The sequence below is a fragment of the Marinovum sp. J2-8 genome (assembly GCF_055808435.1).
Map to the genome: position 1 here is coordinate 1 of NZ_JBVVRZ010000011.1, position 106,394 is coordinate 106,394.

At 60.4% G+C, this 106,394-nt stretch carries 95 protein-coding genes and 5 pseudogenes; 45 read left to right on the forward strand and 55 right to left on the reverse strand.

From position 1 onward, the window contains the following. The 11 genes and pseudogenes from AC0L4F_RS21325 to AC0L4F_RS21375 form a co-directional block, all read right to left on the reverse strand. On the reverse strand, window positions 1-792 hold a 792-nt coding region (locus AC0L4F_RS21325; protein ID WP_244691385.1), incomplete at its 3' end, for a sulfatase-like hydrolase/transferase. Window positions 793-801: 9 nt separating this feature from the next. Continuing rightward, window positions 802-1,749 (reverse strand): formylglycine-generating enzyme family protein, encoded by a 948-nt coding sequence (locus AC0L4F_RS21330; RefSeq protein WP_244691386.1) that lies wholly within the window; start codon window positions 1,747-1,749, stop codon window positions 802-804. Next, the gene (locus tag AC0L4F_RS21335) at window positions 1,742-2,200 is read right to left on the reverse strand and encodes an alpha-hydroxy acid oxidase (protein WP_348524143.1); all 459 of its coding nucleotides are present in this window, start codon (window positions 2,198-2,200) and stop codon (window positions 1,742-1,744) included. Before AC0L4F_RS21335 ends, AC0L4F_RS21330 begins: the two co-directional genes overlap by 8 nt. Beyond that, window positions 2,094-2,879, reverse strand: coding sequence for an alpha-hydroxy acid oxidase (locus AC0L4F_RS21340; RefSeq protein ID WP_348524144.1), 786 nt, complete (start codon window positions 2,877-2,879; stop codon window positions 2,094-2,096). Before AC0L4F_RS21340 ends, AC0L4F_RS21335 begins: the two co-directional genes overlap by 107 nt. Beyond that, window positions 2,880-4,307, reverse strand: a complete 1,428-nt coding sequence (locus AC0L4F_RS21345; protein WP_244691387.1) for an FAD-binding oxidoreductase — start codon at window positions 4,305-4,307, stop codon at window positions 2,880-2,882. Next, the gene (locus AC0L4F_RS21350) at window positions 4,304-5,830 is read right to left on the reverse strand and encodes a sulfatase-like hydrolase/transferase (RefSeq protein WP_244691388.1); all 1,527 of its coding nucleotides are present in this window, start codon (window positions 5,828-5,830) and stop codon (window positions 4,304-4,306) included. The genes AC0L4F_RS21345 and AC0L4F_RS21350 overlap by 4 nt, the downstream gene beginning before the upstream one ends. Before the next feature lie 13 nt (window positions 5,831-5,843). Continuing rightward, entirely contained in the window at window positions 5,844-6,668 is an 825-nt protein-coding gene (locus AC0L4F_RS21355; protein ID WP_244691389.1) for a universal stress protein, read from the reverse strand. Beyond that, entirely contained in the window at window positions 6,668-8,272 is a 1,605-nt protein-coding gene (locus tag AC0L4F_RS21360) for a tripartite tricarboxylate transporter permease (RefSeq protein WP_244691390.1), read from the reverse strand. The genes AC0L4F_RS21355 and AC0L4F_RS21360 overlap by 1 nt, the downstream gene beginning before the upstream one ends. Continuing rightward, window positions 8,272-8,847: a hypothetical protein gene (locus AC0L4F_RS21365; protein ID WP_244691391.1), complete on the reverse strand. Its 576-nt coding sequence runs from the start codon at window positions 8,845-8,847 to the stop codon at window positions 8,272-8,274. The genes AC0L4F_RS21360 and AC0L4F_RS21365 overlap by 1 nt, the downstream gene beginning before the upstream one ends. 63 nt (window positions 8,848-8,910) lie before the next feature. Continuing rightward, the gene (locus AC0L4F_RS21370; protein ID WP_244691392.1) at window positions 8,911-9,867 is read right to left on the reverse strand and encodes a tripartite tricarboxylate transporter substrate-binding protein; all 957 of its coding nucleotides are present in this window, start codon (window positions 9,865-9,867) and stop codon (window positions 8,911-8,913) included. A gap of 33 nt (window positions 9,868-9,900) precedes the next feature. Beyond that, window positions 9,901-11,303 (reverse strand): annotated as a pseudogene (locus AC0L4F_RS21375) (sulfatase family protein). Window positions 11,304-11,442: 139 nt separating this feature from the next. On the opposite strand from AC0L4F_RS21375, the gene AC0L4F_RS21380 reads away from it, so the two are divergent. Continuing rightward, a complete protein-coding gene (locus AC0L4F_RS21380) occupies window positions 11,443-11,910 on the forward strand; it encodes a MarR family winged helix-turn-helix transcriptional regulator (protein ID WP_244691395.1) in 468 nt (155 codons plus the stop codon). A 26-nt stretch (window positions 11,911-11,936) separates the two neighbouring features. Here the strand turns inward: AC0L4F_RS21380 and AC0L4F_RS21385 are convergent, their stop codons facing one another. Genes AC0L4F_RS21385 through hppD form a run of 13 tightly spaced genes read right to left on the reverse strand, consistent with a single transcriptional unit; the run spans window position 11,937 to window position 23,609 of the window. Then, the gene (locus tag AC0L4F_RS21385) at window positions 11,937-12,785 is read right to left on the reverse strand and encodes an MBL fold metallo-hydrolase (protein WP_244691396.1); all 849 of its coding nucleotides are present in this window, start codon (window positions 12,783-12,785) and stop codon (window positions 11,937-11,939) included. A 9-nt stretch (window positions 12,786-12,794) separates the two neighbouring features. Beyond that, a complete protein-coding gene (locus tag AC0L4F_RS21390; RefSeq protein WP_244691397.1) occupies window positions 12,795-14,720 on the reverse strand; it encodes an acyl CoA:acetate/3-ketoacid CoA transferase in 1,926 nt (641 codons plus the stop codon). Between the two features lie 6 nt (window positions 14,721-14,726). Beyond that, complete coding sequence (maiA, locus tag AC0L4F_RS21395; RefSeq protein WP_348524145.1) at window positions 14,727-15,380, reverse strand: maleylacetoacetate isomerase; 654 nt, start codon at window positions 15,378-15,380, stop codon at window positions 14,727-14,729. Next, entirely contained in the window at window positions 15,377-15,862 is a 486-nt protein-coding gene (bfr, locus tag AC0L4F_RS21400) for a bacterioferritin (RefSeq protein WP_244691398.1), read from the reverse strand. Before bfr ends, maiA (AC0L4F_RS21395) begins: the two co-directional genes overlap by 4 nt. Continuing rightward, complete coding sequence (locus AC0L4F_RS21405) at window positions 15,859-16,062, reverse strand: hypothetical protein (RefSeq protein ID WP_244691399.1); 204 nt, start codon at window positions 16,060-16,062, stop codon at window positions 15,859-15,861. The genes bfr and AC0L4F_RS21405 overlap by 4 nt, the downstream gene beginning before the upstream one ends. 35 nt (window positions 16,063-16,097) lie before the next feature. After that, window positions 16,098-16,886, reverse strand: a complete 789-nt coding sequence (locus AC0L4F_RS21410) for a 3-hydroxybutyrate dehydrogenase (protein ID WP_244691400.1) — start codon at window positions 16,884-16,886, stop codon at window positions 16,098-16,100. A 1-nt stretch (window position 16,887) separates the two neighbouring features. After that, the gene (maiA, locus tag AC0L4F_RS21415; RefSeq protein WP_244691401.1) at window positions 16,888-17,541 is read right to left on the reverse strand and encodes a maleylacetoacetate isomerase; all 654 of its coding nucleotides are present in this window, start codon (window positions 17,539-17,541) and stop codon (window positions 16,888-16,890) included. Window positions 17,542-17,546: 5 nt separating this feature from the next. Next, the gene (locus AC0L4F_RS21420; RefSeq protein WP_244691402.1) at window positions 17,547-18,404 is read right to left on the reverse strand and encodes an alpha/beta fold hydrolase; all 858 of its coding nucleotides are present in this window, start codon (window positions 18,402-18,404) and stop codon (window positions 17,547-17,549) included. Next, window positions 18,382-18,753, reverse strand: a complete 372-nt coding sequence (locus AC0L4F_RS21425) for a Rieske (2Fe-2S) protein (RefSeq protein WP_244691403.1) — start codon at window positions 18,751-18,753, stop codon at window positions 18,382-18,384. The genes AC0L4F_RS21420 and AC0L4F_RS21425 overlap by 23 nt, the downstream gene beginning before the upstream one ends. Further along, window positions 18,753-20,024: a fumarylacetoacetase gene (gene fahA, locus AC0L4F_RS21430; protein ID WP_244691404.1), complete on the reverse strand. Its 1,272-nt coding sequence runs from the start codon at window positions 20,022-20,024 to the stop codon at window positions 18,753-18,755. Before fahA ends, AC0L4F_RS21425 begins: the two co-directional genes overlap by 1 nt. 34 nt (window positions 20,025-20,058) lie before the next feature. Further along, on the reverse strand, window positions 20,059-21,111 hold the full coding sequence (locus AC0L4F_RS21435; RefSeq protein ID WP_244691405.1) for a serine hydrolase domain-containing protein: 1,053 nt from the start codon (window positions 21,109-21,111) through the stop codon (window positions 20,059-20,061). Window positions 21,112-21,128: 17 nt separating this feature from the next. Continuing rightward, window positions 21,129-22,499 (reverse strand): homogentisate 1,2-dioxygenase, encoded by a 1,371-nt coding sequence (hmgA, locus tag AC0L4F_RS21440; protein WP_244691406.1) that lies wholly within the window; start codon window positions 22,497-22,499, stop codon window positions 21,129-21,131. A 3-nt stretch (window positions 22,500-22,502) separates the two neighbouring features. Beyond that, window positions 22,503-23,609, reverse strand: a complete 1,107-nt coding sequence (gene hppD, locus AC0L4F_RS21445) for a 4-hydroxyphenylpyruvate dioxygenase (RefSeq protein WP_244691407.1) — start codon at window positions 23,607-23,609, stop codon at window positions 22,503-22,505. A 200-nt stretch (window positions 23,610-23,809) separates the two neighbouring features. Between hppD and AC0L4F_RS21450 the strand changes: the two genes are divergently transcribed. Together AC0L4F_RS21450 and AC0L4F_RS21455 are read left to right on the forward strand one after the other, a co-directional pair. Continuing rightward, entirely contained in the window at window positions 23,810-24,328 is a 519-nt protein-coding gene (locus AC0L4F_RS21450) for a SulP family inorganic anion transporter (protein WP_280520718.1), read from the forward strand. Continuing rightward, window positions 24,234-25,580 (forward strand): SulP family inorganic anion transporter, encoded by a 1,347-nt coding sequence (locus AC0L4F_RS21455; RefSeq protein WP_348524146.1) that lies wholly within the window; start codon window positions 24,234-24,236, stop codon window positions 25,578-25,580. Before AC0L4F_RS21450 ends, AC0L4F_RS21455 begins: the two co-directional genes overlap by 95 nt. Window positions 25,581-26,389: 809 nt before the next feature. On the opposite strand, the gene AC0L4F_RS21460 is transcribed toward AC0L4F_RS21455, so the two are convergent. Beyond that, a complete protein-coding gene (locus AC0L4F_RS21460) occupies window positions 26,390-27,466 on the reverse strand; it encodes a hypothetical protein (RefSeq protein ID WP_244691408.1) in 1,077 nt (358 codons plus the stop codon). A gap of 226 nt (window positions 27,467-27,692) precedes the next feature. Between AC0L4F_RS21460 and AC0L4F_RS21465 the strand changes: the two genes are divergently transcribed. The 8 genes from AC0L4F_RS21465 (at window position 27,693) to AC0L4F_RS21500 (ending at window position 37,345) form a co-directional block, all read left to right on the forward strand. After that, entirely contained in the window at window positions 27,693-28,577 is an 885-nt protein-coding gene (locus AC0L4F_RS21465) for a recombinase family protein (protein WP_244691409.1), read from the forward strand. A 294-nt stretch (window positions 28,578-28,871) separates the two neighbouring features. Next, complete coding sequence (gene repA / locus AC0L4F_RS21470; protein ID WP_244691410.1) at window positions 28,872-30,017, forward strand: plasmid partitioning protein RepA; 1,146 nt, start codon at window positions 28,872-28,874, stop codon at window positions 30,015-30,017. After that, window positions 30,007-30,936 (forward strand): ParB/RepB/Spo0J family partition protein, encoded by a 930-nt coding sequence (locus AC0L4F_RS21475; protein ID WP_244691411.1) that lies wholly within the window; start codon window positions 30,007-30,009, stop codon window positions 30,934-30,936. Before repA ends, AC0L4F_RS21475 begins: the two co-directional genes overlap by 11 nt. 203 nt (window positions 30,937-31,139) lie before the next feature. After that, entirely contained in the window at window positions 31,140-32,264 is a 1,125-nt protein-coding gene (locus AC0L4F_RS21480) for a helix-turn-helix domain-containing protein (protein ID WP_244691412.1), read from the forward strand. 113 nt (window positions 32,265-32,377) lie between these two features. After that, window positions 32,378-34,549 carry a ParB/RepB/Spo0J family partition protein gene (locus AC0L4F_RS21485; RefSeq protein ID WP_244691413.1) on the forward strand — a complete coding sequence of 724 codons (2,172 nt, stop codon included), beginning with the start codon at window positions 32,378-32,380 and terminating at the stop codon, window positions 34,547-34,549. A gap of 99 nt (window positions 34,550-34,648) precedes the next feature. Then, window positions 34,649-35,122, forward strand: a complete 474-nt coding sequence (locus tag AC0L4F_RS21490; RefSeq protein ID WP_244691414.1) for a hypothetical protein — start codon at window positions 34,649-34,651, stop codon at window positions 35,120-35,122. Window positions 35,123-35,506: 384 nt separating this feature from the next. After that, window positions 35,507-35,671 carry a hypothetical protein gene (locus AC0L4F_RS21495; RefSeq protein WP_007803240.1) on the forward strand — a complete coding sequence of 55 codons (165 nt, stop codon included), beginning with the start codon at window positions 35,507-35,509 and terminating at the stop codon, window positions 35,669-35,671. Window positions 35,672-35,887: 216 nt separating this feature from the next. Beyond that, window positions 35,888-37,345, forward strand: coding sequence for a hypothetical protein (locus AC0L4F_RS21500; RefSeq protein ID WP_244691415.1), 1,458 nt, complete (start codon window positions 35,888-35,890; stop codon window positions 37,343-37,345). On the opposite strand, the gene AC0L4F_RS21505 is transcribed toward AC0L4F_RS21500, so the two are convergent. Next, window positions 37,295-38,424 (reverse strand): IS3 family transposase gene (locus AC0L4F_RS21505; protein WP_244691416.1). Its coding sequence is split into 2 segments (ribosomal slippage): window positions 37,295-38,178 and window positions 38,178-38,424, totalling 1,131 coding nucleotides; the frame shifts between segments, so codons are not numbered across the junction. The genes AC0L4F_RS21500 and AC0L4F_RS21505 overlap by 51 nt on opposite strands. Here AC0L4F_RS21505 and AC0L4F_RS21510 point away from each other — a divergent pair. Further along, the gene (locus AC0L4F_RS21510; RefSeq protein WP_244691417.1) at window positions 38,418-38,948 is read left to right on the forward strand and encodes a hypothetical protein; all 531 of its coding nucleotides are present in this window, start codon (window positions 38,418-38,420) and stop codon (window positions 38,946-38,948) included. The genes AC0L4F_RS21505 and AC0L4F_RS21510 overlap by 7 nt on opposite strands. A gap of 143 nt (window positions 38,949-39,091) precedes the next feature. Here AC0L4F_RS21510 and AC0L4F_RS21515 read toward each other — a convergent pair whose 3' ends face one another. Then, window positions 39,092-39,412 (reverse strand): H-NS histone family protein, encoded by a 321-nt coding sequence (locus AC0L4F_RS21515; protein WP_244691418.1) that lies wholly within the window; start codon window positions 39,410-39,412, stop codon window positions 39,092-39,094. 426 nt (window positions 39,413-39,838) lie between these two features. Between AC0L4F_RS21515 and AC0L4F_RS21520 the strand changes: the two genes are divergently transcribed. From AC0L4F_RS21520 to AC0L4F_RS21530, 3 genes and pseudogenes are all read left to right on the forward strand, one after another. Beyond that, window positions 39,839-40,243, forward strand: coding sequence for a single-stranded DNA-binding protein (locus AC0L4F_RS21520; RefSeq protein WP_009827211.1), 405 nt, complete (start codon window positions 39,839-39,841; stop codon window positions 40,241-40,243). Window positions 40,244-40,430: 187 nt separating this feature from the next. Continuing rightward, window positions 40,431-41,339: a hypothetical protein gene (locus tag AC0L4F_RS21525; protein ID WP_244691419.1), complete on the forward strand. Its 909-nt coding sequence runs from the start codon at window positions 40,431-40,433 to the stop codon at window positions 41,337-41,339. 204 nt (window positions 41,340-41,543) lie between these two features. Then, window positions 41,544-42,744: pseudogene (locus AC0L4F_RS21530) on the forward strand (DUF932 domain-containing protein). 94 nt (window positions 42,745-42,838) lie between these two features. Here AC0L4F_RS21530 and AC0L4F_RS21535 read toward each other — a convergent pair. Next, window positions 42,839-43,174 (reverse strand): DnaJ family domain-containing protein, encoded by a 336-nt coding sequence (locus tag AC0L4F_RS21535; RefSeq protein WP_244691420.1) that lies wholly within the window; start codon window positions 43,172-43,174, stop codon window positions 42,839-42,841. A 211-nt stretch (window positions 43,175-43,385) separates the two neighbouring features. On the opposite strand from AC0L4F_RS21535, the gene AC0L4F_RS21540 reads away from it, so the two are divergent. The 5 genes from AC0L4F_RS21540 to AC0L4F_RS21560 all read left to right on the forward strand — a co-directional run bounded on the left by AC0L4F_RS21540 (window position 43,386) and on the right by AC0L4F_RS21560 (window position 45,845). Continuing rightward, window positions 43,386-43,904, forward strand: a complete 519-nt coding sequence (locus tag AC0L4F_RS21540) for a DNA repair protein RadC (RefSeq protein WP_244691421.1) — start codon at window positions 43,386-43,388, stop codon at window positions 43,902-43,904. A 101-nt stretch (window positions 43,905-44,005) separates the two neighbouring features. Then, window positions 44,006-44,515: a DUF6878 family protein gene (locus AC0L4F_RS21545; protein ID WP_244691422.1), complete on the forward strand. Its 510-nt coding sequence runs from the start codon at window positions 44,006-44,008 to the stop codon at window positions 44,513-44,515. 1 nt (window position 44,516) lies between these two features. Next, window positions 44,517-44,714, forward strand: a complete 198-nt coding sequence (locus AC0L4F_RS21550; protein WP_244691423.1) for a hypothetical protein — start codon at window positions 44,517-44,519, stop codon at window positions 44,712-44,714. Window positions 44,715-44,788: 74 nt separating this feature from the next. Next, window positions 44,789-45,208: a hypothetical protein gene (locus AC0L4F_RS21555; RefSeq protein ID WP_244691424.1), complete on the forward strand. Its 420-nt coding sequence runs from the start codon at window positions 44,789-44,791 to the stop codon at window positions 45,206-45,208. Then, window positions 45,201-45,845: an antitoxin of toxin-antitoxin stability system gene (locus AC0L4F_RS21560; protein ID WP_244691425.1), complete on the forward strand. Its 645-nt coding sequence runs from the start codon at window positions 45,201-45,203 to the stop codon at window positions 45,843-45,845. The genes AC0L4F_RS21555 and AC0L4F_RS21560 overlap by 8 nt, the downstream gene beginning before the upstream one ends. 3 nt (window positions 45,846-45,848) lie before the next feature. Here AC0L4F_RS21560 and AC0L4F_RS21565 read toward each other — a convergent pair whose 3' ends face one another. After that, complete coding sequence (locus AC0L4F_RS21565) at window positions 45,849-46,454, reverse strand: mobile mystery protein B (protein WP_244691426.1); 606 nt, start codon at window positions 46,452-46,454, stop codon at window positions 45,849-45,851. Then, on the reverse strand, window positions 46,451-46,912 hold the full coding sequence (locus AC0L4F_RS21570; RefSeq protein ID WP_164687376.1) for a helix-turn-helix domain-containing protein: 462 nt from the start codon (window positions 46,910-46,912) through the stop codon (window positions 46,451-46,453). The genes AC0L4F_RS21565 and AC0L4F_RS21570 overlap by 4 nt, the downstream gene beginning before the upstream one ends. 332 nt (window positions 46,913-47,244) lie before the next feature. On the opposite strand from AC0L4F_RS21570, the gene AC0L4F_RS21575 reads away from it, so the two are divergent. Continuing rightward, window positions 47,245-48,597 (forward strand): hypothetical protein, encoded by a 1,353-nt coding sequence (locus AC0L4F_RS21575; protein WP_244691427.1) that lies wholly within the window; start codon window positions 47,245-47,247, stop codon window positions 48,595-48,597. A gap of 27 nt (window positions 48,598-48,624) precedes the next feature. Here AC0L4F_RS21575 and AC0L4F_RS21580 read toward each other — a convergent pair whose 3' ends face one another. Further along, window positions 48,625-48,918, reverse strand: coding sequence for a hypothetical protein (locus tag AC0L4F_RS21580; RefSeq protein ID WP_244691428.1), 294 nt, complete (start codon window positions 48,916-48,918; stop codon window positions 48,625-48,627). 176 nt (window positions 48,919-49,094) lie between these two features. On the opposite strand from AC0L4F_RS21580, the pseudogene AC0L4F_RS21585 reads away from it, so the two are divergent. The 13 genes and pseudogenes from AC0L4F_RS21585 (at window position 49,095) to AC0L4F_RS21645 (ending at window position 69,761) form a co-directional block, all read left to right on the forward strand. After that, a pseudogene (locus tag AC0L4F_RS21585) lies at window positions 49,095-53,473 on the forward strand (strawberry notch-like NTP hydrolase domain-containing protein). Window positions 53,474-53,476: 3 nt separating this feature from the next. Next, window positions 53,477-54,502 (forward strand): DUF7146 domain-containing protein, encoded by a 1,026-nt coding sequence (locus tag AC0L4F_RS21590; RefSeq protein ID WP_244691429.1) that lies wholly within the window; start codon window positions 53,477-53,479, stop codon window positions 54,500-54,502. A 372-nt stretch (window positions 54,503-54,874) separates the two neighbouring features. Then, a complete protein-coding gene (locus AC0L4F_RS21595; protein ID WP_244691430.1) occupies window positions 54,875-55,807 on the forward strand; it encodes a DUF2493 domain-containing protein in 933 nt (310 codons plus the stop codon). 84 nt (window positions 55,808-55,891) lie between these two features. Further along, complete coding sequence (locus AC0L4F_RS21600) at window positions 55,892-56,158, forward strand: WGR domain-containing protein (protein WP_244691431.1); 267 nt, start codon at window positions 55,892-55,894, stop codon at window positions 56,156-56,158. A 183-nt stretch (window positions 56,159-56,341) separates the two neighbouring features. Beyond that, a complete protein-coding gene (locus tag AC0L4F_RS21605; protein WP_244691432.1) occupies window positions 56,342-57,238 on the forward strand; it encodes a WYL domain-containing protein in 897 nt (298 codons plus the stop codon). Further along, window positions 57,235-57,693: a BREX-3 system P-loop-containing protein BrxF gene (gene brxF / locus AC0L4F_RS21610; RefSeq protein WP_244691433.1), complete on the forward strand. Its 459-nt coding sequence runs from the start codon at window positions 57,235-57,237 to the stop codon at window positions 57,691-57,693. Before AC0L4F_RS21605 ends, brxF begins: the two co-directional genes overlap by 4 nt. Window positions 57,694-57,707: 14 nt before the next feature. After that, window positions 57,708-61,439, forward strand: coding sequence for a DUF6079 family protein (locus AC0L4F_RS21615; protein ID WP_244691434.1), 3,732 nt, complete (start codon window positions 57,708-57,710; stop codon window positions 61,437-61,439). A gap of 35 nt (window positions 61,440-61,474) precedes the next feature. Next, window positions 61,475-64,246: a DNA methyltransferase gene (locus tag AC0L4F_RS21620; protein ID WP_244691435.1), complete on the forward strand. Its 2,772-nt coding sequence runs from the start codon at window positions 61,475-61,477 to the stop codon at window positions 64,244-64,246. Next, window positions 64,243-65,235, forward strand: a complete 993-nt coding sequence (locus tag AC0L4F_RS21625) for a DEAD/DEAH box helicase (protein ID WP_244691436.1) — start codon at window positions 64,243-64,245, stop codon at window positions 65,233-65,235. Before AC0L4F_RS21620 ends, AC0L4F_RS21625 begins: the two co-directional genes overlap by 4 nt. Continuing rightward, entirely contained in the window at window positions 65,232-67,055 is a 1,824-nt protein-coding gene (locus AC0L4F_RS21630; RefSeq protein ID WP_244691437.1) for a helicase-related protein, read from the forward strand. Before AC0L4F_RS21625 ends, AC0L4F_RS21630 begins: the two co-directional genes overlap by 4 nt. Further along, complete coding sequence (locus tag AC0L4F_RS21635) at window positions 67,052-67,636, forward strand: hypothetical protein (protein WP_244691438.1); 585 nt, start codon at window positions 67,052-67,054, stop codon at window positions 67,634-67,636. Before AC0L4F_RS21630 ends, AC0L4F_RS21635 begins: the two co-directional genes overlap by 4 nt. A gap of 18 nt (window positions 67,637-67,654) precedes the next feature. After that, window positions 67,655-69,076, forward strand: coding sequence for a BREX-3 system phosphatase PglZ (gene pglZ, locus AC0L4F_RS21640; RefSeq protein WP_348524147.1), 1,422 nt, complete (start codon window positions 67,655-67,657; stop codon window positions 69,074-69,076). Then, window positions 69,045-69,761 (forward strand): hypothetical protein, encoded by a 717-nt coding sequence (locus AC0L4F_RS21645; RefSeq protein ID WP_244691440.1) that lies wholly within the window; start codon window positions 69,045-69,047, stop codon window positions 69,759-69,761. The genes pglZ and AC0L4F_RS21645 overlap by 32 nt, the downstream gene beginning before the upstream one ends. 35 nt (window positions 69,762-69,796) lie before the next feature. Here AC0L4F_RS21645 and AC0L4F_RS21650 read toward each other — a convergent pair. The 4 genes and pseudogenes from AC0L4F_RS21650 to AC0L4F_RS21665 all read right to left on the reverse strand — a co-directional run bounded on the left by AC0L4F_RS21650 (window position 69,797) and on the right by AC0L4F_RS21665 (window position 72,805). Beyond that, window positions 69,797-70,923, reverse strand: a pseudogene (locus tag AC0L4F_RS21650) (DUF4172 domain-containing protein). 140 nt (window positions 70,924-71,063) lie between these two features. Further along, window positions 71,064-71,282, reverse strand: coding sequence for a hypothetical protein (locus AC0L4F_RS21655; RefSeq protein WP_244691441.1), 219 nt, complete (start codon window positions 71,280-71,282; stop codon window positions 71,064-71,066). Window positions 71,283-71,442: 160 nt separating this feature from the next. Further along, the gene (locus tag AC0L4F_RS21660; protein WP_244691442.1) at window positions 71,443-72,075 is read right to left on the reverse strand and encodes a hypothetical protein; all 633 of its coding nucleotides are present in this window, start codon (window positions 72,073-72,075) and stop codon (window positions 71,443-71,445) included. Between the two features lie 10 nt (window positions 72,076-72,085). Further along, the gene (locus tag AC0L4F_RS21665; RefSeq protein WP_244691443.1) at window positions 72,086-72,805 is read right to left on the reverse strand and encodes a nucleotide-binding protein; all 720 of its coding nucleotides are present in this window, start codon (window positions 72,803-72,805) and stop codon (window positions 72,086-72,088) included. 552 nt (window positions 72,806-73,357) lie between these two features. On the opposite strand from AC0L4F_RS21665, the gene mobC reads away from it, so the two are divergent. From mobC to AC0L4F_RS21695, 6 genes are all read left to right on the forward strand, one after another. Continuing rightward, on the forward strand, window positions 73,358-73,945 hold the full coding sequence (gene mobC, locus AC0L4F_RS21670) for a plasmid mobilization relaxosome protein MobC (RefSeq protein WP_058249092.1): 588 nt from the start codon (window positions 73,358-73,360) through the stop codon (window positions 73,943-73,945). Next, window positions 73,932-76,280 (forward strand): relaxase/mobilization nuclease domain-containing protein, encoded by a 2,349-nt coding sequence (locus AC0L4F_RS21675; protein WP_244691444.1) that lies wholly within the window; start codon window positions 73,932-73,934, stop codon window positions 76,278-76,280. Before mobC ends, AC0L4F_RS21675 begins: the two co-directional genes overlap by 14 nt. Then, complete coding sequence (locus tag AC0L4F_RS21680) at window positions 76,273-77,976, forward strand: type IV secretory system conjugative DNA transfer family protein (protein WP_244691445.1); 1,704 nt, start codon at window positions 76,273-76,275, stop codon at window positions 77,974-77,976. Before AC0L4F_RS21675 ends, AC0L4F_RS21680 begins: the two co-directional genes overlap by 8 nt. A 419-nt stretch (window positions 77,977-78,395) precedes the next feature. Then, complete coding sequence (locus AC0L4F_RS21685) at window positions 78,396-78,911, forward strand: DUF6932 family protein (RefSeq protein WP_206894505.1); 516 nt, start codon at window positions 78,396-78,398, stop codon at window positions 78,909-78,911. Then, on the forward strand, window positions 78,908-80,185 hold the full coding sequence (locus AC0L4F_RS21690) for an XRE family transcriptional regulator (protein ID WP_206894502.1): 1,278 nt from the start codon (window positions 78,908-78,910) through the stop codon (window positions 80,183-80,185). The genes AC0L4F_RS21685 and AC0L4F_RS21690 overlap by 4 nt, the downstream gene beginning before the upstream one ends. Then, entirely contained in the window at window positions 80,172-81,257 is a 1,086-nt protein-coding gene (locus tag AC0L4F_RS21695) for a beta family protein (protein ID WP_206894501.1), read from the forward strand. Before AC0L4F_RS21690 ends, AC0L4F_RS21695 begins: the two co-directional genes overlap by 14 nt. Here AC0L4F_RS21695 and AC0L4F_RS21700 read toward each other — a convergent pair. From AC0L4F_RS21700 to AC0L4F_RS21770, 15 genes and pseudogenes are all read right to left on the reverse strand, one after another. Continuing rightward, window positions 81,211-81,807: a sce7726 family protein gene (locus AC0L4F_RS21700; RefSeq protein ID WP_244691446.1), complete on the reverse strand. Its 597-nt coding sequence runs from the start codon at window positions 81,805-81,807 to the stop codon at window positions 81,211-81,213. The genes AC0L4F_RS21695 and AC0L4F_RS21700 overlap by 47 nt on opposite strands. Before the next feature lie 292 nt (window positions 81,808-82,099). Further along, window positions 82,100-83,113 carry a TrbL/VirB6 family protein gene (locus AC0L4F_RS21705; protein ID WP_206894499.1) on the reverse strand — a complete coding sequence of 338 codons (1,014 nt, stop codon included), beginning with the start codon at window positions 83,111-83,113 and terminating at the stop codon, window positions 82,100-82,102. Next, window positions 83,113-83,532: a hypothetical protein gene (locus tag AC0L4F_RS21710; RefSeq protein WP_206894497.1), complete on the reverse strand. Its 420-nt coding sequence runs from the start codon at window positions 83,530-83,532 to the stop codon at window positions 83,113-83,115. The genes AC0L4F_RS21705 and AC0L4F_RS21710 overlap by 1 nt, the downstream gene beginning before the upstream one ends. A 15-nt stretch (window positions 83,533-83,547) precedes the next feature. Next, window positions 83,548-84,582 (reverse strand): ATPase, T2SS/T4P/T4SS family, encoded by a 1,035-nt coding sequence (locus tag AC0L4F_RS21715; protein WP_206894495.1) that lies wholly within the window; start codon window positions 84,580-84,582, stop codon window positions 83,548-83,550. Between the two features lies 1 nt (window position 84,583). Then, a complete protein-coding gene (locus AC0L4F_RS21720) occupies window positions 84,584-85,909 on the reverse strand; it encodes a TraB/TrbI/VirB10 family type IV secretion system protein (RefSeq protein WP_244691447.1) in 1,326 nt (441 codons plus the stop codon). After that, a complete protein-coding gene (locus AC0L4F_RS21725; protein WP_244691448.1) occupies window positions 85,906-86,607 on the reverse strand; it encodes a TrbG/VirB9 family P-type conjugative transfer protein in 702 nt (233 codons plus the stop codon). Before AC0L4F_RS21725 ends, AC0L4F_RS21720 begins: the two co-directional genes overlap by 4 nt. Beyond that, complete coding sequence (locus tag AC0L4F_RS21730; protein WP_043872331.1) at window positions 86,604-87,251, reverse strand: VirB8 family type IV secretion system protein; 648 nt, start codon at window positions 87,249-87,251, stop codon at window positions 86,604-86,606. The genes AC0L4F_RS21725 and AC0L4F_RS21730 overlap by 4 nt, the downstream gene beginning before the upstream one ends. A 14-nt stretch (window positions 87,252-87,265) precedes the next feature. Continuing rightward, window positions 87,266-88,063, reverse strand: coding sequence for a type IV secretion system protein (locus AC0L4F_RS21735; protein WP_028095516.1), 798 nt, complete (start codon window positions 88,061-88,063; stop codon window positions 87,266-87,268). After that, window positions 88,060-89,226 carry a lytic transglycosylase domain-containing protein gene (locus tag AC0L4F_RS21740; protein WP_038073935.1) on the reverse strand — a complete coding sequence of 389 codons (1,167 nt, stop codon included), beginning with the start codon at window positions 89,224-89,226 and terminating at the stop codon, window positions 88,060-88,062. Before AC0L4F_RS21740 ends, AC0L4F_RS21735 begins: the two co-directional genes overlap by 4 nt. Window positions 89,227-89,230: 4 nt before the next feature. Then, a complete protein-coding gene (locus AC0L4F_RS21745; RefSeq protein WP_206894482.1) occupies window positions 89,231-89,446 on the reverse strand; it encodes a hypothetical protein in 216 nt (71 codons plus the stop codon). Continuing rightward, window positions 89,443-91,827: a VirB4 family type IV secretion/conjugal transfer ATPase gene (locus AC0L4F_RS21750; RefSeq protein WP_244691449.1), complete on the reverse strand. Its 2,385-nt coding sequence runs from the start codon at window positions 91,825-91,827 to the stop codon at window positions 89,443-89,445. The genes AC0L4F_RS21745 and AC0L4F_RS21750 overlap by 4 nt, the downstream gene beginning before the upstream one ends. Then, a pseudogene (locus AC0L4F_RS21755) lies at window positions 91,817-92,094 on the reverse strand (VirB3 family type IV secretion system protein). The gene AC0L4F_RS21750 and the pseudogene AC0L4F_RS21755 overlap by 11 nt, the downstream one beginning before the upstream one ends. 9 nt (window positions 92,095-92,103) lie before the next feature. After that, window positions 92,104-92,394, reverse strand: coding sequence for a TrbC/VirB2 family protein (locus AC0L4F_RS21760; protein WP_054540759.1), 291 nt, complete (start codon window positions 92,392-92,394; stop codon window positions 92,104-92,106). Next, window positions 92,391-93,074: a lytic transglycosylase domain-containing protein gene (locus AC0L4F_RS21765; protein WP_244691463.1), complete on the reverse strand. Its 684-nt coding sequence runs from the start codon at window positions 93,072-93,074 to the stop codon at window positions 92,391-92,393. Before AC0L4F_RS21765 ends, AC0L4F_RS21760 begins: the two co-directional genes overlap by 4 nt. Further along, a complete protein-coding gene (locus tag AC0L4F_RS21770; RefSeq protein WP_244691451.1) occupies window positions 93,031-93,357 on the reverse strand; it encodes a hypothetical protein in 327 nt (108 codons plus the stop codon). The genes AC0L4F_RS21765 and AC0L4F_RS21770 overlap by 44 nt, the downstream gene beginning before the upstream one ends. A 194-nt stretch (window positions 93,358-93,551) precedes the next feature. Between AC0L4F_RS21770 and AC0L4F_RS21775 the strand changes: the two genes are divergently transcribed. Then, entirely contained in the window at window positions 93,552-93,830 is a 279-nt protein-coding gene (locus AC0L4F_RS21775; RefSeq protein ID WP_425427248.1) for a hypothetical protein, read from the forward strand. Between the two features lie 37 nt (window positions 93,831-93,867). Here AC0L4F_RS21775 and AC0L4F_RS21780 read toward each other — a convergent pair whose 3' ends face one another. The 4 genes from AC0L4F_RS21780 to AC0L4F_RS21795 all read right to left on the reverse strand — a co-directional run bounded on the left by AC0L4F_RS21780 (window position 93,868) and on the right by AC0L4F_RS21795 (window position 101,444). Next, window positions 93,868-95,175 carry an McrC family protein gene (locus AC0L4F_RS21780; RefSeq protein WP_244691452.1) on the reverse strand — a complete coding sequence of 436 codons (1,308 nt, stop codon included), beginning with the start codon at window positions 95,173-95,175 and terminating at the stop codon, window positions 93,868-93,870. Then, complete coding sequence (locus AC0L4F_RS21785) at window positions 95,175-97,733, reverse strand: AAA family ATPase (protein ID WP_244691453.1); 2,559 nt, start codon at window positions 97,731-97,733, stop codon at window positions 95,175-95,177. The genes AC0L4F_RS21780 and AC0L4F_RS21785 overlap by 1 nt, the downstream gene beginning before the upstream one ends. A gap of 3 nt (window positions 97,734-97,736) precedes the next feature. Next, on the reverse strand, window positions 97,737-101,009 hold the full coding sequence (locus AC0L4F_RS21790; protein ID WP_244691454.1) for a TM0106 family RecB-like putative nuclease: 3,273 nt from the start codon (window positions 101,007-101,009) through the stop codon (window positions 97,737-97,739). A 156-nt stretch (window positions 101,010-101,165) separates the two neighbouring features. Further along, window positions 101,166-101,444: a hypothetical protein gene (locus tag AC0L4F_RS21795; protein ID WP_244691455.1), complete on the reverse strand. Its 279-nt coding sequence runs from the start codon at window positions 101,442-101,444 to the stop codon at window positions 101,166-101,168. A gap of 297 nt (window positions 101,445-101,741) precedes the next feature. Between AC0L4F_RS21795 and AC0L4F_RS21800 the strand changes: the two genes are divergently transcribed. The 4 genes from AC0L4F_RS21800 to AC0L4F_RS21815 all read left to right on the forward strand — a co-directional run bounded on the left by AC0L4F_RS21800 (window position 101,742) and on the right by AC0L4F_RS21815 (window position 105,152). Continuing rightward, window positions 101,742-102,563: a helix-turn-helix transcriptional regulator gene (locus AC0L4F_RS21800; RefSeq protein ID WP_244691456.1), complete on the forward strand. Its 822-nt coding sequence runs from the start codon at window positions 101,742-101,744 to the stop codon at window positions 102,561-102,563. Window positions 102,564-102,587: 24 nt separating this feature from the next. Continuing rightward, entirely contained in the window at window positions 102,588-103,253 is a 666-nt protein-coding gene (locus tag AC0L4F_RS21805) for a HEPN domain-containing protein (RefSeq protein ID WP_244691457.1), read from the forward strand. A gap of 225 nt (window positions 103,254-103,478) precedes the next feature. Next, the gene (locus tag AC0L4F_RS21810) at window positions 103,479-104,075 is read left to right on the forward strand and encodes a hypothetical protein (protein WP_420604784.1); all 597 of its coding nucleotides are present in this window, start codon (window positions 103,479-103,481) and stop codon (window positions 104,073-104,075) included. A gap of 237 nt (window positions 104,076-104,312) precedes the next feature. Beyond that, window positions 104,313-105,152 (forward strand): hypothetical protein, encoded by an 840-nt coding sequence (locus AC0L4F_RS21815; RefSeq protein ID WP_244691459.1) that lies wholly within the window; start codon window positions 104,313-104,315, stop codon window positions 105,150-105,152. Between the two features lie 423 nt (window positions 105,153-105,575). Here AC0L4F_RS21815 and AC0L4F_RS21820 read toward each other — a convergent pair. Continuing rightward, on the reverse strand, window positions 105,576-106,394 hold an 819-nt coding region (locus AC0L4F_RS21820; protein WP_244691460.1), incomplete at its 5' end, for a sulfatase-like hydrolase/transferase.

Here is a 106,394-nt window from a genome sequence, read left to right on the forward strand (position 1 = left end):
CAGGACCGGGTGTGCATCCTCCCGTTCCGCTTCGGAACGGACTGCGGGAAGGACGTGTTCGGGCCCGTACATGTCGTGATACGGCGCGGGCACGATATAGGGCCAGTGCGGCTTGATATAACTCAGATGCAGACACCAGGGCTGATCGCCCGCGTCCTCGATAAATTGCATTGCCCGCGTAGTGGAATAGGGCGTTTCCGAATGCTCCTCGGCCACGCGCGCGGGTTTGTCGGCATTTTCGTAAAGCCAGCCGGACAGGATATTGCCCTCTGCGTCCTCGGCAGAGTTGGCCGCATCCTCCCACGGGTTTTCCACGTTATACCCCTTGGCGCGGAGGTAGTCGTTGTAATGGCTCGGGACCTTACCACCTGTCGGGTGCAGACCGTCCAGCCGGTCCCAGACTTCGAAGCCGCATTCGGCGATGCGGCGGCCCTTTTCCGATTTCGGGTCGATCCCAAGGCGCTTCATGCCGTCTATGTCGGCTGTCATGTGGGTCTTGCCGCAGAGCGCCGTACGCACACCAAGTGGTTCGAGGTGATCACCCAGCGTCATCTCCCCAACCCGCAGGGGAAAATTGTTCCAGGTCGCACCGTGTGAGCGGACATAGCGCCCGGTGTAGGTCGACATGCGTGATGGGCCGCAGATCGGCGACTGGACATAGGCCTTGTCGAACCGGACCCCGCGCGCGGCAAGCGCGTCGATATTGGGTGTTTTCAGGAACGGGTGACCGGCGCAGCCGAGATAGTCGAAGCGCAACTGGTCGCACATGATGAAAAGGACGTTCTTGGCCATGTTGGTTCCTCACCTGTCCCAGACGACACGAAAGCCGTGGTGGGTCGTTGCGCTGTCCGGCGAGGTGCCGGAACGAGCAGCGATGCGGTAGCGATAGCAATAACTGCGATGGCACAAGAACGAGCCGCCCTTGGACAGCTTGTAGCCTTTCATTTCGCTCAGGCGCTTCTTGACAGTCTTCTTCAGCGACCTGATACGATAGCTATTCGAAGTCCACTCCCAGACATTTCCGACCATATTGTAGAGACCGTAGCCGTTCGGCTGGAAGGACTGCGCAGGCGCCGTCGTTACGTAACCATCACGCGCTGTATTCAACTCGGGAAATCGTCCCTGCCAGATATTGCAGGGCATGAAGTCGTGGTCGTTTGGCGCGGCGTCTCCCCAAGGGAAGGGCACGTCACCCAGCCCACCGCGTGCGGCATGCTCCCATTCCGCCTCGGTTGGCAGCCGGCCGCCGACCCAGTTGCAATAGGCCCGGGCATCGTTCCACGAAACATGTACGACAGGATGGTCGGGGTGGCAGACGTCTTCGGTGCCGGGGCCGTTCGGCGCGGACCAGATTGCCCCCTCGACGCGCCGCCACCATTCGACCGCGACCACACCTTCAGTGGGGCCATAGCTCTCGGGCACCTGCGCCCAGAACACGAAGGACCAGCCGAACCTTTCGGCCTCGGTGACATATCCGGTCGCCGCGACGAAATCGGCGAATTCGGCATTGGTGACGGCCGTCGCCCCCATCGCGAAGTCTTGCACCCGGACCCGACGCAGGGGGCTTTCGCCGTCACCCGGGATCTGCGGTGCACTGGTGCCGACAAGCGCCGTGCCGCCCGGAATAGCCACGGCATGGTCGGCCAGCCGTCTTTCGGCGGCGCGGCCCGCCGACCGCGCGGCGGGAGGTGCAGACGTTTCGCGCGATGGACCACAGCAGCCCTTGCCGGTCGTCAGGCTGTCACTCATCTCTCTTCACGTCCCGGAGCGTCCTGGCGCCCATCTGTATCATGTTGTTTTCAAGGTCCTGCTTCAGGACAGAATAGGCATGGTTGCCGCCCTTGTCGCCAAGCGCTGCGACTGCATAGAGGAAGCCCCGGCCTAGCAGGCAGAAATCCGCCCCGCGCGAAAGCGCCCGCAGTATGTCCAGCCCCCAAAGAACGCCGCTGTCAAACAGAACAGGCGCCCGCCCGGCCACTTTCTCTGCCACCACCGGCAGCGCGTCGATCGCGGCTTGCGCGGCGTCGAACTGCCGACCTCCGTGGTTGGAAACGACCACGCCATCCGCACCACAATCAATGGCCTTTTCGGCTTCATCCGGCCTCAGTAGCCCTTTGACCACCAGGTTGCCTTGCCATTGCTGCCGCAGCCGGGAAACGGTGTTCCAGTCGGGCCGCCCATCGACGATCGTGCCCACCATCTTGGCGCTGTCGGCCATGGCGGAAGCGGGGAAATATTCTTCCAGCGTCCGGAACCTTGGTTGACCATGCCGCAGAGTTCTTCAGGGCCCAGACGGGCCGCTGCGCGACCCGCCACAAGGTCAGCGGCGTGACTTTCGGAGGCACTGTCAGGCCCGCCGCCAGCTGGCGTTCGCGGCGGCTTCCGACCGGGACGTCCAGCGTGACCACCAGGGTCCGGATACCGGCAGAGGCGGCACGGGCCAGAAGATCGTCCTCGATCTCGGGCTCTTTCAAGGGATAGAGTTGGAACCACGCATTCTCGCCACCGGCCTCCGCCACCGCTTCGGGCGTCTCGTTGGCAACCATGCTGAGCGTATAGGGAAAGCCGTTCTCCCGCGCCGCGCGGGCCAGGATGAGTTCGGCGCCCGGCCAGATGAGGCCCGACATCCCAACCGGGGCGGCGCCGAACGGAACGCTGTAGTGCTTGCCGAAAAGGCTGGTGCTGGTGTCGGGCTGATAGCGGCCTTGCGCCACTTTGGGCGGCAGCAGGACCCGGTCCAGCGCTGCGCGGTTCTCGCCGACCAGCCGTTCCGCGCCGGTGCCGCTGGCAAGGTATTCCCATGCAAAGAACGGCACCCGCCGCCGCGCGCGCGGAATCAGGTAGCCTAGGGCGGGGTATTTTGCCTCGGACGTTGGCATTTAGCCTGCCTCCAGCATCACACCGGGGTTAAGCAAGCCGAGTGGATCAAAGACCTGTCTGATGCCGTGCATGAGGCCGAGTTGGGCGGAGTCTTTCCGCGCTGCCAGCGTTGCGACTTTGGTTCGCCCGATCCCGTGTTCCGCGCTGAAAGAGCCGCCCATCTCGGCCAGAATGTCGCCTACCCGCATCCCGAACCCCTTGCTGTCCAGCGCGTCCCAGTCGCACCCCTGGGCGGCGACCACCGCGTAGTGGACGTTACCGTCTCCGAGATGCGCGACCAGAAGCGGACGCAGATTGGCCGTATCGGCCAGCGGAGCAACGCGGTCGATGAACTCGGCAACCCGCGCCAGCGGCAGTGAAGCATCGAGCGACAGGAAGGGTCCCTCGGCCTGAATGGTTTCCAGCACCGCCTCGCGAAGCGACCACAGGTCGATACGCTGTTGTTCGGAGGTAGCAAAGAACCCGTCAGTCACAAGTTCATCCTCCATCAGCCCTTCCACTGTCTCCAGCATCAGCGCGTCCAGCCTGACGGTGCCGGTATCGTCGGCCCCGGCGTCCGAGCGCCGCGTCGAGGCCAGTTCGACCAGGACCCCATGTTCGGGCAGAACGTCAAGCGGCGCGCGCAGGGCGCTGTTGTGGCGCAGGATGGTGCGTATTGTTTCAGCCGGGAGCCATTCGAAGGCCTCCACCAGCCCGCCCGACGCATCCTGTAGCGCGTTGAGAACATCCAGCGCCGCCTTCAGGTCGGGCACCGCCAGAAAGGCAGTGGAGCGCACCTTGGGTGTCGGCACCAGTTTCAGTACGGCTGCGGTGATGATACCAAGGGTGCCTTCCGAACCGATCAGCAGGTTCTTCAGGTCATAGCCGGTATTGTCCTTGCGCAGCCCGGTCAGGCCATGAACGACCTCGCCGTTGGGCAGCACCGCCTCAACCCCGAGACAGAGATCCCTAGCGTTTCCATAGCGAAGAACGTTGGAGCCGCCCGCATTGGTGGCCAATGCGCCGCCGACGGTGGCCGACCCGCGAGCGCCGAACATCAGCGGATAGTCGAGCCCCTCGGGCGCCACCGCGTCCTGCACGCTTTGAATGATGGCACCGGCATCGACGGTCACGGTGCGGGCCCGCGCGTCGATTGACCGGACCCGGTTCATCCGGGCTAGCGAGAGCAGCAGACCGCCTTCCTCCTGTCCCGGCACGCTGCCGCCCGCGACCGAGGTGTTGCCACCCTGCACGGTCACCGGCACACCTTGCGCGCCCGCCAGATTGACTACGGCCGCCACCTCTGCGGTGCTGCCTGGTCTGACCACCGCACGCGCCGCGCCGGTCCATTGCCCTGTCCAGTCGGTCAGGTATCCTGCCGCGTCTGATCCGGTCAGCACATGTGCCGCGCCGACGATGTCGGAAAGCTGCTTTGTCAGGTCTGTCATCCTGGCCCCACTGGCGTTCTGTTGGGTCCGATATCGTTTGGACGTGATTGCAGATATGCCGTCAATGCAGCCTGCATGTCCGCGTGATCGGGATCGTCGAACAGGTTCGACATTTCGTCGGGGTCGGTGGCCAGGTCGTACATCTCGCCCGCGCCGGACCGCAGGTCCATCGTCAGCTTGGCGTCACGTGTGCGAACCGTGCGCAGCGACAGAGCAACTCCGACGCGGTTGGGCAATAGTTCCCATTCCATCATCGCGAAGTCGCGTGCCGCATCGCCCTCAAATTGCGGGCGCAGGGACTGGCCGTGCTGTTCAAGCCCGGGCGCGACACCGGAATAGTCATAGAGCGTGGCGGCGATGTCGAGCGTCGAGACCGGTTCGGCCACTACCGCCCCGGCCCGAACACCAGGGCCCTTGGCCAGCAATGGCACGCGCAACAGCCCCTCGTAGGGCATCGGTCCTTTCAGAATATGCCCGTGGTCGCCCAGCCAGTCACCGTGATCCGAGGTGTAGATGACGATGGTGTTTTCGGCCAGACCGGTCTCTTCCAGCAGGGTCAGGATGCGGCCCACCTGTTCGTCGATAAATGCGATCTGGCCATAGGTATTGGCGATGATCTCGCGCAGCTGATCGTCGGTCTGCGGTTCGATCCGGGAATAGTTCGAGCGCACGGCAACCTCGGCAGCATCGCCCTTCGGCGTGTTCTCGACAGCGGCGCGGTGCCACCACGGACGTTTGTCGAGGTCGCGCGTCCGATGTTCCGGCAGGTCAACCTCGGCCGGGTCGTGCAGGCGTGACCAGGGTTCGGGGCAGTCGAAGGGATGATGCGGATCGACAAAACTGACCCAGGCACAGAATGGTTTGTCAGCGTCACGCCCATGCCGCAGCCATTCCATCGCGCGGTCCGCCGTCCAGGGCGTGTAATGCCAGTTTGTCGGCAATTGCGAATGCCAGGTCTGGGCAGCACCCTTGGTATCGCCACGGCCCTCGTGATAAAGCTGCGCTTTCTCGGGCCCATGGCCGTCGGCATGGAAGAAATGCTCGTAGTGGAGCCCCCGAGGCGGTGCCAGCGGCGGATGGTTCGACGGGCCCGAGAGCATGAGCTCCACATGCCCGAATCCCATGTAGGGGCCGAACCAGTCCGGCCCGAAATCGGCCGAAGACAGGATCGCTTCGGGCCGCCCGGTGGGTTCGCGCGCGTCGTAGCTCGAAAAGTGCGCCTTGCCGAAATAACCTGTGTCGTATCCCGCGCGGGCCAGGGTTCCGGCAAAGCCTTTTTCGCCCGTCTCCTCGTCAAGGTCGATGCCATTATCATGCACGCCATGCGTCCGGCACAGCTGGCCCGTCAGGATCGAGGCGCGCGCCGGCTGGCAGACAGGAGCGGGGCAGATTGCAGCGGTAAAGCGAGTGCCGTCCCGCGCCATGCGGTCCAGGTTGGGCGTGCGGACCTTGCGGCCTTCGATGCCAAGACAATCGCCGCGATGCTGGTCGGCACTGATGATCAGGAAATTGGGCCGGGTCACGGGACGCGCCTCCTCAGTATGAAATCATGACGGGAATTCTGGCATTCGCGAGCACGTGGCGGGTGGCGCCGCCCAAAAGCTCTTCGCGAAAGATGCCCTGCTCATAGACGCCCATGAACAGCACGCCGGCATCGACCTTGTCGCAATAGGCCAGAAGCTCTTCGCCGAAATGACGGCTGCCGCCGGGCAGGCGGATCCTGTCCGCCTTGACGCCGTGACGCGCCAGCAGATCGGTCGCGCCGATGCTGTTGGCAGGCTTGTACATCTTCTCGCCGGAACTGACGATGTCCACCTGGGACTTGGTTTCGAGATAGAGCATGGCGTCGTGGATCACCCGCGAGGCTGCCTTGCGCCCGTCGAAGGCGACGACCGCGCGCTTGTCCAAGCTGGCCGGGTCAAAAGGCGAGGGCACCACGAGGATCGGACGGCCGCTTTTCAGCGCCACCCGTTCTGGGTGCAAATCGATTGCAGGATCCGACTTGCGGGCGTTCGGGCCCATGATCCCCACGTCGTACATCACCACATACTTGGCGAGCGTATCGTCCGGCTCACCGCTCAGCGCCAACCAGTGCAGCTTGTCAGCCGGCACCCGGCCCTCGACGGAGGCACGGAAGCCCTGTTCCACCACCGCTTCCTTCTGGCGAATGCCATCGTCCATGATCGTGCGCACATTGTCCGGCACCCAGTTCTCAGCCGCGAACCGGTCTCGGTGGCCATAGTGCACCAGCATGCCGGTCAAATGCGCGTCGTATTTCGCCTGCATCAGCAGCGCCGCTTCGACAGCGCTCTTGGACCCGGTACTTTCGTTGACGGCAACGAGGATGTTCTTGACAGCCATCAGGCATCCCTTTCTGCTTCGACGGCTTTGTTGGCCGCGGGTTTCTTGGGGCGGGAGAAGAAGATGACAACGGCAACGGAGAGCGCGAGGAAGAACAGCGACATCGGGCTCTTGAACAGAAACCATGGATCGCCCCCGGAGACAGCGAAAGCCTGCCGAAACGCATGTTCGAGGTTGCCCGCCAGGATGAAGGCAATCACGAAGGGAAGCGTCGGAATCCTCAGCTTCCGCAAGAGGTACCCGAGGACGGCGAAGGCCAAGGCGAAATAGATGGCGACGAAACTGGTTTCCTGGGCGTAGATCGCCGTCAGGGTCAGCAGCAGCACCATCGGCAGCAGCACCTGGTTAGGGATCTTCGACATGATGCCACAGGCTGCCATGATCCGCCCGCCGATCACCCAGTTGAAGATGTTGGCAAGCATCATCGCGGTGAACAGACCGAAGGCGATCACCAGTTCCGGGTTCACCTCTGACGTTGTGAACCGAAAGACAGTCGGCCCGGGATTGAAACCGCCGATCGATTCAGCGGCAAGGATGATGAAGACCGCGCCGACATTGCCGGGGATGCCGAGTGAGAGAACCGGGATCAGGTTGGAGCCGGAGACCGCGCTATTGGCCGCCTCAGTCGAGGCGATGCCTTCGGGCGTGCCTTGGCCGAATTTTACCGGACCCTTGTGCATCTTTTCGCCGGTGGCATAGCCGAGCGTCGCCGCCAGAGTCGAACCGATACCCGGCAGGGCGCCGATGATCGTGCCGACGAGAGCCGAGATGCCGATGAAGGGCATCAATGCCTTGCGCTCTTTCCAGCTCAGGTGGTTGTCACCGGACTGGGCCACCTCCTTGATCTGTGATTGCGAGCGCCGCTCGCGCCACATGTTTTCAAAAGCGACCAGCACTTCGCCGAGGATCAGCACGCCCATGACGGCGGCGATCAGCGGCACGCCGGATGCCAAGACCTCGGTGCCCAGTGACAGGCGGGAATAGAAATCCTCGCCGGTGCCGATTGAGGCGACCAGCAGCCCCAGAAAGGCGGCGATCATTCCTTTCATCGGCGACACGCCGACCACGGCCGCAATGAAGGCCATGGAGAGAATTATGAGCGCCGCTTTTTCCCCGAAGCCCAGGTAGGCTTCGACGATGATCGCAAGGAAGGGAGCGCAGGTGAAGAGCACGAGATCAGAAAAAGTATCTCCGGAGACCGAGGCGAAATGCGCGGTCCTGAGGGCCTTGCCGGCCTGGCCCTTCTGCGCCATCGGATAGCCGTCGAGCGTGGTCATCATCGCATCCGGCGTGCCGGGCGTGTTGAACAGGATCGCGGGCACCGAACCGCCGACCGTCGCGCCTTTCATCACGCCGACGAGAAACCCAAGAACCGGCAGCAGCGCATCCGGCGTGAAGCCAAAGATCGACAGCAGGATCGGCAGCGACACCGCCATCAGGAAGGGACCAGCTAGGCCGGGCGTGGCCCCGCCCACGACCCCCAAAAGGAACCCGCCGAACACCATCAGCAGGGTGATCGGAATGCCGACGCCGAAAATCTCGAACGCGGCGGGTCCGGCAATGACAGCCATCACTCCGGCCCAGACATATTCAAGCGGGGACATCAGAAATCTCCATTCGGCGGCAAGAGGATCGTGTCAAAGGGCACGTCAAAGATGAGGATGAGCCCTAGCACGGCGAGGATCGAACTGATGACACGCACCCATCTGATCCGGCCTTCGATCAGCGAGGTCAGCCCGAAGACCAGGGTGAACCCGCCCAGCACGAAACCGATGTATTTCCAGGGGAAGGTCGACCGCATCTGGCGGTAGGTCACAGAGTCGTCGCCCGATGGTCCAAAAAGCGCCAGCGCCAGCGGACCTGCCCAGAACATCACGATCAGCGATAGCGCCAGCAAACCGCCGAAAGACGCGTAGAAAAACAGGGTCAGACGGTCGAACGGCGGATCGACGTCCTCATCCTGCAGGCGGCGCAACTGGAGCATCAGGTGAACAACCGAGAACAGCAAGATGCCGCTACCTGCCACCATCGGCAACATCGCGTCACCGATGTTTACCTGACGGCGGAATTCATAGATCGCGGCGGTTTCACTGTCGAGCGGTGCCCAGACAAAGGCGGTCAGCGCGGCAAAGACAGCAAAGAATATGGCAAGCCAGATTTCGACCCTGCGAGAATGCATGGCGGATACTCCCGGTGGTTGGGGATGGGCCGACCCGCTGCAGACCGGCCCATAGGGGCAGGATCACTCGGCGGATGCGTCGAGCAGCCCGGTGGCGGCGTCGTAGCTTTCCTGCATGAGCGCCTCCAACTCGGCGCCCTGCACCACGACCGGTCCGGCGAAGGCCCTGTTGGTGAATTGCGCCAGCTTGCTCTCCGGGTCGTTCAGGATTTCCGCAATGTGGTGCTGCCAAGTTTCACGCGCCTCTTCCGGGATGCCCGCGGGCGCAACGACGATGAATTTCACACCGAAATCGTAGGGCAGGTTGAAGTCCTGCACCTGCGGCGCGTCGGGCTGCATCAGAAGCGGCTCGACCTCGGCGCTGGCGAGGTTGGTGATCTCGCCCGCCTTGACCGCCGCGGTCTGGGCACCGGCCGACCAGGCTATATCGACGTCATCGGCCACCACTGCGTTCAGGCTGGCCTTGCCACCGCCGGTCATGACCGTAGTGAATTCGACCCCGTTGTTCTTGCCCAGAACATAGGTGGCGTCGGCCAGCCGCTGGCTCATCGCTCCAACGGTGATCTGCTCGCCAGCCTTGGCCGCCTCGATCACGTCCGCCAGCGTTTCCCAGCCGCGCGACGGCTTGGCGATTATGCCCATCTGTGTTCCCGCCAGGGTCGAGAGATAGGTGAAATCGTCCAGCTGGTAGGGCGGGTTCGGCATTGTTTGAATGGCGTAGGTCGTGGCCTCCGACACGGTCACGCCAATCGAGTGGCCGTCGGCCGGTTCGCCTTTCAGCGCCACCGCCATGGTCAGACCGCCCTTGCCTGCGGCGTTTTCCGGAATGATTTCCCAGCCGTAGCGTGTGCCGATCTCTTCCGCCAGCAGGCGGCCGAGTGTGTCGGCGCCACCGCCGGCGGCAAAAGCGATCATCATCTTGACCGGGCCTTGTGGTTCCCAATTCTGCGCCTGGGCACCGGTTGCTGCGGTCATCATGGTGAGCGCGGCAGCCGCACTTTTGAACGTTGCGAATTTCATGGTTTCCTCCTCCTTGTTCGCGTTCGATCTTTTTCAGGTTCCGGGGACAGGCGTGGCACCCGACGGCCCGGTGTGGAAAGCTTTCTCCGGCCCGCCGAAGCGTGCGACGAGCTTGTCCTGATCGGCCTTGGCCCGGGCATCGACACTTTCGGGATCGCAGATATCGTGAAGGGCGCTGCGCATGCGGTACTCCTGCTCCGCATAGGCGGGATCTCCGGCCAGATTGCGCCGCTCAAGCGGATCGCTCTCCAGGTCGAAAAGCTCGGGCGCGAAGCCGACGTATTCGTGGTATTTCCAGCGCGCATCCGCGACCATGAAGCCGCCGCTCGGCGAATTGGCCGCGTGGTACTCGGAAAAGACCAAGCGCCGGGGATCTTCGGGCGCGCTGGCAATGTCCGTCAGCGAGCGTCCCGACCAAGCCGGATCCGCCGGCAGGCCAAAGGCTTGGCTGATGGTCGGCGGGATATCCATTAAGGACACCGGCGTGTGAACCTGTCCGCCCGCGACGACGCCCGGCCCGGCCAGGATCATCGGGACCTGCGTCGATTCACGATAGAGCAGGGACTTCCCCCACCGCCCGCGCATGCCGAGGTTTTCGCCATGATCCGAGGTGTAGATGATCAGGGTGTCGTCGGCCTGCCCCGAGGCGTCGAGCGCTTTGAGAACCTTGCCGATTTGGTCGTCGACAAAGGTGCAGAGGGCATAATAGGCCGCGATCGCTTCGCGGCGCCGCTGGTCGCTTCCCAGCTCGGTATCGCTGTCCTCGATATCGCCCATCCGCGCCGCCCAGGGGTGCGCTTCATAGCCATCGACGCCGGGCCGCACCGGGGGCAGCGGCATGTCGTCGGCCGGATACAAGTCCAGGTATTTCTGCGGTACCGTCAGCGGGAAATGCGGTGCCACAAAACTGACAAATGCGGCCCAGGGGAATTGGCGCGGGCAGGCTGTTGCAGCCATTTCGCCGCCGCATCGGCAACATCCATGTCATACTGGTTGTACTTCGACAATCCGGCCCCGATTTGGCCTAGCATGCCGCCGCCCTTGTTCTGCTTGGGAAGCGGATTGCGCACCGACCCCCAGACCTGACCGATGCCGTTCAGGATATGAATGGGCAGGATCTGGCGATCGAACCCGGTGCTGTCCTCGGCGTTACGGTAGTGCAGCTTGCCAATGCTGGTGACGGATACGCCACCGGCCTGAAGAACGTGACCCCAGCTGGGGATGGCTCCGTCATAGGCCAAGGCGTTGTCCCAATAGCCGCTTTGATGCGGGTAGCGTCCGGTCGCCAACGCGGCGCGCGCCGGCACGCAGATCGGACTGGGGGTGTAGGCATTTCGGAAAACCGAGCCTCGCGCCGCGAGTTGATCAAGGTTCGGCGTTTTGACGTGGCTGTGACCCAGGATCGACAACGTGCCGGCCTGATGCTCGTCGGCCATGATAAACAAGACGTTTTTCGGCGAAGTCGTCACTTTTCCACAAGTCCCGATATTGATGCTTTTTCTTCAACTGCCAGAGTGATAGCATATTCAAACAAATATCGCAACGTTAATGTTGCATACTCAACAAGGATGAACGATGCATCTTTCTGCCAAGACACTCGAAGAACAGCTGGAGCGCGTTCGAACCCTTGAATCCAGATTGACCTTTCGGCTCTCTGTGCTCAGCAAACTGCTGGATCAACAGGCGCAAGCAATGCTGGACGGAACAGGGATCAACTTGACAGGCTACCGGATCCTCAATGTCATCAACACGCTCGGCAGCACGTCGATCTCTGATATCAGCCGTTTTTGCGGCATCGATCGCGCGCAGGTCAGCCGTAGCGCGACCGAGCTTGAAAAGCAGGGGCTTGTGCAGTTCGAGGACGATGCTGTCAGCAAGCGCAAGAAGCTGGTTGCGATTTCGCCCGACGGTCGCGCGCTCCTCGAGGCAGTCAAACCCGCGTTCGTCGAGAGGAACGAGAAACTGGACGAACTTCTCGGACCCGAGAGAAAGGCCGCGGTCACCGAAGCCATCAACCTGATGACCGAGCATGTTCTTCCCTGATCGGAAACAGGTCCAGGCTGCGCGCATCATAACTCCAGCACCATCAGGTCTTCGCCAATCACGATGTCTCCCGGAAAGACCTCTGCCATTTCGCTGACAATTCTCTGGTGGACGCCCGGTGCATCCATGTGCGGTCTCAGGTGGGTCAGCACGACACGCCTAATGCCTGCGTCCCTTGCGGTCCGCGCGATTTCCAGATGCCCCGAGCTGCCGGCGACCCACTCCGGTCCGCGCGCCTCCTGACTCAGATTGAAGCACATGTGAACGAGGACATCCGCGCCTTCGGCCAGTGTCGTCAGCGCATCGCAGGGTCCACTGTCCCCTGAATAGACAAAGGACGCGTACGGCGTATCCACCCGGAAGCCCATACAGGTCAGAAAGGGCTGCGCATGGGGCACCTCGACCGAACGCAGGTGCCAGCCGTCGCCCGGCATCTCGAAGCCCGGTGCGATCTCGGTGATATCCGGCGCGGGCCATGCTCTTGGAAGCGTGCCGCCACGTTCGACCCAGATTTCCTTGCTGGGCGCGTGTTCCGTCCGCGCGGTCAAGTCCGCAAACAGCGCACCCTCGGAGCCGAACAACCGGTCTGACACGGTTCTGATTGGCGCAGGTCCGAAAACCGGGAGATCGACACCGCCCTTATCCCAGATCGCGTGCACCAACCGGGCGTAATCCAGCATGTGATCGGAATGCAGGTGGCTGAGGAACAGCCGGTCCAGATCGGTCGGGCGCCGCCCGGCTTCGAGAAGGCGACCGAAACTGCCGCCGCCGCAATCGAATTGCAGCGTCTCGTCGCCGATGTCGAGCAGGTAACCGGAAGACGCGCGCCGCGCGTAGGGTTCCGGGGTGCCTGTGCCCAGCAAGGTGACTTTCATCCCGGCCCCCTATGCCTGGTCAAGAAAACGGCGCGCATCCTCGGCCGATTCGAAGATATGCGCATTCTTCGAACGCCCGAACGACTTGCCCAGTTTCATGCGCAAGAAGGCCGATCCGGAATACCGCGTGGTCGAGCGATAGAACGTGTCCTCAAGCCGCTGCACTGCGGACACGTAGTCCTCTTCGATCTCGGGATAGATCGTGGTGCCGTCGTAGTTCACGATGGCATCCACCTTGTGATCCAGCGGTCCGCAGATCGCCTCGACGCGCGCGATGATGCGCGCCACGTCGGCCGCGTTGCGGATGCGCAGCTTTTCGAGGTTGATGAACAGTTGTTGCCGGTCCGCGGCGAGGGCAATCCGCGCATCGAGATCGAGCGCCAGCAGGTCCACGTCGAGCGCCATCGGCTCGTCGCGAAATATCCGCCCGTCCATTTCGATCACGTTCTCAAGCCCGGGCACGAACTCCATGTGCCCGAGGATATCGCGCTCCAGATCGACGCCGGGGGCGACCTCGATCAGGTCCAGTCCGCTTTCGCCCAGTCGAAAGACCGCCCGTTCCGTCACGAACAGGACCGGCTGGCCGAGACGGGCGGACCGGGGCCCGCTGAAGGTCTCGTGCTGGATCTGCTCGACGAATTTGCCGACCTTGCCTTCCGACCGGATCGACAGCGCGCCATTTTCGACACTCAGATCAAGCGCGACGGAGGTGAAGGAGCCGGTAAACACCACCTTGCGCGCGTTCTGGCTGATATTGATGAAACCGCCCGCGCCGGCCAGCCGCGGCCCGAATTTGGACACGTTGACGGAGCCGCGCGCATCGACCTCTGCCATGCCCAGTATTGCGATGTCGAGGCCACCGCCATCGTAGAAATCGAACTGCTGGTTCTGGGCGATTACCGCATCGGTATTGACCGCGGCACCGAAATCCAGTCCCGAGGCGGGCTGGCCGCCGATCACGCCCGGCTCGGCGGTCAGCGTCAGGTGCTCAAGCAGGCGTTCTTCGGCCGCGACGGCGGCCACGCCCTCGGGCATTCCGATCCCCAGATTGACGATCCCGTTCACCGGCAACTCAAAGGCGGCGCGGCGGGCGATCACCTTGCGAACATCCAGCGGCATCGCCTCTGCCGCTTCGGCCGGCATACGGTAACGACCTGTGAAGGCGGGAGAGAATGGCGTCCGGAAGGTCTGCATGTGATCGCCGGGCTCGGCCAGCACCACGGCATCGACCAGCGCGCCGGGGATTTCCACGTCGCGCGGGTTGAGCGCGCCGCGGGCGACGACCTGCTCGACCTGCACGATCACCATGCCGCCCGAGTTCTTGGCCGCCATCGCCTGGGCGAGGTTGTCGATGGTCAGCGCCTCGTTTTCCATCGTGACGTTGCCCGCCGTATCCGCCGTCGTGCCCCGCAGGAGCGCCACGTCGATCGGGATCGCGGGATAGAAGAGGCACTCCTCCCCGTCGATCTCCATCAGCCGGACGACATCCCCGATCGTGATATCGTTCAGTTTGCCGCCGCCCTTGCGCGGGTCGACGAATGTTTCCAGCCCGACCCTCGACAGCGTGCCGGGCTTGCCCGCCGCAATGTCGCGGAACATCTGGCTGATGACTCCTTGCGGAAGGTTATAGGCTTCGATCCGGCCTTCGGCCGCGAGCTTTCCGACCTTGGGGATCAACCCCCAGTGCCCGCCGATCACGCGGCTCAGCAGACCGTCTGCCGAAAGGTGATTGAGTTCCCTGTCCCTGCCGTCGCCCTGCCCCGCGGAAAAAAACAGGGTCAGGTGGCGCGGGGAATTCGTACTCTCGAACCGCCGCGCGACCGCCTTGAGCAAGGTCTCGGGCACGCCGATTCCGACGAAGCCCGATGTGGTGACGGTATATCCGTCCTCGATAAGGGCTGCGGCGGCATCGGCGGAAACGATTTTGTTCGGCATGGCTCCCTACTCCCTGGGGGGTCCGACACGGTCGGGGTGGGCCGCGATGAATGCAGGCAAGGCGCGTGCGGACTCGGCGGCCCGGCTCAGACGCGGATGCCCGGAATAATCCACGCCCCAGCGGTCGGCATTGTAGAGCTGCGGGACAAGGCAACAGTCGGCCATCGTCGGCGCATCGCCGACACAGAAACTGCCGGTCTCGCCCTGCGTCAGAAGCGCCTCGAAATCCGCCAGTCCCTTGGCAATGAAATGCTGCATCCAGGCTGTCTTGCCCGCGTCGCCGCTCCCGGTCAGCGTGGTGACATGCGCGGCAACGCCAAGATTGCAGATCGGGTGGATTTCCATCGCGATGGCATAGGACAGCTGGCGCACGCGATGCTGCCCGACCGGATCGACGGGCAACAGAGGCGATCCTTCGGTCGTTGTGTGCAGGTACTCGATGATCGCAAGCGACTGGGTCAGTGTCCGCCCGTCGATCACCAGCGCGGGCAGGATGCCCTGCGGATTGATCGCGCGATACTTGGGCGCCCGATGCGCGCCGGTCAGCAGGTTCACCTGCCGGGCCTCGTAGTCCCGGCCCAGCAGGTTGAGCGCGATCCGCACGCGGTAGCTTGCCGAGGACCGCCAGTAATCGAACAGGACCGAAAGGCCCGACATCATTCGAGCTCGTCGGTCGGTTTGGCGTTGAGCGCGCCGTAGTTCTGCGCACCGATCTGGTCGTAGAGGTCCATCTGCGTCTCGATAAAGTCGATATGCCCTTCTTCATCGCTCATCAGCCGTTCGAAGAGCCGCATCGACACGTAGTCCCCCGACTCGTCACAGGCTTCGCGGGCTTCCTTGTAGAGCGCACGGGCCTCGTATTCGATCTTGAGGTCGGCCTCGAAGACCTCGCTGACATTTTCGCCGATGCGCAGCGGGTTCATGTGTTGCAGGTTGGGGTGGCCCTCAAGAAAGATTATGCGTTCAATGAGATGATCGGCATGCACCATTTCTTCGATGGATTCCTTGCGCCATGTCGCGCCCAATTTCTGATAGCCCCAGTCGTCCAGCAACCGGTAATGCAGCCAGAACTGGTTGACCGCCGTCAGCTCGTGCTTGAGCGCGCTGTTGAGATATTCGATGACTTTTTCGTTGCCCTTCATTTCTTCAATCTCCTTGGAATTTCGCCGCCGCGCAGCATTCCGCTCAGAGTGACTTCACTGGAAATGCGCGTGATCTTGTGGTTCGGAAGCGGCGCGCAATCGGTGCAATCTGGCCTGACGCCCAATTCCTTGAACAACCGGTTCTGGGTCACCTGAGCTTTCGGTTTTTTTTCCAGAAGCGCCCGGATGGCTTTTTCCAAATCGCTTTCTCGGATGACGGCGCATTGGCAAATGATCATTGCGCCGTCCACCCGCCGTCGATGGGCAGTGCCGCGCCGGAGATTGACGCTGCGTTGTCCGACGCGAGGAAGACCGCCAAGGCGCCGAGTTCCTGCAGCCCGACGAATTTCTTGGTGGGCTGCCCGGCCAGCATGACGTCGCGGACAACTTCTTCCTCCGAAATACCGCGCGCCTTTGCCGTGTCCGGGATCTGGGCTTCGACCAGCGGCGTACGCACATAGCCGGGACAGATCGCATTGGCGGTGATACCCGCCTGGGCAACCTCCAGCGCCACGGTCTTGGTCATACCGACCACCCCATGTTTCGCCGTGACATAGGCCGATTTGAACGGCGACGCGATAAGGCCATGGGCCGAGGCAACGTTGATGATCCGGCCCCATCCGCGCGATTTCATACCCGGTAGTGCGGCGCGGGTGGTATGAAAGGCCGAGGACATGTTGATTGCGATGATCGCGTCCCACTTGTCCAGCGGAAATTCATCGATCGGCGCGACATGCTGTATGCCCGCATTGTTGACGACGATGTCGACCGCGCCATGCCGCGTTTCCGTCTCGGCCACCATGTCGGCGATCTCCTGCGCTTTGGTCATGTCGGCGTCGTTGTAAGAGGCAGAGATACCGTGATTGGCTTCAAGCCCGGCGCGTGTCTTTTCGATCTGGTCCGGATCTCCGAAGCCGTTCAGCACCACGTCCGCCCCGGCACGGGCAAAGGCTTCGGCAATGGCAAGCCCGATCCCGCTGGTCGAACCGGTCACGAGCGCTGTTTTGCCCTTCAGTTGAGCCATGTCAGTTTCCTTTCGAGGTTTCGGCCGGAGCCACACGATCTGGGTGGGTTTCGGAAAAGCCGGGATGGGTGAGGCAGCGCTCCTGGATCGCGGCGATCCGTGGCCATTCCGCCAGTTCGATCCCGGCCCTCACGGCGTTGCAGGCCTGGGGCACTAGGCAGCAATCGGCCATGCCCGGCGTATCTCCGTGGCAGAAGTCACCCGTGTCGGGATGATCAATTTGCGCCTCGAAGGCGTCCAGCCCGCGCCGGAGATAGCGATGCACCCACTCGCTCACCTCGCCGCCACCAGACGCATCGCGCGCGACGTCCATATTGGTCACCACATGGGTTTCCATCGCGATAATAAACGACAACATCCGGACCCGCGCCCGGGTCGCGGCATCCTTCGGCAAGAGGCGCGGCCCGTCCCTTGTCTCCTCGATGTATTCTAGGATCGCCAGCGACTGCGGGATGACCAGACCGTCGATTTCCAACACTGGCACCGTGCCCTGCGGGTTCAGCGCCATGAAGGCCGGCGTGCGATGCGGCTTGCCGATGATCTCATGCATCCGCGTGGCGTGGTCGATGCCTTTGAGCCGAAGCCCCGCCCTCACCCGCCACGCAGCCGAAGATTGCCAGCTGTCATGGAAGATAGGTGTCGACGCTGAACACATAGGCCTTACCCCGCCACCGCGACGAGGGTGTCTGCGGTCAGCTGGCCATCGATCGCCATCACATCGTGGTGCCCGTCGATGTCCACCACCGTGAAATCGTCTCTCGCCTCGATATCCGCGCGGATCTTCTTGAAAAGCGGGTTCGGGTTCTGCGCCGCCTTGACGAAGGTTCGCGGCATGGCCCGGGCAAAAGGATCGCCAGTGACCGTGTCGAGGAAGGTGCGCGGCGGATGTGGCACAAGCCGGGGTTTGGCGAAGTCGGCCAGATCTCCGGACAGCCCCCACATATCCTCCCACGCTTCCTTGGGACGAACCGGCAGCAACTTGCCGGCCTCCGCTGCCGCCTGCATCCCTGCGCGAACTTCATCGGGAACAAAGCTGGAAAGGCCTTGGCCATCGCCGGGAACGAGAGCATCGAAATAGATCGCATGTGCAATGCGATCCTCACCCTGCCCCAGAAGATCGGACAGGACGCAACCGGCATAGGAATGCGCCACAAGGACGACATTCTTGAGATCGTGCATGAACAGGTGGTCCCTGATCGCCGTGGTGTGGTCCGCCAAGCCGATGTCGGCACTTGCCTCGGCGCGTCTGTCACCCATTCCGGGAAGATCCGGAGCTGTCACCTTGTGTCCCATGGTCCGCAGGGCGGTGACAGTTGGTCCCCAGGCCCAGCCGCCATGCCATGCCCCATGGACAAGGCAGAACGTATTGGGGTTTTTTGCCTGGGCCTTGATCTGGCGGGGTGCGGCAAGTGCAGCCCCGCCGATCACGGCGGCCGAAAGGGCCGCGCGACGAGTGAGTTTCATTTTCTTCCTCCCTGTTGATGGATGGCGGTGTTCAGACTGCACCTGAATCGCCAACCAGAATCGATTGGCCTTCGTAGGCGACCGGGATCCGGTCCAGGCATTCTCCGATACCCAACCCTTCGACCCCTTCGCCGGTCGTGGCGGAAAACCCCGCTGCATGGTTTGTACATCGCAAGATCGTCTTGTCGGCCGAGATCAACTTGTCGCCCTTGTGGTCGAGCGGCAGGTATTGGTGTGGGCAGGCGTTGACATAGGCACGCACATCATCGCCAAGCCGAACGAGCAGAATTGGAAAGCCATCGAGGTCGAGGCAAAGGGTGTTTTCGTTCGGAATGTCGGACAGAGCACAAATCCGTGTTCCTGCTTGCGGAGCGCCCCGATATCTCTTCCACGCCTCCGCCATCACGAAATCCCGAAATCGACGGCGGGCAGGATCGTTCCGTCGCAATTGCCGAAGCCGATGCGGTATGCGCCCTCGCACCAGCCGGTGATCGCCACGGTGTCGCCGTCCTCGAGGAAGGTGCGAGTGCCGCCATCGACCTCAACCGGATCGCGGCCGTTCCAGGTCAGTTCCAGCATCGACCCGAAGCTGTCCGGCGTCGGGCCCGAGATGGTGCCGGACCCCAGAAGGTCGCCGGTCTCCATCGCGCAGCCGGACGAGGCATGATGCACCAGCTGCAGCGCAGACGAATAGTACATGTACTTGTAGTTGGTGCGGCTGATCACCGTCGCGTCCTGCCCCTTCGGAGCTAACGCCACTTCCATCCGGATGTCGAAGTTGTTCGGCGTCTCCTCGTGCAGATAGGGCAACAGCGGCTGGACCCGTTCGGGCGCAGGCGCACGGAACGGCTCCAGCGCCTCGCGGGTCACGATCCAGGGGCTGATCGTGGTGCCGAAGGCCTTGGACTGGAACGGCCCCAGCGGCTGGTATTCCCAGACCTGGATGTCGCGCGCCGACCAGTCGTTGATCAGCACGTAGCCGAAGATGTTGTCATAGGCCTCGGCCGCGCCGACCGGTTGACCCATGGGGTTGGGCGTGCCGACCAACGCGCCCAGTTCCAGTTCGATGTCCAGCTTCTGGCAGGCCCCAAACCGCGGTGCGTCGTCCTGCGGCCCCTTCAACTGGCCGTTCGGGCGGTGCACCGGCGTGCCCGAGACCACCACGGTCGAGGCCCGCCCGTTATAACCGATCGGAATGTGCAGCCAGTTGGGCATCAGCGCGTTGTCCGGATCGCGGAACATGCAGCCGACATTGGTGGCGTGTTCTTTCGAGGCATAGAAATCGGTGTAAGAGCGGACAAAGACCGGCAGATGCAGCTGGGCCGCAGACCGGGCGACCAGCGGGAGGGAAGGGTCGCCGCCCTCGGCGTCGAGCAGATCAGCGATCTTCGCCCGCGTCTGAGACCAGACAGTCTGCGCCAGCCCCATGAAAGGGTTCAGCACGCCCTGGTCAAAGACCTTTGTGTCACCGCCAGGGGTCAGCTTTCCACCTACCTCCAACGCCGTCAGGTCGAGAATCATATCTCCAATGGCCACACCGACACGGCGCGGGCCCTCGCCTTCCGAGAACACGCCAAAGGGCAGGTTCTGGATCGGGAAATCCGTGTCTGTGGAGTTGGCGGTATCGACCCAGCTCTTGCGCTTCGGATCATGTGTCGGATTCAAGCCGGTCATCGGATCATCCCTCGCTTGGTTTTTCAGTGTTTGTTCAATTCGCCGACAAAAGGGCATGCCAAAATGCCTTGTCGTCAAAGGCACTCGGCGGTGGTGGCGGAGTTGCTTCCATGCGAACCAGCACGAAATCCCAGTCGGGCACGACATAAATCCTGGTGTTGTTGCCTCCGAGGGCGACGTAGAACTCATCGGGGATGTCGTCGCGCGCCGCCATCACAGGCAGGAAATCGCCGGTAAACGCGGCAAATTCCGCCCCTGCATCAATCGGTTCATCACTTAGCAGCCACCAGCCCAGACCATATGCCGGGTTCGCGGAAACTGGTGTGAAGACCGCCGCAAAGGCATCTGGGTCGACCAGTTGTTTCCCGTCAACAGCTCCGCCGGTGAGCACGAATTCTCCCCATGTGGCTAGCTCGGTCGCTGTCAGGAACGCGCTTGATGGCATGCGCGGAAAGCCGTCTGTTTCGGTCGGCCAGCGTTCTGGTTCGATGTCCAGAGGATCAAAGAGCCTGTCCTGAAGATAAGAGACCGCATGGGGATGATCGGGGTCCAGCTTCCGCCGCGCCCATTCCCCGAATACCTGAAAAGACGATGGCCGATAGTGAAAGCGTTCCCCTGGGGCCGCCAGCGACGGAGCCGCCAGCGATTCCGCGTAGGTTTCCACCGGTCCTGGCCCGAGTGGCACACCATCCAGTCCTGCGGTCAACGACAAAAGTTGATCGACAGTGATCTGTGACTTGAGCGGATCATCCGCCCATTCGTGAATGGTCAAAGCCACAGGCTCGTTTAGCTCGGCAAGACCGTCCTGTACCATGGCCGCCAGCACAAGGCCCCAGAAGCTCTTGTTGACCGACGCCACGAGCGCCGCAGTTTCGGACGTGGCGCCGTTTCCATAGACCTCAAAGACGGTCTGGCCTCCAACCCGAGCAAGAAGTGCAGACCCTTTCTCGCTTTTGCTGTAGGAGGCCGCCGCTTCGAAATTCAGCACTGGCATCTCGGCGATGGCGGCACCGCCGCGCCGATGAACAGCGCCCCAAGACAAGACAGGAATGTCTAATTCATTGAATTCTCCGGATTCTAGAGGCAAAAAATTGCTTTCGTTTCCTATTCGCCGTTCCAGACCGGCCGCTTCGGATCGAAATGGTTGCGCAGCGGCTTCCAGACCTCGGGATACTTGACCTGAAGCGTATCGAGCCCCGCCGCATACTTGGTCAGTTGCTGCGGAAAGCGGGTCTCGAACATGAAGGCGATGGTGTTGTCGAGCTTCTCGGGTTCGAGATCCTTCAGCGAGGCCGCATAAAAGGCATCCGCATCCGGCCCGTGCGGCAGCATCATGTTGTGGCACGACATGCCGCCGGGCACGAAGCCCTCGGGCTTGGCGTCGTAGACCCCCTCGATCAGCCCCATGAACTCGGACATGATGTTCATGTGGTACCAGGGCGGACGGAACGAATTCTCGGCCACCAACCAGCGCGGCGGGAAGATCACGAAGTCAATGTTCGCCGTTCCGGGTTCGCCGCTCGGTGCCGTGAGCACCGTGAAGATCGACGGATCAGCATGATCATTGCGGATCGGGCCGACCGGCGAATAGTGCCGCAGGTTGTACTTGTAAGGTGCATAGTTGCCGTGCCAGGCCACCACGTCGAGCGGGCTGTGGTCGATCTCGCAGGCGTGGAACTGGCCGCACCACTTGGTCACAACGCGGTGGGTCACGCCGTCCTTCTGTTCGTAGGCCGCCACGGGGCTGAGGAAATCGCGCGGGTTGGCCATGCAGTTGGCGCCGATGGGCCCACGCTCGGGCACCGTGAAGACGGCGCCGTAGTTCTCGCAGATGTAGCCGCGCGCTTTGTCGTTGCCGTTCAGCAGCACCTTATACTTTACGCCGCGCGGGATGCAGACGATCTCGCCGGGGGCGACGTCGATGATCCCGAACTCGGTGAAGAAGCGCAGCGCGCCGACCTCCGGCACGATCAGCATTTCACCGTCGGCGTTATAGAAGACCTCGGCCTCCATGCTTTCGGTGACGGCATAGGTGTGGATCGCGTAGCCCACCTGGGTCAGCACGTCACCGCCGGTGAAGATCGTGCGCATCCCATCCAGCCAGGTCCCGGCATCGTCGGGGATCGGCGCCGGATCCCAGCGCATGGGCGCCAGCGGCAGCCCGCTCTCGTCCACGGTGGGCGCCGAGCGGAAATGCGGCAGCTCGAAGCGTACCATGTCCGAGATGTGCTGCACCGTCGGGCGCATCCGATAGAGCCATGAGCGTTCGTTCGAGATCCGCGGGGCGGTAAAGGGCGAGCCGGAGAGCTGTTCGGCATAGAGGCCGTAGGGGCAACGCTGCGGGCTGTTTTGCCCGATCGGCAGCGCACCTTCGACGGCTTCGGTCTCGAAGTCGTTGCCGAAGCCGGGCATGTAGCCCGAGTTGTACTGAGCGCGGCTCTTTGCGATCACGAAATCGGTCTGTGGCTTGTTCATCTCTTAGCCCTCCGCCTTCAGGACGCCGCGCTGGATCTGGTCTTCCTCGATGGACTCGAAGAGCGCCTTGAAGTTGCCCTCGCCGAAACCGTCGTCGCCCTTGCGCTGGATGAACTCGAAGAAGATCGGCCCGATCACCGTCTTGGAGAAGATCTGCAGCAGGATGCGGGTCATGCCGCCCTTCACCACGCCTTCGCCGTCGATCAGGATGCCGTGTTTCTTCATGCGGTCGAGCGGCTCCTCGTGGCCCTGAACGCGGTCGTAGCTCTTGTCGTAGTAGATCTCGGGCGGCGGCGGCATGAACTCGATACCGTTCGCACCGATCTGGTCGGTCGAGGCGTAGATGTCCTCAGACGCGACGGCGATGTGCTGGATGCCCTCGCCCTTGTATTCCTTGAGGTATTCCTCGATCTGGCTCTGGTCATCAGAGCTTTCGTTGATCGGGATGCGGATCTTGCCGCAAGGCGAGGTCAGCGCGCGGCTGGTCAGCCCGGTGATCTTGCCCTTGATGTCGAAGAACTTGATCTCGCGGAAATTGAATGCCGTGGCATAGAATCTGTACCACGTATCCATGTTGCCCTGCATCACGTTGTGGGTCAGGTGGTCGATGTAGTAAAAGCCGGCGCCCTCGGGTTTCGGGTCGCGCTCGCCGATCCATTCGTAGTCGGCGTCATATGGGTTCTTGCCGTTATCGTAATCCTCGATGAAGTAGAGCAGCGAGCCGCCGATGCCGACAACCGCGGGCACGTCGATGGATTTGCCGTCGCCGGTGTATTCCTCGGCGCCATAGTCGAGTGCGCATTTCAGGGCGTGCTGCGCATCGACAACGCGCCAGGCCATTGCGGGCGCGCAGGGGCCGTGATCCTTCACGAATTGCGCCGCGTGGCCGTCGGGGTCTCGGTTGACAATGTAATTCACGTTGTCCTGGCGGTAGACCGAGATGTCCTTGGTCTTGTGACGGGCAACCTCGACATAGCCCATCTTGGTGAACAGGTCTTCCAGAACGCCCGGCTCGGGGTGCGCGAACTCGACGAATTCGAACCCGTCGGTGCCGGCAATATTCAACTCGTCGATCTTGGCTTTCGGTGCTTCGTGCGGAAACGGTCCCATAAGACTCTCCTGCTGTCTGCTGCGTGGATTCCGTGCCCCCCACGCGTTTCAAGCATTCCCCGGCCCGCGGGGTGCCGGGCTCATCGATTCCCCAGCGCAATACTTTTATGATCATTTATTGATGCATGATCAACATTATTATTGACTACGACCACTTCGTCTGAAAAAAACCCGGTCCTGTCGAACCCGGAGGATGCGCGATGACGCCACTGCTTCAGAGAACACTACGCCGCCTGTCGCCCGTCCGCCCGTGGTTCGAGGACGTCTCGCGTGACAGCCTTCGTGACGATGCGCTTGCAGGCCTCACCAACGCCGCGATCGTCCTGCCTCAAGGCGTTGCCTTTGCAATCATCGCCGGGCTGCCGCCGGAATACGGGTTGTTCACCGCCATCGTTGTCTGTGCCGTCGCGGCACTGTGGGGGGCGTCCATGGTCATGGTGTCCGGCCCCACCACGGCGATCTCGGCCGTCGTGTTTGCAACCCTGTCGCAATTCGCCCTGGCCGGCACGGAACAGTTCGTGGCGCTGGCGCTCGTCATGACGCTGATGGTCGGGTTTCTGCAACTGATGGCCAGGCCTGGCCGGTCTCGGAGGGCTGATCGCCTTCGTATCGCACTCGGTCATCATCGGATTTACCGCGGCGGCGGCATTGCTCATCGCAACCTCACAATTGCCCGGCGCGCTCGGGATCGTCACCGAAGGCGGCGGGGGCGCGTTTGAAAGGCTGGAACGGGTTGTCGCTCAGATCGGCGCGGCAAACAGCGCCGCGTTTCTGGTGTCGCTCGTCACGCTGGCAACGATACTTGCGGTGGTACGGATCGATAAACGCATTCCGGCTTATATCTTCGCGCTGGCGACTGGAAGCGTCACGGCCTGGATGTTGGGCGGCGAGGCCGCGGGGCTGCACTTGTTCGAACCTCTCGCCAGCGTCGTTCCGGCGGTCACCGTGCCCGACCTGTCGCCATCGGTCATGGGGCAATTGTTTCCCGGCGCGGTCGCTGTGGCCTTTGTCGGCCTTCTCGAAGCCATTTCGATCGGCAAGTCCTTCGCCCTGCGCCGGGGCGAACGCTACGATTCCAACCAGGAGATCATCGGGCAAGGGCTTTCCAACATGGCGGGGTCCTTTCTGCAATCCTATGCCGGCTCGGGGTCCTTCACCCGGTCCGGACTGAACGCCGAAAGCGGCGCACGGACACCGATGGCCGCCCTTTTCGCCGCGGGAATCCTGTTGGCGGGGCTGTTTCTGGTGGCACCGCTGGTGCGATTTGTGCCGGTGCCCGCCATGGCGACCATCATCCTTTATGTGGCCTGGAAACTGGTGAACATCGCTGAAATCCGCCACATCGTGACCTCCAGCCGAAGCGAGACGCTGATCCTGCTGGCAACATTTCTGACCGGCGTCCTGTCAGAGCTGGACTTCGCCATCCTCGTCGGCGTGCTCGCCTCGCTGGCGGTCTTCATCAACAAGAGCGCCCACCCGTCGATCGGTGTCGGGGCGCCCATGGAAAAGGACGGTCGCAGGGTGTTCCGGAACGCCTATGCCAACGATCTGAAGGAGTGCCCCCAGATCGCCAATCTCAGGATCGAGGGGCCCCTGTTTTTTGGCTCGGTCGAGCATGTCGACGAAAAGTTTCGCGAAATCGAAGATCATTTCGGCCGGAAACGCGGCACTGTCCTGAACCTCAAGGGCGTGGGCAAGATCGACCTGACCGGAGCGGATTTTATCGTCAACGAATGCCGCGCTGCCCGCAAACGCGGGCAAGATTATCACCTCATCGCATCGCACAAATCCTCCCGCGATGCCCTGCGCCGGTTGCACGTCATCGACGTCGTCGGCGAAGACCACGTGCATTTCACCAAGTCCGATGCGATCCGGTATGCGGTCGACAAGGCCGATGACGACATCTGCCGCACCTGCGCGGCGCGCATCTTCCACGAATGCTCCGGAAAGCCGGGACCGGACATTGCTTGAACCGAAAACCAAATTCGGTGATCGCCAGCGTGGCGGCTCACCGTGGGCATGTCGCGGGATCGTGCCGCCCGAGGTTCCGAATTGCGCCGCCTTAGCCTCGCAGTCCAAGGGGCTTTTCCAGCAAGGGACCGAGTGCCGTCGGCGCGGATTTTTTAACGACAATCGCGAAGACTGACCGTACGGGTTGTCCGTAAGATGCGGAACGCGTCTATCGATGTGATCCCTGGTTCGGAAGGCGTGTCAGAATCGGGCAGACTGTAGCGCGATTGAATTCTGATGACTGGAACACGCGGCACAGCCACTGTGCTTTTGTCCGTCCTCCCCCCGCCATCGGCGCTATGGTACTTCTGAACTGGAAACAGGTCGCGGCCCGCATGGGTGCCCTGGAGCTTTATTATTGTTGATGTGATCGACGTTCTGATGCTCGGGTTGGCGTTCCTGTTTTGGCACGAATTACAGAGCGTGTTCGCAACTGCCGCTCCATGTGCCTCAAATCTTTTGGAACGGGGCACGGCACGGTCTGATTTCCAATGCCCTCTTACCTGTCCGCCGCATGGTAAAGAATTCCAAAACCCGCCTGATTTTAAGCCCATCTCAGATCCATTCGGAACGACAACTGATATTGAATGTCAGTTTTCGGACAAAGTGCGAGCGACCAGAGCGCCCGCAGCGAACTTCCGCTTTCCCGAAGGATTGACCAAAGCTTCGCAATTGCAGCACGCGTCGGGTCTGGCTTGAATCGAATGGCAGAAAACCTGTGTTGCCTTCGACGGTCTTGCGGCGAATCCAGAAGGCCTGATGGCGGTGGATCAAAGCGTCTCGACCGCGATGCGCCACATTCTGTAGCGGCCCTGCCGTGTCACCTCGCGGGTCAGGCCCTGCTCTTCCATCCAGGTCAGGTTCCGTTGAACGGCCGCGCGACTTGCGCCAGCCAGGACCTCCGCCATCGGGGCTGACACCAAAGGCCATTCCGTCAATACCGAGCGGAGAGCGGCAGGCGTGCGGCCGGAGAGCCGGACCATCGCGTCTTCTGCCCGAGTTCCCCATGCTTCGATGTCGTTGAGATGGCGCATCGCCGTCAGAACGGCGCTGTTCATCCCGTCCAGCCAGCCGACAAGACGGTCAGTTGGCAAGCCGGTGGCGCGCAGCCCCCCTGCCCCACCCATGGCCAACGGTGCGAAGACCGCACCACTTCCCTCGCTGGCCGCGATCCTTGCTGCGGTGACGGCGGCTTCCATCTGGTCGCCGTGCTGTCCGAGGCCGGCCAGGCTCCAGAGATGAAAGCCCATGCAAGCCCGCGTGATTGGGTGGAGCTCGGCTGCTGCGGCCATTACGTCCAGCCATCCGCTCGCGCGATCTTCGAAACGCTCAGCGCTGCCTTCAATGATCTCGGGATCGCGGCGATCCAGGAAGGCGGCCAAGTCAGCCTTCGGTCCGGGACCGCCTGTCAGACGCCGAACAGCCCATCCAACTCTTGCCAGGGCATTTGGGTCATCCTGTGCACCTGACAGCCGCATCGATACCCAAAGGGCCAGACGATCAGCACTGACCCGATCCCCTGCGAACCAGCTGAGGTCTGCCGCCTCGATCAGTGCGAGGCGGTGCCGCCAGCCTTCAGGACCGCGCAGCAGGCGGTCATCCAGAGCACCCAGGCGTCCAGCCACTCTTGCCAGTCGCGCAGCGTGAACGCCTTCTGCCTTTGCCCAGTCTTCGATGACGGCAGTGTCCGGCGGTTCTGCCCGTGGCCCGGGAGGCAAATCATCTGGTTCTTCTTCGAGTGGTCCCGGCAGAAACCAGAGATCCTCTTCGTGAGCCTCTTCATCCTCCTCGATGTTGATGAGGGGGTCATTGAAATCATCATTTAAAGCGGATGCTTGGGCCTTCATATGTGCAAAATACTATTCTTTTGCACATTACCCAAGTGATTTTGTGGCGGTTGCTTTTGCTCTTTATATAGTATGCGCGCACGACTGCTGGTGGAACCTCTCAGATCGCGCTCAGCGCAAGGAAACCAAGGGTTTTCGGGCGAGCACGACGAGAAAGCACTTACTTGCATTCGTTTACAAACGGTCGTTTATTGACGATAGATAGAACTGCAAACGGCCTGTTTTGATGCCTTTGATCGGCTACGCGCGCGTCTCGACCGAAGATCAGACCCCCCTGCCTCAGTCGCAGGCCCTGAAATCTGCGGGCTGCGTCGAGATCCATGAGGAGCAGGCCTCGGGCGGCAACCGCGCGCGACCCGTGCTGGCCCGCGTACTCGAGCGGATTAGCAAGGGCGACACGCTGGTTGTGGTGCGTATCGACCGCTTGGCGCGGTCGCTCTCGCATCTTCTTGAGGTGATCGAGCGGCTGGAGGCCAAGGGCGCCTTCTTCCGCTCGCTGACTGATCCAATCGACACGTCCTCCCCGCAGGGCAAGTTCACCCTCCAGGTCCTCGGCGCCGCGGCCGAGTTCGAGCGGGCCCTGATACGCGAACGCACCAAGGCCGGCCTGGCCAGCGCAAAAACCAAAGGCCGGGTTGGCGGCAATCCTGGCCTGCGCGCCCGGGATCCGGCGGCGCTGCGCAAGGTGCGGCTGGCCCGGCAGGACGGCTATATGGAACGCCTAAACGAGACGGCGCAGGACTGGGTGCCCCATGTCCGCCGCCTGCGGCCCGACTTAGCCTGGGAAGATGTGGTGCGCATCGTCAACGGCCCCCTGCCCCACGAACGTCAATGGACGCAAAGCCGGCTTTTGCGCGCGGTCAACGCCTATGTCCGGGACGGCTTCCTGCCGCCCACGGTACTGGACCGCGCCGGGCGCCGCGAAACCGACGACCGCCTGCCCGCGATCGTTGCGGCCATCAAGGGCGCGGATCCCGACATCACGCTTCAGGCGATCTGCACCCGACTGGAAGCGATGCGCGAACGCACGCCCCGCGGGCGGACAAGCTGGCAGCCGTCTTCGGTAAGAATGCTGCTGGAGCGGGCCGAAAGGCTGGGCTTGCTCGACTGAGATCCCCAAAGAATCGCTCATCCGATTCTGCCGACTGATTTCTCTACGCACTCACAATACATCTTGTGGTCACTGCGTAGCTGGCAACGAGGTGTTGAAGTAGAGTGAGAGCGCAGTCGCCCAAGACGCTGATTTTTAACAGTTTACCGTCGACAGAAATCGGTGCCTTCAACGCGCCCAGGCCGCTCAACGGTTTGGTCTGGATTTATCCACAATATCTGTTAAGCTTTGCAAAACAATAAAGACTTGAGGGCAGTGATGAACGGGATACGGGCCTCCCAGAGATTTGAAGTCATGTCCAAGCGGCTTGGTAGTCGGTTGCGTGAACATGCGCAGGAAACCTTCCCACCGGACGCTCAGAAGGGCCTCCGCCGCTTCGCCATGAGGGAAGCGGCTGAACTGCTTCGCATTAATCAGAATACCTTTCGCCATCATGTGTCAAACCTCGAAGGCTTTCCCGAAGGTGTCCTGGAGGGCGGCAACCGCCGTAGCTTCTCTGCAGAAGAGATGGTCGAGGCACAGCGCGTACTTCTCGAGACTGGAAGGATCAAGCCCGAAGAACACCCGCACAGAAGACCGGGGGAGGCTTGTCAGGTCTTGACGATCTTCAACCTGAAGGGTGGTTCGGCCAAGACGTCATCTGTTGCCCATGTAGGGCAACTAATGGGTCTGCGCGGCTACCGGGTGTTACTGATCGACCTCGACAGCCAGGCAAGTCTGACAAACCTGTTCGGGGTTACTCCCGAGCTGGATCCGGATATGCCGACCTCATACGATCTTATCCGATCCGACGATCCACTGCCCGCAGCAGAGATCATTCGCAAAACGAACTTCCCGACCGTGGATCTGATCCCGGCGTCCATGGACATCATGGAGTACGAGTTCGAGGTCGCCCTGAGCTTCAGACACGGCGCCACCACGTTCCATAGCCGCATCCGAGAAGCGCTTGAGCCAGTCCTAAACCGATATGATGTGGTGATATTCGACACCCCACCGCAGCTGAACTTCTCGGTGATCTCTGCCCTCTTTGCTTCCACTGGGGTCCTGATCCCGCTCAACGCGTCCATGCTCGATGTCATGTCTCTGTCGAGCTTCCTGGGCATGGCGAGCAACCTGATGGGCGTCGTCGAAGCGCATGCACCTGAACACGGCCTGAACTTCGTGCGGGTGCTGATCACCCGCTACGAGAACACCGACGGTCCACAGGTCCAGATATCATCTCTGCTTCGGACTGTCCTTGGCGATGCGGTCCTGCCGGCCGAGTTCTTGAAGTCGACAGCGGTAGGTGATGCCGCCAACACGCAGCAGAGCATTTTTGAGGTCGAACCTCGCGACGTGAACCGTAGAACCTACGAGCGTGCGATCGAGTCCGTTTCACGCGTTACCGACGAAGTCGAGCGCGAAATCCTCAAGGCATGGGGGCGTAGCCATGGCGCGTAAGGTCTTCGGAGATTCTCTCAAGAACGCGATGGGCAATGCTGCAACGCCGGACGAAGATGCGGATCTCGATCTGAAGCGCACAAGCCCAACTGTCGCTCGAGCGCAAGCATCCGTGCTGGAAGAAGACAAACACGCCACGCGCCTGATCGACCCGAGCACCGTGCGGATGTCCGCGGTCATGGATCGTATCGATCCGAGCGATGGCCTCGAGGAACTTGTCTCCTCGATCCGGGAACATGGGCAAAAGGTTCCCATTCTCGTCCGCCGAACCCAAGATGGCGCACTTGAGATCGTCTATGGGCGCCGTCGTCTTCTCGCCTGTCGTGAGCTTGGTCAGAAGGTGCGTGCGACGGTCATGGAGATGACCGAAGAGGAAGCTCTGATCGCACAAGGCGTGGAGAACAATGCCCGCCAAGACCCCTCGTTTATCGAAAGGGCCTTGTTCGTCGCCGGGATCATTCGAGAACTTGGGAAAACCGACGAGACGCGCAAGAACGCTCAAACGATCGCGTATCGGGCACTTCAGATCGATAAATCGCTCGTCTCGCGAATGAACCGTATTGCGACCGGCATCCCGATGGAACTGATCCAGGCTATCGGACCCGCACACGGCGTGGGTCGACGGGTTTGGGAAAAGCTCTTCAGGCTGTGCGAGAAGGACGTTGCGAGAGCCAAAGAAGCTGCCCACGAAATCCCCCACACCTTGCCAGGCCCAGACCGACTTGACGCAGCAATTACGCTGCTCACGTCCACCAAGGCACCTACACCCAAGGTTGAGCAAGGTGAGCGCGTGAAGATCGGCCGCAAAGGCAACCGCATCACTATCGATGTGGACGCTGATCTTGCCCCGCGCGTTGAGGAAGCCGTCCGAAAGCTGATCAGCGAGCTTCTTGACCGCGGTCAAGACGGCCCAGAGTGACGACCCCGTGTCTTGACCGCGGTCAAGACATCAAGAGCAACGAGCAGAAAACGAAAGGAGGACCGGCTAGAAAAAGAAAGACCCCCCGAAAGCGGTGCTTCCGAAGGGCCTCAATCAGTCTCGACACCTGATTGATACCCCCAAAACGAATTCATTTCAACACCGCTCGCGGTGAACGGTGAAGCTTTTTCTTCCGAAACACCATGAGACATGCACCTGAAACAACAACCGCCCTGGCGGAACGAACATCTTTGCCCTGCCCTAATCCCTATCAGTTTCTGGGTCCGGTTCGCATTCTGAGGAGGGAGCTAGGTCTCACAACCAATGACCTCGCCGTTCTGACCGCGCTCATTAGCTTCCTGCCCCGCAAAGAACGTGAGATTCAGGACAGCCAGCGACTTACGCTCACTGTCGTGTTCCCATCGAACGCTTCTCTATCAGAGCGCGCCAATGGACTCGATGAGAGAACACTTCGACGCAGCTTGGGACGCCTCTCAGCTGCGGGACTGATCGAACGCAAGAACTCAGCAAATGGCAAACGCTTTCCGCTGCGGTATGGAGGCGTTATCAGAGATGCCTTCGGTATCGACCTGGAACCCTTGATCCAGAGGTACGGCTCGCTCGAAACACAAGCCTTGCAGCTCACCGAAGAACGCGAACGCTTGCGCTCGCTGAAGGCTGAGGCGTTGGCCCTACGTGCTTCGCTACTCCAACAGACACGCTTCGATGAAACAAAGCTCTCTACCCTCAACATGATCAGAAATGTCCTGCGCCGAGCGACATTAACCGTTGATACAGTTCTGAGCGTTATCTCGGAACTGAGAGCCCTTGGAGCCAATACCGACGCAAACTACGGTGAACAGCATGCGACGGCAAAAGCTGGTATCGAAGAAAATTTCGAAGCTGTCGAACACCGGCCTCATACACCTGATTCCAACGATCTGCCCGCCACAAACGGACAAAGTGTCCGGCACATAGAGTCTATAAAAAAAGATATTAAAGAGATTGCTCCCTCTACGGTCAATCGCGGCGAACAAACCAAATCCACCATGAACCGAGACCCAGCACGTATGGCGTGGGAAGATTTCACCCATGTTGCAGGATTTTTCCCAGAGCCACCGCGCACAGGAGAAGCCCTTACCCGCATTCTATACGACCTCGGTCGATTGCTTAGAATAAGCCAAGAAGAACTGCGACGTGGCATCCAGAAAGCTGGCGCAGGAAAACTGCTTCTCGTCTTCGACTACCTGATAGCAAGAGCCGACACCATCAAACACCCTGACGCCTATTTCGAAAGGATCGTACGCACACACCTTGCTCCGACATGAACTTCTTGACCGCGGTCAAGAACCACCGTGAGAGGGAAAGGAGTGTTGGTTTGAGGGTGACGGGAAATGAGATCGGGAGAGTGGCTTCCGACGCCCGTCGTGGAGAAAATCTGATGACGAAAGCTGTCCAGAAAATCACCCTGTCCCCGTCCCGGGATATCCCTTTCGATAAGCTGATGCTGAGCCAATCCAACGTGCGGCGCATCAAGGCTGGCGTGTCCGTCGAGGAACTTGCTGAAGACATCGCCCGCCGCGGCCTTTTGCAGAGCCTGAGCGTGCGGCCTGTGGTGGCTGACGATGGGACCGAGACCGGCAAGTTCGAGATCCCGGCCGGTGGCCGCCGGTTCCAAGCGCTTTCACTGCTGGTGAAGCAGAAGCGTTTGGCGAAAACGACGCCCATTCCCTGCATCGTGCGGGTTGCGGGATCCGACATCCTCGCCGAGGACGATTCCTTGGCCGAGAACATGCAGCGCGTCGCCTTGCACCCACTCGACCAGTTCCGCGCGTTTGTGTCCCTGCGTGACAAGGGTCAGAGCGATGCAGAGATTGCTGCCGCCTTCTTCGTGACGCCGCAGATCGTGAAGCAGCGCCTCAAACTTGCCTCCGTCGCCCCTGCCCTGCTTGAGGTCTACGCCGAGGATGGCATGACACTGGAGCAGCTCATGGCCTTCACCGTGAACCCCGATCACGCGCGTCAGGTTCAGGTCTGGGATGCGATCAATTCATCCTGGAACAAGGAACCATTCCAGATCCGGCGCATGCTGACCGAGACCTCGGTCCGGGCGTCCGACCGACGCGCGATCTTTGTGGGTGTTGAGGCCTATGAAGCGGCGGGCGGCACGATGCTGCATGACCTCTTTCAGGGCGATGACGGTGGCTGGTTTGAGGACCCTGCCCTGCTCGATCGGCTGGTGTCGGAGAAACTCCAGGTCGAGGCTGAGACGGTTGCGGTTGAGGGCTGGAAGTGGATCGAGGTCGCGCTTGACCTGCCCTACGGCTACAGCCACGGGCTGCGGTCCCTGTCCGGTGATCCGGCTCCGATGACAGATGACGAAGGCGCGGCCCATGCCAAGCTGCTCGCCGAGTATCGAGCGCTGGAAGAGGAATACGAGGGGCAGGATGAATTTCCTGAAGAGATCGATGCACGTCTTGGTGTGTTGGAGGTCGCCATGGAAAAACTCGAGGCCAGGCCATTGATCTTCGACGCGGAAGAGATCGGGCGGGCAGGGGCGTTCGTCACGCTCGACTGCTACGGCGCGCTGGCAGTCTATCGCGGCTATGTGCGTCCAGAGGATGAGCCCGTTGAGGAGACCGCGGTCCAGGACGGTGGAGATCCTGCGGTGGCGGGGCAGGGGGATGATCGTGATCTCGCCGATGGCCATGCCAGTGCCGCCCATATCGGAACCATCATCATGTCGGGAGGCCAGCCGATTGGCGGTGACCTGCCGGAGGATGACGGAGCGCTGAAGCCACTGCCCGAGCGCTTGGTCATGGAGTTGACGGCCCACCGGACGCTGGCGCTGCGTGAAGCGATCGGGCGCTCGCCCGACGTGGCGTTGACGCTCCTGCTCCTGAAGCTGGTGACGGACACCTTCCGCACCTCCTCTGCTTCGGGCAGCTGTCTCGAAGCCTCCGTGCGTCACGTCTACATGTCGGCGCAGGCGCCTGATCTGAAGGACAGCGTGGTCGCCAAGCTGGTCGACGAACGTCATGCAGAATGGGAGGCCGATCTGCCGCTTGGCGACGATGCAGCGCTCTGGGACTATCTGACAGTTCTCGACCAGGGCAGTCGGTTGGCCCTGCTGGCGCATTGCCTCAGCTTCGGCGTCAACGCGCTGCATGAAAAGGTGAACCCCTACGGGGCAGGCATCTCTGCTGGCGGTCTGACCCGGCGGATGGCGCATTCCGATCTCGTGGCGCGTGCGACAGATCTCGACATGGTCGAGGCGGGCTGGGAGCCGACGATCGACACCTATCTCAACCGCGTGCCCAAGGCCCGCATCCTCGAGGCCGTGCGTGAGGCGAAAGGGGAGGGGACTGCCCAGCTTCTCGATCACCTGAAGAAGGGCGAGATGGCCAGTGAAGCCGAGCGCTTGCTGAAGGGCAGCGGCTGGTTGCCCGAGGTCCTGCGCCGGAACGATCTCGTGGCGCTGGACGGTGAGGACTGTGCCGAAGGGCAGGGGGCGGATGCCGAAGCGGCTGACAGCGTCAGTGAAGCTGACCTTCCTGCGTTCCTGGCGGATGACCTGCCTGCTGAAGGCGCGTCGATGCTGGCCGCGGAATAATGTGATCCAGCGGGGGGCGGAGATTCCGCCCCCAATCACCTTATAGTGTAACAATATCAATGAGATGAGTGCGATTGCTCGCATTCAGGATGAGAAATCATGTCTGCAACAACCATCATCGACACCGCACCCCTCGGGGCGCTCATTCGCTACACTGACGGCAGCCCCAAGCCACCGGCACGCTTCACCAAGAAGCTGGCGGCCTGGGAGCGCTCGAACGGCGTCGGCCGTCTTGTGAAGAAGGAACCACCCCGGCCTTACGCGACCTGGACGGCACCTGCGTCGTTCACGCTGCATGAGGGCAACTTCTCCTCGGAAGGGGTGATCCTCGTGACCATCATGCGCAGCCATTCGGCTGACAGCGCCCTGGTCTTCGAGGTGGCCGAGGAGCCGAAGCCGGGGCAGGTGCGTGTGCTTCTCGACTTCGGTGGCAACACGGAGCTGCTGCATTTGGCAACGTCCGTCACCGCTGCCGAGCTCTGGATCGCCAAGGAAGGATACCGCAACGCGCGGCTCGAGATCGTCGGTGCCGAGGACGGCGATAGGGCAGGGGGCGCGGACCTGGCCGCCTGAGCCCAACTGAAACCGAGGGGCCCGCCCAAGCGCGGGCCTCTCAACCATCACAACCTTGTCCTTTGAGTTCTCGGGGCACCAAAGGATCCATCCCCAAGGAAGGACGTCTTCAACCAAGATCCTGGCCGGGAGGTTGGAGGCAAAAGCATCAGCCGGACGACAGGCTCCAGTCACCAGGGCACCATCCCCCGCTCGCCATTCCCTTCCTTGGCCCAAATCCTGTCTTCGAGATCAACCCGCGAGGGGTCGGACTACGGGCAAGCCCGTGCCGCCGGGCGGATTCGGACGAGCCGAACGCACCCGGTGATGTCAGCCAGTCTTCGGGCCTGCGGGGTCCTGTCGCGCGGGGGATGGTCCCCCGCCTCCAAGACAGGAGCCAAACAGATGTCCCGCAAAGATGCTCACGCCTTCGCCGCCTCCCTCGCCGCCACGCTCATGGTCTCAATCGTCGTCTTCCAAGCGGGGGATGGAACCTTCGGCGCCGTCCCCGCCGATGAAATCGACGGCGACGAGGTCGTGATCGTTTCGGAATACGATCCCTTCGGGTGAGGCTTCGGCCTCACTTACCGAGGGCCCGGCAGGGCGCAGGCGCGCCCCCGGGCCTATCGCCGACAGAGTGATCGGCGGTGCCGATCTGAAGAACGCTTGTGTGCCGCCAGCGCAGATCGTAGTGCTTACAAGGGCTAAAGCACGCGAAAATTGACTTGGAGAGAGCACGCTAGGATAAGTGGGAAAAACAAATCGTTACATGATTGAGGAACGACAGTGACGCTGGATATCCGCGGTAGCCTGAAAAACACGCGCATCAGTAAGAATCCATTGGTGGTCGTGGATGAGCTACTGGCGAACTCGATCGACGCGTTCCTGATCCGAAAGAGGGATGAGGCCGACGCGGTTGCCCTGGAAGTGACGCTCAAGGTGAAAGCTACTAAAGCGGACTTGCTCGGCGAGGTGTACGACCTTGAGATCACCTGCGAGGACAACGGGTGCGGTGTTGGGCCAGAGCAGCGCAAGGCCTTCCTGACTAAGGACACCTCCTACAAGGATGACCTCAACATCCCTGGCATCGGGAAGTGCAAAGGAACCGGTCGCGTCCAGTTCTTCCACCACTTCACGGCAGTCTCACTGTCATCAATCTACAGAGAGGGAGACCGATTAAAGCACATCTCGCTTCCTTTACTGCGCGACCGAAAGACCATCGAAGAGACCGATTTCACGATAGAGGATCGGGACACCGGCGACGTCGGGACCCATATACGACTTTCGCACGTGGTGCCGAAGCTGCGCGAGACCATCCTATCCGTCGCCAGCGTGCACAGGACGTTCACTGCCGAGGCGATCCGACAGCACGTTCTCTTCAACCTGCTGCAACGGTTCGTCAGCCTTAAGGATGACCTCGGCGACTTCCAGATTAAGTTCGTCAGCGACCTTGGGGGCACCAAGTCTGAAGAAACCTTGACGCCGGCAGCTATCCCCAAGCACACGTCCGTCACGCCGATCACCGTCGAACACGTCGAAGGTAAGGACAAGGTATCGGCCCACTTCACCATAACGCACTACAAGCTGGACGAGACGCAGTACCCGTTGCCTCGCAACATCATAGGCTTGTGCGCCAAGGCGTCTATCGCTGAGCTCATCACCGGTCGTTACCTCAAGACCAAGACGCTCGAAAACAACGCGATTGACGGTCACTACCACATCGTCCTGGTCGAGGGGCCCCTGTTGGATGATGGTGTCAACGAGCAACGCGATGGGTTTGACAAGATACCACTGGACAACGGCTCAGGAGACCTCTTCGAAGGGATGCAGGTCACCTTCGAGGACATATTCTCGGTTCTCGACGACAAGGTGCAGGAGCTCATAACGCCGCCTGATTGGTCTAGGGATACGATCGTGAAAGACGTGGCGAAGGACTTCGGCGTGTCTGAGGAGATGCTCTCTTACTCAAACACGCGCGTGAAGTTCGGGGACACCCCGAACGAGGTCGCGAAGCGTGTCTTGACGAACCTTCAGGAGCAGGTGGTCAACGAGACGTCCAGCCTCTCGGCCATGAAGGAGGCCATCAAGGGCCTCGCCCCGGACAGCGATGACTTCCGACGCAAGATCGACGATCTTTCGTCGGAATTCGCCTCCTTGGTCTTGTCGCGCTTAAGTTCCGGTCTCCCAACTCATTTAGGCAGCCTTTCGTTCGAAGGCCAAGGGGCTTTTTCCACCCAGCGATGAGTGGCGGCGGCGCGGATTGTAGAACCCGTTTATATACTGGAAGATAGCGGCTTCGGCTTGTCGTCTGGTTTTCCAGCGGTTGCGCCAGATCAGCTCAGCCTTGATGGATTTGAAGAACGTTTCCACCATGGAATTGTCATAGCAATTGCCCTTACCGCTCATGGATACTTTGAAGCCATGCCTTGAAAGGCGCTTCTGATAGTCATGTGAACAGTATTGAGAGCCACGATCCGTGTGGTGAATGCAGCCCTCCGCCGGCTGTCGCAAAGCCACGGCCATGTCCAGCGCCCGGATCGCCAGGTCCCGCTTCATACGGTTGCTGACGGCCCAGCCGATGACCCGGCGTGAATAAAGATCGATAATCACAGCCAGATAGAGCCAACCTTCACTGGTCCAGATATAGGATATGTCGCCCGCCCACTTCTGGTTTGGACTCTCAGCCGAGAAGTCCTGATCCAGCAAGTTGGGCCCGATGTTGAACGCATGGTTGCTGTCCGTGGTCACCTTGTATTTCTGGGTTCTGACGATCTTAATGTCGTTCTCACGCATCAAGCGGCCTACGCGTCGGTGCCCGACCTTCAGTCCCAGCTCCTGTAATTCCTCGGTCATCCGCGGCGTGCCATAACTTTGTAGGCTCAGGCGGTGCTGTTCGCGGATATGAGCCAAGATCACCATATCATCGCGTTGTCGTTGGCTCATGGGTCGAGCCCTCCAGGCACGAAAGCCGCGCGATGTTACCCGCATAACTCGGCACAGAAATTCGACTGACCATTCTTCTTTCCAGACTTCGATGAACGCAAATCTCACCGGCTTTGGCCTGCAAAGAAGATTGCCGCTTTTTTTAACACTTCCCTCTCCTCGCGCAGCAGGCGGACTTCTTTGCGGAGACGTTCGTTCTCTTTTTCAACGTCCTCGTGCGGTCCGGACATCAAATCGTTATGCTGATGCTTTTGGACCCACTTGTTCAGTGTCGAAAGCCCAACCCCCAAATCAGAGGCCGCTTGTGGTCGTGTCAGTCCACTGGTCGTTGCGATGCGCACTGCATCACGGCGAAACTCGTCTGTGTATCTCCTTGCCATTCTTAATCTCCTTCATAGCAAACATTGCTCGAAAGAGACCGGAACTAAACCGTGGCAAGACCAACAACGGCCAAAGCCTCTTTGAAGCCGACGTCGATGAGGCCGTTGGCGAGTTGCTAAACCGGATAGGTGAGGAGAACGGGGGCTGCCGCCCGGATATAGCGCTGTTCCACGAGGAAGGCTCCGTTGTGATCGTCGAGTTCAAGGCGCCCGGCGTCAGTCTCGACGAGCACGACAACGACCTGATGGAATACGCCACAATCTTGGCCGCGAAGTCCAACGGAAGGCTGAAGAAGTTCTACGGATACCTGATAGGGGATACCATCAATCCGATCCGCCTGAGAGGCTACAATCGCTTGCCCGGCGAGAACGGCTTCTTCAGCACCAACGATGTGAAGGAGCCGAAAAGCCAGGCTACACTTGGGCAGCTGTACTCGGAGCTTCTTTTCTACGGGGACATCGTGGATCGTGCTCGCAAACGCATCGGAGTATATAGGGAGCGCCTGAAGCTACCGCCGCTTTGATCAAGGTCGGCTTGGTTCCGCTCCGCCGCCGGCACCCACCAAAAATGCTGCAGGATGGACGAATGACCGGTTCTGTGAAGCTACGTGGCAGCGCCCGGCTGTGAGGCGAATGGAGCTCTGGGCCGATTGCCAAGATCAAGCCTTCAACTGATGGCTAGGTCGCTCGCGGTCTTTCCTGCCGCCAACGCCTCCACGAACCACTGCGGTTTCCGCCCCCGGCCGGACCAGGTGAGTGCCGGGTTCTCAGGGTGCCGGTATTTCGCCGCGGCAGGCGCGCGCGCGGTTTTCGCCTCGGTGTTAACAAGCTCGGCCAGAGAGTAGCCCAGATCCCGGGCGAGAGCCTCCACCTTGGCGCGGGCTTCCGCCTTCTGCCGATCCTCGAATGTGGAAATCGCCCTTGCGACGTCCTTCTGCATTTTCTTCAGTTCGCTGAGCGACAGTGCCTCGAGATCGTAATCAGCCATTGATGTGGTCCGTGTCCTGAATGTTCCGGTATCGATAGCCCGGGGCGGTCGGGCGCCGCAACTCCCGGAATGCAAAGGCAGGGGTGGAAAAGGCTGGTGATCGCCGCTTTAGCCGCCAGGAAGGTGCTGAACTGGGGGTCAGGCTGTCGCAATCGGCAGGGGTGACATGTTCTGGCATAGGCTCCCCGCGCATCTCTGCCTCCCGGGCCATCCCTTCGACTGACAATCCCCTAATCCCGTTCGGTCTCCTGCGCGCAACCCCGCGTCAGTCCGGGCCGTGTTGCCCCTTTGGGGCTGCCCGCTCCACCCCGGTCCTCTGGGGGTTTCCGGCGTCCGTTCCGTCCACCGTGCACGCGTCACCCGACGGGCTTTTTCAGGGTCTTGTCGAAGGGGCGGTCCCGAAGACAGGAAACACAGGAGCTAATCATGCAAAACATCGTCATCCTCGCCGGCAACATCGGTCAGAAACCCGAAACCCGCACCACCCAGGGCGGCACCAACATCACCAACTTCAGCCTCGCCACCTCCCGCCCCCGCCTCTCGGAAGGTCGTGTCCTGCGCGACGAGAATGGCTACCGGATCATGGACACTGAATGGCACCGCATCACCTGCTTCAACGGTCTCGGCAAGACGGTCGCGGAGCATTGCGAAAAGGGCATGAAGGTCCTCGTCCACGGCCGCATCCACTACAGCAAGTGGATCGACAGCATGGGCAACGACCGCTACGGCTGCGAGATCATCGCCGAGAAGGTCGACTTCCTGAGCCGCCCGAAGTCGGCCGAGAACGAAAACCCCGAGCTGGTCGACCGTGACGACGAGATCCCGTTCTGAGGAACGGGGTCTCCCCCTTGGACCCGGCGGGGAAACCCGCCGGGTTCGCTGCGCCGCCGCAAGGCAGCTTCGAGCCCAATTCGACTGATGCTGCGCTAACAACGAACGTCCGCTTGACGGCCCGCCGCCGGCACTAGAAAATTCTCATCAGTGTCTTTTGTAGAATTAATAAGAAGAGTAACAATGGATGGCATATGACTTAGAATTTGGGTTCCGTCCATTAGCCATGGATGTGATCGCGGGCCCAATCACGATAGAAACTCTAGATGGCCTTGAGGATCGAGTTGCCGAAGTAGAGCAGTCAGATCAGAAATACCAAGATTGGATTTATTCGCCGCGTCAGAAGATCAAGCACCTAGGTACTGGCGAGATCTATTACGCACCGTATGCTGCGCGGGTTTTTGGCCTGCCCAACACGCATATCATTCGCCACATTGAAGATGTTGGGCTGGGACATCTTCAATTTCACATTTGGTCGCTGGGGTTCTTCACAGGCCAGAGATTGAGCGCGACAGAAGCCGGTTTTCTAGATGCTACACCGCTGAAACCGGGGAAGCTAAACGATTTTGAATTATTGGGTGACAGTTTGCCGAAAGCAGTTCAATTGGCTGAAGCTTACTGGCTAGACAATATGCATGACCGAAAGCAGCTTGCGCGCTTTGAAGCTGCCATTCATGCGCTATTTCTCGCACAAAACCCGAGGCTTTTGCAGTTCGAAGCGTTTATGTTTCTCTACACTGCGCTTGATGCATGTTTTAAGATGATGAAAGAGAGCCTTTCTGGACCGCACCCAAGAACACACGGGGAACGAACCATATGGATGTGTGAGCAATATGGCGTTCCGGTACCTGAATGGGCAGAGCCGGATGGGGGGACAGAAATCGCAGACCTGCGAAACCCGGCTATCCACGAAGGCCTGTATGTCGGGGAACCGCTTGGTTTTGCGGTTGAGGGTCAGGGGGCAAATCGTAACCTCAATTTGCAAATGCAGGCGGTCGTGTGCCGCCTGTTGGTAGCTATCGTCGGCGGGGCTGAAACGGACTATGTGAAGTCGGATGTGACATCTCGGCAGCGCCATGGTCTCAGGCTACCGTGACGCTCAGGATTATTTGCATAAAGAGCATCAATCCTCCAAACGACGAAATTTCAAGCGGACTTTCAATTTCGCAGGTTCTAGGCCCGCTTTGTCCGCGTTGCTGCCATTCGCGTTCCGGCTGAAGAGTGAGAGGAGTGCCGGTTTCCCGGTGACGGGTTGAGGGTTGGGAGAGTGGCTCCCGGCGCCTGTCACGGGAGATAGCCGATGGGCGTTGTAGAAGTTCTGGATCCGGTGCAGCCGGCGCGGGCTGGTGGCTGGAAAGTGGATGTGAGCCGGGGTGAGCGGAACGGACGGGTGTCGTCCGAATGGTTCAACCGGCCCGATGATGAGCGGTATCTGTCGCTCGATGATCTCTGGGCCAGTGTGAAGGGTCGGTCCGAGCGCAGCCGCAGCCGTGTGGTGCAGACGGCGGAAATCCGGGTGGAGGCCGCGCGCGATAACCCCGAGCGGTTGCATCTGATGCTGCCGAAAGCGCAGGAGCCCGTCGCGCCCACGCACTGGGCCTTTGGCCAGCTTGCCAGCATCGTCGGCGCACCGGCGTCTTACCTTCGGCAGCTGCCCGCGCCGCTGGCGGGGATCAACCTGCAATACGGTTTGACCAACCACCGCGCCGAGCAGGTGAAGACATTCGAGACCGAGGATGGCCGCACGGAACTGCGCGCCGTGACCGGTCCCGACTACGGCCGCATCCATGACTTCGAGCTTGTCGAGGCGGTGCAGCGCATCGCGGGCAATGGTACGGGCGATACGCGTTGGAAGGTGCCGGGTGTGCTGGATTGGTCGACCGGGGTCTACAACCCCGATGTCGAAATCAGCCGCGACACGACCACGCTCTACGCCTCTGACCGCGACGTCTTCCTGTTCCTGGTCGACGATCGCAACCCGATCGAAGCGGGCAAGCTGCCCGACGGCTCCCCCGATCTCTACTTCCGGGGTTTCTATTGCTGGAACTCCGAGGTCGGAGCCAAGACGCTTGGCATGGCGAGCTTCTACCTGCGGGCCGTCTGCCAGAACCGGAACCTATGGGGCGTCGAGGATTTCCAGGAGATCCGGATCCGGCATTCGAAATACGCCGCCTCGCGCTTTGCCCATGAGGCGGCGCCGGCGCTGACGCGGTTTGCCAATTCTTCGCCGCAGGGCTTCGTGAACGGCATCAAGGCGGCGCGGCAGCAGATCGTGGCACGCAGCGACGGGGATCGCGCAGATTTCCTGCGCAAGCGGGGTTTCTCGAAAGCCGAGTTCTGGCAAGATCATCGAGAAGGTGCTGATGGAAGAGGGCCGACCGCCCGAGAGCATCTTCGACTTCGTGCAGGGCATCACGCGGCTTGCGCGCGACAAGACCCAGCAGGATGCGCGCCTCGACATGGAAGGCCGCGCCAAGAAGCTCCTCGACCGAGTGGGGTGACCTGAGTTGGGGCGCCTCGCTGGCGCCCCACTGAAATCGCCGTGAAGAGCCCATTTCGCCAGATGCTGCGCAGTAGACGGGTGGACTTTTCCGGCTAACTTCCCATAAACCTCTGTCTTGCCTCTACTGCTATGTTGTAGCGTTGCTGCAGGTCGGCGATCAGGGCCATTGCAACGCGTTTGGCGTCATCGCCCTCTGCTTCCCTGTAGCTTTGCTTCGCTGCCTCCAGCAGCTTCTTGATCTTGAATTCCTCGGGCAGTGCGCCTGCTTCGGCCATGATGCGGACCGCCACTGCTGTCGCCATGTCGGTAAACGCCTCGCCCGAGCGGTCGGGCAGCGGTTTCCCTTCGCCTTCAAGGCCGCGTAATTTGCCCTCTGCGAGGGCTTTCAGGATTTGCCGTTCCACGAGCCGGCGAAGGGACTGGGTCATGCTGTATTCCTGCTTTCTTCCTGATGCCGCCAAGGCGACTATAGCTTAGAACCAAAACCGACTTTGGAAGTTCTGCGCTGAACGGCGGAAAAGTTCGCATTGCCGACATAAGCTTTCATCATCCGCTGCCCCTTCGAGGAAGAGAGCGGCGGTTTGGTCTTTGACGAATGAGGCGGGGAGAGTGGCTTCCCGCGCCGTCGGATATGCTGCCATGTTTGACCTTCCCCTGCCGATCCAGCCGAGCACACGCCCGATGGGCCCCGTTCCAAATGGCGCGACTGTCGCTCCTGATCCCAGCCTGCCTTTCGCGCTGACGCGGATGCATCGGACGGCGGCAGCCCTGATGTCGGGCTCCGCTGCCCCCGTGGTCGTTGAGCGTTTTGCGACCTTGGCCGATGCGATGCAGGGGGCGTTTGAGCTTGCTGAGGACAACGGCTCCGATCCAGCGCTGCAGTTTCTGGCCATCCTTGATTACGACCAGCGCCTGGTTCTTGCCGGGGCCGCCAGTCATGGCGCTGTGGCTTGGTGCCACCCTGTCGCCAATGCTCTTGAGGCGCGGGCCGTCGTGACCGAGGCAGTTCAACTTCGCGCCCAGGCTGGCCGTGCCACTGACTGGCACGAGTCTGAACTGGCGCAGCGGCTGCGCCACCGCGCTGATCTTCTGGATGCCCGGCTTGTCGACCCGCTCTGGCGCGCTTTTGCCGCCCGGGCGCTGCAGATTGCGGCGTGACGCCCAAGAGACAGAGGAGGGCTGGGAGGGGTTTGAGCCTTCGGGGGCAGAAGAGTGCGCCACCCGGGGGTCTGACCTGTCCTCACCGAACGGAGATATCCATGACCCAGACTGAACCCACTCTGGCCGCACCGCTGCGGCCTTCCACCGTCGATTTCGGGGCGATCCTTGCCGCACATGCCGAACGCACCGCCCGGATCCTCGCCCTGCGCCCCGGCAACAAGGACCGCCTTTTCGACGGCCTCACGGCCGCCGACATCACTCATGTCACTGTCACCTTCGATGGTGCTGGAGACAGCGGACAGATCGAAAGCATCGGCGCATGGTCCGGCGAGACCGCCGTCGACTGCCCCGAAACCGAGATCGAATACGCGGCGCTGACCTGGGATGACCCCGAGGTCGAGATGCGGCAGCTCTCGCTGGAGGATGTCGTCGAGCAGCTCGCCTACGATTTCCTCTCGGACACGCATGGCGGCTGGGAGAACAACGACGGCCCCTGGGGCGAATTCTGCTTCGACGCTTCCGCCCGCTGCATCCATCTGGAGTTCAACGAGCGGATCGAGGCGCTGGTCGATCCGCATCTCGCTTCGCCCGTGGTCGAGGTCAGCTGAGATGACCGATCCCGCATACCTGCGCCTCGGTCTGCCGCTGACGGCCTCGCCCCTGACAGTTCTGCGCGCGGCGGTCCGGGCGCTCCACCCCGACACGCGCGCCGTGCGCAGCTTCCGGACGGCGCGCAAACGCTTCTACCGACAGATGCTCTGTGCGCATGCAGCGCGTCAGGCGGCGGGCGACATACCGTCCGGCTGATCGCCCCAACCTGCCACTCATCCCAATCCAGCACCTGGCCACTCGGCCGGGTCTTTCCCATTGAGGAGGTTCCCATGGCGGATTACTTCACCCATTTCTCATGCCTGATCGACGTCGGCACTCCCGACAAGGCTGAACGCGCACTCGCGCTGTTCCAGGAACTCCGCGCTGCGGATCAGGACACCGACGACCCGGAGGTCGCAGGCCTCACACTCGCGCGCCAGGACGCGCCCGAGGGCAGCACCCTCTGGATCCATGACGACGAGCACGGCGATGTCGAGGCGGTTATCCGCTTCGTGCTGCGCCTGGCCGAAGACCTCGACCTCATTGGCCTCTGGGGGTTCCAGTATGCGCTGACCTGTTCCCGTCCTCGCCTCGACGCCTTCGGCGGCGGCGCGCATGTCATCGATCTCGGCGCGCGCAAATCCATCGGCTGGACCAGCACGCAACAATGGCTGGCGGCCGCGCTGAACGGGGAGGATTTCGATGCCTGAGGTCATCTGCACAACCGTCTACCAGTTCCCTGAACTCTCGGATGTCGCCAAGGAAAAGGCCCGCAGCTGGTATCGTGAGCTCGCCCCCCACGACGATTGGTGGGACGCGGTCTACGAGGATTTCGAGCGGGTCTGCGATATTCTCGGCGTCCGGCTCAAAACCACCCCCGTGCGGCTGATGGGCGGAGGGACGCGGGCCAAGCCCTGCATCTGGTTTTCAGGGTTCTGGAGTCAGGGGGATGGCGCATGTTTTGAAGCATACCTCAGCCACGCCAAGGGCGCGGCCGCGCGCATCCGGGACTACGCGCCCCAGGACGCAGCGCTGCACGGCATCGCCGACCGCCTGCAGGCCATCCAGCGGCGGAACTTCTACCAGCTCGCTGCCGAGGTCAGCCATCGTGGCCGCTACTACCACGAATACACCATGTCGGTTGACGTCACGCGCGACAGCCCGACCTGGCAGCCACCGACCGAGGACGCCGAGGAGATCGTGACCGAGGCGCTGCGGGATCTGGCCCGCTGGCTCTACCGCCAGCTTGAGGCTGAATACGATCACCTCACCTCGGACGAGGCCGTCGAAGAAGGGATCATCATCACCGAGTACACCTTCACCGAAGGAGGGCGCCGGTTCGGGTGAGGTCTATCGGGCGAGCGATCTGACGAGCGCCACCAAGGGGTCAAAATCGTGCTGATCAGCCGCCCGCAAGGCCGCGATATAGGCCGTGCGGTGGTCACTGTCGGCATTCAGCGTGCCGTCGCCGGACCAGTCGAGGAAGATGTCTGGTTCGATCCTTGCCAGGTAGGCGTCTGCCATGATCCGCGCCCAACGTCCGTTGCCGTTGGCGAAAGGATGGATCCAGACCAGACGGTGATGCAGGCGCGCCGTGGCTTCCAGCGGGTCAAAGCTCCTGTGGTCGCCCCAGTACCGGGCGTCATCAAGGCAGGTGCGCAGTTCGGTCGAAATGTGCCAAACCGGCACGCCGATGTTCTTCTCGGTCAGGCGGTAGACGCCCGCCCAATCCCAGACCTCGCCGAAAAGGCGCTTGTGGATCTCGCGGACGGCAGCATTGGTCAGCAGATCGAACGATTTGGGCCGTCGGTCGAGCCAGGTCAGGCCAGCGATGATGTTCTCCCCTTCGAGTTCGTTCAACTCGCCACGGGTCGCAATGTGCTTGGCCTTGAGGCCAAGCAATTCGTCGGGTGTCAGGGGCGTCGCCCCGGCGGGTTCATGAAGCTCCAGCGTCATTGCCAGAAATCCCGGCGGCCTTCGCGGATGATGTCGGCTGCAAGTTCCTCCACCATCTCGGCCTCGCTCCGCAGCCCCTCGCTCTGCTCTTCGAGCGCCATGTGCGCGCGTGTGCGCTTGATGATGCGGCGGGCTTTCGCGCGCGCTTGGGCCAGGACGATCTCCTCGACCGGTCCCTCGCGCGGGACGATGGCGTAGACGACACGTCCACCCATGGCCTCGGCAATTTTCTCAAGCTGGTTTAGCGAGATCGTTCCCGCCTGCTCATTCTTGATTGATGCGTAAACTGTGTTGCGCGAGACCTCGAGGCGTTCGGCGAGGGCGGGCGCGTTCATCCCGATCGCTTCCTGAAACGTGGCGATCCAGCCGCCGACCGGCTTCGCAAGCGACTTGGCCAAGCTGGCGGCCTGGTTGATCCTGTCTTGGGCCTGACGTTGCTTTGCGCGAGTGACGGACATGTGCCAACCTGAGAGTTTGCATTCGTGCAGTGTATGCAATGCCACAATATGACAAAACTTCCATGCTTGCAACATTATAGATATGCATAAAGCCTTGTTTCGCCCTATCATAGATTTGCAAGCGTCGTGGTTTTGCCAAGCTGCGATGTGGCACACGGTTGAGCCCTGATCATGTCCCCGGCACTCTTCGCCCTGATCGGCGCTCTCACGGGTCCCCGTCGACGTCGTCATCCGCTTCGTGCGACGCCTTGCCATGAGCAGATCGTAGTCATGGCGTGTGGACCTAAAAAGTTCTATTCAGAACAAAGGCCTGTGGCTGTCGGATGCAGAGAATGGACATATCGCGCGAGGAGCTTTTTGCTCTCATTTGGGAGAAGCCGACCGTCGAGGTCGCGCGTGACATGGGCATATCGGACGTTGCTGTTGCCAAGCTCTGCGCGCGCCTTCAAGTGCCGAAGCCGCCCCGAGGATATTGGGCGCGCGTAGAAGCAGGCCAAGCGCCACGCCGTCCTCCGCTGCGTGCATTTCGCGAGGAAATCGAGGAACGCCGAAAGGCTCTCGCACGACCGCGTCCGCGTCCGGGCGCCGTCAGCCTGTCGCCGATTCAGCGCATGTTCGTCGATCAGGCGCTTCTGGAGTTCGTGGCGAAGGGGGGCAACCTCGGGACCACAAAGGTCGTGTCCAACCAGATCAGGGATATGCCTCCCGAAATCGCCACACAGCTGCTGCTCCTTATCCAGAACCGCTACCTCGTCTGGGTAAAGAACGGGGATGTCGATGTCGCGTTGAGCCATGGCGTCAGGCAAAGCCTTGCGGGGCTCGTCGACAAGATGCTTCCGGTGGCAAAGCCACAGGTCCTTGTACTGTCCCGCGCTGGCCGCTGCTTCGATGAGGACCGCAAGGAACCTTCTATCCTGATCCGACTGACGGCACATCTGCAGGAGCGGATAGCCCAGCTGGCGATGTTGGTCCGCGACCAAAAGCTTGCGCATGTCGTCATGCCGCTCGCCACGCTCGATCATGCCTGGTCAGCGCATCACGTCTATTCTTCGGAAAACTACACGACAGCCCGCAGTAAGCTTTGCCTATCGGCCACCGAACTCTGGGTGGATTGCACCATGACCGCACCTCATTACCGCGGTGCTGACACCGAGACCTTCAAGACCGATAAGGTCGCCTTGCGGGACATCATGCCGATCGACTTGATGCCATCGAAGGAAGTGGAGATCCCGCCAGCGATTGGCCGAGTGCGGATCAGACAGCATTGGCCCCGTCTACGGGCCCTGATCGAGGCCGAACGTGTGCACGAGATGTTGGAGCGCAGCACCTATGCCTTGGAACGGGATATCCCGGATGACCAGATCGCCATCGCGGATCGCATCTGGTTCGGGGGAGATCGCCCGATGCTGAATGCGCGAAGGGCATGGGACCGACTGTCCGACGAGATGGAGCGTTGGGGTGAAGAGATCGAGGCCGAACGAGCTGATTTGTGCTGCTCCATTCTGGGCATCGCACTGGGCGACATTCTGGTTCAATCACACAAAGGCCAGATAACGCGCATTCAAGTCTCACGGACGAGCATGAACATCACCGAAAACCGGTCATTCTTCATCGTTGAAGGACAACGGTTCCGGAAAGATGGTACGGTGGGCAAACGCATTGAGGCCATTTGGATCGACTTCTGAAGGGAATGCAGTCCCGCTGATCCGCGCTCACTTGTTCCCGTCAATCCACTTCGACATCAGCCCCTTGTCGCGGAAACACTCATCCGGGACGGCGCGGCGTTTGATGCGGGCGAGACGCTCGGCGAAGGCGACCTGCTTTGATGTCGGGCGGCTTTCCTTCACGCCCGGGTTCATCTTGGCTTGTGCGTCGATCCAGGCGCTCAAGGAGCGCCGATCTTGCTTAACCTCCCACGGCAGAAGCGTCTGATTGCGCAGGGCCAGAGCGCGCGCATAGGCGATCTGCTTTGGCGTCGCGGGCAGGGCGTAAGCGGTGGTTTCCATCGGGGGTCTCCCTTCTTAGCGTGGTTCATAAAATAGAACAGAACAGGAACAAAAGCAAGCTGCCTGCACAAATGATAGGGTTTGAGAGGAAGAGGAGGGCCGGGGAAGGTCAGGCCTGAAGCTGCCCGAAAGAGGGTGTCCGGGCCTGATCCTGTCCCTCATTCCGGAGTTTCCCGATGACCCATCTCGCCCCTTTCGCGTCCGAGCGCGCACTTGCGCCTGTTGTCCCCATCCCGTCCCGCAATACGGCCGTCGCGGTCTTGAGCGTGGCCGAGGCGCTGCAGCCTGATCTGGCGCAAGGGTTTCAGATCGACGCGCTGCGTCTGCGCGCTGAAATGGAGCGCGCCTTCGGCGGCTCCGATGCAGAGGGCGCATGGGATTGGAAGCTGGCCTATGAGGCGGGCGAGGCAGCGCTGGTCCTGTTCCTGCGGAAGTTCGGCCGCGCGCTCTTGGCCCGGACCGGCTCGCCCACTGCGCTGCTGCCGATCCTTGCCAAGGTGGCGGGCCTCTTGCCGACCCATACGCGGCGGTCGGAGGAGATGGAGCGCTTCCAGCAATTCTCGACGCCGCTCCCCATGGGGCTGGCGGCACTGGCTGCCGCACAGATCACTGCGCACGATCTGGTGCTGGAGCCATCGGCTGGGACAGGCCTTCTGGCGGTCCTCGCAGAAATCGCGGGCGGCAGCCTCGCGCTGAACGAGCTTGCCGACACCCGCGCTGATCTCCTCCGTCGCTTGTTTCCGGGCCGGCCTGTCACGGGCTTTGACGCAGCCCAGATCGACGATCATCTGGACGCAGGGTTGCGCCCGAGCGTGATCCTGATGAACCCGCCGTTCTCGGCGGTGGCCAATGTCGATGCCCGCAGCACCGAGGCGACAGCGCGGCATCTGCGCTCTGCGCTCGCGCGCCTGGTCCTCGGCGGACGGCTGGTCGCCATCACCGGTGCCAGTTTCGCGCCCGATTCCCCGGCTTGGGCCGAAACCTTTGGCCGCCTGACCGAGACCGCCCATCTGGTCTTTACAGGTGCCATATCCGGTGCCGCGTTTGTCAAACATGGCACCAGCTTCGAGACGCGGATTTCGGTCTTCGACAAATGCCGCGGCGGTGAGCCGGGCGGCATTACAGCAGATCTGGCGCGCCCGATATCGCCTGATGTGGCCAGCCTGCTGTCGCTGATCACCACTCACGTCCCGCCGCGCCTCGCGTTTGAGCAGGCTGATCCAACAGGGCAGGGCCCCTCTTCCTCCTTCCCGGGAAATCCCGTCCGCACCGTGCGCACGGCCGTCAGCACATCGCGCAACAAGCCCGCAACACCCGCCACCAACACCGCCGCGCAGATCGATGCCGCGGACCTCGCCTACACCCTGCGAGATGCTACTGAGGACGGCGTCAGCGCGTGCCTGTCGGATGCCATTTATGAAACCTTCCGTCTGCAGGCGATCGACATCCCCGAGGCGGAACCGCACCCGACCAAGCTGGTGCAATCGGCTGCGATGGCCTCAGTCGCGCCTCCGAAACCTTCCTACCGCCCCAAACTGCCGCCAGCCGTCAAGTGCTGTGGCCTGCTCTCTGACGCACAGCTTGAGACCGTGATCTACGCCGGTGAGGCACATGGCGCATTTCTCGCGGGGTCTTGGACCGTCAATGAAACCGGCGACATGGTCTCCGCTGCGCCCGACGATGCTGCGGACGCCGTCAGCTTCCGCCGTGGCTTCTTCCTTGGCGATGGCACCGGTGCGGGCAAGGGCCGCCAGTCAGCCGGGATCCTGCTCGACAACTGGGCGCAGGGTCGGCGCAAGGCGCTCTGGATTTCCAAGAGCGACAAGCTTCTCGAGGACGCTCAGCGCGACTGGTCGGCGCTTGGCCAGGAGCGGCTGCTGGTCACGCCGCTGTCGCGTTTTGCACAAGGCCGCGACATCCCGCTCTCCGAGGGCATCCTGTTCACCACCTACGCTACGCTGCGCTCGGAAGAGCGCGGGGCCAAAAAGTCCCGCGTCGACCAGATCGTGGACTGGCTTGGGGCGGATTTCGACGGAGTGATTTTGTTCGATGAAAGCCATGCCATGGCGAATGCTGCCGGGGGCAAAGGCGAGCGGGGCGATACCATGGCCTCGCAGCAGGGCAGGGCGGGTCTGCGTCTGCAGCACAAACTTCCGAATGCCCGCGTGGTCTATGTCTCGGCCACCGGCGCGACCTCGGTTCATAACCTCGCCTATGCGCAGCGCCTTGGTCTCTGGGGCGGGGAAGACTTTCCCTTCGCCACCCGGGCAGAATTCGTCGAGGCGATCGAGGCAGGTGGCGTGGCAGCGATGGAGGTCCTCGCCCGCGACCTGCGGTCCCTTGGCCTCTACACCGCCCGGTCGCTCTCCTATGACGGCGTCGAGTACGAAATGCTGGAACATGCGCTGACCCCCGAGCAGCGCGGCATCTACGACGCCTACGCCGGGGCCTTCGCCATCATCCACAACAACCTCGCCGCTGCGATGGAGGCCGCCAACATCACGGGGGATGCTGGCACGCTGAACCGGCAGGCCAAGTCCGCCGCGCGCTCGGCTTTTGAGTCCGCCAAGCAGCGCTTCTTCGGCCATCTGCTGACGTCGATGAAAACCCCCACGCTTATCGCGAGCATTGAGGCCGATCTGGGGGGGGCCATGCCGCAGTCATCCAGATCGTCTCCACCGGCGAGGCGCTGATGGAACGTCGCTTGTCGGAGATCCCGACCGACGAGTGGAACGACATCCGCGTCGATATCACCCCGCGCGAATACGTCATGGACTACCTCACCCATTCTTTCCCGGTGCAGCTCTATGAGCCTTTCACTGACAGCGAGGGCAATCTCTCGTCCCGGCCTGTCACGCGCGACGGCCAACCAGTAGAATGTCGAGAGGCCGCCCGCAGGCGCGACGCGCTGATCGAAAAGCTGGCATCACTGCCGCCCGTGCCGGGGGCGCTCGACCAGATCGTCCAGCGCTTCGGCACCGATCTCGTGGCCGAAGTCACGGGTCGGTCGCGGCGCATCGTGCGGAAGGGCGAGGGCCCTGCAGCGCGGCTTGTCGTCGAAAGCCGGGCGGGCTCTGCCAACCTCGCGGAAACCGCCGCCTTCATGGATGACCAGAAGCGCATCCTGATCTTCTCGGATGCCGGCGGCACGGGGCGCAGCTATCACGCCGATCTCGGGGCGAAGAACCAGCGCCTGCGTGTCCATTATCTCCTCGAGCCGGGCTGGAAGGCCGATGCTGCCATCCAAGGCCTTGGCCGCACCAACCGCACCAATCAGGCGCAACCGCCGCTGTTTCGGCCAGTGGCCACGGACGTGAAGGCGGAAAAGCGGTTCCTGTCGACTATCGCGCGCCGTCTCGACACGCTGGGTGCCATCACGCGGGGTCAGCGCCAGACCGGCGGGCAGGGGCTGTTCCGGCCCGAGGACAACCTCGAAAGCCCCTATGCCCGCGACGCCCTGCGCCAACTCTACCGCCGCATCTATCGCGGCGATGTGGCGGGCTGTTCACTCGGGGCGTTCGAGGATGCGACCGGCCTCAGTCTGACCGACGACAACGGGCTGAAAGATGACCTGCCGCCGATCACAACCTTCCTCAATCGTCTGCTTGCGCTGACGATCGACATGCAGGCCGTGCTCTTCTCGGCCTTCGAGGAACTTCTCGATCAGCGGATCGAGGGTGCCATCGCCGCCGGGGTCTACGACCTCGGGCTCGAGACGCTGCGCGCCGAGAGTTTCCGCGTCAACTACGCCCGCGTCATCTACACCCATCCCGGCTCTGGCGCAGAAACTCAGCTCCTGACCATCGCGGAAAAGCGGCGCAACACACCGACCGCGCTCGCGGACGCGCTGGACTGGCTCGATGATCCGAAGGCGCGGCTGCTGGTCAACAGCCGATCTGGCCGGGCGGCGGTGCAGGTGCCCGCCACCAGCCTGATGCTGGATGACGGCACCATCGAACCCCGCTTGCGGCTGATCCGCCCGACGGAGGCAAGCACCGTGCCTGCTAAGATCATGGAAGACACCCATTGGCTGGAGGCAGATCGGGCGGCCTTCGCTGCCGCCTGGACTGCGGAACTCTCCGAGGTGCCGGAGTTCTCGGAGGCCACGCTGCACATCGTCGCGGGCCTTCTGCTGCCGATCTGGAAGCAACTGCCGCAGGATGAGACCCGCGTCTACCGGCTGCAAACCGATGACGGCCAGCGGATCATCGGTCGCCGGGTCTCACCCGCCTGGGTCGCGACCACGCTGGCAGATGAGGCCCCAAGGCTTACGGCAGCGCAGGTGCATGCCCTCGTTCTGGAGGGCAAGACGGTGGTGCGGCTTGCCGAAGGGATGGAGTTGCACCGGTCCCGCGTCATGGGGGTGAACCGGATAGAACTGTCGGGCTTTTCCGAAGCCGCCAAGGACCGGCTCAAGGCAGATGGGTTCTTTTCGGAGATCATCGCCTGGAAGCTGCGGCTCTTCTGCCCAGCAGACTCGAGCGGCATCGCAGTGCTTGATCGTCTGCTTGCACGTTGTCCTGTGACGGGACTACATGCACGCGGAGGGTGTTGAGCCATGTATTCCGAGACTGAAGATGTGATCCGCGCACTCGCGGAGAACGCCGAAAGCGTTTGTCGCCAATACCTTCCCGCCGGACGGCGGGAAGGGTCCTACTGGATCGTGGGCGATCTGCAGAACAACCCTGGCCGGTCGCTTTTCGTGCGGCTGACCGGGCCTGCCTCGGGGCCGGGTGCTGCCGGTAAGTTCACCGACGGCGCCACGGGCGAGCATGGCGATCTTCTGGACATCATCCGTGAGCGAACCGGGATCTCACGCTTTCCCGACCTTCTGGCCGAGGCCCGAGCGCATCTCGGCCGTCCGCAGCCGGTCCTCCCGGATGTCCCAGTGCCAAAGAAGACCAAAGCCCCCGGTGGCACGCCAGAGGCGGCGGCGCGGCTGTTCGCAGTCTCAGTGCCGGTCGCAGGCACGCTGGCTGACACCTACCTCCGCTCCCGGGGCCTGACCCAAGGCGGCACGATGAGCGCGCTGCGCTTCCACCCGAAGTGCTGGCATCGGGATGAGGGTCAGACCCGGAGCATCCCCAGACCGGCGCTGATCGCAGCGGTCACCGATGGGGCAGGGGCCTTGCGGGGCGTGCATCGCACCTGGCTGGCACCTGACGGACAGGGAAAAGCAGCCGTTGAGACCCAGCGGCGTGCCATGGGTCACCTCCTCGGCAATGCCGTCAGGCTGACCCCGCATGACGACATCCTCGTGGTCGGCGAAGGCATCGAGACCATGCTGTCCTTGGTCGAGGCAGTGCCCGGCCTTCCCGTCTGGGCGGCGCTCTCATCGGCTCACCTCGGGGCCGTTCTGCTGCCGGAGGGGCTTCAGCGCCTCTACATCGCCATCGACCGCGATCCGGCGGGGCAACGTGCGGCAGAGAGGTTGAGCGCCAGAGCCCTTGATGCCGGGATTGCCGTACGGGTGCTGGAACCACGGCTCGGAGATTTCAACGATGATCTCCGGGCGACCGGCAAAGAGGCGCTGCGCCAGCATCTGGCAGGACAGATCGGGCCTGAGGATCAGCATCGCTTGTAGGGCTGAGCAACGTCGCAACGGGCGGATCGAGGCTGCGGGGGCAGGGGCCCTGCAGTCCTGTCGCGGGTATGGATCATCACCCTTGCCTCTTCCCTGGCACTCTCATCCACCCGTCACCCGCCCGGCCTTCAAGAGATGGGCAGGCGGCCGTCAAAGGGGACGCCCCATCAAGGGCGGCAGGCAAGCTATTTCCGCCGCGGGGGACGAGCCCCCGCTTTGCATCGCGAAACAAATAGCTTGCCTGCCGCCCTCCTCCACATGCGTTCCGGCCCCGAAGGCGGGGTGAAGGCGCGTCCCCAGTGACAGCTTTCGCAGCCCATGAAGGCCGCGCGGGATGACGCGCGGACGAGACATGCCCGGAGGCAAGAACCGATGACGATCCACACCCACGACGACGCGTATGAACCCGCCCACACCGCATCCCAGACTGCCCATGCGCTCGACGAGCTGCAACTCTACGGCTTCCGCCCCTTTGATGAGCCCGATCCGCGCCCGATGCCCGATGGGCAGCGCCTCGCGGTCGCCGTCGCCGACATCTTCGATGCCCTCGTCGCGACCCTGGAAGACACCCGCATGGAACCCGATCTCGAAGAGGTGCTCTGGGGCCAGGTCAACCTCTTCCACCGCGCCACGGCCCGGGTCGAGCGGTCGCTCGATGAAAACGAGCAGGCGCAGCGCCGCCTCCAGCGCGAGCAGGACGGCTCTGAGGTGAAATCCACCGAACTCGAGCGCCTGACGGCCGAAGGTCTGACGCTGATCGAACGGCGCAACTGCATGGACATGATGCGCGATCACGCCGCCACCGAGTTCGTCCATCACACGGGATCGACCTGGCGCCCCCGTACCGGCTCGATGGTGAACCGCCAGCACATGACCGCAGCGCTTATCGACAGCCGTGACTTCCTGGCCGCCAGGCGCCGCGCGGAGACCGAGGTGATGCTCCCCGCTGGCCCCAAGGTCGCCCTCACCGGCGGCACCGACTTCAGCGATCACCGCCTGATCTGGGGCAAGCTCGACCAGGTTCGGACCAAGTATCCCGACATGGTCCTTCTGCATGGCGGAAGCCCGAAGGGCGCAGAGCTGATCGCCGCCAAATGGGCCGAGGCCCGGAGCGTGACGCAGGTGGCCTTCAAGCCTGACTGGACCAAGCATGCCAAGGCCGCCCCCTTCAAGCGCAACGACGCGATGCTCGAGGTGCTGCCGGTGGGTGTTCTGGTCTTCCCGGGCACTGGCATCCAGGAAAACCTCGCCGACAAGGCCAAAAAGCTCGGCATCCCGGTCATGAAGTTCGAGAAGGGGGCGTGAGCCCCCGACTTCAATCCGGGACAGAACATTGTGGAAACGTCAAAGAGCGCTTGATATTGTGGTCTCGAGAGAGGCATCAACAACATGTTCGACACATCGCAGCAAATGGAAGTGTTCCCGACGACGGTCGATCTCAAGCGGATCGACCCGTCTCTCAACATGCGGCGCTTCTATCGAATGAGCGTTCAGCCGGACCTGTTTGGCGGCGCATGCCTCGTGCGGGAATGGGGCCGTATCGGGTTTCGAGGGCAGATGCTAATCGAACGGCACCCGGACGAGGGGCATGCTGTGACCGCCCTATTGAAGCTCGCAGCGACGAAGCATCGCCGAGGATACTTACGTTCTAGCTAGCTGATCTTTTGGGCTCTGATAGTCCAAGACCAGTCCCTGGGGTATCGACGCCTGAATGGTCGACTTCCACGGCAACGCCTTGAAATTCGATTGATAATCTCGGTGTCACTCCCTAAGGTTGTCGCAGGCCCAGAAAATGGGCGCGCATAGTTACAATGCGCATTGGGATACCGGGAGGCCAGGGTGGATAGCGACAGGTCAGAACTTCGATGGGGAGTCGAGCAACGTCTCGAGTTCATAGAGTTCCGCTTGTTCTGGGAGGGGCATGTAAACCGGAGTGACCTCATGGATCAGTTCGGTGTCTCGGTCAACCAAGCGTCCACTGACCTAAATCGCTACATCGGCTTTGCTCCGGCGAACATGGTCTACGACAAGAGTGCGCGGACTTATGTGCGAGGCAGTGCTTTCCAACCACAATTTCTGGAACCTGATGCCAGTCGCTATCTAGCTCAGCTACGGTCCGTGGCCGAAAACATTCTTGACCGTGAAGACTCTTGGATCGCTAATCTTCCGTCCTTTGCCTCTGCGCCGACGCCGGTCCGTGGGGTTGACCCCGTGACGCTTCGGTCCGTTGTGGGAGCGATCAGGCGATCCGAAGAGGTCGAGATCCGATACCAGTCCCTTTCCAGCCCAGATCCGCGATGGCGGTGGATTGCGCCTCACGCGATTGCCTTCGATGGATTTCGCTGGCACGCCCGCGCGTTTTGTCTAACCGACGAGTGTTTCAAGGATTTCCTTCTTTCCCGGATGATTGAGATTCGTGGCTCACGCGAAAGCGGGACATCGGCCGATGATGATCTCGACTGGAATTCAGAAGTCGTCCTTGAAGTGGCTCCTCATCCCGAACTGTCAGAAACGCAGGCTAAGGTCATTGCCCTCGACTACGGGATGCGTGGCGGCAGCGCGAAGATAAAGGTGCGCCGCGCGCTGCTCTACTACGCGCTGAGGCGCTTGGGATTGGATACAGATCCCGCCGCCCGGCGCCCGCAAGACCAACAGATTGTCCTTATGAACGCCCCCGAAATCGGGCACTCGACACCGAGGGTCTCGGCGCCTGTGAGCGGAGGCGTAAACGGATGATCGAGGCACTTGAACGCGTTGTTGACGATCTTGCTGTGGTGAACAGCAAACTATTGCTGCTGATTGGCGCGCCAAATTCCGGGAAAAGCGACTTGCTTCGCCAACTGGCTGGACACCGAAAGCTGCACATCCTCAACATTGGAGCTGCCCTCGGGCGAGAACTGCTGACAATCCCGAGCCCCAGGAGACACCTTCAAGCAGCCGACCTTCTGAAAGGGTTGGCGGATGAGTTTTCGCGGGAAGGACTTCTCCTCATGGACAATCTCGAACTCCTGTTCGATCAGGAGTTGAAGCTAAGTCCGCTCGATTTGCTCCGGCGGCACTCTCAGGCGCGGCGCGTTGTTGCCGCTTGGCCGGGGACGCTCATAGACAACAGGCTGTCGTATGCAACGACAGGGCATCCAGAATATCAGGACTACAGCTGTGATGGCGTGGTTCCGTTCAGAGTTAATTGAAAGGAAATCTCGAGATGGCAATGCGTTACGGCGATCTCATTCAATTTGAGCCCATTGAATCGGTTATTCAGCTTCTCGATGCAGATCGTCCAGACGAAGCCAAGAAGCTTGTGTCCACCTATGTCATCTCGGATGACATGGCCGAACGCATTGCCAAGCTCATGATCCCGCAGCTCTCATTTGATGAGGCTGTGGACCACAAAGGCGTCTTGGTGGTCGGGAACTACGGCACTGGTAAGTCGCACTTGATGTCAGTGCTGTCACTTGTCGCCGAGGATGCGGCATATCTGCCGATGATCCAGCACCCCAAAGTGGCCGAGGCTGCAAAGACAATTGCGGGCCGCTTCAAAGTGCATCGGATTGAGATTTCGAGTCAGATGTCATTGCGCGACATCATCACCCAACAGCTTGAGGTGTTCCTAGAAAAGCACGGCGTGACATATGCGTTCCCGCCTGCCGACAAGGTCATCAATAACAAGGCTGCGTTCGAGGAGATGATGTCGGCTTTTGCGGAGGTCCACCCTGATCAAGGTGTTCTCCTCGTTGTCGATGAGTTTCTCGAGTACCTGCGGTCGCGCAAGGACCACGAACTTGTGCTCGACTTGTCCTTCCTCCGCGAGATCGGGGAGGTTACCAAACATCTCCGTTTCCGTTTCGTTGCAGGCGTTCAGGAAGCGATCTTCGATAGCAGCCGCTTTCAACATGTGGCGGATAGCCTGCGGAGGGTGAAGGACCGCTTCACTCAGGTCTTGCTGGCAAGACAAGATGTCAGTTTCGTTGTCGCGGAACGTCTCTTGAAGAAGTCCGCGGACCAGCAGGACAAGATCCGCGCTTACCTTGCACCATTCTCGAAATTCTATGGCTCAATGAATGAGCGGATGGACGAGTATGTGCGTTTGTTCCCAGTACACCCAGACTACATCGGGACGTTTGAGCGCCTGGTTTTCACCGAGAAGCGGGGCGCGTTGGTGACCTTGCGTGATCAGATCCAGGCAATCCTTGACGATGAAGTTCCTTCAGATCGGCCTGGTCTAATCGGCTTCGACAAGTTTTGGGACACTGTCGCAACAAACTCCGTCTTGCGCTCAGATCCGAATATCGGGCCAGTGCTCAAGGTCTCAGAAGTGCTTGCGGAGAGGGTCTCCAAGGCGTTCACTCGGCCGGCCTATAAGCCGATGGCGCTTCGCATCATTGACGGCCTTTCAGTCCACCGCCTGACGACGGGCGGGGACATCTATGTGCCGGTCGGACCGACGGCCGAGGAACTGCGCGACACGCTTTGCCTGTTTCAGCCGGGTATTGAAGACATGGGTGGCGACCCGTCTGACGACCTACTCACCGCGGTCCAGACCACGCTTCGAGAGACCCTCAAGACGGTAAACGGTCAGTTCATCTCCAAGGCGCCAGACACCGAGCAATACTATCTCGACCTGAAAAAGGACGTCGACTACGACGCGCAAATCGAGAAGCGGGCCGAGGCTCTTTCGGAGGATGCGCTTGATCGTGCTTACTACGGCGCCATTCGCCAACTCATGGAGCGCACGGACGAGTCCAGTTACGTGACGGGACACCAGATTTGGCAATACCAGATCGAGTGGCAGGAACGTCGCGTCGAACGGATTGGCTATCTATTCTTTGGTGCGCCGAACGACCGGCCGACCGCTCAGCCAGAGCGGGATTTCTATTTGTACTTCATCCAGCCCTTTGATCCCCCGCGTTTCCGTGATGAGCAGAAGCCCGACGAGGTCTTCTTCCGTCTGAAAGCACCAGACGAAACCATCAAGCGATTGCTGAGCTTCTACGCCGCCGCCCAGGAACTGGCCTCCACGGCAAGTGGTGGCGCGAAAGGCGTGTATCTCGACCGCGGTCGCGATGCGCTGCGCGAAATGAGCAAATGGCTGCAGGAAAAACAGCTGGAGGCATTCGAGGTCACGTTCCAAGGCAAGTCCAAGACACTTCGTGACTGGACCAAAGGTATTTCACTCAGGGATAAAGCGCGCTTGGGGCCGGACGAGCGCATCAACTTCCGCGACGTCGTCAACGTGATCGCGGGGATCGCGCTAAGCAGCCGGTTCGCCGATGTTTCGCCCGAATACCCAACATTCTCGGCGCTCGTGACGGAGTCCAACCGAAAGCAGCTCATTGGAAATGCGCTTCGTGCTCTCACGGGGAGCAACCGTACGAAAGACGCTGTGATCGTCCTGGATGGCCTCGAAATGCTCGATGGTGATCGCATCGACCCCGTTCAATCTCGATACGCTCAGGAGGTTCTCGCGCGGCTGAAGGCCAAAGGTCATGGGCAAGTGCTTAACCGCAGTGAGTTGCTCGTTGGAAATGCGGATATCGAATATTTCAGCCCTGACAAGTACCGGCTCGAGACCGACCTATTGGTCACGGTGCTTGGGTCACTGGTCTATTCCGGTGACATTGTCCTCGCGATTACCGGGGACAAAATTGACTCCGGCAAGATCGGGCTTCTCGCGGATCGTCCGCTCGATAAGTTGAAGCAGTTCAAGCATGTTGAAGCGCCGAAGGAGATCAACGTTGCCGTGCTCCGGTCACTCTTCGAGATGCTGGAGTTGCCGCCGGGTCTCGCGCAGCAAGCAACTCAAGGCTCGGATGAACCGGTCAAGGCGCTTCAGGAGGAAGTCAGCAAGCTCACAAAACGTGTGCTTGCAGCCTCCACCGACATGGCAAACCGGCTTAGCTTTTGGGGCCAGCCTCTCCTGCGCGAGGAAGAAATCCGCGACTGGAGATCGAAGCTCGACGAGCTCAAGGCCTTCTCGGAAAGCCTGTCGCCCTACAACACGGTCGGCAAGCTCAAGAACCTGCGCATTGGGTCTGATGATATCGCAGCCCAGAAAAAGAACCTTGAGGTTCTGAACTCCGTGGAAGGACTCATCAGCCTGATCGGCGAACTTGGGAACACGGCAAGCTATCTTGGCCAGGCCGAGATGGTGCTGCCGTCTGACCACGCATGGGTGAAGCAGGCTCAGGATACGCGCAAGCAGGTCCTCGACGCATTGTCGGCGAGCCGAACTGGACAGAATGGATCTGAACACCGGCAGACGCTCGCCAAGCTCAAAAAGGACTATGTGACGGCTTATGTCAGCCTGCACAGCAAGGCGCGTCTAGGAGTGTCCGAGGACAAGACGAAGACCGCGCTGCGCAAAGACTCTCGGCTCGTCGCCATGCGGGCTTTGGCGAATATCTCGCTGATGCCGACAAGCCAGCTCACCACGTTCGAGGAGAAGCTCGACAAGTTGAAGAGCTGTGCCTCGCTGATCGACTCCGAACTGGCGGCGAGCCCGGTTTGCCCGCACTGCAACTTCCGCCCGGCGAATGAGCAGGGCGACATGCTGCCCGCGGCCAATGTGCTCAAGCAACTCGATGACGAGCTTGATCAGCTGCTGGACGGGTGGGTGCAGACGCTTCTCGACAACCTCGAGGACCCGATCATCCAGTCCAACTTTGAACTTCTGAAGGAAGGGTCGCGCAAGATCGTCACCGGCTTTGTCGACAGCAAGTCATTGCCCGATCCGGTCACGCCCGAGTTCATCAGTGCAGTGCAAGAGGCGCTGTCCGGCCTCGACAAGGTCGTCGTTTCGGGAAGCGACATTCGGCAGGCCTTGCTTCAGGGCGGATCGCCCGCGACACCCGAAGACCTGCGCAAGCGGTTCGAGGCGTTCCTGACCGACCGCTGCAAGGGCAAGGACACCACCAAGCTGCGCTTCGTGGTCGAGTGAACTTCCGCCAACCGATATTGAGATGAGACGAACCGATGACTGAACAATTGAAGATGGGTGGCGGCAAGAACGACGGGCCGATCGAATGCCTGGGTATGACGTTCCCGAGCGATGACGCGCGCCGGGAGCACTTCTTGAAGCTCTTGGCCGAGAAGCTTAAAGAGCCTGAGTTCCGTGCGCGTGAGGGGTTTCCGAAGGGATCAGACGACGCAATCCTCGCGATGTCCGACCCGCCGTACTACACCGCTTGCCCCAATCCCTGGTTGACGGATTTTGTTGACCACCATGGGAAGCCCTATGATCCAGAGCGCGAGTACTCTCGCGAACCCATGGCAATTGACGTTTCGGTTGGAAAGACCGACGCAATCTATAAGGCGCACTCCTACCATACCAAGGTGCCGCATCTGGCTATTGTGCCTTCGATCCTTCACTTCACCGAGCCAGGTGACATTGTGCTCGACGGCTTTGCCGGATCAGGCATGACCGGTGTTGCGGCGCAGTGGTGCGGTACAGCACCGGCTGCATACCGTCATCAGCTAGAAATGGAATGGAAAAAGGCAGGTATGGCGGCGCCAAAGTGGGGCGCGCGTCGTGCTGTCCTAAACGATCTTTCCCCGGCGGCCACGTTTATCGGTGCCAATTATAACCTTCCGTTTGACGTCGACGGCTTCGCCAAGGCGGGCAAGCAGTTGCTCGCCGAAGTCGAGCGTGAAATCGGTTGGATGTATGAGACGCTTCATACCGATGGAAAGACAAAGGGCAGGATCGAATTCACGGTTTGGAGCCAACTCTACAGCTGTCCCGAATGCTCTGGTGAGATCAACTTTACCGAAGAGGCGCTGGATGAAGATACCAAACGTGTAAAAGACAGCTTTCCCTGTCCACATTGTGGAGCTGAGCTCAAGAAGGTAAAACTGGAGCGGCTACTTACAGCAAAGCTCGACCCGGCGACTGGAAAAACGCTCGATGTTCCTAAGCGAGAACCTGCCTTAATCTCATACAGTATTGGGAAGACACGCTACGAGAAGCGACCGACTGCTGAAGATATAGCATTGCTAGATCGCATCGAGGCTATGTCGCTTCCTCCAACGATGCCTACAATCGAAATTCCGCCCATGCATATGACACACGAGCGTGCGCGTATGGACTACTCTGGTGTAACTCATATCCATCATTTTTTCCTTCCGCGTGCGGCTCAAGCGATGGGCTTGCTATGGGAAAAAGCGAGTGCCCATCCGAGTAGAAGAATACGCGCATTTCTTCTGTTCATGGTGGAGCAGTCGATTTGGGGCTTTTCAATCTTGAACCGATACAGTCCATCTCACTTCTCTCAGGTTAACCGTGCTCTCAATGGGGTTTACTATGTTGCTTCTCAAACCTCTGAATGTAGTCCGCAGTATAATCTTGGCGGAAAACTAAACCGCCTAGTCAAAGCGTTTCAGACCTTCAGGGTCAAATCGACTTTTGCTGCAGTTACGACTGGCACAGCCGCTAAGCTACCTTTGCCGGCCGCAAGCATCGACTATATCTTCACGGATCCGCCGTTTGGCGAGAATATCTACTACGCGGATCTGAACTTCCTTGTGGAATCTTGGCATGGTGTCACAACAGATGCCGAGCCAGAGGCGATTATTGATCGCTTCAAAAAGAAGGCGTTGCCCGACTATCAACGTCTGATGCAGCAATGCTTTGCGGAATATAACCGTGTCCTCAAGCCGGGTCGCTGGATGACGGTGGTGTTCTCAAACAGCAAGGCCTCGGTCTGGAATGCCATCCAGGTTGCGCTTCAGCAGGCAGGTTTCGTCGTTGCAGAGGTGAATGCGCTCGACAAAGTCCAAGGCAGTTACCGTCAGGTGACATCCACAACCGCGGTAAAGCAGGACCTTGTCATTTCTGCATACAAACCGAATGGCGGTCTGGAGAAACGGCTCGCAGAACGAGGTGCCGCTCCCGACTCAGCATGGGATTTCGTCGGAACCCACCTTCGTCAGTTGCCAGTTACCAAGGGTAAAGGCGGTTTGCTCGAGATGGTCGTGGAACGCGACCCGCGCCGGATCTACGATCGCATGGTTGCGTGGTTTGTTCGCCATGATTATCCGGTCCCTCTGTCTACAGAGGAATTTCTGGACGGGCTGCGAAGCCGGTACCCCGAGCGCGACGGCATGGTCTTCTTGCCCGAGCAGGTGGCAGAGTATGACCGCAAACGTGCTCAAGCGGCTCAAGCTCCGCAGATGGAACTGTTCGTTTCGGATGAGCGCTCGGCGATCGACTGGCTGACCGATTTCCTGCGCAAGCGGCCTTCGACCTATCAAGAGGTGCATCCCGAATTCACGACCCAGGTCGGTGCCGGCTGGAAAAAGCACGAAGAGAAGCCCGAGCTCTCTGCGTTGCTTGAAGACAACTTCCTGCGCTTCGACGGCAACGGCGACGTGCCGAGCCAGATCCACAGCTACCTCTCAACCAATTTCAAGGATCTCCGGGGTCTTGAGAAGGAAGACCCGCGCCTGAAGGCAAAGGCGAAGGACCGCTGGTATGTGCCCGATCCGAACAAGGCGAAGGATCTGGAACAGAAGCGCGAACGGTCTCTGCTGAAGGAGTTCGAAGCCTACAAGACCGCGAACAAGCGCCAGCTCAAGGAGTCGCGCCTCGAGGTCTTGCGCGCTGGCTTCAAGACGGCCTGGGCTGCGAAGGACTACAAGACGATCATTGGCATAGCCGAGAAGCTGCCGGACGAGACGCTGCAAGAGGATGAAAAGCTCCTGCTCTGGTACGACCAGGCGCTGACCCGTACGGAGGCTGATGCGTGACGCATGGCTCCCAAGACTTTGGCATTGGCGCGTGGTGCTGGCATGAACGACATGCCGCACCCTGCCGCATCGTGGACCGGGAGGAGATGTGGGGCGAAACCGCATACCGCGTCTGGCTCCCGGGCAAGGATGCCGTTGTCCGTGCCAGGTCTCGGGAGCTAGGGCCACTCGACGCTGTCCGAACGACAGTCGACCAGATCCTGCACACGGCCGCCGCGGCAAAGCTTCTGGATGCGCTGGAAGACAATCTGCTTCTGGCGCCGATCCAGTCGAGCGTCGTTCCTTTGCCGCATCAGCTCTACGCCCTGAACCGCGCCATGAGCCGGGATCGGATTCGTTATCTGCTCGCGGATAAGGTGGGGCTCGGCAAGACCATCGAAGCCGGTCTGATCCTTCGGGAGTTGAAGCTTCGCGGCATGGCCAAGCGGATCCTTGTTGTCGCGCCCAAGGGTCTTGTGCGGCAATGGCAGGCCGAGATGCGCCTGCACTTTGGTGAAAACTTTCAGTTCATCGAGCCGTCAGAGCTTTCGGCATACCGTCAGTTCCGCGATGATGAGGAGAATCTCTGGCGGCTGCACGATCAGGCGATCTGTTCGCTGGATTCCGTGAAGCCACTCGAAGGGCGGCGCGGATGGAGCGCGGAGCAACTCAGCACCTACAACCGTGAACGGTTCGAAGACCTGATCTCGGCCAACTGGGACCTTGTGATCATCGACGAGGCTCACCGAATGGGAGGCAGCACGGATCAGGTTGCACGGTACAAGTTGGGCGCGGCACTTGCCGAGGCCGCCCCGTACCTTCTCCTTCTGTCGGCAACGCCCCACCAAGGCAAAACGGATCAATTCCACCGTCTGATGCAGCTGCTGGATCGGGACTCTTCCCCGATGAGAACAGCGTCTCGAGCGACCGCGTGCGCCCGTTCGTTGTGCGGACAGAAAAGAGGCTTGCGATCGATGCTGAAGGCAAGCCTCTGTTCAAGCCACGAATGACCCGCATTCAGGCTGTCGCCTGGCTTGACCGACACAAAGCACAGCAAGGGTTGTACGAAGCGATCACTGAGTATGTTCGCCACGGCTATAACCAAGCCATGGCATCGAAGCAGCGGCACATCGGCTTCTTGATGATCCTTATGCAGCGTTTGGTGACGTCCAGCACCGCAGCTATCCGCGCAACCTTGGAAAAGCAACTCCTCGCCCTGGACGACGACCAGCGACAGCTTCAGCTCTTTTCCACCGAAGGTGTCGGAGACTGGCATGAGCTAACGGGTGATGACCAGATCGATATCGCCGTGGCCTTCGATGCCTTGAATGACGAGCGAAAAGACGTTGAGGCACTCTTGTTCCTCGCTCGTGAGACAGAGGCGCAAGGAACCGACGCGAAAGCCGAGGCACTCCTTGAGCAGATCTACAAGATTCAGCAGGAGGAAAACGATCCTGAACTCAAGGTTCTGGTTTTCACCGAGTTTGTTCCGACCCAGGCCATGCTCGCGGAATTTCTCGAAAGCAGGGGGTTCTCGGTTGCAACGCTCAATGGGAGTATGGACCTCGAGGCGCGTGGCCGCGCGCAGCGGGCATTCTCCAAGGATGTTCGTATCCTGATCTCGACGGACGCTGGCGGCGAGGGCCTCAATCTTCAATTCTGCCATGTCATCATCAACTTCGACATGCCGTGGAACCCGATGAGGGTCGAGCAGCGTATTGGGCGCGTGGACCGCATCGGGCAACCGCATATTGTGCGAGCCATCAATTTCGTACTCGAAGACACCGTCGAACATCGGGTTCGCGAAGTTCTCGAAACAAAGCTCGCTGTGATCGCCGAGGAATTCGGCGTGGATAAAGTTGCCGATGTGATGGATTCGGTCGAGGCGGAGCCACTGTTCGACGAGCTCTTTGTTCAGGGGATCCAAGACCCGGCATCGATCGAAACAGAATGCGATGCCGTTCTGACGCAGCTTCGATCCTCGTTGGCAGAGAACCGGAAGAATAGTGATCTGCTCGCCGACGGCCATGAACTAGAAGCCGATGATGCGCGCAAGTGGCGAGACCATCCGGCACAGTTTTGGCTGGAGCGGGCAATCACAACTGGCCTCCCTGCGCGGGGGGGAGAAGCCAAGAAGGAAGGCGATACCTGGCGGATACGGTGGGCCGATGGCACAGAGTCATCTTCGGTGTGTTTTGATGCGCGCACCGCGGGAGATCGGCCCGAAGTAGAGTGGGTGACGCTGGAAGATCCAAGAGCGCAGGCTTTGATTGCCGATCTTCCGCGTTGTATCGCCGGTCAACCCGTCCCCGCTGTCCGCATTACAGGCCTGCCTGATAGTGTGAAAGGCGCTTGGTCGCTTTGGGAAGTCAGTCTGGCAGCTGACGACTTCAGCCGCCGCCGCTTCCTATCCGTTTTCATCAATGATGAAGGGCGCGCCTTCCAACCAACGGCAAAACGCATTTGGGATATGCTTCTGACGGAGCAGATCGAGCCGATTGCTGCGCCTCAGATCGAGGCGCCGCGCGACTGGTTTGAGAGATCGAAAGGGGCTGCGGTCACGCAAGGAGAGCGGGTGTTCTCCGATCTTGTGACAGAGCACAAGGCTCGGATCGAGGAAGAACGCGGACGCGCACTCTACGCTTTCGAAGCTCGACACCAGGCGATTGGCAGAGTGGGGCTTCAGACTGTTCGTGATTATCGACGGAAGCGGCTGCAGAAAGAACATGAAGCTCGGATGGCGCAGCTCGATGCTGCGGCCTCCTACTCGCCCGATCTCAATGCCCTCCTCGTGTTGCGAATTGGCGAAACGGTGGCTGGTGCACGATGAGTATTTGGGCCGATCGTATCCTGCAGGAGTTTCCTGCAGATCTATCTTGCTTCTGGATCGCCTTGGATCCGGATGGCCTGCTCTTGGATGAGACCATTCTGCTCGGGCTTCGCGAACGCGATTTTGAGGTTCTCCCGTTCGAAGATTCTGTTTCGTTTAGAACCGAGTATGAAGAGCGTTATCGATCCGCATGGGATGTGGGTCAGAAAGGTACCGCGAAGGCGCTCATCCTGCAGTGGCGGGGCGCGGACATCAATTCCATCCCTTGGGACTACATCAGGGCAGCACGACAAGTCAGCCTGAGCTTGGCTGATCTTTTTCCCAATCTGAATTATGGTGTCGTCCGCAAGCTCGACTCTGAACACCATGAAGGGCTGTTCCAAGCCTACCAGAAGCATGTGACGCAGCTGCTCGGTGAGGCTGAGACCAAGAATTTTGTCCTCACGCACATCTTCAGGCTTAGCCCTTATCTGCTGAATCGACCGGAGGATTTCTGGCGAGAAGCTCTGCGGCTTCACTATCGCGGGGCTGGCCTTCCCAGCCTATTTGCAGACCATGTCGCAACCGTTCTTCGGGACTGATCTCTTGGAAGTCTTCCGATTAGTGAACTGCTCGCCTCAAAACCGTTTATGCTCCGCGCAATACAGGAATCTTGGGCGCGTTTCGTCGCAAAATATGGCGTTGAACCTGATGCCCGCGGCACGGATCAGGAGCCGGTCGAAGGTCATGCGTATGACGTGCCCTTTGATCACCCCGACGTAAGGGTGATCATAGATACCATGTTCCTCGAGGGAGCCCTTCAGCCTATTGAGGCAAGTGTCCGTCCTGAGCACCTTCCCGACTGGATACAGGTTGGTCTGATAGATGACCCTCAGGCACTTGCGCATTTGGTGTCGGAGGGAGCGAAAAGGAACGCAGCGAGTTTACCCTCGGAGGGGGCGTCGCATCGAGATTGGGTAGAGGCGGCGCGCCGCCTTGGAGAACTCATCTACCGCTTCAACGAACTGAAAGCGGCGGACGCAGATAACCTGCAGGGGCAGCTCCAGAGTTTGCAAAGAGAGGCCGATGCTCGCCTCAAGGATTGGGTGCTTCAGCATTTCGCAGACTTGCCCTCCCTACCCGTCGCAAAAGCGCCGGTGATGGTACATCACGTGCCGCGCTATCTCGCGATGCGCAGGGGCTTTGGCGAAGATCGAATTGCTCTTCTTGTCTTTGATGGTTTGGCATTGGACCAGTGGGCCCAGATCAGGGACCACCTGTCGACCAAGCTTCCCGACTTTTCCGCCGACGAGGGCGGCTGCTTTGCGTGGCTGCCGACTCTGACGTCAATCTCTCGCCAGGCGCTCTTTTCGGGCCTCAAGCCACGGGAGTTTCAAGGCTCAATGGATTCGACGGCACAAGAGTCGTCTCTCTGGACGAAGTTCTGGCAGGAAAACGGCCTCCGGAAGCCAGAGGTCGTTTTCCAGAAGGGGCTCAAACGTTCCGACAAATTGGCTCTACTCGAGGACGTCCTTTCAAAGCCGACGACCAAGGTTGCGGGCCTTGTCGTTGATATGGTCGATGAAATTGTCCACGGAGCAATGCTTGGGAAACGCGGGATTGCTGGCCAAATTCGCGAGTGGTGCGATACCGGCTTCATTGAAAAGCTGTTTCTCATGCTTGCTCAGCACGGCTATCATATCTACCTGACTGCGGACCATGGCAATGTTGATGCCGACGGCATTGGACGGCTCAGCCAGGGCGTTGTCTCCGAGATGAAGGGTGAGCGCGTCAGGGCCTATCGCAGCGAGGACCTTGCTGCATCCGTTCCGCCCGATATCGATGCTTTTCAGTTTAGCGGTCCAGGGCTTCCGTCCGACTTCTTGCCAGTTTACGCGAATGAACGCGGCGCGTTTGTGCCAAGAGGGAACAAGATCGTGGCTCACGGAGGAATGGCGTTAGAGGAACTGGTTGTGCCGTTTGTGAAGATAAGAATGAAGAAAGAAGAACATGCGAGCGACAGCACCTCAGATAGGATTTGACCGCTTCATCCGCCTCGAGTGGGCGAAAAAAGCGCTGGAAGTCAGGGCCGGTCTCGCTGACATCAGCGAGCTCGATGCTCTGTTGGATGAAGCCCATTCAGGGCCTGCGGCTAGGAAGAAGACCAGAACCGTACTGAACCGCCTTTGGTTGGAGCCGCGAAAGGATCTGGAGCCTTTTGCTCAACGCGGCGTGGAACTGTTTCAATCGGCACCCTCTACCTCGCCGGCGGCCCTGACATGGGGCATGGCTATCGTGACATATCCCTTCTTCGCCAAAGTGGCCGAGATCGTTGGCAGATTGACCTCGCTTCAAGGCGACTGCACGACCGCTGAAGTGCATCGTCGGATGGCAGAAATCTATGGCGAACGTGAGGGGACCAGACGGATGACCAATATGGTCCTTCAGTCTCAGATAGACTGGGCGCTGCTTGATCGAAGCGACAACGGCAAAACGTTAACCCGGAAGAAAGCCTGTGCGTTGGAGGGGTCGGACCTCGTACGTTGGATGACAACCGCCGTTTTGGAAGCCGTAGGTCGTCCTGTCGGACTCGGAACGCTAGAGGCCCAACCGGTGATTTTTCCCTTTGGCCTTGGCGACAATCTTGGCTTTGTTCTCTCATCCGCGTCTGATCTTGATCTGCGCGCGGATAGTGCCGGAACCCAATCTGTCTCGCTCAGAGAATAGGCAACGCCTTTGGCGCTGTCTCACTTCTACGCCAATCATTGTAGCTGGTTCGACGCCCGTGGATTCAGGTTCAACCAGTACCTCGTATGGCGTCGCTCACCAGTTCGGCTGAGCGCACCTTTCTCGACCAGATCCTGCAGATCGCGGGTTGCGGTTGCGCGTGAAGTTCGGGTGATTTTGAGATAGTTGTCGGCGCTGAGGCCGCCTTTGAAACCGCCAGGGCCTTCCTGAAACATTCGAGCGATGGCCTTGGCCTGGCGTTCGTTCAAGTGGTCTCTGTGACGATCGTAGAAGTGTGCCTTGCTGATGAAGAAGCCGACGCGGTCGAGTGTTGCCTGTTGGGCCTTCAAGACAACTTCTGCGAACCAGACGAGCCAATCGGTCACGTCGAGCGTTTTTTGATGCTGCTCGAGCTGATCGTAGTATCCCTTGCGCTCCTTCTCGATGGTGAAGGCGAGCGAGATGAGGGTCGGCTGGCCAATGTTCTGCGCCAGCGACTTTTCAGCGAGGGCGCGACCCAAGCGGCCGTTGCCGTCTTCGAATGGGTGGATACTCTCGAAATAGAGGTGGCTTAGCCCTGCGCGCGTCAGCGCTGGAAGCGGCTCTGCTCCCCCGGCCCGGTCTTGTTGAACCAATCCGCGTATCGCTCCATCTCAGGCATGACCCGCTCCGAGGGCGGCGCTTCGAAATGGATCGTGGGCCGATCAAGGCGGCCGGAAACGATTTGCATCGCCTCGGCGTGTTGTCGGTAGGCCCCAATGGTTTCCAACCGACGGTCATGGGACAGGAGCATCCGATGCCAGCGGTACAGTGTCTCATGGGTTAGCGGCTCTGCAAAACTGGAATAGACGTCGACCATCATTTCCGCGACGCCCTGTTCGCGCGGTTTGGCAGGGTAGCTGTCCGGATCGAGGCCCAGATGGCGGCGCAGCGAAGATTGCACACTGAGCCGATCGAGGATTTCACCCTCGATGGCGCTCGTCTGCATCGCTTCCTCGCTGAGCAGTTCGATGCGGAGTTGCTCGCGTTCCGGCTGGCTGACATGATGGACCGCGCCGAGGATTTCTCCGGACGACAGCAGGAACGTCTGCTCAAACGGCTCCAGAGCGGAGGCGTCATACCGGAAATCCGGCCAACCAGGCAGCGTCCAGTTCCAAGCCATGAGTTATAGACATCCTTTCTATAACTCACATCTAGACCACTTCTGAGGCATAGAAGTCAACTCTATCGCTCAAAGGACCTGCGCGATGGGGTGACCCACAAACCGACGCGAGGCCTTGAGCTATGCCTTTTCAAGGTGCGTCAGACCTTGCTGACGCGGTCTGGGGGCCTTCGGATCGGCGGGGTTTTGTTCCGGCGCTTGAAGAATGGTTCATAGCGAACGTCCGCTATGGCGCCGTCGAACCAGGCAGGCTGCACGTCACCATTGTTCCATTGGTAAAGGTAGCCAACCAGATTCTCAGATGTCTTGCAGAGGATGCGCATGATCGGTTCGCCAGTCAGGCGGGGCTTCATATTCATAATGCGTTCCTCCTAAATGGACCTCGCAACTCGTCACTACTGAGGTCTGAAATTCCTGTTAGCTGGTGTTAGGACTAGGTTTCTGCAACTGCAAGATGAACCGTTCCGGGTGGGCGAAAATCCACCGGCGAAATGCAAGTTATCTTTTCAGATAGGTATCTTACGGTTCATGCGGCGATGCAGCGCGAACCGCAATTTCTTCCAAGATTTTGTCGATCTCGCCCCATATGCGTGGTTCCACTTGGCCGCGGATCAGAGCCCATTTACTCAAGACGTCGAGGGGGTCGTGGTCGCGGAGGAGGACACCCAGGCTGGCCGTATCTACTGCCAGAGATGTACGGGCCTGCCACTGCGTGTTTCGAGTGCGCCGCTCCTCAGCAATTGGCGCAAAGACCGGCGACAGTTGCCAGCCTTTGACTGCACGGCGCAGGGCGGCACGCACCACATGTGCTGGGTCAACACCACAAGTCTCTAGCGCAGCTTCCTGTCGTTCGAGTGCGTTGACCCTGATGTCGATCTTCCGGGTCGGGCTCAATGCGCGCGCCGATACGGGAGCTCTCAGGCTGGTATGCGGGTCAGAGCTTTCCGCGGTGACTTGGTGCGGCGCCACGGTACCTCCCGGCACAAGCTCTGACTCGTGCCGATCAGCGTCAACGTCAGTGGCTGGGGTGCCTGTCTTTGTTGCTGTGACCTGTGCCTCATCTTCCTTCCCGGGAATCTCGCGGTCACCCTGTTGCAGGGTGGCGGCATAGGCTGGGTCTGGCCTAGTGATGGTCGGGATCTTCTTGCGCAATCGACTGTCCTCACGCAGCAAGAATATTGTTGAGGATGTCCGTCGCCTCCTCGAGCGCCTCGACGACATGACGTACATGTGGACGCATCAGAGGGTTTGGATCAGATTGCTTTTCCAGCGCCAAGGCGTGGAGAAGCCCCTTCTGGTCCATCTCCTTGTAGGTGTTCCGCCGCATCATGACGGTCTCAATCACCGGAAAACGGGTGAGCGCTTCTTCAATCAGGGCCGCGTCAGCACGGGTCGTTTTCGGGTCAACCATGTTGAGGACGACGTGGTGGCGCGGAAGGCTGGAGGGGTCGTCAACGCGGGATTTCAGTTTCTCAAACCAATCAGCTGTCTGCGCTCCGACATCGAAATCAGACGTCGACAGCATGACGGGCGTCACGATGTGGTCCGCAAGCACCGCGATGCCGTCTGACCATTCGGCACCGACCCCTGCGGTATCGATGAAGATGAAGTCTGCCGTGCCTGCCATGTAGACCTGATCGATCTGATCCTCGACACCCGCCACGCTTTCGACGGTGGCCGAGCAGAGAAGCGGCGAACTCAGCCCACCGGCTTGCGCCCGAGTATGCCAGGCCCCGAGTACCCTCGTGCTGTCCGTGTCGATCAATATCACTCTGCGTCCGGCGGCGATCGCGGCGCTGATCAAGGCGCGCGAAAGCGTCGTTTTTCCACTGCCCCCTTTCCGGGCCATCGCTGCGACCACCACAAGATTTTCGTTCGGCATTCTGATCCTCCGCAAAAATAGTGAATCGCAACGATAATACCAAAATGTCGCTAAACGCATGAGGCGGAGGGGTCAAGCAGAAGTCGGGATGCGACCCGCGTTTGGCATGCAGCGGGCGGCGTTGTGCTATGACCGTGCGACGTCTGCCGTGGCGCCTTCAGCATTCGTCGCGGGGCACCGCACACCCTCCAAATGTCGGGATGCGCTCGGCGATGTACTGCGGACGGAATGCAGGTGACGGATAGCGCGCTCCAGACGACGGGAGGCAGTCTCGCGTATGTCGTTCTGCGGGTGACGCGAGACGGTCAGCACGCAGCAAAGCCCGTCTTGCGGGGTGCAAGAGACGGGGTGCAAAAGACGCGATGCGCGATGCGGGGACCGCATCGCGTGGTGCAATGAGCGCGAAGCGCGATCCATTTGACTAAGGACGGGAAATCGCCCCTACAGGGCGATTTTCTACATTGAGTACAAGCCCTTATGGCCGACTTCACTTGCGTTGGGAGTCGGCGGGCTTGTACGAAGTTGGCAAGAAATAGGAACGTTAACTTCAAAATGCCCCGCCGTCGCAGACTGTCAGAGATCGAACGATCGACCATCGCCCAGGAGCGCCGGAACGGCGTCTCCGCGGCGTCATTGGCCGCGCGCTACGATGTCAGCCTGAAGACGATCTACAACGTGGTGAACCACCGGGATGAGCGTCAGACAGCGAACGGCAGCCGATCGCGGGTTGTGGGGATCCGGGTCTCGGACGACGACCTGCGCCGGTTCGACGCGGCGCTGTCGCGGCGCGGGATTGCGCACCGCTCGGATGCCATGCGCCGCCTGATGCTGGCGGCCGAAGGTGTCTTCCTGCCCGACGACGAGATGTGTGACGAGTTGCGCAATCTCGGCGCCGCGCTCAACCGGGTCGGCAACAATGTGAACCAGATCGCGCGACGTCTGAACGAGGCCAAGCTGCGGGGCGAGAGACTGTCCTACCCGGCCTCAAGCCACCGTGACGTCCGCGCCCTTGCGGGTCTGGTCTTCGATCTGGCCGACCAGGTTCAGGAGATGTCGCGTGCGCGGCGCAGCGTGCTGGACCTTGAGATCAGCTCTACCCTGGCGGACCTCGCCGAGAGGGATGAAAATGGAGCGGAGTGACCGGGTCCGTGGCATCGACCCGGCGCTATTTGACCGCGGCTGGAGCCGAGTTTCGGGATCCTGGCAGGGGCTTTCCAAGGGCGCGCAGATGGTTCGGGCCGCGCGCGGCTATTCGCCAGCGATCTTCAAGGCTATCTCGAAAGGGGGCTGCCACACCGGGGCGCAGCTACGGGCTCAGCTCACATATCTCACGACGAAGTCGACCCATATCCTCGACAGTCGCGGCACCCATGACGGGAAGAAGCAGCTCTCGGAAGCCGAAATCAACCGAGTGGCGCGGCGGTTCGAGAACCAGTGGAACGAGCGCTACAGCCCCAAGCTTGGCCATACGTCGCATCTCCTGATGGCATTCCCGGTTGGGACCAGGGGTGAAGAGGTGCGCGATATCACCCAGGCGGTCTGCGAGAAGTTCTTTCAAGGTGAGGGGTCGCAATTCGACTATATTGCTGCAATACACCAAGATCGCGCGCATCCACATGCGCATATCGTTCTGAACCGCCGCAGCAAGGATGGCGAAATGTTCTTTCTCGGGAAGGATCATCACTTCAACTACGACGCCTTTCGCGAGGCGATGGTCGAGGCGGCCCGGGTTCATGGGATCCGCCTTGAGGCGACGCGTCGTCTGGATCGCGGCGTCACGACCTACCGCGCCGAGATCGATGAAATCTACAAGGCCCGCGACGAAGGTCGTCCCCCAGTCGAGCGCCAGAGAACCGGTGCTGACTTGGCGGCCGCACTGGAAACCGTCCGGCACAACGCTTTGATCTATCGCGGGCTCGCGGCGGAGGCGTCCCGTTCGAATTTCGAAGACGTGTCCGAGGCGCTCGAGAGGGCCAGCACCATCCTTGCCAGTGGCGGTCAGATTCAATCTGACGGAGCCATCTACATGTCCCAAGACGAAGCAGCGTTCGACACGCTGATCACCGAGTTTTCTCAGAACATTCGCCAGATCGAGGCGGCGATCGACAGGGCGCCGGCGGCCGAGAGGCCGGTGATCGAGCGCAAGCTGACCGACGTTCTGGCCTCGGTCGCGCATTTGAACCCGCTCGGGGATCGCTCCGCCGCCCTGGTCGATGCCCCATCCCGGGACGGCATCTATGCAAGGCCGAACTTAAGTGAAGAACACCTCGCGCGTCTTGACGATGGAGAGGTGGCATCAAAGCTGGCCGAGGCGTTGCAAGGCACGGGCATCGATGCCGAGTCTGTGGCCGCGCGCCTGCGGGAGGGGGCAGGCAATGCCGCATTGGAGCGCCAGTGGCTGGCACAGGATCTGCAGGGGATTGCCAAAGCAAGCGACCTCGATCTGGAGAAATCTGCAGACCGGGAAGAAGCGCTCGACCGGCTGGAAGCCGTGCATGTTCGGTTGGGCGATGTCCTGACCGACGTACGCGTCCTTCGCGCGCCAACCGAGATCGACGAGGTGGACAACGCTGAGCCAGCGCTCGGCGAGCGGTTGGCGGCACCCGGGGGTGATCTCGAGAAGGACGGGCCCGACATTTTTGCCCCATCGGAGCGGCAGGCGTTCAGGGCGCTGGTGGCGCAGTTCCGTCGGACGGATTTCGATCATCCGTTCTCCGACGACCCGTCTGTAAGGCGAGCCGGCGCCGTGGAGGTTGAAGAGGCCCGCGTCGCGTTCGACGCCTATGCGCAGAGATCTCCGCAACATGCCGAATTGGCCTCGATGGCTTGGGAACAGATGACTGACAGTCGAATGCCGCCGCAATATGCGGTATCGGAGCAGGACCGCACGCTTCATGCTGGCGACATGGACCTCGCCTTGCGGGATCCTTCGGATCATCTCGGTCCGATCACCGAAGAGCTCCGCACCCTCGCCCGCTATCGCACGGAGATGCCGGATGACGAGTTCGGGCAGGCCGTCCAGGACGAAATCAATCACCTTCGTTCGCTCGGCGCGTCGCGTGCCTATATCAGCGAACGCAGTTTCGAGATCGAGGACCAGGCGCGACAGGACTACGCCGAGCGCCGGTATCTGGAGGAGACAGCGCCAACCGTCATGGCCTTTGTGCGAAACGCCGACGTCGAGGGCCCGCTCTCCGAGTTAGAGCAGCAGGACATCGTCCGGCAGATAAACGAGCGACTAAGCCCCGACGCAATCGACGCGCTGCGGGCCGGTAACGCGGACGTCCTGGACACATTCACCGAGGATCCGCTGCGCCAGCTGGAACTCGCCAAGACCTATCTTCAAAGCAGCGAGGTCACCGCGCATGGCCCGGCCATGGAGCGCGTTCTCGATGCATTGGCGGAAGAACTGATAGAAGCGCAGCGCGCGCGCCACGCCGCGGCACATGGTGAGAAGGGGATCACCCATGGATAAAGGCAAGATTGCCCTCGGTGTGTTGAGCCTCGTGCTGGTCGGTCTCGCCATGGGCTATGTCGTGGCGACCGGCTTTGTCATGTTCCGCTATGGGCTTTCTCCCACGCGTTTCGACGTCACCCTGCTTGCCCGCGAATATCGGGGTCTGTCTCAGTCCGCACCAAAAGACTTCCTCTGGGTGAACCTCATCCTTGGCGGCTTCGGCCTGGCATCGCTGATGCTGAGCGTCACGCTTCTGGGGGATGCATTGACCCGCTTCGGGACGACGCATTGGCAAACTCGCAGCGAGATGAAGAGGAACGGTTTCTTTGCCAAACCCGGCGGCGGCTTCCTTCTGGGCAAGCTCGGCTCCCCGAAATCCAAGCGCCCGTTCCTAGTCTCAAAAACCTTCCCCCACGCGCTGATCGTGGCGCCTACAGGCCGGGGCAAGGGCGTGGGGTTCGTGATCCCGAACCTGCTGACCTACAAGGGCTCCGCCGTGGTGCTCGACGTGAAAGGCGAGAACTTCCGCGAGACCTCGCGCTTCCGCACCAGCATGGGGGACAAGGTTTTCCGCTTCGCGCCGACCGACTGGGACCGACCGACACATCGCTACAACCCGCTTGCGCGCATTGCTGCCATGACCAACCCCGACCGGCAGCAGATGGAGCTTAAACTCACCGCGAAGCTCTTTCTGCAGACCGACAATGAAAAGCTGAGCGGGCTTTTGGCCGGGGGTATCGACCTCTTCGTGGCGGCCGGCCTTCTGGCCTTCGAGCGCGGCGTGCCGACCATCGGCGAGATCTATCGCATCACAGCCTCGGGGGGCGACAAGCAGAAGGAATACCTGAAGCGTTCACAGGAGGTGAAGAACAAGTCGGCCAAACTGATCTTCGAGCGTATGGCATCGACCAACAACGACACCCTCACTTCCTACCTCTCCCTCCTGATGACATCGGGCCTCGACACTTGGGACAACCGCGCGATTGACGCGGCCACCGCGACCTCTGACTTCTCATTCCGGGATATCCGCCGCCGCCCGCATGCGATCTATCTCGTGGTCGAGTCAGAGATGATCCGCCCGCTGGCTCCGCTGATCCGCCTCTTCTTCTCGGACCTGATCGCCTCGCTGCAGGCTCAGGAACCTGGAGACGACGAGCCTTGGCCCGTCATGATCATGCTCGACGAGTTCGACCGGCTCGGCAAAATGCCGATCGTCGCCGAGAGCATCAAGACGCTGCGCTCCTTCGGCGGCAACCTCGCCATCGTCACCCAGACGATCCCCGCGCTGGACGAGATCTATGGTGAGAACACCCGCAGGTCGCTTCAGGGCGGCGCAGGTGTGAAGCTCTACCTCACACCGTCCGAGCAGAAGACCATCGAGGAGTTAAGCCAGGCCGTCGGCAAGACCACCAAGCGCGTGGTGACCCGGTCACGCGCGGTCGGGCGCAATCCGTTTGAGGGACGCAGCGTTTCGGAGAGGACAGAAGATACCCCGCTTCTGACAGAGGATGAAGCCCGACGAATGGACCTCGACGAAGTCATCCTCGTGATCGACGCGCAGATGCCGATCCGGGCAAGAAGGGTGAAGTATTTCGAGGACCCTGCCCTGAAGGTGCTGCACGCCGGTCAATCAGGAAGCTTCCCATATCCCGACGAGGACGGGCTGCGGCGGGACCGACAGATGTCCGAACTCGGGAAACGGTGGAGAAGCTGAAGCAGGAGCTGCAGGAGGTGCGTGCGGCAAATGTCGCGCGGGACGAAGGCTCGAACGCGCCGAAGATCAATCCTGTCAGTTTAGCGAAGGCACGCGGTCGCGCGGCACGCGCAGCTGCGAGTGGCGGTGGCCAAGGTCAGTTGTCGCTTGATATCGAAGGATTGGGGATCAGGCATGCAAACCGGACGGCACTGGAAACCGCCGTTCAGACGACTAGAGCGAATTCTTGCAGAGCATGTGTGATTACTGCGGAATAAAGTGCTCGGTTGAATTTTAGGGTCGTCCAGGAGCGAGATTTCGTCGATGCCTGCTTCGGGTGAGGCACTGAGTGATCCGCAGATGGCGGTATTTAGGGTGTTCGTTTCGTCACCTGAGCAAGGCCCGCGTTTCCGCTTCTCTCAGATCAATGCAGAACAAGCTTGAAAATTTTTTCTTACAACAATATTGTTGTAGGCATGATCCCAGAACTTATCCCATTGCCCGGTTCGCCTTGGCCTGTACTGCCTCCGGGAATTCATATGGCCGATCTTAACGATGTGTCCGCGGTGTTCGCGACGAATCCATGGCGGCGCGAACTGCACGATGGACTTGTCGATGCGTGCGGCAGGTTGCGACGGGCAGGGTGTCCGACCGTCTATCTCGATGGTAGCTTTATTTCAGGAAAGCCAAAGCCGGGTGATTTCGACGCCTGCTGGGATCCTAATGGCGTCGACCCAGCGAAGCTTGATGGCGTATTTCTGAGATTTGAGAACGGCCGTGCCGCTCAGAAAGCCGCATTCAAAGGTGAGTTCTTTCCGTCTTCGATGTTGTGTTCTGATGTCGGAGCTACGTTTGTTGAATTTTTTCAGCAGGACCGTTTTACGGGGAAACAAAAGGGGATCATCGCAATTTCGCTTACGGCCGATCCACTTCTTTCTGGAAAGGTGCAGCCATGATCTACAGTGATAAACAGTACAACGTAGCGAGCGCACAACTGGATAAACTGAAAGGTGCTTTGGCTGTCGCGAAGGCGCGCGAGGCCGACCAAGCATGGCTTAAGCAGGCGGAGATCGCCGCTATTAGCAGCCAGATCGCCGATATCGGGGCAGAGCTTGCCGAATACGACCTTCTTAAATCCGGTCAAGTCTCGTTCTCGAAAACATACGCACTTGAAGAATTGCCGCGCGTACTTGTGCAAGCGCGCATCGCTTCCGGCATGAGCCAGACTGATCTTGCCGAGAAGCTTGGCATGAAGCCTCAACAGGTTCAGCGTTACGAAGCAACCGACTACATGGGGGCTAGCCTTGGGCGGCTGATCGAGATTTCGAAGGCGCTCGGCGTTAAGGCGTCAGGTAGTTTCGAGGGGCCGAAGCAGGCTGGCGGTTCGGTGTTCGTATGGGCCGATGCCGACGATATCGTTTGGGGCCAGCTTCCTTACAAGGAGATGATCAAGCGCAAGTGGTTTGACCTGCCGCGCGGTGCAAACCCCGTCGAGCGGGTAAAAGAGTATTTTCTGCAGTCGGCTGGCCCGCAATTTGCCACAGCTCTTCACCGCAAGAAGATGCACAGTGGCAATGCGCCCAACGAGTACGCTCTACTTGCTTGGCAGGCGCGCGTTCTGGAGAGAGCACGCAGAAAGATCGAAGCGCAAGAGATCGGCCACTTCGAAGTCGATGATCGGTGGATGCCGCAACTGGTGGACCTCACCAAGCGCAAGGACGGACCGAAGCGCGCTCGTGATTTGTTGGCCAGCAAGGGAATCGTTTTGATTGTTGAGCGGCACCTTCCGGGGTCATATCTCGACGGCGCTGCCATGCTAGCAGACGGTGAAACGCCGGTCGTTGCACTCACCCTTCGGCATGATCGCCTCGACAACTTCTGGTTCGTACTACTGCACGAACTCGGTCACGTCTTCTTGCATCTTTTCGACGGCCTGCGCTTTGACTTCTTCGACGAAGAGGGTGGTAGCGACGGCGATGCGATCGAGGCGGAGGCCGACAAATTTGCACTCGATACTCTGATACCTGGTGATCTTTGGGATCAGTGTCTTTCGCGTTTCGCTTTGTCCGACGAGGCCGTGGAAATTGATGCGGAGACCATCGGTATAGATCCGAGCATCATCGCGGGGCGGATCAGGAAGGAGCGCGGCAACTACACGATTTTGAACGATCTGATTGGTCTAGGTCAGGTACGCTCGCAGCTTGAGGAGGCTGGCGATGATCTTGACTGAAGATATGTATGTACCGGCGCTGCGTTGGCGGCAGGGCGAGTATCAGGCGCTTACTCGTCTTGCCACCGCAGCCAAGGATCGTGTCGTGCCCTACATCACCATTCCCGAAGTAGAGTACGATTTTGAAGCAAGGCAGCCGAAGAAGTCGGTCCACCAGCATGTGCATCCTTTCGCCGCCCGCTTTAATGCCAAGTGGGGCCGGAGGCCTGCTTGGGTGAGCCTCCATCCCGGCATCGCAAATGAGCGGATGGATGATGGGCGAGATATTCCCGCCTACGTGTTTGAGGCTCTTCGTACGACCCAAGCGAATGCGATACCGTCCGTTCCACTTGATGCGACGGCAGCCATCATCACGTCTGTTCGGACAATAGCTGCGACAGACGGCCTTGGGTCTGCGATCTCTGTCCGACTGGAGGACTTGATGAAGCCTAATGTGCGCGCACGCATTGAGGCGTTGGCAGCGTCTCTCTGTCAATCTCTCGACGAAATTGACCTCGTCATTGACCTGGGATCGCCGAACTACGAGCCCTATGCTGCTTTCGCAGGTGCGTTGATTGCGGCCATGCGCAGACTGGGCGACCTAGACGCCTTCCGGAACTTCATGATGATCGGCACGGCAATTCCTGAGACTTTCAAGGACGTTGCCAAGGGGGCAGACCAATTGCCCCGCCATGATTGGCTCTTCTATCAGGCACTGCTTGGGAAGATCCCTGCGGGAATGCGTCGGCCCAACTACGGTGACTACACGATTGTTCATCCTGATTTCAAAGCCTTGGATATGCGAATGATCAAGGCGGCGGGCAAGCTCGTCTACACGACAGCGGGAGATTGGGAAGTTCGCAAGGGAGGAGCATTTAATGATAATCGCTCCCAGATGCATGATCATTGTGCGTCGATCGTGGCGTGTGGCAAGTTCGCCGGTGCCGGCTACTCAATTGGCGACGACTACATTGCGAAGTGTGCGGCACATCTGGAGGGCCCAAGCAATCAGACTCGCTGGAAGGAGGTGGCGATCAATCACCACATCACGCGTGTTCTGGACGACCTCTCCAGCTTTCTCGCCGCGCCATGAATGAGCGAATTGAAGCAGTGATCTCTCGAACGGTCATCGCTTCGCACAGCATCTCGTAGAGTTGCTTTCTCGGCCGCCGGAGTTCCTTGGGGACGTATCCGGCCTTGTTTAGCAGTTCTATGACCTCATCTCGCCAGAGGAGATGCGCCATCATGACGGGATCGATCTCGGGGTTGGTGGCCGCATTTCGGAACACCTGAAAATTGATACCGCCTCTTGGTCCCTGCTCTGCGGCGATCACACCGCACCAATCGGGTGCGTCGGCGACGATGTTTTTAATATGCTTGGGTGCGGCAACAATCGTGAGCTTTTGTAGCGTTTGGCGGTAGATTTCGATCTGTGAACCGAGCCGGTCGAGATTATCCTTGGCGCTCTTGATCTCGTAGCCATGAATGCAGCCGTTGATGACTGCCACGTCCACTCGGCTTTTCGCATGTGCGAGGCCCAGTTCATCTATCACCAATGTATCTGGGTGTGCTTTGTACTTCCGCAGCCGTTTCGCGTGCAGCGCCTGCCGAATATCTGAATCTTTGGTCAAGGCTGCTGGCATCTCTCGCTTCGTCCTCCCTTCCGCTCTTCTGCCGAAATTCGTGTCCATGGCCAAGCAAAATTCGCGCCTTCTGCGGATTCCACGACGCATTTGTTCGTCAGAATGTGATTTTCATCCAAAATTTCAATGCAGTAATCGTTGAGACTTAACTGGTCGTTCAGTGGCCCCATGGTCGGCCATGGGGCGATAGACGATCCTCCTAGATCGTCTTGGAGCCATTGGTTAAGCACTCGAAGAGCCATAGAAATTTTGACAGATTGGCTGAAAGGTTACGAGTTCTTGTCCCCACACGCTAGCCGACTAAGCGTTTCGCGCGTTCCGCCATTCTGACGACCTGTGTAGCGGCTGCCCGCACGGCCGCTGGACTCTGCACAACACCTCGCCCAATCACTTCTCCAGTATTTAGTGCCCCGATCCGTGACCTCCCTTTGACGCCAGCTGTGTTGAAGAGCCCGCGCATGACCCCGGTTGTTCCAGCGACAACGGCGGGCGCCGCCGCCACCATGAGGTTCCCCGAGATACCACGCACGATCAGGGGCGTTGCTGCCACAAATCCCTTCGCCAGGAAAACCATGACGAAGAACGGCACCAGTGATCCGATGTTGGTTGCCGAGTTCGGATCACCGAGTTGGGCGAGCAGAGAATTCGCCATGCCGACGACGGTCGAGAACATAGCTGCGATGACGATGGGGTAGAAGGCATAGCTGACCGTCGTCGAGACCCACCTATGGAAGAAGTCCTTGGTCGCGTCGAAGAGCGACAGTGCGATCATGATCGGAGCAAGGCCAAGCATGAGTGTCAGCATCATCTTGGCAAATATGAGCACGATGCCGGTCATGAAGCCAAGAAGGCTCAACAGAACGAGCCCTATGCCGCCCAAGATCGCACCTGTCATCCAGTTCAGGTTGCTGCCGATGGCGTTCAAGTATTGGCTGAACTCTGAAATGAGATCATCGAACTCTGCCGCGAAGTATGTGGCTCCCGCCCCTCCGCCGCCGACCGAGGAAATCAGGGCTCCAGCGACATAGTCGAGCCCACCGATAATGGCATTCGCGACCGCGTTGAAGTTGGCCCAATTGAAGGCGAAGAGCCCTATCAACATCAGCTTTATCAGGTACCAAAAGAAGCTGGCCCCATCCATGCTGCGGAATTGGAAGGCCATATTAATGCAGACGCCGATCAGCGAAAGAGTGGCCATCAGCAGGACGATCGCGCCGACATTGCTTGCCACAGCCCCGAACTGGGATTCGGCTGCATCGACAAGGAACGCGTCTGCGGTTCCGACCATCCAACTGACGACACCCACTACCAGGTCCCTTGCGCTTCACAGATATCCTGCACTTCACGGGCGATCTGGTTTTGTTGGTCCCTGAGGGCTAACCGTGCTTGAGTATGCTCCGCCTGAGTACTTGTCGCAAAACGTTCTTCATATTCCGCCGAGGCAGCATCCCAAGGTGGGAAGCGGATGTCACAGCCACAATCGCCCGATGACGTGATCGCCTGCCAAGAACGCAATTCGTAGAGCCGCATCATGGTCCGAGCCTTGTAGGCTTCCCGCGGATTGATTTCGTCCATCCAAGTCGGTCGCGCCGGGCGATCGTTGCAGATCCGGTATTGCTGGGGCGACATATCGACCGTGAGGTCGTTTGAGACCTGAGGCGAAGTCTGTGCCACAAGAGGGGCCGCCAAGGCAGCAAACATGACTGCGAGGATTGGTTTTCGCATCTGGGGGGTCCTTTTTTACTCAGCGGCGACGGAAGGGCTCTTTTTGCCTCTGCCGTCGCCCGTGTCGAGGTTCAAATCTGTGGTTCGACCTGGAAGGAAGAACTCGGTGATTCCGCGCGCGCCTTCATGGCGGCCGGCCTGGATGATCACGTCGATCGAGCCTTCGATGTAATCGATCATGTCGGCAAAGGTCATCGGCACATCGGTTTTCAGGGCGGCGATGGCGAGGCGGCGAACAGCAAGTTGTGGGGTCTCGGCATGCAGCGTGGTCAGCGATCCACCGTGGCCGGTGTTGATTGCCTCGAGAAACGTCATCGCTTCGCGCCCGCGGACTTCCCCCAGGACGATCCGGTCGGGTCGCATGCGAAGCGTTGAGGCCAAGAGCACATCGGCACTGCGGGCATCCGTGTCCCGGTCCGCGATCAACGTCACGGCATTGGGCTGCTCGGGGCGCAGCTCGGCCGCCTCCTCGATGGTGATGATCCGCTCTTCGGACGGAATCAGCGAAAGGATCTTGCGCGCCGCGACCGTCTTGCCGGTCGATGTACCGCCCGAAACGATCATGTTGAGCTTGTTCTCGACGCAGAAGCGCAGCGCGGCGTCGATGTCGCCGGAGGCAACCACATTGCGCAGCGCGGCGTTTCGTTCGCGCCGCAGACCTTCGAGGCTGCGCTCCTTTCCATAGAGGAAGCCGAGCCGGATTGCCTCCAGCGGCAGGGAGGAGAAGAACCGCAACGATATTGAAAACCCGCCCTCGACTGCCGGCGGCTGGATCACCTGCGCGCGGATCGGGCGATCTCGATATAGGATCGAGACCGAGACAATGGGCTTCTTCGTGCTGAGCGTCGTCGAGGCGGCCGAGGCGATCTGGTTGCCGAGGTCCTTGATCTCGGTCTGGCTCAGCGGGCTGCCGAGACCTCGCATGAAGTGATCGCCCTGGAATTCGCCCCAGACTTGTCCGTCGGGATTGATGCAGATCTCGATCGTGTCGTCGTGCAGGACCTCGGGGCCGAAACGGTCGAGCGACGCTTCCAGATAACTTGCAGCCATGTCAGAAAATCTCGAGGTCACGATCGACCATGACCGTGATCCGTGTACCCTGATCGACATGTATCACTGGCCGGATCGCCAGATAGTCCTGCATCACGCTTTGCGTGCTATCGCGCAGGTCGGTGCCGACATCACTCGCAACATCGGCCGCCGCCTCGCTGTCGATTTGACCCGCTGCAGCCGCAGGCAGGGCGTCGATCAAGGAGATCAGCGCGGCGGAGCCGAAGCGTTGCGCGAAACGGGTGTCGACAAACCCGGTGGTGCCAGTACGGCCGAGTTCGTCTCCACCGAAGGCGCTGATCTGCACAGTCTGATTATCGGGCAAGATGATCCGGTCCCATGCCACCATGACGCGCGATTGGGCAAGTGGGACATCGGAGCGGTAGCGCCCGATCAGCCGCGCGCCGCGCGGGATCAGGATACGCGTTCCATCGAAAGAATGGACGTCTTCCGAGACGATGGCGCGGATCGCGCCGGGCAGTGTGCTGTCGAGTGCCGTCTCTGTCACAGCCTGAATCATGGTGCCCTGAACAACCGTGTTCGAGGGGTTCGCAATCACTTCGGCACGTGTCGCCTGTGCTGGTTGCGCGCCCGAACGAACAAAGGCTTCATCTGCATTCAGACGCGCGGCTTCCAGCGTATTCTCCCTATCCGCACCCGCGCCCATCCCGGAGAACGCGATCATAGGAGACGCGATGCGCTCTGCGCGGGCCTCGGCTTCGGCTGCGCGCCGCCTTTCGAGTTCGGCCAGCCGCAATTCTTCTTCACTTGGTCCCAATGAGGTCGGCTCTGGTGGTACAAGCCGTGCAAGCTCCAAGTCCATGCGGAGCTGATCCAATTCGCGATCCCGCTCGGTCAGCTGCCGCTCGAGGGCACGCTGCGCCTCGGCGGATGCTTCCTGTAAGGTGGCAATTTGCGCCGTCAGGTCCGCAATAGCCTGCTCCGCCCCGCTATCCGCGGCCTCGGCCGGTCTTGCGCGCAGTTCCTCGAGTTCCGCTCTCAATGTCGCAAGACTTTCCATCAGCGCGAGTTCAGACTCGCTCGGACCTGTGTCCGCAGGCGGGGCTTGGCTGGGTTCCGGGGTAGAGATCGGCGCCAGATCTCCGAATCCGGGGCCGCTACTCTGGAACTCTTCCGGCGCGGCGGTCGCCATTGGTGCTTCTGCCGACGGCTGTAGCGCAGCCCACGCCAGACCACCTGCTGCCGCGATGCCGACGACCCCAAGGATCGCGGCAAGCGGCGCAGGCCGCTTGTTGGCCTTCGCTTTGCCAGTCGAGCCTTCGAGAGCCGCGAGGCGCGCGGCGAGGTCTTCCGTACCTTCGGTCATGATGTGGCCTGTCCTGCGTCCTGGACGCAAACCACCTCTTCGCCAAGGCGAAGGACCCATTGTCGGTTGACGCCGGACACGCGGATGACGCCGTCACTCAAGGCCTGGCTGTTGACCGCGCGTTCCCTGCCGTTCGAATATCGGAAGATGGCGGGCACCGGCGCGTTCCGTGAAAACCGGAAATACGTAAAGGTACCATCATCCCAGATGGCCGTCGGCGTGAACTCTTCTCGGGCACTGACCGCATAGTTCGCGTTCGGCGCATCGGCCGCAACCGCCCTGGTGGGTTGCACGCGGTTTTCAGGATAGCGGAACTGCACGACATAATGCGGCGTCTCCCGGGCTTCGACGACATGGAAGTAGTAGGAGCGGCGGTTGGTGTAGACGGTGATGTTGGTGGCGACGCCAGATGCTGTCGGCTTGATGGCGAAGGCACGGCCACCCGGGACACCGTCGAATTGAAACCCGACCGTATCGCCGGCGATGATCGAGCGGATGGTTTCACCCTCACCGAATTCGACTGTGGTGACGCGGGTCAGAGTCGTGACGACACGGTAAACCTGGCCTTCAGTCCAGGTCGCGACGCGCACGCGATTGTCATGAGAACCTGGGCGGGGCGTAGTTTCGGCCAAAGCAGTCGTTCCCGCGAACGCGAGAATACTGGCGGCCAGCAGCGTAGAGATTGGAGTGCGAGTCATTCGGAACGGTCCGATCGGATGGCATATTGGGTAACGGTGAAACCGAAAGGGTTTTGCCAAACATCGTCGATCGCGCGGGTCCGCTCGGGCCGGAATTCGAACATCAACGTGGCAGTGAACGATCCATCCTGTACCCCCTGAGGGCTGGTCAGGCGCTTTCTGAGCCGCACCTGGGCGCGGTTATCGCCAATAAGGGTGATCGATGCGATCTCGACAGCCATCTCGGCCGCAGCCCCGTAACGCGTCGGCGGATAGCTGTCCTGCCCCGATGTCCACATCGCGCGCATGCTGGCCTCGGCCGATCCGGAAGACTGTGCCAGGACACGGCGGACACGAAGATCGTTGTCGAGCTGGTTGTAGGTTTCGCGGTCGAAAATGTAGCGGTAGATTTGCGCTTCGATCACGGCAGGCCGTTCGGCGAGCGACACGGTTTCAACCGTGGCATTGGGGAGCGCCATCCCGGTCGCGGGATCGTAGGGCACAACCACGGGAGGCGGCGTCTCGACCATCAGCGCGACAGCCGCAGCCGTCAAACAGCCGAATACGCCAAAGCCTGCCCCGGAAATGCCGATCATCCGCCAAAGCTGTTCCCGGCGCAGGGCACCGTAGACAAGTTCCTCTTCCACGAGCTCGCGCGCAGTCATCACCCCTGCCCTACTCATGGCTCAAGGTCCGGCAAGGTGAAGTCCATGTAGCGGCGTTCTTCAGCAACGGTGGCGGCATCAACCACGCCTGCATTGCCTGCGCCTAGGGTTTGAATCGCTTCCAGCTCCCACATCCGGGTCATAGCGATGGCGAGTTCCGCCGTGACGCGGGTGTTATGATCCATCGAGGCTTTGAGATCCTCCATGTCCGGGATCATCTCGACCAGACGTTCCACCCGTTCGAGAGACTGTTCCGCCTCTGCGTGGCTGTTCTGCGCCGCCGCCGACATCACAGCACCTGTGGTTGCCCGCGTGGCCACGCCTTCGGCGCCCGGATTGCCGCTGGTGGCGATCTCGCGGAGTGAATCCTCGTCGAACCCGGCGCTTGCCAGCGCCTGTTCCATCTGCGTGCGCATGGGCCCGGCATTGGGCCCGATGAGCGCGCTCCAATCGCCCGCCTGGATGCCTCGGATCAGGCCGGGGATGTCTTCGAAGTTGGCCTCAAGCAAGGTATCGAGGTCCCCGCCCATGGCAAGTCCGAGGATGCTGCGCGGCCCGGTGAGCGAGGCATACATCTCGTTCAGCTGATCGAGTTGGCTTTGCAGCATGTCCAGTTGCTCCAACGCATTGTCCAGAAGATCGGTCTGGATCCCGAAATCCTGCAGCATCTGTTGAAGCTGGCGGATTTCCTGAGCAATGTTCTGAGTGTCCACCGTGGGCACACCCTGTGCCGCGACAGGTCCGGTGACATTGAGGGCAAGCGCGAGAGCGATGCTACCGGCGAAAAGGGAACGGGGCAGGCGCAGGTTCAACGCAAATCCTCCTGACTAAAATCCATGTATTGCCGTTCGGCAGCTTGCGCTGCCGCCAAGGCGATCTGCTCGGCACTGAGTGGTTCGGTTCGGGCGGCCTTGATCCGGGTCCGGATTGCTACCAGCCGGGCCAGTTCGGCCCGGGCATAGGTGTTGAGCGCGATGGCCTCGTGGAGATCCTCGGTCTCACCAATGCGGGTGATGATGTCCTGAACCCGCAGGGCGGCGGCACGGACCGAGACCAGCGAATAGTCGCCATAGACCCCTGCGCCGTGGGCCGAGAGGCTGAAACTCGCGTTGGCGAGGAGCACAGGGTCGATGGTGCCGAGCGCATCGATGCCGCCTACAGCCGCGAGGTAGCTGTTGTACTGCTGCGGGATCACCACGACATAATGCTGGGTTTCCGCGAAAGGCGGCACACCGCCATAATCCTGCACATTGCCAGGACCGGCGTTATAGGCGGCTAGCGCATGGATAATGTTGCCATCGAACATGTTCAGCATTTGTGCGAGGTATCGCGCACCGCCGGTGACCTGCAGATAGGGATCGTCGTAATAGGCCGGGTAGATCCCGAGATCGCCCGCGGTACCGGGCATGATCTGGGTAAGTCCGAAGGCCCCCACGGGTGAGCGTGCCCCGATCTGGAAACGACTTTCCTGCCAGATCAGCGCCTGCAAGAGACAGCGCCATTGCACGAGCGAAAGACCTGCGCGGCCGACCCCGGACAGACTATGGGTGTCGCGTGCTGCGCGGATGATCAGCTCCTCGATCCCCTCCCTGGCATCGCCAAACATCCGCGCTGCCGCTGGATTGGTGTCCTCGGGCGCATAAAGACTGGCGGCGGCGCTTTCGACGTCGTCTACCGCCCCCTGCCCCGCCTCGAGCCCCGCCACGGTTCCGGCCACGTCTCCAGCGCCAAGCGACATGGCATCCATCAGCCCTTCGAGGGAGGCGAGTTGCTGGCGCTCGATTTCGGCCAGTTCCTCCTCGCGGCTTAGCCGGTCCTGCTGCAATGCCAGGTCCCGATCGGTCTGCTCAAGGATGGCCTGCCGCTCTGCGAAGAGGCGCAGGTCGAAGGTCGGCACGCCCTGGGCGACCGCTGGCCCCGCCGTGGGACCTGCCAGCGCAAAACCGATCATCGAGAGAGGAAGCCAGGTCCGCATTGGTTCAGCCGCCCGCCCCCAAGAGGACGAAATCGCAGGCCGTGTCGCGGCGCGTGACCTCCGCCCCCATGGTCGAGATCGTGGCGGTGGCGGTTCCTGCCTGCGCAGGAGCCTCGCGAAAACTGAAGCAGTTGGCTTGCGGGGCGTTATGCTGCGCACAGGCTGTCAGCGTCAGGCCGAGCCCGAGCAGCACGACGCTGCGAATGATGGTACGGGTCATGTCACTCTCCAGAAATCAGGACGTTCGCGATAATCGGCGCCGACAAGCGCTTCGCCCTTCTCCATTCCGCCAAGGATGGTCACGAGCGGGCCGAGCGCGCTGAGATCGGCATCGATCACGACGGAACCACGGTCGTCGCGTACAAGCGCAAGCCGCGAGGCCGAGCCGACGCCCAGAAGCACGTCGAGCTCTTTCTCGCTCAGGCCGAGCATCGCGTAGTCAGTGGCGGAAGCACGAATGTTGGGCAATAGCACCTGCGTCGGCACCGCTTCCACGATGGTCTTGCCGGTGCGTGTGCGCTCGAGCTGGCTGGCATATTGCGTCATCATCACGACGACGGCGTTCTGCTTCCGGGCGGTCACCAGCCAGTTGCTGAGTTGCTCCGCAAAGTAGGCGTTGTCGAGGGCTTTCCATGCCTCGTCGATGACGATGATGGTGGGCTTGCGGTCCTCGATCACCCGCTCGACCCGGCGGAAGAGGTAGGACAGGACCGCCATGCGTTCCCGCTCGCTCTCGGAATCGAGGATGCCGGTGAGGTCAAAGCCCGCGACGTCTCCATCGATGCTGAAACTGTCCTCGGCATTGGCCCCGAAGATCCAGCCGTAGCGACCCTCGGCCGTCCATTCCTGCATACGCTCGAAGAGATCGCCCTCGTCATCGGTCGAGACCAGCAGCGAGGCGAAATCCGACCAGTTTCGTAGGCTCGCATGTCCTGCGCTCGCGTTCTGGCGCACGACTTCCTGCAATCGGTTGGTCTGAACCGGGGTTAGCGGTCGATCGCGCCGCTCCAAGAGGCTCGCGAGCCAATCAGCAAGCCATGCCTGGCCCCGCACGTCGATCTCGGTTTGGAGCGGATTGAGGCCCGTGGGGCGCCCCGCCCGCACGGTCGAATAGCTGCCGCCGAGCGCGCGGACGGCCATCTCCATGCCCGCGCGATAGTCGAAGACGAAGACCCGCGCACCTGCCCGCCGTGCCATGGTCATCAGGAAAGCCGCCAGGACGGATTTGCCGGAGCCGGGACGGCCGAGGATCAGCGTGTGGCCTCCCGTGGGCTCGCGATCCGGCGCGCCCTGTTCGTGGAAGTTGAAGCGAAAACCACTGCGCTCGGGTGTCGGAAAGAGCGTGATCGACACGCCCCAGGGGACTTCCCGCCCTGTCTTTCCGAGCGGGGTGCGGTGGAAGGTAGCGAGATCGGCGAAGTTGTGGTTCGTGATTGCGGCCTTGCGGCTGCGCGCCCCTGTGTTCCCGGGATGCTGCGCCATGAAATGCGCCCGTGCCCCGAAGGCTTCCGAGATCAGGTTGACGCCGGAGGTGGCGGAGATGTTGCGGATTTCGGCCGCGATGTCGTCAAGCGCCGTCTGGGAGCGGGCATAGACCGCCACGGTCATGTGGTGCTCGCCGAAGATCAGACGTTTAGATTCCAGATCGTCCTGCGCGAGTTCCAGCTCCTGGGCCAGACTAACGGCACCGTCATTGGCGGCCTGCATTAGCCGCAGCTGTCGCTTGATCCGGCCCGCCATGATGTTGGCGTTGATCGGCACAAAGGAGTGGGTGACCACCATGTCGACGGGCAGGTTCAGCTCGTCGAGCATCAGGCTATCGGTCTTGGCGGGGTAGTTTTTCACCGCAAAGATCGCCCCGAGCTTGTCGCCGACAGCACCGTCCGAGAGCGCGATGGTCGTGCCGCGGAAGGTGACGCGGGTATTTGCGACGTCCTCGGCGATCACACCGAGGCGCGACCGGGGGAAGAGCGGATGCTCCTCGCCTGTGTTGAGCGAGCCGAGGAAGCCCAGAAGCTCGCCGGTGCTTGCCGCAAGCAGGCGAGGCTTCAACTGATCGAAGGACGACAGCAGAAACCCCACAACCTCGTCGAGCTTGCGCAAGCGGCGGGTCGTGTCCGCCGCATGTCGCGCGCGAGACGCCCCCAGATCGAAAGGCAGACGGCTGCTCACCTCGGGGCGCTTCAGCACCGTCAGGGTCAGCGTCTTGTCGCGCAGGCCAGATTGACCCAGATGCGCGCGCCAGCGTTGATCGACGGCGGCAGCAAACCCCTCGCCCGGAATGGGCGGCAGGGTCACATCGACAGCTTTCGAGACCTTGTGCAGGTAGAATGAGAACTCGGTCCCGACCTGCGCCACGATGCCAGCCAGCAACCCTCCGATCCGGTCGAGATGCCCGTCCTCGCTCGTGGTGCTGTTCACCCCCTCAAGCCGGATGCACTGCATCAGCTCGTTGCCACGTGTCCGGATCGTTCGGTCGGTGACGAGGCTCACGTAAGGCAGCATCATTGAGAGCCGCTTCTCGCCCTTGACCCATGCGGGTAGCACGGTCAGCGGATCGATGGCGTTCTCAACCTCATCGGCAATTCCATCACGGGGCATAGCTGTCGCCTCCGTGCAGCTTGCGGTTCGTCGTGGGCGGGGTTTCCTGCAGGGTGATCACCAGGACATCGAGGAAGTTCGGATCCCAGTCTGCGGCCTTCCAGAGCGCGGCCAGGCCAGCCCCGCGAACACAGCCACCACCCAGCTCTGCACCCAGAGGAACAGAAGCGTCGAGCCGAAGAGCCAGACCATTGCGTACATGATCGGCAAGCCCATCAGCTTGGGTGGCCTGAGAAGACCGATGAACACGCGGGACTGGTCAGCCATGGATGGAGCTCAGGTGGTCCAGATGGCGGCGACGATGGTGGGTGCTGCGGCGATGCCCGCGATTGCAACCACGACCCAAAGCGCCTGACGAAAGTCGAGGATGCCAAAGAGCCAAGAAAGGAACACCCCGATCAGTGCGAGCGTGCCAATCACGATCCCCAAGGGACCGGTGATCGCATCGACAATGCCTTGAAGCAGGGTCTGTACAGGCGAGAGGTCGATGCTCTGTGCAAGCGCTGGACCCGCCAGCACGATAAGGGCCATCGCGCCGAGCGCGACGATCGAAGGTCTCGATGTCATGAAAGATCTCCTCTGAGCCGCTCAAACACGGCAGTCACACGGGCCACATGCCCTTGGGTTTCTCGAAAAGGGGGGATGCCGCCGTGGCGTGTGACCGCCTCAGGGCCAGCGTTGTACGCCGCAAGGGCCAGAGCGCCCTCGCCGAACTGCTCGAGCATCATCAGCAAGTAGCGGGCTGATCCGTCGAGGTTCTGCGCAATGTCATGTGGGTCCACGCCGAGGTCGCGGGCGGTATCCGGCATAAGCTGGCCAAGGCCTATGGCACCGACAGGGCTACGTGCAGCCGGATTGTATGCGCTCTCGACTTCGATATTGGCCCGGTAAAGGAGCGCCCAATCAGTGACTGAAAGCCCTGCGCGACGCAGCGCACCATGCCCGGCATACCGCAGAGCCGTGGTCTCGATCGCATGGAGGATTTCTGGGGTGGCGCGGGCGGCGGATCGAGCCGGGATCGCTGTCTCGCTCGTTGCGTCAGGACCGCGAGGTTCTGCGAAGAGAAAAAGGCGCCCGTTTGCCTCTTGAGAAGAGGAAATCAATTGGCCGTCTGGGCCAACCGAAAAGATGAAACCGTCGGCCAGGGCCGGGGGCGCGGAACAAACGCCTGTACCCAAAGCAACGACGAGCGCAGTCGCGCGGTCAGCTGCCTTTGACCGGAGGTGCTGCGTGGCGCTCGCGGCCACCTTCTTCAAGTGGGATGCTAGCGGTCGTACAGCCCATGTCGGCCAGGAAACTGACAAGGCCAACGATGGTTTTGAAGTCGCGGAGCTTGAGGACGCTTCGGCTGGTGACGAGCATCTTATCGTCACGCCCATCAGTGGCGGCGGCGCGGATGACCCACGAGCCGTACCAGCTGTTATGGCGCTTCTCTGCTCTCTCCTTGCAGACCACCTCAATGAGGTAGCCCTCGGCGAGCAAGCCGCGCAGTCCGTCTTCTGTAACCACATTCGGGGCTTCTTCTATCATGGCCTTCCCTTGGGTCCTTGTTCTGCCTGGGTGCAGTATCGGGCCCACGGGGTCGCAACACCGTGAGCGATACAAAACAACATTAATGATAGCAAGACAATAATAACGTGTTGACGAAGTTCGCCTTGCTCCGATAACGGTGATAGCCGACAGAATGATAATCTTAAAGGCGGCAAAGGAGTTTTGCCCTGCGCTTGTTTATTGCGCGCAACGCACCGTTGCTGTTCGCGTTCCTGCTTGGAAGCATGCCGATAGCCGCGGCAGCAGATTGCGTACCTCCCGAACGACCGTTCTTGCCTCAGTCGCAAGAAGACATGCGTGCCTACGCCGATCTGATCAGAAGCGATTTCGAGACCTACATTGCCGATGTGCAGGACTACTTCCGTTGTCTCGACGCCGAGCGCGCTCGCGCCTTTGTTGAGGCGAGGGAGGTCAGTGATGACTACGCCAGGTTCCTGAATGCTCTCGAGTAAGCGACTACGGGTTTGTGCCGCCAGTAGAAATCAACCGTTAGACCAACGCTCCGTCAGTCTCCAACGCAATGATGTTTTTCAAGCGGGCGATCATGTCGTCACCAACTGCGACATCCACGCTCGCCGTCTCGATGATCGTCTCCTGACCTGATATCCGAAACTGGGCCTGAAGACCTTCCGATCCTGAAAGATCTTGGTGATGCGGATAGAGCAGCGTCAGTCGCGGGGCTTTGTACAGGTGCGCATAGGCCATCATCTGATAGACGTCGCCTTGGGACACTCCTTGTTTTCGATCATCAATACGGGAGGAAATCCGCTTCCACTTCGTGTCGATCACATGGACAACCTGCCCCGCACGCCAGATCAGGATATCGGGTTTCGTCTGGAACACAGCGCGGTCATCATCGAGCGATGTCAGGCAGAATAGTCTCCCGCCTTGTAGAGAGACCCGATACTCCGTGCGTGCCAAAGCGCGTGTGATCAGTCGGCCGACATATTCCTCAAAAAGTGCGTTCATCTCAAAGAGGAGTGCAGTCCCCCGCCCCACTCCGGCACTCGTCGTTTGGTACCGATTACGCAGAAAAAGTTGCGCCATCCCGAACAATTCCTGCCACGCCCGGTTTGTCCGGTCGATGATGACCTCATTCCATTTCAGCGCAGGAACAGCGACTTCGGATATATCGGCGTAGACGAAAGCCAGTTCGCGCAAACGCTGTTGATTGGTGAGGCTGCGCGACATTCTGGAGAGATGTGCAACCGTCGCTTTCATGATGCGGTTCAGCGCGATGTCTTCTGATAGCTCATCGAATTTGCAAGCGAGCCGCGAGGGGTTCGCTGCGTGACGCGTAAATTGACGAGGCAGATTGAGCGTCCCGCGCAACGCCGCAAGGTCATCCTCTTGGACAAGATATCGTCGCGGCATGCCTCGACGAACGGCATCGGTCAGCTTGCTACAGAAAATGCGGATGAGAATTTCCAGGAGCGTTTCGCGCTGCCAATCAAGCTCTGTGATCTGGCCCGTCTCGATTTTTAGGTTCAGTGCGACTGCGAGCATGTGAACAAGACGCTTGCGAATGGCAGCATTCTTTCTTGCTTCGCCTCCTTGCCCTTCGACATCGATCTTGGGAAGAATTTCAAGGCTGCACCCATCGGTTGCCAGGACCCCGACAATGCCACGCGCCCGCAGTTCATGGCGCCGATCCTCAAGCACTCCGCCTCCACCCCTTCCTGCAAAGGTCGATGCTCTGGCGAGCGCCGCGAGACGCTCGGCAAAATGATCGGGAATGCAGCCGTCCCCTTCGCCGTGGGGCAACGTTTCCCATTCGCGCAGGGTGAAGGCCGGCATCAGGCCGCAAACTCCGAGAAGTCGAATTTGTCTTTGACCGTCCACCGCAGTTTTTCGCTAGAAAAGTCGTCTTCAGTCATGCCTCCGGGTACCGCAATTTGTTTGGCATCGAGGAAGCGGGCGGGACCGTGAGTAGAGTTGCCGAGAACAGCTGCCACCTTGGACCAGTCCTCGTAGAAATACTCAGCCAGAAGCGGGATCACCTTGTCTCGCATGACGCTCTCAATATCCGCCCGCGTCTGGCAGCCTGTAAAGTACGCGTGCCCGATTTGATGCTCCCGGTCGAACAGATACTCGATCCGTTCGTTGATCGTAGACAGCAGCTTTTGCAGATCGACCCCATCAACGTTGTCCGACAAAACTGAAGTGTCGGGCATCAGCTCCTTGAAAGAAAACCGGCGGCGTAGCGCTGTGTCCAACAGCGCGATGGAGCGATCGGCCGTGTTCATCGTACCGATGACATGGAGGTTCTGAGGCACCCCAAAGGACTTCTTGGAATAGGGAAGCGTGAGGCGGATCTCGTTGTCCATCCCGAGCCGCTTGTCGGGCTCGAGAAGCGTGATCAACTCGCCGAAGACCTTGGAGATGTTCGCCCGGTTAATCTCGTCGATGATGAGGACATGCGGTCTTGCCTCCCGATGGATCGGTTCGCCGCCGCTATTCATGTAGCTTTCGATGGCAACAGTATCGAGGCGGGCCCGATCGAGGGCATAGATCGACTTCATGGTGAAATTGCTATCGTAGATCTCGGAGGCCGGAACCCCATCTCTGTCGACCCAGAGCCATCGCACGGACCGCCTGTGGCAGTATTTCCGGTTGTCCCGCTGCCGGTATTGGTACTCCCCCGTGATTTCGCCGATGGCCCGGAACAGTCGGTTGCCCTTGGTGACAACGATGATGTCTCCCACGTCCAACTGATTGCGGAAAACGTCCACTTGGCTCACTTGGCCCGACTGGAGAGTAACCTCGCCTTCGCGCTCGCCATGGGTACGACAAGCCTCCAGTATCTCCTCGACATCGGAAAACCTGTCGTCGGAGAAGTCGATGTCCTCCCAGCCGAGGAGCGTGTGCCCCTCGGAGATGGCTTCCTCGAACAGGTAGTCCTCCGCGGCCACGTTGGCGCGCGCGATCGACATCTTGAAGACCTGCCGCCCGTCGAGGGAAACGACGTTCTCTCGCGGTACTGTCGGCACGCCCTTCTCCGCACGCTCCGAGATGCGCCTGAATATGCCGGGTGCGGGCTCCAGCCGGAACCCGGTACCCGCCGAGCTGTCCTCGGACTGATCCGTAGTCGGTCGCAGTCCCTCGATGAACTCCTCGTAGGACATAGACTGGTGGAAAGTCACGAATTCGATGCGCCCCTCGCTCACAAGGCTGCGGTACGTGCTCATGAGCTCTGCTCGGCCATCTTGTCCATTTAGTGCTGCAGTAGCCTCGTCACCCAAGCACAGCCGGACGGCCTCCCATGCCGTCTGATACGTCTTGCCCGTGCCCGGCGGGCCATAGAGGATCAAGTTTACGGCGGATGGCGAGGGCGCTTTTTTTGTGTCGGTCACGGTGTCCGCCTCCGGTTGGGAATTTAGCGTATAGGTGAAAACGGTCGAACTGCTTGGATTTGGTTCGGTGCTCGTGGGCGGTGGTACTTGCGCAAGTTTCTGGAATTTTTCACCGCCAAGTGCCTGGCAGATGTTCGGGAACGCGTCTTTCAACCCGATTGCCGCAGAAAGGTCTCCTGCGCGGATGGAGACCTCCCTGGCCGACTTTTCCCGGGCAGGTTCGATGAAATAGTTCAGGGCGCAGAGCCTGATCCGGTCGGCACCTTCCATTAGGTGTTCGTACCGCTCAGGGCGATCGGTGGGCTGATCGTTTTGGTCGACGATGATGTAACCGGCGTTGTGAAGACGCGCAGCAGCATCCGCCTTCTGTCCCCAGCCACCGTTTAGTTCTGTCTTGCCGAGAATGAAGCCAATTAGCGGTTTGGTCGGATATACACGGTTTTCGCGCTCACGCGATGACCGGACCCAATAGTCGCGCGGTTCACCGAAGGCACCAAAAACTTCTGCGTGGGCTCCAATCTCCTTGTATTCGTCAAACGCCGTCATCGCGGCTTCAATTTGGTCACGTGAAAGTCCGGTCGCCGTTTGACTGGTGCTTCTATCCGAAATTGCGGCAATGAGCCGGTCGACATCGTCAGGGCCTTGGATTTTTGTACATACGCAATCTTCTTGCCCGAAGGACCAATCCAAGCTCAGTGCGGAATGTCGTCCCCCGTTTGGCGGTCGAGAATGATCAAAAGGTCTCGGCTCTGTCGGAAATCCGGAAGCAATCAATTGGTCTTTCAGTTGAGTGCGGACAAAAAAGTTGATCGCTGGACTTGTCAGCTCCCATAGCAATCTCTCTCCTCTGGGGAGTTCGAATGACGCCATTTTTTTCGCCGTGTGGACAGGCGTTATTTGAGCCTTCTTAAGTTCGTCTAGAATGGCTCTGCGCAAAGGAGCTGCAGGCAGCTTTCCGTCAGCCTCGTTATCCGCAATTCTTCGTTCGACTTCCTGCCACATTTCTTAGCGTATCCAATCATTCAAAGCGCATAGCGTGTTGACCAACTGCATTTGTTCCACGGTATCGCACTTGGCCTCGCGCAAGCGCGGTGAGCCGAAGACCAAGGCCAGGCCCTTGGCACGCGACACCGCCACATTGATACGGTTGAGCGAAAACAGAAACTCCATGCCTCGCGATGTCTCTTCGGCAGAAGATGCCGTCATTGAGACAAGGCATACAGGTGCTTCCTGCCCCTGAAACTTGTCGACCGTCCCGACCCGAATGTCATCGGGAAGTGCATCTTGGAGGGCATTCACCTGAGCGTTGTAGGGGGCCACAACGATGATGTCAGACCGGCGCATGGGTCGCTCAGTGCCGTCTTTTTCAGTCCAGGTGCCCGTCAGAAGGTCGTCAATCGTGTCCTGAATTGCGGCAACCTCTTCGGAAGCGATCTGCGCATTGCCTTCATGGTTCACGGGCACCCAAAAGACACCCGCAGCTGGGAAACTGGTTCCCGATACGCCTTGGCGGACCGTATCTGCGTGACTGATCAAACGACCTTCGTAGACCTGATCGGAGATGAAACGGCAGACGTCGGGATGCATCCGGCGCGTGACGGGGAGGAAAATCCCCCTGTCAGGCGGAATTGTTGCGTGATCGCCCAGCATCCAGTCCAGGCAGGAAAGATTTGCGGGTTCAGGGTGTGCCCCTTGGATCACTTGCGAAAGCTGTCTCGGATCGCCAACCAGCACGATGTTTTTTGCTGCGCGCCCCATGGCAGCCATGTTGGCCAAGCCAACCTGCCCCGCCTCATCAACGAACAGCCAGTCGTATGCCTGCACATTCTCTTCCCGCGCAAAAAAGAAAGCAGTTCCGCCCACGACATGACCGCCACTTGCGGCTTCGGCGTTATCTGTAGTGCGTTGAATTGGACAATCGTCTGGGTAGCCATCGTCGGACCCGGAAACCTTGTGAATCAGATCCAGCGTGATCGGCAGATCTTCGTCTTCAAGCGCAGCTAGGCACCCCATCAATACGTTGCGGATGGCCTCGTGGCTGTTCGATGTGACACCTACGCGCGCGCCTTTTCGGACAAGAGACAGGATCGCGCGGGCAGTGACGAACGTTTTGCCCGTGCCCGGGGGGCCCTGAATAGGCAAAACCGTTTGATCCATCGCGCCGACGGCATCAATCGTGCCTATGACTGGGTCCTCAACCGGCAACAGCGCCCCAGTAGTCAGCCGCGGCGCCGCTCTGCATAGAAGATCATCTACGGCCCGGTAGGACTGAACCGCGCATTGATCGGCGATGACGTCCTGCAGAGCCGCTGCGATGACCTTGGTATCAAGCGGCCAATCGGGGTGGAGAGAGAGGCGATCCTCCAAAAGGTGGCCTTTTCCCGGTCCGACCTTGACCGTAATCTCTCGTCTTCTCCGGTCCATCTCCTCGATATTGACCGAGACCGGGGCGCCATCGAAAACAGGAACTGTGGCTTTCTTGCCCGGCCGCAGTTTTGTCTCTTGCACTGGAAAGCGGTAGCGGCGTGCAAACGAACGCTTTACCGGCTCGACAGCGGAAATCGCTTCCAGCCCAGCTAGGGCGTCCAAATCGTCGATGAGGTCATCTTCGTCTTTCGCGGCGCTGTCAAAAACGGCCCATTGGGCAGGTTTGACCTCGCGCCTGTGAAAAAGACCCAGATTGAACAGTAGATCCTGCCGCTCATCCGGCAAAGCAGAAGCGGCAATCCGCTCGCGGAGCGCCCTTGTCTCTGCGTCTTCCTCAGCTTCTTTTGGAGCCGCGTCTTGGCCAATCGATGGCCACGGTCCTGCCGGGCGGATGCCAACCAGCCAGTCTCGCAACTCTTCGGTCGAGATGCAGTCAATACGGTTGTAGTCCTCGATTTCATCAAGGATGTGCTGATCGCCGATCTCGCGCCATCTTTCGTAAGCTACGACCGAACCACCCGCTGTTTTGACCTCTCCGTCGCGCTTTCGGTCGTAAAAAGCTTCCATCGATTTGATCGAATAGTTTGGCTCCGAACCAATCAGTCCTCCACGCACGACGACGAAAAGATCGACAAAACGGCGCTCGCGTAGAAGCCGATCGAGAAAGGCTTCGCCGATTCCATATTTGGTTGTCAGCCGCTTGAGAGCCGTGATTTCATAAGGGGCATAGTGATAGATGCGCGCGTTAGGATGCTCTTCCAATCTTGCGCGGAAGAATGCCAATAAATCGCTCAAAGCTTGGGCCTCGGCCCTGTGATCATGCGCCCAGAACGCTAGAAATTGCCCGTCAAACCAGAGCCCGTGCAGGTATTCCAGTCCGCCTTCGAAGTGTGGATCTCCTTCGATGTCATAGAAGACGTCGCCAGGCTGTGGTTCTGGCAGCAGGTCAAAGCCTTTGCCAGGTTCAGGCGCCCTCAATTCGAACGTTGGTCCGCCAGTCTTCCGGTCATGCTGCAGACGCGCCTGCGTGACCAGTCGCAAGCGAGTGTTCTCGGACATGCCGCGTACTGGTTGGGCGAGCGCCGCCAGCTCCGCCATGGTTTTGATACCAGCTGCTTCAAGCTTCTTGACCTGGCCCTTCGTGACATTCGCCACATTGAAGAGGCTGTCCTCCTTCGCCCATACATCGGCACAGTGATCTGCCCAACGACACAGGCCGCAGTCGGCGCAAGGCACAGGCCGCGTGGCAGCCGGTTCCGCCACGAAAGCCTCAAGCCGCGCACGGGCCGCTCGAGCGTAATGTGCGTAATCTGCCAGCCGCAGCGTTGCACGCTCACCTGTCCCGAGTTCAACATGCGCAAACACGGGAGGCACACCCTGAATTTCGGTCAGAAGGTCAGAGTAAAGCACGAGCTGCAGAACATGCTTGGGATGCGGTCGGCGTTTCAGTTTGGTGTCGGCCACTTCGTAACTGAATGGTCCAAGCGCTGAAGGCGTATCCACCCGCAAAAGAAAATCCGACCATCCACCCCAGTTCCCAGATAGAAATGCACCTTGGAAGACGACCTCGGCACCGCTTTGCAGTGCCGCGCGCGTCGTCTCGGAATCCTGGGCGATGTTTCCCCGTTCAATCTCCACGACTCTGTTGCCCGCGGCTTTCAGACGTTCGAGATGCGCCAGCTCGTGCGCATCTCCTTGCTTCTGCAGAAGTGCGGCGTCTTCTGTGTCTTCTCCCGGGGTGGGCCCTTCGCCTCTAAGGCGCAATAAGTCGAGCGCTGTCGCATGGGTACATCCCATGAACCGCATCAGGTCAGTCGCCGAAAAAAGGATCTTGTTGTCAATTTTCCGCATGGGTTCCAGCAATCATCAATGAGCGCAACCCTCGGGGCGGAAACGTCTCGTTAGCTTGCAGCTTCTTCAATAACATCGGTGGGTGTCAATATCTGTCGTGCTTGGCAAACATTTGATTCTTGACGCTTTACAGCCGACGACGCGCTGCGGACACTGCTATGCGGCGAAGCCGTTCTGGCCGCGAACAATCCGAAGACTTTTCGGCGCAATAAGGGAAGCGCGCTTGCCCTTTGCTCCCATCCAGAGTGAAAACCCTTTGGCGATTAAGTTTGCCGCATCATCCAGCGTATTGGCATAAACTGCGAATTCGGCATGGTGCTTGTTCTTTCCATGCGCCGGGTCCGCCAACTGATACCCTTTGCTGGTGATTGCCGGCTCTTCAATCACTCCGGCACGAGAGCTAATCCGTTCAATTTTGATCACACGTCCACGCATCGTTTTTTCCTCTCTGTGTTCTGCTGCGCCTGACGAGCCTCTCAACTCGCACCGTGGTCACCCTTGCCGGAATCGGCTCGACAGGACGCAATGACACAAATAGCCTACAAGGGTGTCAAAAACTGACAGGTCCAGAACACCCCATGTCCTTTTCCAAGGCCCAAGATCTCATTCGTCTTGCTCAGATGGCCGCCGCGCGCCGCGGCGGGGTCAGTCTCGAAGACATCTGTGACGAGTTTTCGGTTTCTTATCGCACTGCTCAGCGCATGACTGATGCGTTGGAGGCCACCTTCGGAAATGTCGTGGCTGAAGACGGTGGGGACCGGAAGCGACGCTGGTGCTTACGCGACACTGGACTCTCACGGCTACAACTTCGGCATGAAACTGGCGCCGAAGCACTGGAGATCGCTGCTCGTTCAGCCGAAGCAGAAGGCAGGCTACGGCATGCAAAGGCCTTGGCGGACCTTCGAGATGGTATGTTGGCAAGAGTGCCGGCCTCGAGCTCGTATCGAAGCGGACGCAGAGGCTGTCCTGATGGCCATGGGCCAAGTCACACGACCCGGCCCCCGTGTCAGTGTCGCTCCCGACATTCTTGACGCAATTATCGAGGCGCTGCGCGGACCCTTTCGGTTACGCGTGCGCTACAGTCAGGACACGAAGAAACGCATCCTGGAGCCGCATGGGGTATTGCTGGGGCACAGGACATATCTTGCCGCGCGTGACCCAGCAAAGGCAGATGAGGTCCGAAACTTCCGCATTGATCTTATTCATGAAGCAGAAACCTTGAATGAAAGCTTCAAGCTCCAGAACGGCTTCACCATTGCAGATTATGCGGCCCACGCCTTCGGGGTCTGGCAAGATCCGGCGCAATTCGGGGAAGTGGTCTGGCGCTTTAGGCCAGACACAGCCGCTCGTGCAGCCGGCTTTCAGTTTCATCCAAGGCAGACGTTGGAACACCAGCCAGATGGCAGTCTTATCGTCCGTTTCCATGCAGCGGGCTGGCTTGAGATGGTTTGGCACCTGTATCAATGGGGTGACAAGGTCGAAGTCATCGCCCCGGCGGAGTTGCGAGCCATGGTCGAGGACTATCGCCGCTCCGATTTTGCCGCGATGCCATGACCCAATTTCTTGAGGAGAGTTTGTATGAGCGACAGCTCGACGTTCCAAGCGTTGAAGGAAAAACAGAGGGCCATTCGCTCGGGATTTCCCGAAACCATGGGCCTTCGTGTCCACCGTGCAATCAGTTGGATCGGTCGTGCCGAGGCCTGTGAAGAAGACGATGACGCGCGGTTCATATTCCTTTGGATCGCATTCAATGCAGCCTACGCCGACGAACGAGAATTCCAGTCTATCCCGCTAGGTGAACGCGCCACGTTCCTTGAGTTCTTTGGTCGGCTGACACAGCTGGATGCTGATCGGCGGATCTACAAGGCCGTTTGGCAGCGCTTCTCTGGTCCAGTTCGTCTTCTCCTAGAGAACCACTACGTCTTCAGCCCGTTCTGGCAACATCACAACGGAATCGAAGGCTTCGATGATTGGCAGGAGCGTTTCAATGCTTCGGCCCGCGCCTTCGGACAGGCGTTCCAGGCTGGAGACACAGCGAGAGTTTTGAGTTTTGTCTTTGACCGTCTGTATGTTCTGCGCAACCAGCTCGTGCACGGCGGTTCGACTTGGAACGGCGGCGTGAACCGCGCGCAAGTGCGCGATGGAGCGGCAATCCTTGCATTCCTGATGCCAGTTTTTGTTGACCTGATGATGGATAACCCGAGCGGAGACTGGGGGCGTCCTTTCTACCCCGTAGTCTCGTAGCTTCGCGCAGTTCCTGCTGAGCTAAGAGCAGAACCCCGCACGTGCCTAGACCTTCTTCCGGCAAAGGTACCGCTAGCGGGGACCTTTCGCTCCGCATCACAATCAAATCTCCTTGCTATCATTAATGTTGTTTCGTATCGCTGCACCATTATAGATGGAGTCGGCATCATGAAGCACGTGATCCACGGCGTGGCAACAGCCACGGCAATAAGCATATCTGGACTAATGGCCTCGTCAGCACCGGCTCAGGCCTATCAGGTCGACTGTGCGATCCTCCTCTGCCTTGCGGGCGGTTGGCCTGCCTCTGCGCCCTGCGCGCATGCCAGAGCGGTCTTCATTCGGCGGATCACGCCATGGCCGATCGAGCCGCCCTTACAAATCTGGCGGTGTCCGATGGGTGTGTCTCTCAACGATCCCAGTCCGATGTCGCCTATGGAACGCCTTTATGACATCACGTTCCGCGATCCGCCCGAACCGCAGGAATCGACTCCGATCCCCCTTGTTCGCGTTCAAGCAGATGAGCAAGCCGACATCGACATCTCAGGCGACGCCTTTGATTTCGTGCGCAGCATACGGGTCTATCACATCCAGTATCGCCAGCACGAAAACCGAGATGGCGACTGCAATCGCAGCGACTCGACGCGATTGGGGTCCTACGGCGTGCAGGGCGACTACCGATGGACAAGATCCACCGTGGGCCAGGTGCCAGCCGCATCCGGCCTGAGCATCCCGAATGGATGTGGCAGCTACTTTTACCGTTCCGTCTTCGTCGACTGGCGTGATCACGCCGGGAACTATGGTTCTGAAGAAGTTCGCTACTGACAAAATCTGCGCGCGGTTTTTACCGCGCGCGTCCTGACAACCCCGCACGGAAGGCTGTGCAAAACCCCCGAAAAGGAGACGACGCCAGACCGTGAAGCCTGACGCCGTGCTAGAAAACTCCGTGAACAAGAGTTTCCTAGCGCACCGCTAAAACACCTGCAACCAGCAAAGTTGTTTTGCTGGCAAGAATGTTGTTGTCTCACGACATGGCGTCGGTTCTCCAAGGAGACCTCGACCATGGAACCTACGACCGGCCTGATCCTGCGACGGATCACGCAGACAAATCTCTCTGTTGCTGCGCACAAGCTTGCTACCCTCATCCTCGATGCCATCGCCTGGAAGGATGGCTACAACGGTTTGTCGCGCGGAACGGCAGCCTTCACCCTCTCTGCCCTAGCGGAGAAGATGGGTGTCTCACGACAATATCTTTCGGTTCTTTTGAGCGAACTTGAGACGTCGGAGTTGCAGCTCGAGCGGGCGAAGCCGAATGGCAAGTTCGCGCCCTGGATCTTTCGGTTTTCCGCCTTCGACAAGGAGAGTGAAACCCATGATCTCGTGTCAGGTGAAGGCGACACATCACTATCTAGAGATAATAATAACAAAACTATCTTCTCAGGGCTGATCGATATCACCGCGAGTTCGAACGTTTTTCAGACCAGTTGGGCAGAGCTGATCAAAGCGGCGAAGGCCACGTTGCCCTGCTGGAACATCGACACCCAGGTCATCTGGGATCGCTTCCTCGCCTTCAACCGGTCCCGAGGCAACGGCAGGGTGCCCGGCTTCCTGCTTGGCTTCATGCGCCGATGGCGAAATTCGTGGGGAACTCCAACTCGTCCCGCGGTCAAGCCGCCCGCGAGACCAATAACGGATCCCAAAGAGCGCGAATTGCTGAGACAGATGCAAGCCGCACCAACTGCGAACCGCCAGTTCCACGCGTCCGACTTGTGTCGCTTGATCGGACACGCTGCCTACGAAGCGCGGGTACTCGATGTGATCCGCAAGTTTGGGTGCCAGAGGTTTTCAGCGACCTTGGCGGTGCACGGACGAGCGGTGTTAGCAGGGGAAATTTCCAGGTAGGTTCGCTTGCCAAGCTTTGGAGCCGAGAAACACGGCGCGATTCAATATCCGATAGTGAAGTTTATGTTACGTATCATGCAATATCGACCTATGCATACTATTTTCTCAGCCATACCTGCCAACTTCAGGAAGCGTAAGACAAATCGCTGCGATCCTCCACTGTACGGAGCACAAACGGCCCTGACCAGTCGTTGGCAAGCTTGATTGCCGCAACGGCGCGGCTTCACCGAAGCGAACATTTCTGCAGGCACAAAACAATTGCCCCGCGGAAGCCATCAGTGGGTTCGGAGCCGCCTTCGCTCATGCAGTCATTGCTTGCACAGAAAGCATTTAATGCCGCCATTTCAAACATCCGTTTGTTAACAGCATTTCTCCCATTGCGATCGGCTATAAATGCCCAATCTCCGACCCGGGCAGACGAGGTCAGTTTCCGCTGGTCCCTAGCGATCTTGCTTCCTCCAACTCGGCCTCGTCCCAGAACCCGATAATAATTCCCTTTGACAACTCGCCGCCCTTCCGTCCCGAGATGCGCTTGTCCGATACCGTCACCCGGTTGTGGTGCCCGCGCGCCCAGCGGTCGAGGTGGGCCGCGAGCCTTTGGCGCTGGTCCGCGTGTTCGGGGGCATCCCCGAGATCGACAAGCTCCTGCGGATCGGTGGCAAGGTCATAAAGCATCGGGCGAAAGCCCTCAGCATGGATGTATTTCCAACGCCCGTCAAATACCATGACTAGCCGGCAATCGCCCACCGGCTGGTTCAGGATCTGGCGGGCGCGGCGCATCGAGTAATCGTATTCGCTGATCGCCACTTCGCGCCACGCGGGCGTCTCGCCGCGCAGCAATGGCAGCAGCGACCGCCCTTCCAGGATATGCGGGCAGGCCTCGCCGCCGAACCAGTCGACGAAGGTCGGCGCAAGGTCGATGGATTCGACCAGATCGTCCAGCACCTTGCCGCGCGTCGCATCGGCCTTGGCGGATGGGTCGACGACGATCATCGGCACCCGGGCCGAGGCATCGTGGAACAGCTCCTTCTCGCCCAGCCAGTGATCGCCAAGGTAATCCCCGTGATCCGAGGTAAAGACGATAAGCGTGTTCTTGGTGATATCCCGCTCATCGAGCCATGCCATGAGCCTGCCGATCTGGTCGTCGATCTGGGCGATCAGGCCCATATAGGCCGGGATCACTCGGTAGCGCACCTCGTTACGGGTAAAAACCCGGGAAAAGCGGTGTTCAAAATAGGCGGC

Excerpts from the sequence above, each read along its gene's own strand:
- AC0L4F_RS21330 (WP_244691386.1), bottom strand. The coding sequence starts at position 1,749 with ATGAGTGACAGCCTGACGACCGGCAAGGGCTGCTGTGGTCCATCGCGC.
- AC0L4F_RS21335 (WP_348524143.1), bottom strand. The coding sequence starts at position 2,200 with ATGGTGGGCACGATCGTCGATGGGCGGCCCGACTGGAACACCGTTTCC.
- AC0L4F_RS21340 (WP_348524144.1), bottom strand. The coding sequence starts at position 2,879 with ATGCCAACGTCCGAGGCAAAATACCCCGCCCTAGGCTACCTGATTCCG.
- AC0L4F_RS21345 (WP_244691387.1), bottom strand. The coding sequence starts at position 4,307 with ATGACAGACCTGACAAAGCAGCTTTCCGACATCGTCGGCGCGGCACAT.
- AC0L4F_RS21355 (WP_244691389.1), bottom strand. The coding sequence starts at position 6,668 with ATGGCTGTCAAGAACATCCTCGTTGCCGTCAACGAAAGTACCGGGTCC.
- AC0L4F_RS21360 (WP_244691390.1), bottom strand. The coding sequence starts at position 8,272 with ATGTCCCCGCTTGAATATGTCTGGGCCGGAGTGATGGCTGTCATTGCC.
- AC0L4F_RS21365 (WP_244691391.1), bottom strand. The coding sequence starts at position 8,847 with ATGCATTCTCGCAGGGTCGAAATCTGGCTTGCCATATTCTTTGCTGTC.
- AC0L4F_RS21370 (WP_244691392.1), bottom strand. The coding sequence starts at position 9,867 with ATGAAATTCGCAACGTTCAAAAGTGCGGCTGCCGCGCTCACCATGATG.
- AC0L4F_RS21380 (WP_244691395.1), top strand. The coding sequence starts at position 11,443 with ATGCATCTTTCTGCCAAGACACTCGAAGAACAGCTGGAGCGCGTTCGA.
- AC0L4F_RS21385 (WP_244691396.1), bottom strand. The coding sequence starts at position 12,785 with ATGAAAGTCACCTTGCTGGGCACAGGCACCCCGGAACCCTACGCGCGG.
- AC0L4F_RS21390 (WP_244691397.1), bottom strand. The coding sequence starts at position 14,720 with ATGCCGAACAAAATCGTTTCCGCCGATGCCGCCGCAGCCCTTATCGAG.
- maiA (WP_348524145.1), bottom strand. The coding sequence starts at position 15,380 with ATGATGTCGGGCCTTTCGGTCCTGTTCGATTACTGGCGGTCCTCGGCA.
- bfr (WP_244691398.1), bottom strand. The coding sequence starts at position 15,862 with ATGAAGGGCAACGAAAAAGTCATCGAATATCTCAACAGCGCGCTCAAG.
- AC0L4F_RS21410 (WP_244691400.1), bottom strand. The coding sequence starts at position 16,886 with ATGGCTCAACTGAAGGGCAAAACAGCGCTCGTGACCGGTTCGACCAGC.
- maiA (WP_244691401.1), bottom strand. The coding sequence starts at position 17,541 with ATGTGTTCAGCGTCGACACCTATCTTCCATGACAGCTGGCAATCTTCG.
- AC0L4F_RS21425 (WP_244691403.1), bottom strand. The coding sequence starts at position 18,753 with ATGGCGGAGGCGTGGAAGAGATATCGGGGCGCTCCGCAAGCAGGAACA.
- fahA (WP_244691404.1), bottom strand. The coding sequence starts at position 20,024 with ATGACCGGCTTGAATCCGACACATGATCCGAAGCGCAAGAGCTGGGTC.
- hmgA (WP_244691406.1), bottom strand. The coding sequence starts at position 22,499 with ATGAACAAGCCACAGACCGATTTCGTGATCGCAAAGAGCCGCGCTCAG.
- hppD (WP_244691407.1), bottom strand. The coding sequence starts at position 23,609 with ATGGGACCGTTTCCGCACGAAGCACCGAAAGCCAAGATCGACGAGTTG.
- AC0L4F_RS21450 (WP_280520718.1), top strand. The coding sequence starts at position 23,810 with ATGACGCCACTGCTTCAGAGAACACTACGCCGCCTGTCGCCCGTCCGC.
- AC0L4F_RS21460 (WP_244691408.1), bottom strand. The coding sequence starts at position 27,466 with ATGAAGGCCCAAGCATCCGCTTTAAATGATGATTTCAATGACCCCCTC.
- AC0L4F_RS21465 (WP_244691409.1), top strand. The coding sequence starts at position 27,693 with ATGCCTTTGATCGGCTACGCGCGCGTCTCGACCGAAGATCAGACCCCC.
- repA (WP_244691410.1), top strand. The coding sequence starts at position 28,872 with ATGTCCAAGCGGCTTGGTAGTCGGTTGCGTGAACATGCGCAGGAAACC.
- AC0L4F_RS21475 (WP_244691411.1), top strand. The coding sequence starts at position 30,007 with ATGGCGCGTAAGGTCTTCGGAGATTCTCTCAAGAACGCGATGGGCAAT.
- AC0L4F_RS21480 (WP_244691412.1), top strand. The coding sequence starts at position 31,140 with ATGAGACATGCACCTGAAACAACAACCGCCCTGGCGGAACGAACATCT.
- AC0L4F_RS21485 (WP_244691413.1), top strand. The coding sequence starts at position 32,378 with ATGACGAAAGCTGTCCAGAAAATCACCCTGTCCCCGTCCCGGGATATC.
- AC0L4F_RS21490 (WP_244691414.1), top strand. The coding sequence starts at position 34,649 with ATGTCTGCAACAACCATCATCGACACCGCACCCCTCGGGGCGCTCATT.
- AC0L4F_RS21495 (WP_007803240.1), top strand. The coding sequence starts at position 35,507 with ATGTCCCGCAAAGATGCTCACGCCTTCGCCGCCTCCCTCGCCGCCACG.
- AC0L4F_RS21515 (WP_244691418.1), bottom strand. The coding sequence starts at position 39,412 with ATGGCTGATTACGATCTCGAGGCACTGTCGCTCAGCGAACTGAAGAAA.
- AC0L4F_RS21520 (WP_009827211.1), top strand. The coding sequence starts at position 39,839 with ATGCAAAACATCGTCATCCTCGCCGGCAACATCGGTCAGAAACCCGAA.
- AC0L4F_RS21525 (WP_244691419.1), top strand. The coding sequence starts at position 40,431 with ATGGCATATGACTTAGAATTTGGGTTCCGTCCATTAGCCATGGATGTG.
- AC0L4F_RS21535 (WP_244691420.1), bottom strand. The coding sequence starts at position 43,174 with ATGACCCAGTCCCTTCGCCGGCTCGTGGAACGGCAAATCCTGAAAGCC.
- AC0L4F_RS21540 (WP_244691421.1), top strand. The coding sequence starts at position 43,386 with ATGTTTGACCTTCCCCTGCCGATCCAGCCGAGCACACGCCCGATGGGC.
- AC0L4F_RS21545 (WP_244691422.1), top strand. The coding sequence starts at position 44,006 with ATGACCCAGACTGAACCCACTCTGGCCGCACCGCTGCGGCCTTCCACC.
- AC0L4F_RS21550 (WP_244691423.1), top strand. The coding sequence starts at position 44,517 with ATGACCGATCCCGCATACCTGCGCCTCGGTCTGCCGCTGACGGCCTCG.
- AC0L4F_RS21555 (WP_244691424.1), top strand. The coding sequence starts at position 44,789 with ATGGCGGATTACTTCACCCATTTCTCATGCCTGATCGACGTCGGCACT.
- AC0L4F_RS21560 (WP_244691425.1), top strand. The coding sequence starts at position 45,201 with ATGCCTGAGGTCATCTGCACAACCGTCTACCAGTTCCCTGAACTCTCG.
- AC0L4F_RS21565 (WP_244691426.1), bottom strand. The coding sequence starts at position 46,454 with ATGACGCTGGAGCTTCATGAACCCGCCGGGGCGACGCCCCTGACACCC.
- AC0L4F_RS21570 (WP_164687376.1), bottom strand. The coding sequence starts at position 46,912 with ATGTCCGTCACTCGCGCAAAGCAACGTCAGGCCCAAGACAGGATCAAC.
- AC0L4F_RS21575 (WP_244691427.1), top strand. The coding sequence starts at position 47,245 with ATGGACATATCGCGCGAGGAGCTTTTTGCTCTCATTTGGGAGAAGCCG.
- AC0L4F_RS21580 (WP_244691428.1), bottom strand. The coding sequence starts at position 48,918 with ATGGAAACCACCGCTTACGCCCTGCCCGCGACGCCAAAGCAGATCGCC.
- AC0L4F_RS21590 (WP_244691429.1), top strand. The coding sequence starts at position 53,477 with ATGTATTCCGAGACTGAAGATGTGATCCGCGCACTCGCGGAGAACGCC.
- AC0L4F_RS21595 (WP_244691430.1), top strand. The coding sequence starts at position 54,875 with ATGACGATCCACACCCACGACGACGCGTATGAACCCGCCCACACCGCA.
- AC0L4F_RS21600 (WP_244691431.1), top strand. The coding sequence starts at position 55,892 with ATGTTCGACACATCGCAGCAAATGGAAGTGTTCCCGACGACGGTCGAT.
- brxF (WP_244691433.1), top strand. The coding sequence starts at position 57,235 with ATGATCGAGGCACTTGAACGCGTTGTTGACGATCTTGCTGTGGTGAAC.
- AC0L4F_RS21615 (WP_244691434.1), top strand. The coding sequence starts at position 57,708 with ATGGCAATGCGTTACGGCGATCTCATTCAATTTGAGCCCATTGAATCG.
- AC0L4F_RS21620 (WP_244691435.1), top strand. The coding sequence starts at position 61,475 with ATGACTGAACAATTGAAGATGGGTGGCGGCAAGAACGACGGGCCGATC.
- AC0L4F_RS21630 (WP_244691437.1), top strand. The coding sequence starts at position 65,232 with ATGACCCGCATTCAGGCTGTCGCCTGGCTTGACCGACACAAAGCACAG.
- AC0L4F_RS21635 (WP_244691438.1), top strand. The coding sequence starts at position 67,052 with ATGAGTATTTGGGCCGATCGTATCCTGCAGGAGTTTCCTGCAGATCTA.
- AC0L4F_RS21645 (WP_244691440.1), top strand. The coding sequence starts at position 69,045 with ATGCGAGCGACAGCACCTCAGATAGGATTTGACCGCTTCATCCGCCTC.
- AC0L4F_RS21655 (WP_244691441.1), bottom strand. The coding sequence starts at position 71,282 with ATGAATATGAAGCCCCGCCTGACTGGCGAACCGATCATGCGCATCCTC.
- AC0L4F_RS21665 (WP_244691443.1), bottom strand. The coding sequence starts at position 72,805 with ATGCCGAACGAAAATCTTGTGGTGGTCGCAGCGATGGCCCGGAAAGGG.
- mobC (WP_058249092.1), top strand. The coding sequence starts at position 73,358 with ATGCCCCGCCGTCGCAGACTGTCAGAGATCGAACGATCGACCATCGCC.
- AC0L4F_RS21675 (WP_244691444.1), top strand. The coding sequence starts at position 73,932 with ATGGAGCGGAGTGACCGGGTCCGTGGCATCGACCCGGCGCTATTTGAC.
- AC0L4F_RS21680 (WP_244691445.1), top strand. The coding sequence starts at position 76,273 with ATGGATAAAGGCAAGATTGCCCTCGGTGTGTTGAGCCTCGTGCTGGTC.
- AC0L4F_RS21690 (WP_206894502.1), top strand. The coding sequence starts at position 78,908 with ATGATCTACAGTGATAAACAGTACAACGTAGCGAGCGCACAACTGGAT.
- AC0L4F_RS21695 (WP_206894501.1), top strand. The coding sequence starts at position 80,172 with ATGATCTTGACTGAAGATATGTATGTACCGGCGCTGCGTTGGCGGCAG.
- AC0L4F_RS21700 (WP_244691446.1), bottom strand. The coding sequence starts at position 81,807 with ATGCCAGCAGCCTTGACCAAAGATTCAGATATTCGGCAGGCGCTGCAC.
- AC0L4F_RS21710 (WP_206894497.1), bottom strand. The coding sequence starts at position 83,532 with ATGCGAAAACCAATCCTCGCAGTCATGTTTGCTGCCTTGGCGGCCCCT.
- AC0L4F_RS21715 (WP_206894495.1), bottom strand. The coding sequence starts at position 84,582 with ATGGCTGCAAGTTATCTGGAAGCGTCGCTCGACCGTTTCGGCCCCGAG.
- AC0L4F_RS21720 (WP_244691447.1), bottom strand. The coding sequence starts at position 85,909 with ATGACCGAAGGTACGGAAGACCTCGCCGCGCGCCTCGCGGCTCTCGAA.
- AC0L4F_RS21725 (WP_244691448.1), bottom strand. The coding sequence starts at position 86,607 with ATGACTCGCACTCCAATCTCTACGCTGCTGGCCGCCAGTATTCTCGCG.
- AC0L4F_RS21730 (WP_043872331.1), bottom strand. The coding sequence starts at position 87,251 with ATGACTGCGCGCGAGCTCGTGGAAGAGGAACTTGTCTACGGTGCCCTG.
- AC0L4F_RS21740 (WP_038073935.1), bottom strand. The coding sequence starts at position 89,226 with ATGCGGACCTGGCTTCCTCTCTCGATGATCGGTTTTGCGCTGGCAGGT.
- AC0L4F_RS21745 (WP_206894482.1), bottom strand. The coding sequence starts at position 89,446 with ATGACCCGTACCATCATTCGCAGCGTCGTGCTGCTCGGGCTCGGCCTG.
- AC0L4F_RS21750 (WP_244691449.1), bottom strand. The coding sequence starts at position 91,827 with ATGCCCCGTGATGGAATTGCCGATGAGGTTGAGAACGCCATCGATCCG.
- AC0L4F_RS21760 (WP_054540759.1), bottom strand. The coding sequence starts at position 92,394 with ATGACATCGAGACCTTCGATCGTCGCGCTCGGCGCGATGGCCCTTATC.
- AC0L4F_RS21770 (WP_244691451.1), bottom strand. The coding sequence starts at position 93,357 with ATGATAGAAGAAGCCCCGAATGTGGTTACAGAAGACGGACTGCGCGGC.
- AC0L4F_RS21780 (WP_244691452.1), bottom strand. The coding sequence starts at position 95,175 with ATGCCGGCCTTCACCCTGCGCGAATGGGAAACGTTGCCCCACGGCGAA.
- AC0L4F_RS21785 (WP_244691453.1), bottom strand. The coding sequence starts at position 97,733 with ATGTGGCAGGAAGTCGAACGAAGAATTGCGGATAACGAGGCTGACGGA.
- AC0L4F_RS21790 (WP_244691454.1), bottom strand. The coding sequence starts at position 101,009 with ATGCGGAAAATTGACAACAAGATCCTTTTTTCGGCGACTGACCTGATG.
- AC0L4F_RS21795 (WP_244691455.1), bottom strand. The coding sequence starts at position 101,444 with ATGCGTGGACGTGTGATCAAAATTGAACGGATTAGCTCTCGTGCCGGA.
- AC0L4F_RS21800 (WP_244691456.1), top strand. The coding sequence starts at position 101,742 with ATGTCGTGGCTGAAGACGGTGGGGACCGGAAGCGACGCTGGTGCTTAC.
- AC0L4F_RS21805 (WP_244691457.1), top strand. The coding sequence starts at position 102,588 with ATGAGCGACAGCTCGACGTTCCAAGCGTTGAAGGAAAAACAGAGGGCC.
- AC0L4F_RS21810 (WP_420604784.1), top strand. The coding sequence starts at position 103,479 with ATGGCCTCGTCAGCACCGGCTCAGGCCTATCAGGTCGACTGTGCGATC.
- AC0L4F_RS21815 (WP_244691459.1), top strand. The coding sequence starts at position 104,313 with ATGGAACCTACGACCGGCCTGATCCTGCGACGGATCACGCAGACAAAT.